The organism is Aquabacterium sp. A7-Y (assembly GCF_026153205.1).
Lineage (GTDB): Bacteria > Pseudomonadota > Gammaproteobacteria > Burkholderiales > Burkholderiaceae_C > Caldimonas.
The window spans coordinates 1-112498 of sequence record NZ_JAPFBW010000020.1 but is presented as its reverse complement, the minus strand read 5'-3'; the positions used below and the strand labels follow the sequence as shown (position 1 = coordinate 112498).

Below are 112498 nucleotides of genomic sequence, written 5' to 3'. Positions count from 1 at the left end.
AGGGCGCGTAATAGGCGAACACCGTGAACTGCCCGGCCCCGGTCAGCGCCGTCACTGCGACGATGGCCATCAGCACCGGGTTGGCGAACACGCCGCGCCAGGCGCGCAGGCTCATGCCCGGAGGGCGAACGTCATCGGGCAGGGCGCGGAACACCGCCGCCGCGGCGGCCAGCGCGATCACCGCCACCCAGGCCATGGCCCAGCGCCAGCCAAGGCTTTCGCCGATCCAGGCCGAGATCGGCATGCCCGCCACCGAGGCGACCGACCAGCCGAGAAAAACGAAGGTGATGCTGCGGCCGCGCTGCTCGGGCGGCGCCATGTGGCCGATCACCGCGGCGGCCTGCGGCGTGAAGACGGCCGCCGCGAGGACCGTCAGTGCGCGCACTGGCCACAACGCCCCGTAGTCGGGCATCAGGGCGCACAAGGCATGGCCGAGTGCGTACCACAGCAGCGCCAGGGTCAGCAGGCGGCGCCGGTCCCAGCCGCCCAGCAGCATCGCCATCAGCGGGGCACCGAAACACATCAGCGCCGCGGCAATCGCGATCAGCTGGCCGGCCAGCGCCACGGAGATCTGCAGCGAGCGCGCCAGGTCGTTGAGCGTGCCGCTGACGACCATCACGCCGCAGCCGATCACGAAGTTGCCGAACAGCAGCGCCCAGCGCGTGGCCGCGAGCACGCGCGGCGGGGGAGCGGCGGCGGTCATGGCGCCACCGGCACGGGCAGGTCGGGGCTCATCCTCGGATCACCTTCAGCGCGTCCGGATTGACGATGTTGCTGGGTGTGCCGTTGATGAAGTTGATGACATTCTCGAAGGCGGCGTTGAAGTACAGCTCGTAGCTGTCCTGCTCGACATAGCCGATGTGCGGCGTGCACACCGCGTTCTCCAGCCGCAGCAGGGGGTGCCCCTGCAGGATGGGCTCGCTCTCGAAGACGTCGACGGCAGCCATGCCGGGCCGGCCCCGGTTGAGCGCGCTGACCAGCGCGTTCTCCTCCAGCAGCTCGGCGCGCGAGGTGTTGACGAACAGCGCGTTCGGCTTCATGCGCAGCAGGTCGTCCAGGCGCACCAGGCCGCGTGTCGAGTCCACCAGGCGCAGGTGCAGCGAGACCACGTCACTGGCCTCGAAGAGCGCTTCGCGGGTGAAGGCCGCGTCGTAGCCGTCGGCCTGGGCCTTGGCGCGCGAGCTCTCGCTGCCCCACACCAGCACCTTCATGCCGAAGGCGCGCCCGTAGCTCGCCACCAGCTGGCCGATCTTGCCGTAACCCCACAGGCCCAGCGTCTTGCCGCGCAGCACCATGCCCAACCCGAAATTGGGCGGCATGGAGGCCGACTTCAGGCCCGACTGCTGCCAGGCGCCGTGCTTGAGGTTGCCGATGTACTGCGGCAGGCGGCGCATCGCCGCCATGATGAGGGCCCAGGTCAGCTCGGCAGGCGCCACCGGGGAGCCGACCCCGTCGGCCACCGCGATGCCCAGGCGGGTGCAGGCATCGACGTCGATGTGCGGGCCGACCCGGCCGGTCTGGGCGATCAGCTTGAGCTTGGGCAGTTTTTCGAGCAGCTGGCGGGGAAAGTGGGTGCGTTCGCGGATCAGCACCAGCACGTCGGCGTCGCGCAGCCGCACCGAGAGCTGGCCGATGCCCTTGACGGTGTTGGTGAAGACCTTGGCGTTGTAGCGCTCCAGCTGGGCGGCGCAGCGGAGCTTGCGCACCGCGTCCTGATAGTCGTCCAGGATGATGATGTTCATGGCACTTCTTGCGGGATGCGCCCCCCGCCAGGGGGCAGGGCAGCGGCCCGATGGGCCCTCATTCTCCATCTTTCTCCGTTTTTCCGCGTGGCGTGACAGGCGGGCCGGTGCAACGGTTCCCCGGGGGCCCTGGCGGGCGGCCTTGCGGTACCCTCGCTCCTCACATCGAAAAGCAGCTTGAGGAGACCCCTTGTGAAGTGGATGCGTAGAGTCCTGTGGGCGCTGGTCCTGCTGATTGTCCTGGTGGTGGCGGCATCCTGGTGGTATGTGCACCAGGCCTTGCCGAAGACCGACGGAGTGGTGCGGGTGCAGGGCCTGAAGGCTGAGGTACGGATCAGCCGGGACGCGCACGGCATCCCGACCATCCGGGGCGACTCGCTCGCCGACGTGATGTGGGGCCTGGGTTTCGTGCATGCCCAGGACCGGCTCTGGCAGCTGGAGATGCACCGCCGCGTCGGCGCCGGCCAGCTGGCCGAAGCCTTCGGCGACAGCGCGGTCGGCACCGACGTGTTCCTGCGCAGCCTGGGGGTGCGCCGAGCCGCCGAGCAGCAGCTCGAGAGCGTGGCCGGCGAGGCGCGTGGCGCATTGGACGCTTATGCGGCGGGCATCAACGCCTACGTGGCCCGGCACATGGGCGCGCGGCCGCCGGAGTTCCTGGCACTGGGCCTGCAGCCCGGGCGCTGGGAGCCGGCCGACAGCCTGGCCTGGATGACCATGATGGCCTGGGACCTGGGCGGCAACTGGAACAACGAGCTGCTGCGCATGCGCCTGGCGCTGAAGTTGCCGGTGGAGCGCATCAACGAGCTGCTGCCGCCCTATCCGGGCGAGAAGCCGCTGCCGACCATGGACTATGCGGCGCTCTACCGCGGGCTGCGCGTCGACGCCGGGCTGGGCGAGCGGGCGCAGCGGGACGCGCCCGAGTCGGGCATCGAAGGGGTCGGATCCAACAACTGGGTGGTGGCCGGCTCGCACACCGAGTCGGGCAAGCCGCTGCTGGCCAACGACCCGCACCTGCGCCTGTCGGCGCCGGCGCTGTGGTACTTCGCCCGGCTCGAGGCGCCCGGCTACAAGGTTGCCGGCGCCACCATGCCCGGACTGCCGGCGGTGGTGCTGGGCCAGAACGAGCACGTCGCCTGGGGCTACACCAACACCGCGCCCGACGTGCAGGATCTCTACCTGGAGCAGCTGCATCCGGACGATCCGATGCAGTACCTGACCCCCGAGGGCTGGAAGCGTTTCGAGACCCGCGAGGAAGTGATCAAGGTGAAGGGGCGGGTGGACACCCGGGTGACGGTGCGCGCCAGCCGCCACGGCCCGGTGATTTCCGACGCCCCGGGGGCCGCCGACGGGCTGACCGGCCCGCGGGGCCGGCCGGCTTATGCGCTCGCCATGCGCTGGACCGCGCTGGACGCGCCCAACACCACCTTCGAGGCCGGCCTGGCGATGAACAAGGCGCGCTCGGTGGACGAGTTCGTTGCTGCCTCGGCCCTGCACATCGCACCGATGCAGAACATGGTGGTGGCCGACACCGCCGGGCGCATCGGCATGGTGGCGGCCGGCCGGGTCCCGGTGCGTGGCGCGGAGCACGACCTGCGCGGGCTGGCGCCGGCGCCGGGCTGGGAGGCCCGCTATGACTGGACCGGCTTCCTCGACCCCACGCTGACCCCGCGCGAGTTCGACCCGCCGCGCGGCTGGATCGCCACCGCCAACCAGCGCATCCACGCCGCCGACTACCCGCACTACCTGACCAGCGAATGGACCGTGCCCTACCGGCAGCAGCGCATCGAGCAGCTGCTCCAGGCGGCGCCGCGGCACGGCAGGGCCAGCATGGCGGCCCTGCAGGCCGACCAGGTCTCGCTCGCGGCGCAGCGCCTGCTGCCCTGGATCCGCAAGGCGCGCTCCAGCCATCCGCTGGCCGCGGATGCCCAGCAGCAACTGGCCGGCTCGCGCGGCAACATGGCGGCCGACCAGGCCGCGCCGCTGATCCTGTGGGCCTGGACGCGCCAGCTCTACCAGCTCCTGATCGCCGACGAACTGGGGCCCGAGCTGTGGAAGCGGGTCGACACGCGCTCTTTCTACGACGCTGTCGAAGGCATGCTGGAGGGCAACAACGCGTGGTGGTGCGACAACAAGACCACCGCTGCGGCCGAGACCTGCCAGCAGATCATGGACCTGGCCTTCGATGGTGCACTGCGCGAACTCCAGGCGGCGTATGGTGCGGAGGTCGCGGCCTGGCGCTGGGGCGAAGCGCACCAGGCGCGCTCGGAGCACCGGCCCTTCAGCAAGGTCAAGCCGCTGGCTCAGCTGTTCGAGCTGCGGGTCCCGGTCGGCGGGGACACCCATACCGTCAACGCCAGCCGGGTCAGCCTCAAGCCCGACGAACTGAGCGGCGCGCTCTACCTCAACGAACACGGCCCCAGCCTGCGCGCGATCTACGACCTTGGCACGCCGGCGGCCTCCCGCGTGATGCACTCCAGCGGGCAGTCCGGCCTGCCGTTCTCGCGCCTGTACCGGGGTTTCATGTGGCCCTGGGCCAAGGGCGAGTACGTGCCGTTGTGGGGCGGGGAGAGCGAATCGGAGCTGGTGCTGCAGCCGCAGTGATCCCTGGCAGGGTGGTCCGTCGAGTCAGGGCTGCAGGGCCATGCAGAGCCCGGTCAGCAAGGCGCCCAGGCCGGCCAGGCTGAGGCCCAGGGCCACCGGCCGCGCCCCCTGGCGCCGGCCGATCACGAGCCCGAGGCAGAACAGCAGCAGCACCACCAGGCCGTGCGTGATGCGCAGTGCCGCCGGGACGTGGCTGAGCCACAGCAGCGGCAAGGCCACCGGAAAGGTGGCCCAGAACACCAGCGCGAAGATGGCCGTGGCGCCGAGCAGGTCGAGCGGCTGGCTCAGCCGGCCGGCCGAGGCCTGTGGCGGCCGGGGCAGCATCGCACGCAGCCGTGCCAGCTCCTGGGGGGTGAGGCTGCGCACCCAGGTCTCGGGCAGCTCGCGGGACAGGCTGTTGAGGAAGGCCTCGTCGCTGTCGGCCCGGGACAGCGCATGCAGCAGGCGCTGCTGGCGCTCCCGCGCCAGCCACATGCGGCGCAGATACATCGCGGCGCAGATCAGGCTCCAGGCGAAGCTGGAGGACAGGGCGCCGAGCAGGACGGTGCGTGCATCGCGCCCGAGGATGGCGAAAGCGCCTGTGAAGATGACCAGGACGAGCAAGCCGCCCGCCACCTCGCTGGCACGGTCCAGCGGGTTGAAGAGCTGCCGGGTGGACGCGCGCAGATGTCCCAGGGCATGCGCCTGATCGGCGTCGCCGGGGCGGTGCTTGGAATCCTCTAGCTTGCTTCCGGGCATGGCGGAATCAGTATCTTCCCCTTTGCCGCCCCGGCATAGATGTCAGCCTCGTTCAAGCACGGTTTTTGCCAGCTCCCAGAGGGACAAAGGCGCACTGCCTTCGGCCTTGTTGTTGACGGTTACGAAAACCGCATGGCCGGCCAGTGCGGTCGCAGCGACGACCTTGGCAAGCACCTGCCGGGTGGCCGGGTCGGGCGCCTTGATCGCGTTGAAGGGAGCGAACTGCGCCCGTGCCGGCTCGTACTTGAATCCGCGCTGCAGATTCCAGCGGCACACCAGCGGACCGGGCCAGAGCGCGCGCAGCATCGGCAGCTGCGCCTCGATGGGCGGCATGCGGTCGTGCAGGCCCAGGCAATAGCGCACCTCGTGGCGCTTGAGCAAGGCGGCCAGCTCGGGCGTCAGCAGCTCGGCGTCCCGCACTTCGAGGGCCAGCAGCACCGGGTGGCCGGCCTCCCGGCGGGCGGCCTGGAGCGCCTCCCAGAGCCGCTCCAGCGCCTGCAGCCAGCGCTGCGGCTCGGCCAGCCAGGCCCGCGGCAGCGGCGAGACCTGGAACACCAGCACCCCCAGCGTTTCTCCCAGGCCCTGCATCGCCGGCTTCAGGCCCTGCTCGACCGCGGCGGTCGGATCCAGGAACAGCGGGTTGGGTTCGATGCCTCGACCATCGCTGGCACGCACGACGACGTCGGTGACCAGCGAGGGCGCCTTCACGACAAAGCGGAAGCCGGGCGGGACCTGGGCCGCCAGCCCGGAGTAGGTGGCGGCATCGAGCGGGCGGTAGAAACTGCGGTCCAGGCTGACGCAGCGCAGCAGGGGATGCCGGGCATAGGCGGTGAGGCCGCGCCGCGACAGCGTGCTCTCGGCATACTCCCGGCCCCAGACCAGCCCGTGCCAGCCCGGAAAGTTCCACGACGAGGTGCCCAGGCGGATGTTCGGGTGGAGCGCATCGGCGACCCGTTGCACCTCGGGATTCAGCGTCGCGGGCTCCAGCCGTCCCGGTTCCTCGCCGGCGCGGCGCGACGGCGCGCGCCCGGGCGGCATCGCCACGGTTTCGGCGGGCGACGCCGCGGCCTGGGGCTGCGCCTCTTCCTCCTCGAAGGCGAACAGACTGGGCTGCGGACTGGGGGGACGGGACGTGCGGCTCACGGTCGGGATGTCGGGTACCCACGCACTGTAGCGGCCCTGGGTACCCCGGCGTGTGCCGGTCTGTAGCGGGCCGGCCCGCCCTGCACGCTAGTGCACAGCCTCTTCGGTCAACCGAGCGCGCACCGCTTTCGCGGCCTCGACCATGTGGCGCAACGCTGCCATGGTCTCGGTCCAGCGGCGGGTCTTGAGCCCGCAGTCGGGGTTGACCCAGAGCCGCCGCGGATCGACCACCTGGCAGGCGCGGTCGAGCAGCTGCTGCATCTCCTCGACGCCGGGCACGCGCGGCGAATGGATGTCGTAGACGCCCGGGCCGATCTCGTTGGGATAGGCGAACGCGCCGAATCCGTCGAGCAGCTCCATGCGCGAGCGTGAGGTCTCGATGGTGATGACGTCGGCATCGAGCGCCGCGATGGCGGGCAGAATGTCGTTGAACTCCGAGTAGCACATGTGGGTGTGAATCTGGGTGCCATCGGCCACGCCGCAGGCAGCCAGCCGGAAGGCGTTCACGGCCCAGTCCAGGTAGGCCGGCCAGTCCTCGCGGCGCAGCGGCAGCCCTTCGCGGAAGGCCGGCTCGTCGATCTGGATGATGCGGATGCCCGCCTTCTCCAGGTCGCTCACCTCGTCGCGGATCGCGAGCGCCAGCTGGCGAGCGGTCTGCTCGCGCGGCTGGTCGTCGCGCACGAAGGACCACTGCAGCAGCGTCACCGGGCCGGTCAGCATGCCCTTGACCGGCTTGCTGGTCAGCGACTGGGCATAGCGGGTCGTGTCCACCGTCATCGCCTCGGGCCGGTAGACATCGCCGTAGATGATGGGCGGCTTGACGCAGCGCGAGCCGTAGCTCTGCACCCAGCCGTTCTCGGTGATGCCGAAGCCGAACAGGTGCTCGGCGAAGTGCTCCACCATGTCGTTGCGCTCCGGCTCCCCGTGCACCAGCACGTCCAGGCCGAGGTTTTCCTGCTGCTCCACCGCGTGGCGGATCTCGCGCCGCATCGCCTGCAGGTAGTCGAAGGCGCCCAGCTCGCCGCGCCGGTGCGCCGCGCGAGCGGCGCGGATCTCCGGTGTCTGCGGGAAGGAGCCGATGGTGGTGGTCGGAAGCAGGGGCAGCTGCAGCGCCTGGCGCTGCTGCACGATGCGCTCGGCGAAGGGGGCCGTACGCCGAGCCATCGAGTCGTCCACGCTGGCCAGGCGCTTGGTGACATAGTCGTTGGTGACGAGGCGCGAATGTCGCCGCGCGGCGAGGCTCGCGTCGCTCTCGGCCAGGGCCTCTTGCACGCTGTCCTCGCCGTCGACCAGCGCGCGCCGCAGCACCTCCAGCTCGCCCAGCTTCTCGTCGGCGAAGGCCAGCCAGCGGCGCACCTGCGGCTCCAGCCGGTTTTCATGGGCCAGGCTGCAGGGCACGTGCAGCAGCGAGCAGGACGGAGCGATCCAGAGGCGATCGCCCAGCTCGGCCTGCAGCGGCTGCAGCTGCTTCAGGACCCGCCGCAGGTCGGTGCGCCAGATGTTGCGGCCGTCGATGACGCCGGCCGACAGCACCCGGCCGGACGGCAGCGCGGCGGCCACGGCGCCGAGCTGCGAGGCGCCGCGCACCAAGTCGACATGCAGCCCGTCGACCGGCAGCGCGCCGATCAGCGGCAGGTGGTGCAGGACCGGGCCGAAGTAAGTTGCGAGCAACAGGCGCGGGCGCGGCCCGACGGCAAGCCGCGCATAGGCCTGCTCGAAAGCGTCCTGCCAGGCCGTCTCCAGGTCGGTCACAAGCACCGGTTCGTCGAGTTGTACCCACTCGATGCCCCGGCGGTGCAGCGTTTCGAGCAGCTCGGCGTACACCTCCAGCAGCTGCGGCAGCAGGGCCAGCCGCTCGCCCGGACCGTCCAGCTTGGACAGCCGCAGGAAGGTGAGGGGCCCGATCAGCACCGGCTTGACCGCCCCGCCGGTGGCCAGGGCGGCGTCGACCTGGGCCAGGTAGCGCGACGCGTGGAGCGAAAAGCGCTGGTCGGGCGCGAGCTCGGGGACCAGGTAGTGGTAGTTGGTGTCGAACCACTTGGTCATCTCCAGCGCCGGCTGCTGCGCGGTGCCGCGGGCCAGTGCGAAGCTCTCGGCCAGCCCGACGGCGGCCGGAGCCAGTCCGAAGCGCGCGGGCACGGCGCCGAACATCAGGGCGTGGTCCAGCATCAGGTCGTAGGCGGCGAAGTCGCCCGCCGTGAGCCAGCCTGTGCCCGCGTCCCGCTGGCGGCGCCAGCGCTGCGCCGCCAGCTCATCGCAGGTCAGTTCGAGCGCCTCCAGGGCGCTCTGGCCTTGCCAGTAGGACTCGAGCGCGAACTTCAGCTCGCGGCGTTCGCCGATGCGGGGGTATCCGAGGATGTGGGTGAGGGCCATGATGGTGTGAAGGAGGTGGGTGGGCTTGACGGGCTTCAGTCTCATTGCGGACACTTCATTCATCAAGCGAAACCTTTTCAGTTCCACTTGAATTTCATTCATGTCCAGCCCTTCCCGAAAACCCTCCCACCGATGATCGAACTCCGCCATCTGCGCTCGCTGCAGGCCATCGCCGACACCGGCAAGATGGCGCTGGCCGCCGAGCGGCTGCACCTGACCCAGTCGGCCCTCTCACACCAGGTCAAGGCGGTCGAGTCCCACTACGGGCTGCCGCTGTTCCGCCGCACCAGCACGGGGCTGCGCTTCACGCCGGCCGGCGAACGCCTGCTGGCACTGGCGCGCGAGGTCTTGCCGCAGGTCGACGAGGCCGAGCGCGACCTGGCACGCGCGCACAGCGACACCCGCGGCGAGCTGCGCATTGCGCTCGAATGCCACACCTGTTTCGACTGGCTGATGCCGGTGATGGACGAATTCCGGCGTCGCTGGCCCGAGGTCGAGGTGGACCTGGTGGCCGGCTTCCACGCGGATCCGATGGCCTTGCTGGCGGAGGGCAAGTGCGAGCTGGTGGTGGGCTCGGCGCCGGGCAGCCGGACGCCCGGGCGGCGGGCCCTGGAGAGCTGGCCGCTGTTCCGCTTCGAGATCCTGGCGGTGCTGCCGGTGGAGCACCCGCTGCGCCACCGGCGCCGCCTTGACGCGCAGGACTTCGAAGGCGAGACCCTGATCACCTATCCTGTCCCCGAGGAGCGTATCGATGTGATACGCGAGGTCCTGCGTCCGGCCGGCGTCGGCTTCCAGCGCCGCACCGCCGAGCTGACCATCGCCATCTTGCAACTGGTGGCCAGCCGGCGCGGCCTGGCCGCACTGCCCAACTGGGGAGTCAAGAACTATGTGGATTACGACTACGTGGTGGCCAAGCGCATCGGCCGGGCCGGGCTGTGGAGCGAACTGCATGCCACGGCACCACGCTCCCTGTCCCAAAAGCCCTACCTGGCTGACCTTTTGAGCATCATCCGGCAACAATGTGCACGGCAACTCGCCGGCATCGAATTGCTGACTTGACGCGAAAATTCCTGCCCGGCAGTGACATAGTTGACGCCTGGGCCGAAAAATTCAGGCCGGGCGCTTCGGCAGCCGATCGGGGGTACCACCGGAGAAGTCTCGGTGAAACAATGCGTGCCTCGTCGCAGGGGACGCAGGACCCATCATCGAAGGGAGCCGCGTGCTCCATACACAAGGGAGGAACATGTTCTGGCGGATGGTCTGGATGATCTTGTGCAGCCTTCCGGGCTGGACCATGGCGGCCGACACGTCGGCGGCCGTGCTGACCATCCTCGAGGGCGAGGCGCTGCTGATCCGCGGCGCCGCGAAGTTTTCGCTCTCCGAGGGCGTGCGTCTGCAACGTGACGACATCGTCGAATCCGGCGCAACGGCGACACTGGTGCGCCTTGAATACCCGGACGGGAGCATCGCCGACCTGGGCCCCGGCAGCCGGGTGCTGCTGCAACCGGCGCTGCCCGGCGAGCGCGGCCGCAGCGCCTCGCAGCTCTACCTGCAGCAGGGCTGGGTCAAGCTGACGCCGGGCGCAGGCAATGCCGGCAAGCCCGGCAGCGTGGGGCTGGGCTCGGCGCGGCTCGACGCGGTGGCCGACGGCGTGCTGGTGGCCCACCTGGCCGAGCAGCGCGTCTTCGCCTTCGCGGAGGCCGGCGCGGCCCGTCTCACCGAGCGCGAGGACGGCAAGGCGCAACGTGGCGTGAACCTGAAGAGCGGCGAGTCCTACCTGCAGGAAGGCGAGAGCCGCGGCAGCGTGGCGGCGCGGCCGCCGGCCGCGATGCTGGAGCGCATGCCACGCGCCTTCCGCGACACCTTGCCGCCCCTGGTCGAGCGCTACCGCGGCCGCGAGGTGGCGGCCAAGCCGCTCGGCGCGGTCGCCTATCAGGACGTGCAGACCTGGCTGCAGGCCGAGCGCGCGCTGCGGGGCCGTTTCGTCACGCGCTGGCGCTCCCGGGCGGCCGACGAAGACTTCCGCGCCGGCTTGGTCACCAATCTGCGCTCCCACCCGGAGTGGGACCGCGTGCTGTACCCCGAGAAATACCTGCCGCGCCCCCCCGCGCAGCGTCCCTGACTTCTGGCCGCCGTGACGGCGGCGTCGTGTGAGAACGAAATGAAACTGCTCGTCAAGTTCAACCTGGTCTTCGTGCTCGTGTTCGTGCTGGGCCTGGGCGTCACCGGCTACATCAGCCGCGACCTGCTGCAGCGCAATGCCCAGCAGGAGGTGCTGGACCATGCCCGGCTGCTGATGGAGAAGGCCCTGGCGGTGCGGGCCTACACTTCCGGGCAGATCGGTCCGCTGCTGGAGACCCAGATGAAGTACAGCTTCCTGCCGCAATCGGTGCCGGCCTACTCGGCCACCGAGGTGCTGGCGACGCTGCACAAGAAGTACCCCGACTACGCCTACAAGGAAGCGACGCTCAACCCGACCAATCCGCGCGACCGGGCGGTCGAGTGGGAGGTCGACATCGTCAACCAGTTCCGCAACTCGCCCGAGAACAAGGAGTTCGTCGGCCAGCGCGACACGCCCACCGGGCGCTCGCTCTATATTGCCCGGCCGATCCAGATCAAGGACCCGGCCTGCCTGCGCTGCCACAGCACGGTGGACGCCGCGCCGCGGCCCATGGTCGAGCGCTACGGCCCGGCCAACGGCTTCGGCTGGAACCTCAACGAGATCATCGGGGCCCAGGTCGTCTCGGTGCCGATGACGGTGCCGCTGCAGCGCGCGGCCAGCGCCTTCAACGTGTTCATGGGCATGCTCACGGCCGTGTTTGTCGTGATCGGCCTGGCGCTCAACCTGATGCTGTGGAAACTGGTGATCCAGCCGGTCAGCCGCCTGTCGGCCATCGCCGACCGGGTCAGCCTGGGCGAAATGGACGCGCCCGAGTTCAACGCCCGCAGCAAGGACGAGATCGGCACCCTGGCCGAGTCCTTCACGCGCATGCGCAAGAGCCTGGTGCAAGCGATGAAGATGCTGGACGGCTGAAGCTGGCATGAAGCACCCTGAGCGCCTCGGAAAGTATCCGATCACCGGCGTCCTCGGCGAGGGCGCAATGGGGGTGGTCTACAAGGCTTTCGATCCGGACATCAAGCGCACCGTCGCGATCAAGACGATACGCAAGCAGCTGGTCGAGGACAGCCCGCACGCCGCTTCGATCGCCGAGCGTTTCCGCAACGAGGCGCAGGCGGCCGGCCGGCTGCTGCACCCGGGCATCGTGGGCGTCTACGAGTACGGCGAGGACCGCGAGCGCGCCTTCATCGCGATGGAGTACGTCGAGGGGCACAGCGTCGCGCACTACCTGGGGCGCAAGATCCGGTTCCCCGAGCAGGACATCCTCAGCATCATGGTGCAGCTGCTGACGGCGCTCGACCACGCCCACGAGCAGGGTGTCTGGCACCGTGACATCAAGCCGGGCAACCTGATCATCACGCGCCACGGCAAGCTCAAGATCGCCGACTTCGGCATCGCCCGCGTGGACGCGGGCGGGCTGACCCAGCTCAACGCCATCGTCGGCACGCCGGGCTACATGGCGCCCGAGCAGTACACCGCGGAGAAGATCGACCACCGTGTCGACATCTGGTCCTCGGGTGTGCTGCTGTACCAGCTGCTGACCGGCCAGCTGCCCTTCAACGGCACCGCTGAGGCCTTGATGTACCGCATCGTGCACGAGGAGCCGGTGCGCCCCTCCCAGCACGTCGGCTCCTCGCGCGCCGAGCACTACGATCACGTGGTCGCGACCGCACTGGCCAAGCGGCCGGCCGCGCGCTACGCCAATGCGCTGGCCTTCCGCGACGACCTGCTGACGCATTGCAGCGCGCCGGTGAGTGCGACCGTCTCGGAGGAGACCGTCATCATGGAGGTGGTGCGCCCGGAAGGCGCGCCCGGCTCGGGCGGCGGCGCGGCAGCGGCGAGCGTTGGCGACGGTGGGGTCATCTCGGTGGGATCGCTGAGCTCGCTCGGCTCGGGGGCGCCGTCCCCGACCACGGCCGCTCCGACCCACTGGGACCCGGCCACGCTCTCGCACCTGGAGACCACGCTGGCGAAGTTCGTCGGCCCGATGGCCAAGGTGCTGGTGCGGCGCGCGGCGCGCGAGTGCCACGACATCGACACCTTGCGTCAGCGCCTCGCCGAGCACCTTCAGAACGAGCGCGAGCGTTCCACCTTCATCGGTCAGCAACTGACATCCGCGTCCTCGCTGCGCACCGGCGCGCCAGCGCCCAGCAGCAGTGGCGGGGGGCAGCAGGGCAGCGCGCTCAACCCCGACACGATCGAGCGCGCGCAGCGGGTGCTGGCGAGCCACATCGGGCCGATTGCCAAGATCGTCGTGAAAAAGGCCGCCTCGCAGGCGGGCTCGCGCGAGCAGTTTTTCGCCGCGCTCGCCGCGCAGTTCGACGATCCGGCGGTGCGCGGCCAGGTGCTGGCGCAGCTGCAGCAGCTGAGCTAGAGCGCCCGCCGGCCGCACACGCTCGGGCCGCCTGCACCGGCGGCCTCGGCAGCGGACAAAAAAAGGGCCGCCTCACGGCGGCCCAGACAGGCAACGACGGGCGGCGAACCGCCCGATCACGGAACAAAGAGGTCAGGCGTGCACCGGGCGGGCCGCCGCGCGCTGCGAGGTCGGCGTGGCCAGCGCATGCGCCGGGATCATCGTGCCGGCGCGCGTGAGGCGGCGGCCGAAGGCCTGGCCCTTCAGCACGCTGTGCTTGGCGCGCAGCTGCTGCAGGCTCTGTGGCTCGCTCAGGAACAGCATGCGCTCGGTGGGCGAAAGGCGGTCGGTGTCGGAGTCGGTCGCGAGCCGGCTCATCAGCTGCCGGCGTGCCTGGGCGCGCGGGCCCTGGTCGGTGCGGCGTTCGCCCATCGCGTTGACGACCAGGTTGAACAGCCAGTTGTCGCTCAGCACGTCCAGCCAGCGCGGCACGCGGATCGGCCGCTTGGCGTAAGCCCAGGCTTGGCGCAGCACCGCCGGCGTCCAGGTTTCCTCGGGGATCAGCAGCAGGCCGCGGCCGCGCACCTTCTCGCCCAGGGCTTCCTGGCTGGTCAGTACCGATACCGGCACCACCAGCAGCAGCGGCAGGCCGATCGGAGCCAGCCACAGCAGCGCGGCCGGGTTCAGCAGGGCGACACCGCAGACCACCACGGCCACGGTGGCGCAGATCGGGGCGAAGCGACGCGCCGCGTCGGCCCAGCCGATGTCCTCGGCTTCCCGAGGAGGCGACTTCCACTCGATCTTCCAGCCGGTCAGGGCGCCGAGCACGAACATCGTGTGCGCGACCATGCGCACCGGCGCTTGCAGCACCGACAGGCCGGCCTCCAGCACCGCACCCTTGATCAGCGCGGCGGTGCCGCCGAAGTGGCGCTGCTCGCCTTTCATCAGCACGGTGGCGATGCCCAGCAGGCGGGGCAGCACCAGCATGGTCAGGGTGCCGATCCACAGACCCGTCATCGCGGTCGGCAGCAGGCTGTTGGCGGCCGCCGAGAGGCCGCCGCTGAGCCACAGCGCGGCGCCGAGCACGACAAACAGCAGCCACAGCGGCGCCGAGGCGTAGGCCATCGCGCCGGTGGCCAGCATGGCGCGGTGCACGGCGTGCAAACCGGGCTCGGCGATCAGCCGAGCGTTCTGCAGGTTGCCCTGGCACCAGCGCCGGTCGCGCTGCAGCTCTTCGATCAGGTTGGGCGGCGACTGCTCGTAGCTGCCCTGCAGGTCACCGACCAGCCACACGTGGTAGCCGGCCCGGCGCATCAGCGCGGCTTCGACGAAGTCGTGCGAGAGGATCTCGCCGCCGAGGGCGCCCTTGCCCGACAGCGGGGCCAGCGCGCAGTGTTCCATGAAGGGCTGCACCCGGATGATGGCGTTGTGGCCCCAGTAGTGCGACTCGCCCAGTTGCCAGTACTGCATGCCCAGCGTGAACAGGCGGCCGGTGACGCGGCTGGCGAACTGCTGCGAACGGGCGTGCAGGGTGGCGTGGCCGGCCGCCTGCGGCGCCGTCTGGATGATGCCGGCCTTGGGGTTGGCTTCCATCAGGCGGACCATGCCCAGCAGGCAGTCCCCGCTCATCACGCTGTCGGCGTCCAGCACCACCATGTAGCGGTAGTTGCGGCCCCAGCGGCGGCAGAAGTCGGCCACGTTGCCGGCTTTGCGCTTGGTGCGGCGCTGGCGCCAGCGGTAGTAGATGCGGGCGCCGTCACCCAGGGTCGCGCGCAGCTCGGCCCAGGCGGCCAGCTCGGCGCTGCGGATGTCGGGGTCGTTGCTGTCCGACAGGATGTAGACGTCAAACAGGCGCTGCGCACCGGTGGTCGCCAGCGACTCGCAGGTGGCCCGCAGGCCCGCGAACACGGTCGGCACGTGCTCGTTGCAGATCGGCATGACGATGGCGGTGCGCGCGTCCGCGTGCACCGGGCGGTGTGCGACGTCGTTCTTGGACAAGGAGTACTTGTCGCCGCGCAGCTGGACCACAAAACCCATCATCGCGGTGAAAAAGCCCGCCGAGACCCAGGCGAACAGCAGCGCAAACAGCGCCATCTGGCCGTATTGCAGGGCCGGGTTGTCGGAGGCCGGCTGGGTCTGCGCCATCAGCGCCGTCGCGACCGTGGTCGACAACAGGATGAGGGCGAGGAAGACGCGGCGACGCACGATGGCGGCGCGTTCCCAGGGGGCGCGCTCAGCAGCCGGGGTGGCAGCCGGGCGGCCCCTGCCGGTGAGCAGGGCGCCGAGGGCCGGCCAGAACGCGGTCCAGGGCTGGGCCACCATGGACCCGCGGTTGATCGGCGGGGCACTGGCACCCGAGTCCTTGGACCCCGCGCGCAGGCGCGGGTTGTTGTCCTGGCGCGACCAGCGGGGCCGGCTCATTGGGGAGGAATGATGTTGCTCCATGTTTCCGTCAGGATGTCGTTGCCGTGTTGGAGATATGCGCGCAGCTCTAGCGGCTGCGCACCCTGGAGTTGTTGGACCCGCACTGCCATGCGCCAGGCGCCGGTGGCGGCGTTGCGGTAGGCGTTGCGTTCGACGATGCGGCCGTTGGGGCCGGCGGTGACGACGGCCTTCACGGGCGCGTCGGGTCCCAGCTTCGCGAGCGAGGGACCGGTGAAGTCGACGATGAACTGGCGCTCGCCGGGCGCCAGCGCCGCGAAACCCCGGCCGGTGCGGGTCTGGCTGACCCAGCCGCCGGGCGGGCGTTGTTGCTCGGATCCCTGCCAGCGCATCTGGTAGGCAAGCTCCAGGGGCTGGCCGGGGGCGGGGAGTTTTTCGGGCACCCAGTAGGCGACGACGTTGTCGTGGCCTTCGTCGGGCGCGGGCAGCTGCACCAGCTCGACCCGTCCCGGGCCCCAGCTGCCGCGCGGCTCGATCCACGTGCTGGGGCGCTGCTCGTAGCGAGCCTCGGTGTCCTCGTAGCTGGAGAAGGCGCGGTCGCGCTGCATCAGGCCGAAGCCGCGCAACTCGCGCATGGCGAAGGAGGTGGCCAGCGGGCGGTTGGGCCGCACCAGCGGGCGCCAGATCCATTCACCGCCGCCGGTGGCGACCATCAAACCGTCGGAGTCGTGCACCTCGGGACGGAAGTCGCCGGCATCGGGCTGGTTCTCGCCGAACATGAACATGCTCGTGAGCGGCGCGACGCCGAGCGTCGCGACACCGGCACGCAGGAACAGGCGCGAGCGCACGTCGACGACGGTCTGGGCGCCCGGCTTGAGCTCGAACTGGTAGGCACCGGTGGCGCGCGGCGAATCGAGCAGGGCGTAGACGGTCAACGCGCTGGCGTCCGGGGCCGGGCGCTGGATCCAGAACTCCTTGAAGCGCGGGAACTCCTCGCGCTCGCCGCCCACCGTGTCGATCGCCAGTCCGCGCGCCGACAGGCCGTAGTGCTGGCCCGCGCCCAGCGCGCGGAAGTAGCTTGCGCCCAGGAACACCACCAGCTCGTCCTTGTACTCGGAGCGGTTGAGCGGGTAGTGCACGCGGAAGCCGGCGAAGCCGACATCACCCCAGGTCTCGGGTGCCAGGCGGTTCTTGCCGTAGTCGAAGTCGGCCCGGCTGAACGGGATGTGGCGGGTGCGGCCGTCGGCGCCGATCTCGTTGATCAGCACCGGCTCGGTCTGGAGCTTGCCGAGGTGGAAGAACATCACCTCGAAGGGCAGCTTGTCGCCGCGCCAGAGTGCACGCTCGGGGCGGAAGCGGATGTCGCGGTACTGGTCGTAGTCGAGCGCCTTCAGCTCCTCGGGCAGGGTCGAGCCGGCCGGACGGTGCGGCTGCTGCGCCAGGCGGCGGGCCTGCTCGCTCAGCTGTTCGAAGTCGAAGCGCTGCTTGCCGGCGGCGGCCACGGCAGCCGTCGAGCCGGCCAGCAGGGCCAGCGTGCAGAGGCTGCGGCGCCACGCAAGGGCGGGACGGACACCGGGGCTCCTGCGGTCCGCGGCGAGCGCGCGGCCGGCACCGGCCGAGCCGGTCCAGGAGGAGGGCGGGTCACGAAACAACACTGACGATCCTTTCCCTGAGGTGTTCGACAGCGGACCCGGAGGGCCCGGCCAGACCGGCCTGCGAGGGCCGATTCGTGACGTATTCCGCAACGTCCGTGCCAGGAGGGAAAAGATCAGCTAGATCAACAACTTAGGGCGGCTTACAAGGGGTTTCACGGGGGGCTGGCCCCGATCCGCTCCTCGCCAGGGTCTCAAGCGTCGCCGGACAGCGACAGGAAAGCGGCCCTATTCCCCAAGTTGTTGATATCAAAAGGGATTTTGTTGTCGCTATTCGGCGACAGGGGCGTCGGCCCGGAACGAGCCGGGGGCCAGGCCGTTCTTCTGCAGCAGCCGGTAGAACTCGGTCCGGTTGCGCTGCGCCAGCCGCGCCGCGTCGGCGACGTTGCCGTCGGTGAGCTTGAGCAGGCCCACCAGGTAGTCGCGCTCGAAACGCTGGCGCGCCTCGGCGTAGCTGAGCACCTCGACGCTGGGCACACGCAGCGCACGCTGCACCAGCACCAGCGGGATCAGCGGTGTGGTCGCCAGCGCGCTGACCTGCTCGACCACGTTGTAGAGCTGTCGCACGTTGCCCGGCCAGGGCGCGGTGGCGAGGGCCTTGATCGCGTCGGGCGCGAAGCCGTTGAGCCGTTTGCCGTACTTGCCGGCGAGTCGCTGAAGGAAGTGGTTGGCCAGCAGCGGGATGTCCTCGCGCCGCTCGCCCAGCGGAGGCAGGTTCAGCGAGACGACGTTGAGCCGGTAATAGAGATCCTCGCGGAACTGGCCCTGTGTCATCGCTTCGTCCAGGTCCCGGTGGGTGGCCGAGAGGATGCGCACGTCCACCGGCACCGGCTGGGTGGCGCCGACCGGCCGCACCGAGCGCTCCTGCAGCACGCGCAGCAGCTTGACCTGCAGGGCCAGCGGCATGTCGCCGATTTCGTCGAGGAACAGCGTGCCGCCGTCGGCGGCCTGGAACAGGCCGCGGTGATTGGCGACCGCGCCCGTGAAGGAGCCTTTGACGTGGCCGAACAGCTCGGACTCCAGCAAGGCTTCCGGGATGGCGCCGCAGTTCACCGCGACGAAGGGGCGCGCGGCGCGCGGGCTGGCGTTGTGGATGGCCTGGGCCAGCAACTCCTTGCCGGTGCCGCTTTCGCCGCGGATCAGCACGCTGGCGTCCGAGCCGGCCACCAGCTTGGCCTCGGCCAGCAGCTCGGCCATGCAGGTGGAGCGGCTGACGATGGCCTCGCGCCAGCGGTCGTCCGCGGGCCCCTGGCCGCTGACCGGTGCGGTGAGCGCCAGTGCCTGGGCGATCTTGTCGAGCAGCGCCTTGCCGTCGAAGGGTTTGGTCAGGTAGGTGAAGACGCCGCGCGAGGTGGCCTCCACCGCATCGGGGATGGTGCCGTGGGCGGTCAGCAGGATCACCGGCAGTGCGGGGTGGCGGGCACGGATGTCGTCGAACAGCGCCAGGCCGTCCTTGCCGGGCAGCTGCACGTCGCTGACCACCAGCTGCGGCCGCTCCAGCGCGATCTGGTTCAGTGCCGCCTCGGCGCTCTCGACCGCGGTGACGCGGTAGCCCGCCGCATTGAGCCGCATCGACAGCAGCCGCAGCATGTCCGGATCGTCGTCCACCACCAGCACTCGAGCGGTCATGACGGTCTCCTCATCGCCGCTGGGGCACCGGCCTCGCGGGGCGCCGACTTGTTCTCTCGCATCTCGGTTTTTCCAGTCTTTTCAGGGCAGCGCCGGCTTGCTGCCTGGTATGCCGGGCGCCGGCGCGGGTGTGGGTCGCGGTGCGAGGCTGCGCTCGATGGCCTTGAGCGCCTCGAGCTTTTCGTTCAACTGATCGAGCCGGCGCTGCCCGTCGCGCACCTGCTGGTTCTGTTTCTCGATCTGCTCTTCCAGCCGCTTCACCTCGCTGTAGCGGGGAAGCAGGAGTCGGGCCAGGGGCTGCCAGGGCGCCGCCTGGGGTGCCGTGGAGCGCAGCAGGGTTTCGAGTGCGATGACGGCGCGGCCCATGTCCCCCGGCGCGCGCGTCTGGCCCAGCACCAGGGCCAGTTCGAGCGCGGCCGCCGGGGCGAGCTGGGGATCGCCGATGCGGGCGATCTCGGCCTGCAGCTCCGGTGGTGTCAGGGTCCGCACCCGCTCGGCATAACGCAGCACATGGCGCGCCGCCTCGTCGGCCGGCTCGACCACCACCACCGGGACCCGGACGGGAACCTTGACCTGCCGCACCTCGGTCACTTCCGGCAACTGGGCGCAGGCGGCCAGCAGCGACACGGAGGCGCCCAGCAGGTACAGGGCGGTGGAGGACAGGCGGTCGGACATGGAGCGCATTTTTTCTTCGAAAGATGGACAGACCGGCGCAGCCGCGCTCGGCAGGACTTCAAGCGACATGGGGCAGGTCGATGCGGAAGTGGGCGCCCGGCGTGTTGGGGAGCAACTCGACCCGCCCGCCGTGGGCCGCCACGTACTCCTGCACGATGGACAGACCCACGCCGGTGCCGCGGGTCGCGCCTTCCGGCTGGCGCTCGCCGCGGTAGAAGGGCTCGAACACCCGTCCCCGGTCGGCCGGCGACACGCCCGGTCCCTCGTCGACCACGTCGATGCAGGCCCGGTCGCCCTGCAGCGACAGGGAGAAGCGAATGGTAGCGCCGGTGGGGCTGAAGCGTATCGCGTTGGACAGCAGGTTGCCCAGGGCGGTCCCCAGCTTGTCCTGGTCGACCTCGGCGTAGAGCGGGCCGCCTTCAACCACCACATTGAGTTGCTTGGCTTGCCACTGCAGCTTCTGCTGCTCGATCAGCTGGCGCACCAGGGCGCCCAGCTCGCTGCGGCGACGCAACAGCCGGCGCGCTTCGAAGGCGGCGGCGTTGAAGCGCAGCAGGTCTTCGATCTGGCGCTGCAGCACGAGGGTGTTGTGGTGCAGGATGCGGGCGATCTCGCGCTGGTTTTCGCTCAGCTCGCCGGCGACGCCGTCCTCCAGCAGCGCCACGCCCTCACGCAGCGCGGCCAGCGGGGTTTTCAGTTCGTGCGAGACATGGCGCAGGAAGCGGGCCTTGTCGGCATCCAACTCGGCCAGCCGCAGGCGCAACCAGTCCAGCCGCCGGCCCACCCCCCGCACGTCGGCCGGGCCGCGGATCTCGATGGGCTGGTCGAGCCGGTTTTCGCCCAGCCCGACGATGGCCCGCTCCAGCCGCTTGAGCGGGCGCGCCAGCCACAGCCCGAAGCCCAGCGCCAGCAGCACCGCGACGACGATGGCGCCCAGCACCTGGCGGCCGAGGTCAAGCCGGCTGGCTTCGAGCTCTTGCTGCAGCTCGCGGTTGAGCGCTTCGTTGGAGCGGCGCACCTGGTCCGCGATCGCGGTGTTGAGGTCGGCCAGCTCACGGAAGGCCAGGCTCAGGGTCAGCTCACGCTGGCGCGCCGTCGCACGCGGGCCGCGCATCTGCTCGCGGACGCCCTCCAGGCGCTGGCGCCACTCGTCGGCGGTTTGGCGCGGCAGCCGGTTCGCGACCAGCCGGGTCAGCACCGCATCGGCGTCGCTGGCTGCCTCTTCGAAACGTTGGCGCAGCGCGGTGTCGTCGAGCACCACGTACTGGCGGGCCGCCCGCTCCATCGTGACGCTGCGGTCGGCCAGGATCTGGGCCTCGGCGCTCAGCTGCACCGCGCGCTCGGCGCCGGCGCGCGCCTGGCTCATCAGTCGCTCCAGCGTGAACAGACCGCGCAGCGAGGCGCCGCCCAGCAGCGCGGCGATCAGCAGGAAGGCGACCAGCAGCAGCTGGCGGAAGGAAGCTCGGTGCAGCGTGAACATCGATCTGGACGGGTGGCTCGCGGCAGCCACCCCGGGTGGGGGCGCGGAACTATAAACGGAGGCACCCGGTCCTGTCCGCCCATTGGCGGACCGCGGCCGACCCTCATGTGGGCCGGCCTTGCCATCGACCTGCATCTTGCCGGGCTCGGCGCGCTGAATACTACAGCTTGTAAACGCGGCTCAGCGCGCCGGCTCGCGCGCGCTGACCTGCTGGTGGATCAGGATGGCGCCTGCGACGACCAGGGCGACCACCACCGCCAGCAGCGCGAAGCTGCCCAGGCCCGGATCGCGCACGGCCTCGGTGACGCGGTCGATGAAAAGCACCGTCATGCAGATACCCGGCGCCATGCCGAGGAAGGTGCCGAGCAGGTAGTCGCGCAGCCCGATGTGCGAGGCGCCGGCAACCACATTGACCAGTGTGAAGGGCGCCACCGGCAGCAGGCGCACCACGGTCATCGCCACGACGCCGCGGTGCGCCAGCACCCGGCTGAGCCGGTTGATGCGCCGGCCGGCGAAACGCCGCACCAGCTCGCGCCCGAGGGCACGGCCGATGCCGTAGGTCACGGCCGCGCTCAGCAGGGAACCCATCACCGCATAGACCAGGCCCTCGGTGGGCCCGAACACGATGCCGGTAACGGCGATCAGGGCCGTGACCGGCATGGCCACCAGTCCGGCCAGCACATAGGCCAGCAGGGTCAGCAGCGGGGCCAGCCGGTGTTCGCGCACCTGCTCCGCGGCGCGCATCAGGACGTCGAGATCCAGCAACCCCTGCAGCGGTGTGACGCGCCAGGCTGCCGCCAGGGTGCCGAGGCCGAACACCGCCGCGGCGATCGCCAAGGTGCGGCGCGAGACGCGCGGCTTGGCTTCCTTGGGGACGAACTGGGCGACAAAACGGTCAGGCTGCAGCGGCGCCTCGGGGTCGATGAAGGCCTGCTCGGGCAGCAGCGCCTCCAGCTCGGGCGCGACCTCGGGGCGCGAAGGCGCCAAGGTGCGCCGGCCCTCCTGGCGCAGGCTCTCGATGGCGGCGTTGAGCCGGCCGAACTGGCGCAGCGCCGCCGCGACCCGGTCGGGGGCGACGTCCAGGTGCTCGGCCAGCAGCCGGTTGCGCAGCAGCGCGACGGCCGCCCGTACCCGGGCGGCGGCCGCCGCGTCGGCCTGGCCCGCCGCTTCGACCACCAGGTTGCATTCGGTGTCGAAGCCCATCGAACGGTTGGAGATGTTGGCCGAGCCGACCGAGAACAGCTCGTCGTCCACGGTCATGACCTTGCTGTGTACGTTGAGACACTGTTTGCCCAACTCGGGAATCTGCGGGCAGTAGGCGCGGAAGCGCCGGTGCACGTCGGCCGCCGCCAGCCGCCGGTGCAGGCGGGAGCGCAGCACGCCCATCGTGCTCTCTTCGAGCCAGCCGCTTTCGCGCTGCGGCGTCACGACCACCACGTCCGGCCCCTCGGGTTCGGCCAGCCGCTGGGCGATCGCGGCGCCGACGGCGGCGGAGCTGAAGTACTGGTTCTCGATATAGATGTGAGATCGCGCCGAGGCGATCGCGTCCTGGTGCATCAGCCGTATCTCGTCGACGCCGTCGAAGCTGTCGAAGCGCGGCTCGGTGCGCGCGACCGCGACCCGCACGTCCTCCAGGTCCGCCTGCAGCCTCGGCGGCCACGGCGAGGGGCCCTGTGGCGCCGCCTGCGGGGGCTTGAGCCGCTGGCCGGTGGCGCGGCACCAGCGCTCGCGGGCCAGCTCGCCGAGGGCCGCGGCCACCGGGCCCTCGACGATCACGCCCACGTCGTGGAAGGGGCCGTAGGGCTTGCCGTCCGGGTCGATGCGCAGCGGTTCGCCGCAGGCGTGCTCCGAGGTGTCCCAGCGGCAGCGGGTCAGGTCGAAGCCGCCGACGAAGGCCACCCGGTCGTCGACCACCACCACTTTCTGATGGTGGGAAGCGCCGAAAGGGTGGCGGTCGTCGAGGCGAAAGCGCAAGTGCCGATGGGTGCGCCAGTCGAGCTTGTAGGTGGTGAGCCATTCGCGCTCCAGCGCGAACAGCATCGCGAAGTCCCAGCTCAGTACATGCGCCTGGATGCCGTTGCCGCGCGCGACCACCGCATCGAGGAAGTCGCCCAGCGGCTCGGGCAGTCCGTCATTGGCGCCCTCGGGCACCAGGCGCATGCGGCTGTCGATGTCCCAGCCGAGGATGAAGATGGAACGCCGGGCCTGCGCGACCGCAGAGCGCACGGCGCTGAAATAGGCCTGGCCGTCGATCAGGAAGGCCAGCCGCTCGGCCGGCTCGATGCGCCAGCAGTTCCTGCCGGCTTCGAGCACTGGCGAAGGTCCGGGTTCGAGCGTCGGTTCGCGGGCGGGCGGGACCTGGGGCACTGTGCTCATATTGCTGTTCTTGATGCCGGATTGCGGTGGAGCAGGCCCAGCAAGAGCCGATCCTGCCAGGCGGGCCTTGCAGCTTGACGTGCCCATCCGGGCGCTCATACACTCATTACCGCTCCGGGGTGCACCGTGAAAGGTGCTGAGATGGCAAAGGCAGCCGAACCCGCGAACTTGATCCGGTTCATACCGGCGGAAGAAGAGCTGAAACGTGTTCCTTGTTGTGTCCCGCTCCCGCGGGACGGCGCCTCTGGCGCCCGCAGGGCCACTTTCCGGAGCAAAGGCATCAACCGGAAAGGAGTCCTGATGAACGCACCCGACAAGCTTGCGCACGACAAGCTCACACAACTGCTGGCGCTCACCCGCGAGCCGTTTCCCGCCTCCCGCAAGATCTATGTCGAGGGCCGAGCCCACCCGGAGTTGCGGGTGCCCATGCGAGAGGTGAGCCTGAGCAACGGCGAGGTCGTCTCGCTCTACGACACGTCCGGCCCCTACACCGATCCCGGCGCCGAGATCGATGTGCGCCGCGGCCTGCCGGCGCTGCGTGCGCCGTGGATCGAGGCGCGCGGCGACACCGAGGCCTATGCCGGCCGCAGCCACCAGGCGCTGGACGACGGCGCACGGCACGAGGAGCGCGATGCCGGCCGCCTGGAGCAGCTGCGCATCGAAGCCGCCGCGCTGCAGCGCACGCCGCGCCGTGCGCGCTCCGGCGCCAACGTCACGCAGATGCACTATGCCCGCCGCGGCATCGTCACGCCGGAGATGGAATACGTCGCGATCCGTGAGAACCAGCGGCGCCTCGACCGCGAGGACTGGACCGCCGCCTACCTGAACGATCCGGAACGCGAAGCGCGCCTGCGCGGCCAGCCGCTGGGCGCGCGCATCCCGGCCTTCATCAGTCCCGAGTTCGTGCGCGACGAGGTGGCGCGCGGGCGCGCCATCATCCCGGCCAACATCAACCACCCCGAGATCGAGCCGATGGCGATCGGGCGCAATTTCCTGGTCAAGATCAACGCCAACATCGGCAACTCGGCCGTCACTTCCAGCATCGAGGAGGAGGTCGAGAAGCTGGTGTGGGCGATCCGCTGGGGCGCGGACAACGTGATGGACCTGTCCACCGGACGCAATATCCACACCACACGCGACTGGATCATCCGGAACTCGCCGGTGCCCATCGGCACGGTGCCGATCTACCAGGCCTTGGAGAAGGTCGGCGGCGTCGCCGAGGACCTCACCTGGGAGATCTACCGCGACACGCTGATCGAGCAGGCCGAGCAGGGCGTCGACTACTTCACCATCCACGCTGGCGTGCGCCTGCCCTTCATCCCGATGACCGCGCGGCGCCGCACCGGCATCGTCTCGCGCGGCGGCTCCATCATGGCCAAGTGGTGCATCGCCCACCACCGCGAAAGTTTCCTGTACACGCACTTCGAAGAGATCTGCGAGATCATGAAGGCCTACGACGTGAGCTTCTCGCTGGGCGACGGGCTGCGCCCCGGCTCGGCCGCCGATGCGAACGATGAGGCCCAGTTCGCCGAGCTGCGCACGCTGGGCGAGCTGACCCGGCTGGCCTGGAAGCACGACGTGCAGACCATGATCGAGGGCCCGGGTCACGTGCCGATGCACATGATCCAGGCCAACATGGAGGAGCAGCTGCGGCACTGCCACGAGGCGCCGTTCTACACCCTCGGGCCGCTGACCATCGACATCGCGCCGGGCTACGACCACATCGCCAGCGCGATCGGTGCCGCGATGATCGGCTGGTTCGGCACCGCGATGCTCTGCTACGTGACGCCCAAGGAGCACCTGGGCCTGCCCGACCGTGAGGACGTCAAGCAGGGCATCATCGCCTACAAGATCGCCGCGCATGCGGCCGATGTCGCCAAGGGCCACCCGGCAGCGCGCGCCCGCGACGACGCCTTGTCCAACGCCCGCTTCGAGTTCCGCTGGCACGACCAGTTCAACCTCTCGCTCGACCCCGACACCGCGCGCGACTTCCACGACGAGACCTTGCCGAAGGAGTCCAGCAAGGTGGCTCACTTCTGCTCGATGTGCGGACCGAAGTTCTGCTCGATGAAGATCACCCAGGAGGTGCGCGAATTCGCCGCCAAGCAGGGGGTCAGCGAGGACACCGCGCTGGCGCAGGGCTTGCAGGCCAAGAGCGATGAGTTCAAGCGCTCGGGCGGCGAGATCTACATCCCCATCCAGCCACAGGCCTGAGCAGGGCAAGCACCATGGCAAGCCTCATCACTGAAGGCCGGGCGGGGGCGCCGGGGCCGCATGCCGGCATCGCCGGCGCCGGGCTGCTGGGCCGGCTGCTGGCCTGGTGGCTGGCCGGCCGAGGCTGGCGGGTCACGGTGTTCGACCCGGCCGCCGGGCCCCAGGCGCGCGGCGCCGCGGGCTGGACGGCGGCCGGCATGCTGAGCCCCTATGCCGAGCTGGAGTGCGCCGACACGCGCGTCGCGGCCCTCGGCGTTCGTTCCCTGCAGCTGTGGCAGGACATCGTCGCGCGCCTGCCGGGTGAGGTCGACTTCCGCCGCTCGGGCAGCCTGCTGGTGGCGCATGCCGCGGACCTGGGGGCGGCGCGTCGCCTGATCGACCTGCTGCAGGCCAAGGCGATCGACGAGGCCTGCCCGCAGCCGCTGGCGCCGGCCGCGCTGCGCGCGCTGGAGCCCGCCATCCACGGCCCGGCCCACGCCTGGTTGCTGGAGCAGGAAGGCCAGATCCACACCGTGCAGGCCATGCAGGCCCTGGCCGAAGGCGCCACCCAGCGCGGCGTCTCGTGGTGCTGGGGCCGCAGCGTGCGTTCGGTGCTGCCCGGCCGGCTGGTCTGCGACGACGGCGAGCATCGCTACGACTGGGTCTTCGACGTGCGCGGCGTGGGGGCGCGGCCCGAGCTGCCGGTGCGCGGCGTGCGCGGCGAGATCTTCTGGCTGCACGCGCCGGGCGTGCCCTTGGGGCGGCCGGTGCGGCTGTTGCACCCACGCTGGCGCGTCTACCTGGTGCCGCGGCCCGGCGACCTGGTCGTGGTGGGCGCCAGCGAGATCGAGTCCGAGGACCGCTCGCCGGTGTCCTTGCGCAGCACGCTGGCGCTGCTCAGCGCGGCTCACAGCGTGGTGCCGGAGCTGGCCGAGGCCCGCATCGTGCACAGCGAGGCCAACCTCCGGCCGGCCTTGCCCGACAACCTGCCTGGCCTGCAGTCGAGTGCCGGGCTGACGCGCATCAACGGCCTGTTCCGCCACGGCTGGCTGATCGCGCCGGCGCTGGTCGAGCAGGCGGTGGCGGGTATCGAGCAGCCGCAGCACCAGGAGCTTTTGTCATGAATGTCTTTGGAAACGCGGCGACCGACGCCTATGTGTTGTCCAGCACGCCGGACGCGGTGATGGTCACCGTCAACGGCGCACCGCGTCATGTGTGCGCTGGCACCAGCCTGGAGCAGTTGCTGCAGCGCCTGGGGCATGCGCCGACGACGGTCGCAACCGCCGTCAACGGCCAGTTCGTGGCACGCGGCGCGCGCGCCGGTTGCCGCCTGCAGGCGGGCGACCAGGTCACCTGCTTCGAGCCCATCGTGGGAGGCTGAACATGGACCACAACAGCGCGGACTTCCTGATCGGCGGCGTCGCCTTGCGCAGCCGCTTTTTCCTGGGGACCGCCGGCTATCCCTCGCCGGGTGTGCTGCGCGAGGCCATTGCCGCCTCGGGCACCGAGGTGGTCACGCTGGGCCTGAAGCGCCAGCTCTCGGGCAGTGCCGGCGACAACGGCTTCGTCGAAATCATCCGCGCCAGCGGCGCCCGACTGCTGCCCAATACCGCCGGCTGCCGCACCGCGCGCGAGGCGGTCACCTTGGCCCACATGGCGCGCGAGCTGCTGCAGACGCACTGGATCAAGCTGGAGGTGGTGGGCGACGAACACACCCTGCAGCCCGACCCCTTCGAGTTGGTGGATGCGGCGGCGCAGTTGGTGAAGGACGGTTTCGAGGTGTTCCCCTACTGCACCGACGACCTGGTCAGCTGTCAGCGCTTGCTCGATGTCGGCTGCAGCGTGCTGATGCCCTGGGGCGCGCCGATCGGCTCCGGGCAGGGTCTGCTCAACCCCTGGGCCCTGCGCACGCTGAGGGCCAGGCTGCCGCAGGTGCCGCTGATCGTCGATGCCGGCATCGGCGCGCCCTCGCACGCCGCCCAGGCGATGGAGTTGGGGTTCGACGCCGTGCTGCTCAACTCGGCAGTGGCGCAGGCGAGCGATCCGGTCGGCATGGCGGGTGCCTTTCGCGCCGCCATCGAGGCGGGGCGGCTCGGCTACCGCAGCGGCCTGCTCGCGCCGCAGCCGATGGCCGTGGCCTCGACCCCGGTCGCCGGGCGACCCTTCGAAGTCTGAGAAGAAAAGATCCCGCTGATGAGCCTCCCCATCATCTGGAGCGTCGCAGGCTCCGACAGCGGCGCCGGCGCCGGGGTGCAAGCCGATCTGAAGGCTTTCGAGGCCTTCGACGTCCATGGCTGCACCGTCATCTCGGCCCTGACCGCGCAGAACTCCACCGCGGTGCAGAGCATCGAGCCGGTCTCGCCCGCGATGTTCGAAGCTCAGCTCGCAGCCCTGGCCGAGGACCTGCCGCCGCGGGTCATCAAGACCGGCCTGCTGGGCAGCGCCGAGCATATCGATACCCTGGTGCACTGGCTGGACCGGCTGCGTGAGCATCAGCCGGTCGCGCTGGTGGTCGACCCGGTCTGGCGCGCCAGCACCGGCTCGACCCTGAGCGGCGAGCCGCTGCGCGAGGCGCTGCTGGGCCGGCTGCTGCCGCGCGCCACCGTCGTCACCCCCAACCGCGCCGAAGCGGCCTGGCTGCTGGCCGGGGAGCCCTTGCTGCGCCATGGCGACGTGGCCTCGGCGGCGGCGGCGCTGCGCGCACTCGGGCCCGAGGCCGTGGTGGTTACCGGGGGCGACGCGGGCGGCGCGCTGGCGCTCGACTGGCTCGACACACCGCAGGCACGCGGCTGGCTGAGCGGGCCGCGGCTGGACACGCCGCACCACCATGGCACCGGTTGTGTGTTCGCCGCCTCCATGGCCGCGGCCTTGGCGCTGGGCTTCTGCAGCGCGGATGCGGCGGTGCTCGGCAAGATGAGCACGACCGAGGCGCTGCGCCTGTCGTACCCGGCAGGGCAGGGCGCGGGTCCGGTGCGTCCGCGCCGCGGTTTCGCCTTGCGTCCCGGTGCGCTGCCCGGCCTGCATGCGGGCGAGCCGGACGAGGTCCGGTCTTTCGCGCCGCTCCTCGAGCGGCAGCTGGGCCTCTATGCCGTGGTGGACAGCGGGGCCTGGGTCGAGCGGGTCCTGCGCGCCGGCGTGCGCGCGGTGCAGCTGCGCATCAAGGACGCGACCGCCGCGGCGCTGTCGCGCGAGATCGGAAGGGCCGTCGCCGCCGCCCGGGCTGCCGGCGCACAGCTTTTCATCAACGACCACTGGCAACTCGCGATCGAGCACGGTGCCTATGGCGTGCACCTGGGCCAGGAAGACCTGCAGGCCCACGGCGAGGAGGCCCTGCGGCGGCTGCGCGAGGCCGGCCTGAGGCTGGGCTTGAGCACCCACAGCTACTGGGAGGTGTGCCGCGCCCGCGCGCTCGCGCCCAGCTACATCGCCTGCGGACCCATCCACGCCACCGTGACGAAGGACATGCCGTGGTGGCCGCAGGGGCCGGGCAACCTGGCCTACTGGTGCCAGGTGCTCGACCAACCGGTGGTCGCGATCGCCGGCATGGACGAGCCGCGCAGCCTGGAAGCGATACGCTGCGGCGCCGCGGGTGTCGCGGTGTTGCGGGGCATCACCCATGCCGCCGACCCCGAGGCCGCGATCGCGCGCCTGCAGCAGGCCATCGCGGCCGGTGGGGCGGCCGAGGCGCTGCCAGCGCCGGCACTGCCGCGCAGCACGCTGCCCGGCCCGGTGTCCGGGGTCGCTGCTGCTTCCTGAGCGTGCCCGCGAACCCGCTCCCGGGTTTGCGCTTTACACTGACGCGTTCCGCATCCGTCACCCCTCTTCATTCATGACCGAAGCCATTGCCCAGCCCGTTCACGTGATCCGCCGCCATCCCGAGCCCGCCGACGCAGGGCAGCGCTGGAGCGTCGATGCGGTCGAGGCCCTGTTCGATCTGCCTTTCAACGACCTGCTGTTCCAGGCCCAGCGTGTGCACCGCGAGCATTTCCAGGCCAACGAGATCCAGCTGTCGACCCTGCTGTCGATCAAGACCGGCGGCTGCCCGGAGGACTGCGCCTACTGCCCCCAATCGGTCCACTACGACACCGGCGTGGAGGCCGGCAAGCTGATGGAGGTCGAGGCGGTCCGCGCCGCGGTGGAGGCCGCGCGCGAGCAAGGCGCGACACGCTTCTGCATGGGCGCCGCCTGGCGCGCGCCCAAGGACCGCGACGTCGAGAAGGTGGCCGAGCTGGTGCGGGTGGTGAAGGACGCCGGCCTGGAGGCCTGCTGCACGCTGGGCATGCTGAGCGAGACCCAGGCGCGCACGCTCAAGCATGCCGGACTGGACTACTACAACCACAACCTCGACACGGCTCCGGAAGCCTACGGCCGCATCATCTCGACGCGCGACTACCAGGACCGGCTCGACACCCTGGAGCACGTGCGCTCGGCCGGCATGAACGTCTGCAGCGGCGGCATCGTCGGCATGGGCGAGTCGCGGCGCGAGCGCGCCGGGCTGGTGGCCCAGCTGGCCAACATGGAGCCCTACCCGGAGTCGGTCCCCATCAACCATCTGGTGCAGGTCGAAGGCACGCCGCTGCACGGCATCGAGGCGCTCGACCCGCTCGAGTTCGTCCGCACCATCGCGGTCGCGCGCGTCACCATGCCGAAGGCACGCGTGCGCCTGTCGGCCGGGCGGCAGCAGATGAGCGACGCGGTGCAGGCCCTGTGTTTCCTGGCCGGCGCCAACTCGATCTTCTACGGCGACAAGCTGCTCACCACCGGCAACCCGGACTGGGAGCGCGACCAGCGGCTGTTCACCAAGCTGGGGCTGCAGGCGGGCTGAGGCGGGGCCACGCCGCGCCGCTGCCCCGCCGGGGCACGGCGCTTGCCGGACTGCGGGACCGAGAACCAGCCGGAGCACCCGCATGCCGCAAGACAAGAAGACGCTGCCGCCGCAGCACCAGGACGTCCAGCCCGGACACGAAGGCCTGATGGATCCGCCGCCCGCCTCGGATGCCGAGGGCTATGTGGGCAGCGGCAAGCTGCGCGGCAAGGTCGCCATTGTCACCGGCGGCGACAGCGGCATCGGCCGCTCGGTCGCGATCTGTTTCGCCAAGGAGGGCGCCGACGTCGTGATCGTCTACCTCAACGAGCACCAGGACGCGGCCCACACCATCCAGAAGGTCGAGGCGCAGCAGGTGCGCTGCCTGGCGCTCGCCGGGGACCTGGGCGAGGAGAGCTTTGCCGAGCAGGTGCTGCGCTCGACCCTGGAGACCTTCGGCCGCATCGATGTGCTGGTCAACAACGCCGCCGAGCAGCACCCCAGGGAAAAGATCGAGGACATCTCCGCCAGCCAGCTCGAGCAGACCTTCCGGACCAACTTCTTCTCCATGTTCAACCTCTCGAGGCTGGTGGTGCCCCACCTGCCCGAGGGCGGCAGCATCGTCAACACGACCTCGGTCACGGCCTACCGGGGCAGCGCCCACCTGCTGGACTACGCCTCGTCCAAGGGCGCCATCGTCGCCTTCACCCGCTCGCTGGCGCAGCAGCTCGCCAAGCGCAAGATCCGGGTCAATGCGGTGGCGCCCGGGCCGGTGTGGACGCCGCTGATCCCGTCCACCTTCGACGAGGACGAAGTGGAGAGCTTCGGCGCCAAGGTGCCGATGGCCCGGCCTGGCCAGCCGGACGAGATCTCGCCCAGCTACGTCTTCCTGGCCTCGCGTGACGCCAGCTACATGACCGGACAGGTGCTGCACCCGAACGGCGGCGAGGTCATCAACGGCTGAGGTGCACTCAGCCCGCGTCGCGCGCCAGCCGCAGCCCGCTGAACTGCCAGCGCGCCTGCGGCGGGAAGAAGTTGCGGTAGCTGGCGCGCAGGTGTGAGGCCGGCGTCGCACAGGAGCCGCCGCGCAGCACCATCTGGTTGATCATGAACTTGCCGTTGTACTCGCCCACCGCGCCCGGTGCCGCGCGGAAGCCGGGGTAGGGCAGGTAGGCGCTCTGGGTCCACTCCCAGGTGTCGCCGAACATCTGGGCCAGCGGGTCGCCGTTGGCGGGGCGCGGGTGGAAGAGGCCCTGCTCCAGCAGGCAGCCGCGACCCGAGCCGGTCCCGCTGCCGGGGGGGCCCAGGCTGGCGGCCGCGGTCTCCCACTCGGCCTCGGTGGGCAGGCGGGCACCGGCCCAGCGCGCATAGGCGTCGGCCTCGTAGTAGCTGAGGTGGCAGACCGGCTCGCCCGGTGCCGGCTCGCGCTCGCCCTGCAGCGTGAAGTGCCGCCAGCCGGCTGCCTCGTTCTCGCCGTCACGCTGCCAGTAGAGCGGCGCCTGCCAGCCCTCCCGGCTGCACAGGTCCCAGCCGTCCGACAGCCACAGCTCAGGGCGCCGGTAGCCGCCGTCCTCGATGAAGGCCAGGTATTCGGCGTTGCAGACCAGCCGCGAAGCGAGCTCGAAGGGCGCCAGCCAGGCCGTGTGGCGCGGCTGCTCGTTGTCGAAGGCGAAAGCCGGGCCGGCATGTCCGAGCTCGGTGCGACCGCCCTCGAAGCCGACGAAACGCAGTGGGCCGGGAGGGTCCCCGACCGGGCGCTTGCCCAAAGGCCGGTAGGCCGGCAGCAGGGGATTGCGCGAGAAGTGGTGCTTGAGGTCGGTGAGGATCAGCTCCTGGTGCTGCTGCTCGTGGTGCAGGCCCAGCTCGACCAGGGCCAGCAGGTCCGGCGCCAGCGCACGCTGCTCCAGCAGCGCCGCGACCTGCTGCTCGACTGTGCGGCGGTAACTCTGCACCTCCGCGAACGAGGGCCGGGAGAGCAGGCCGCGCTCGGGCCGCGGGTGGCGTTCCCCGACGCCGACGTAGTAGCTGTTGAAAAGCCGGCGGTAGGCCGGATCCACCGGCCGCCAGCCGCCCGGGGCGCGTTCCAGCACGAAGGTCTCGAAAAACCAGGTGGTGTGGGCGATGTGCCACTTGACTGGGCTGGCGTCGGCCATCGACTGCAGCATGCAGTCCTCGGGCGTCAGGCCTTCGACCAGCGCGTCGGTCTGCCGGCGCACCGCGCGGAAGGTGGCAAGCAGGGCTGGCGCGGCGGGCGGGGCCGCGGGGGCAGGGGGCATCCAGGCCATGGCGGGTCCTTCAGGCGCCGGCGACGAAAACATGGAACCAGCCGCGCTCGTCGCTCCAGTGCCAGCTGCTGCCGAAGCCGGCTTCGCGCAGCAGGGCGGCGAAGGACTCCGGCGTGTACTTGTAGGAGTACTCGGTGACGATGGCCTCGCCGTCGTCGAAGACGCGCTGGTCGGTGCCGAGGTGCACCTGCTGCACGCCCTGGGCCACCAGGTGCATCTCGATGCGGCTGTCGCGGCTGTTGAAGACCGCCCGGTGCGCGAAGCGCCGCGCGTCGAAGTCGGCGTCGAGCTCGCGGTTGACCACCCGCAGCACATTGCGGTTGAAAGCGGCCGTGACGCCCAGCGCGTCGTCATAGGCGGCCTCCAGCACCGCCTTGTCTTTGACGCCGTCGATGCCGATCAGCAGCCGTCCCTCGGGGCCGAGGTGCTCGCGCACCGAGCCGAGCAGCGCCAGCGCCTGCTCGGGCGGGAAGTTGCCGATGGAGGAGCCCGGGTAGAAGAACACGCGCGGCCAGTGCGGGCGTTGGCCCAGTACGTGGTGCAGTTGCAGCGGCCGGGTGAAGTCGGTGGCTACGCCGACGAACTCGACCTCGACGAACTGTTGACCACCGGCCTGCAGCGACATCGAGAGCCATTCGGGAGAAATGTCGACGCCGACCCAGCGGCGCGCCTCCACCGGCTTCAGCCAGGGCCAGGACTTGGCGCCGTCGCCGCAGCCCAGGTCGACCCATTGCACACCGCGTGGCAGGCGGCGCGCGATCGCGTCCCGGTGACGTTCGAAGATCGCAGCTTCGGTGCGTGTCGGGTAGTACTCGGCCAGCTCGCAGATGGCGCTGTAGAGCGCGCAGCCCTGCGCGTCATAGAAGAATTTGGGCGAGATGTGGGCGGGCCGCTGCAGCAGCCCGTTGCGCAGGTCGAGCAGGCGCTGGTCGCTGTCCTCCACCAGGCCGACGGAGATCCATGCCGGCACCCCGCGTCGCGCAGGCGAGGCAGGGTGTCGGGCATCCGGGAGGTCGGCGGGAGCGGGCTGGGACAGGAGCGGAGGGGAGGCGAGGTGTTGCAACTGTGGCTTCATGCGCCGGCCCGCTCGGAGTCGCCACGGCGGGCGGGGCGGGCGGCGGCGGCCGTCGAAGGGGTGCGGTTCGCGGTCTTGTTCGTGTTCATGTCACTCTCGGATGGGCGACGCCCGGCGCAGCGGTGCGGGCGGGCGGGGCCGGGACACGACAGCCGTCCTGGCCGCAGAGGGCCCCGCTGCGCCGGTCCGATCGGGGCAGCGGGGCGGTGAAGGGGGGTCAGTGCGTGCGGTCCGGCTGGGACGGCGAAGAGATGCGTTCCAGCGTGCCTTCGACGTCTGCCGGATGACGGGTTGCAAGGTCGCCCAGCGAAACGATGCCCACCAGCCGGTTGTCGCGGTCGACCACCGGGACGCGGCGGATCTGCACGTCGCTCATCTGCTTCATCACCTCGTCGACCGGCTGGTCCTCGAAGCACCAGCGCACCTGATCGGTCATCACGTCGCCGACATGGGTACCGTCGGCCGGCAGGCCGGCGGCCACCGCGCGCACGGTGATGTCGCGGTCGGTGATCATGCCCACCAGGCGGTCGCCGTTGCAGACGGGAACGGCGCCGACGTTCATCTCGTCCATCACCCGGGCTGCCGATTGCAGGGAGTCGTCGGGCGAGACGACCCGCACATTCCGGGTCATCACTTCGGAAATCTGTTGCATGGTGTTCTCTCCTTCATGGCGTCAAGGGACACGACAACCGACACTTTGGCCGCCGCCTGCGGTCGCCGTCAAGGGCGATGGCGACGCTGCCGGTCGGGCCGCGCCGTTCCCTGCAGCGCTTCGCAATCGCCATGCCCGCTGCGGCTGTCCGCCTGGCTGGACGGGCACGCGCTCGGGTGACGACGGCGTTGCGCCGCCCGGCAGGCGCCGGTCCCGGTAAAAAGGTATGCCAGGCGATGTAGATCGCGCCGGCCCAGCGCCTCGCCGAAGGCGTGCTCAGAAAAATGTCGTCACGGCTTGCCATGTCAATGCCGACAGAATGAGTCAAGGCACACCTTGCCCGCGTCCCGGGTCACAACAGGAATACCATGGCTAGCAGCAGCTCCTCCCCCTCGTCATCCTCGTCCGCTCCGTCCCGCTACCTGATACTGCCCACTGCGGGTTTTGTCACCGGCGGCCTGTCCTCCGCCACCGCCGAGCATGCCTTGCGCCAGCTTCTGCCGATGCAGCAGGAGGGGCGCGCCTCCCTGGGCGGCTTGTCGCTGCGTGTGCTCGCCTCAGCGGCGAGCGACGGCACCAAGGTGGTCGAGCTGACGCCCGACGAGGCAGCTTTGGTGCAATCCCAGCTGCCCGGCCTGCGTATCGTGCCCGAGCGGCGCTACACACCGGCCCGCGCGCCGCGGGTGGAAGTGCTCAACCGGGTCGCCCCCACGCAGGAGGCCCCGCTGCGTGAGCTCACCGTGCGTATCGTCGCCGACGGGGCAGAGCCACGGCCGCTGTCGGACTGCATGGTGGTGGTGCTGACCGATGCCGACAGCCGGACCGGTGCCCAAGGGGTGACCGACGCGCAGGGCGAGGTGCGGCTGCAACTGCCCGGCAGCGTCACGCGTGCGCCGCTGGTGGTCGCTTATCCGCTGCACGGCGGCTGGCCGCGCGAGTGGCAGGATGTCGAACTCGAAGCAGTGACCCAGCTGCATGTCGTGGGGCTGGATCGCAGCTTCGCCGATGCCCGGCGCCGTCTCTACGGCGAGCCGGAACCGTCGGCGGGCGCCGGCGTGAAGGTCGCCGTGATCGACACCGGCGTCGGGCCGCATGCCGATCTGCCAGTGGCCGTCGGACGCAATACCACGCTGGTCGAGCCGGTCGAGGAATGGCACGACGAGGAGGGCCATGGCACCCACGTGGCCGGCGTCATCGCGGCGCAGCTGCGCGAGGGCGGCTTCAACCTCGCGGGCGAGGCGCCGCAAGTCGCGCTGCACGCCTATCGCGTGTTCGAACGCGGCGAGGGCGGAGCGTCGAACGCCGCCATCCGCGAAGCGATCCGCCAGGCCGTGCTCGACGGCTGCGACATCATCAACATGAGCCTCGGCGGGGCCGGCAGCGACCCGGCGATTTCCGAGGCGATCCAGTTCGCGCGCCTGAGCGGCGCCATCTGCGTCTGCGCTGCCGGCAACGAGGGCGGCCCGGTCAGCTACCCGGCCAATGACCCGCTGTCGCTGGCCGTCTCGGCGCTGGGCGTGAAGGACGCCTGGCCCGAGGGATCGGCCCAGGCCCGCCACCTGAGCGAGCCGCCGGGCGAGTACGACACCTTCGTCGCACGCTTCTCCAACCGCGGGCCGCAAATCCGGCTGGGTGCCCCCGGGGTCGGCATTGTCTCGACCATCCCGCAAGACCGCTGGGGCGTGATGGATGGCACCTCGATGGCCAGCCCGGTGGCTGCGGGCGTGCTGGCGCGTGCGCTGGCGGCCTCGCCCGAGCTGCTGCAGGCACCGCGCGACGCCAAACGGTCGGAAGCCATCCTGGCGCTGGCGGCAGAACGCGCCGACGACCTGGGTTTCGCCCCGACTTTGCAGGGCAAGGGGCTGGCGAGATAATTCGCCGATGTCCAGGTTCGTCCTCTATTGCCGGAGCCTCGAAGCCATCGCGCCCTCGGACGTGCCGGAGCCCGAGGCGGCCGCGCGGGCGGTGCGCGCCGCCGGTGCGACGGTCCTGGGCCGGGGCAGCGGCACTCTGATCATCGAGGCCCAGCCCGAACAGGCCGAGCGCATCGCGCGCCAGCTGCCGGGCTGGTCCTGTACCCCCGAGACGCGCGACATCCGCACGCCGCGCCCCCCGCGCCTCGGCGCGGGGTGAGGCGGTGGCCGCGCCGCGGCGCCGCGTTCAACCGTAGGCGCCCTGGCGCGCCGGCCCGCCGGGCATTCCGGTGGTCGGGAGCCGCGAGTCGGTCTGCCCCTGCGGCGGGGCGGTTCCCGCCACCTCGCGGCAGCTGTCGGCACAGCGTCGGCAGGCGGCTTCGCAGTCCTCCAGGGAACCGAGCTGTCGGCAGCTCTGCGCGCAGGCTCCGCACACCTTGGCGCACAGCGCGCACACCTCGCTGTGCAGGGTCGATCCGCTGAGCATGAAGTTGGCCGTCGCCTGGCAGAGGTCGGCGCAGTTCATCATCAGGCTGAGGTGGTCCTGCTCGGCGTGGGGGCCGCCGAGATCCAGGCATTGCCGCAGGGCGGTGCCGCGGCAAGCGGCCCAGCATTGCAGGCAGTCCTCGATGCACTGTTGAACCCGGGGGTCGTTCACGATACCTGTCACGGTGGGCTCCGGCTTGCTGACCTCCGCTGTCTGGCAAGCCCCGTACCCAGCCGGGAATGCCTCTTGCCGTTTTCCTTGCGAGCAGGTTCAAGAAGGGCGACCGCCCACACAGCAAGGAAAGCGAGGCATTCGATGAAAACCTGGACCGCAGCCGTGAAAGACGCCGTCGTCTCGGGCGGTGCCGCCAGCATCACTTCCGCGGCACTGTTGGCGCTGCGCGGACGCAAAGAGACCGGCAGCGCCGTGGCGCCGCTCAATGCCACCAGCCACATCATCCACGGCGACGAGGCGCTGAACGTCGACCGGCCCACCGTGCGCCACACCGCGACCGGCGCCGCGCTGCATGCCGCTTCCGGCATCTTCTGGGGGGTGCTGTTCGAGAAACTGCTGGGCCGCGAGCGCGAGCCGCGCAGTGCGGCAGCCGTGGCGCGCAACGCGATCAAGGCCACCGCGGTGGCGGCCGTGGTCGACCTGGTGGTCGTGCCCAGGCGGTTGACCCCGGGCTTCGAGCGCCGCCTGTCGGGCAAGAGCCTGTGGATGGTCTACGGCGGCCTGGCTGTCGGCATGGCGATGGGCGCCTGGCTGATGCGGCGGCGCTGAGCGCCTTCCCGGGGCAAAAAAACGGGCCCCGAGGGGCCCGTTGCAAGGCACAGCGGACTGTGCTTCTCTCAGGAGGAAACCAACGACAAGAAAACAAAATTCGGGGTCGAGTCCGGCCTGGCCATCCTTCAGTGGCCGAGCTGCAGGCCGCCGGCAGCCTTGCCCTTGCCGGCGCGGGCCGGCGGGTTGCACATGCCGCACACGAAGTGCTTGGCGATCTCGTGCGGGTGCGTGACGAAGTGGCCGCCGCACTTGGAGCACTTGGTCAAGGTCAGCATGCCGTTGTCGATGAACTTCACCAGGCGCCAGGCCCGCGTCACCGACAGCAGCGGCTCCAGCCCCTGCGCCTGGGTCTGCTCCAGGTACAGCCGGTAGGCCTTGATGATGGTGTCGATCTCGTCGATCTCCGCCACCTTGTTCAGGTACTCGTGGATGTTCAGGAACAGCGAGGCATGGATGTTCGGCTGCCAGGTCATGAACCAGTCGGTCGAGAACGGCAGCTGGCCCTTCGACGGCGACTTGCCCGACACCTCCTTGTACAGGCGCAGCAGGCGCTCGTAGGACATGTCGGTCTCGGACTCCAGCACCTGCAGGCGGGCACCCAGCTGGATCAGCGTGACGGCACGTTCGATCTGCTTGGCTTCGCTCAGGATGCTCTTGGTGCGCATGGGCGGGGTCCGTGTCTCAGTGAGGAGGGGGATGAAGGGGATCGAGGCGGGCGCGACTCAGGCCGCTTCCTGGTGCCGGCCGGCCAGCACGATGGAAGCGTGCAGGCGCGAGGTGGCGTCGTTCGCGGCGGTGGTCTTGCCATGGTTGGTCAAAAGGCCCCAGACCAGTTCGTCATCGAACCGGAAGCGGCACAGCAAGGTGTTGCCCGAGGCGATCTTCATCATCTGCGCGGGGCTCAGCACCGCCAGCAGGTCGGCGGTGTCTTCCGACACGCCCAGGCGGTAGAGGGCCTGTTCGCGGTCGCTGCGGATCAGGTTCTGCGCCAGCATCAGGTAGGACAGGTTGGCTTCGCGGATCTCGCTGAGGATCTGGTCTGCGGTGGCGGTCATGGTGAACTCCTGCGTCTGTCCTGAACTTCTTGACTGGGGTGCAAACCGGGGCTTGCTCGATGGATTGAATTCTGGCGAAGCTTGAGGCCTGGAAACATCAGGTTGCTTCTGTCCGCTGTGTCGCCTCCGTCTGATGTGCTTGTCAGGCAACTTCCTACAGGACTTCCCGGTATACCGTCCAATTCCGGCTCAAGCCGTGCGGCTGGCACGCCGAGGGCCCGCCCCGGGCGAACCGGGGCGAAGGGTTTCATTCCATGATGGGGACGACCTTGAAAACGTCGGCCTCGGGCCAGCGCTGAGCGGCCATCGCTCGGGCGCTGGCGAGCGCTTCGTCGCGCTCGGGCTGTTTCACTTCGAGCCACTGAGGGCCGCTGTCGCCTGCCGGGTATTTGAAGGCCACCAGCCAGCCTGTGATTTCGCCGAACATTTCTGCATCTGCCTGTAACAGTGACATGAGCAGGCGATGGTAGCGAGCACCTCCGGCCTGCGGGCAGGGGCGCGGAGGGCGGGCGAGGAATTGTGCCGGGAAGCCCGGATCGGGAGAGGGGCCAGGGCCGGGAGGAAGCGGTGCAGCACCGGCACAGCCGCCGGCGCCGCCACTCAGCCGGGATCCCGCAGAACGGTCGGGTGCCGGCGCTCGAAGACGGTTTGGCAGTCGGCGCAGCGGGTGGCGCTGGGCTGAGCCTGCAGGCGGGCGTAGGCGATGTCTTGGCCGCAATCGACACACTCGCCGTAGCTGCCGGCCTGGATGCGCTCGAGCGCGGCCTCGATGTCGAGCAGCTCCTCGATGTCGCGTTCGGTCTCGACGTGGCGTATGCCGGCCTGGAGGTGCGCGGCCGCGGCGTCCCCGTGGTCGCCGACCACACCTGCCTGTCCCACGGCAAGTTCTTCTTTGGCCTGGCGCGACAGCCGCACTTCACCTTGCAGCTTCTGCTCGCGCTCCTTGAGCTGTGCTTTCAACGACGACAGCTGAGCGTCTGACAAGGAAGTCATCTTGGCCTTTCTCTGCGGACCGGGGTCCGCACGATTGCGGGGTCGGCCCGGCGGCAGCGGGCCGGCGGGCCTGTCGTTCACCAGCAAATCCGGGGCCGGCTCACTCGACCTCGTCCCGCTCGCGCAGTCGCTTGCAGTGCGGATGGTTCACGTATTGCGGCTTCCTGCATTGCGTCTGCATGCAGTAATACAACGAGAAATTGGTCCTCGGCTCGCACAAGGTGCGGGGATTCGACGGTTCGCTGGCGCCCACCCGCCGCGTCGCCGTGGAGCCGGCGCCCGTCTCCTCCTCGCGTGGCAGCCCGGCCGCCGCTTGAGGCGGGGGAGTTTCCAGCGGCGTCGTGGCGGCGGCCACCGGGGGCATGGCCGGCGCTGCAGCGAGGGCGGAGGCTGCCGGGACCGGCGCCGGCGGTGGGGCGGCGGGCGTTGCGGCGACCGGGTCGACGGGCGGCGTCGCCGGCGCGGGGGCTGCCGGAGCCGGGGTCGGCGGTGGCATCGGCGCGGCAGCGACAGCCGGCGGGGCGGCTGGCGGCGTCGCAACTGTCGGCGCGGGAGCGGGCGGCACCGCCGCGGGGGTGGGCGGCACGGCCCCGGGGGTGGGCGGTGCCGGGCGGGGCTGCGTGAGTGCCGGGTCGCTCAGCGAGCTGCCTGCGATCTGACGCAGCACGGCCTCGGCGTGGCGGCGTTCGTTCCATTTCCAGGCACCCAGGCCGATGGCGACCAGGACGGCGAGCATCAGGCCCCAGCGCACCATGCCGCCGCTACTGCGTCCGGCGGCGCGGTCATCTTCGTCGGCCGCGCGTGTTGCCGTCCAGCGCTCGGGATCCGGCTTGAGGTCGGGCAGCGAGCCGAGCGCGACATTGAGCGCCGCCATCACGGCGGCGTCGGACGGGACTTCGTCCGGCTTGCCGGTCGCAGGCCCGGGCGCTGCACCCGCCGCGGCGGGCCTCGGTGTGTCCGGCCCGGGAAAGACCGAAAACAGCGTCGGCACTTCCTGCGGCGGCTGGGTCGAACGCGGCGGTGGCATGGCGGCCGCGATGCTTGCCGCAGACGGCGTCACCGGAGGTGGAGCAGCCGCAGCCGCCGCCACGACAGCGGGGGGCGGGCCGCTCGGACGCCCGCCGTCGTGGCGATTGAGGGCTTGACGCAACTGCTCGACGTTCTGAGGCCGGTCCTGGGGACGCACGGAAAGGGCCCAGTCGATCGCTGCCAGGAAGCCCGGGCTGTAGCGCACCTCGGGGAAAGTCGCCTGCAGCGACTGGACCACCTCGCTCAGCGGCTTGAGCTGGTCATCAACGGCCCTGACGGTGGACGGCAACGGCGAGCGGCCGCTGATGCAGTAATAGACCACCGCCGCCAGCGCATAGAGATCGGTCCACGGACCTTGCTGGAGATGGCCGGCCTCGGCGTACTGCTCGATAGGCGCGAAGGCGGGCTTCAGGATGGCGGTGAGGGTCTGCGTCTTGTCGCCGATCACCCGGCGGGCGGCGCCGAAGTCGAGCAGCACCGGGCGGCCGTCGGGCAGCAGCAGGATGTTGTCAGGCGCGATGTCGCGGTGGTAGCAGGAGCCTTCGTGCAGAACCTCCAGCGCCCCCATCAGGGAATGCAGCAGCCGGCGCAGCCAGGCCTCGTCGGGCGGCGTGCGCATCGCCAGCCGGGCCTCCGCCAGCGTGGGGCCCTCGTAGTAGGGCATCACCATGTAGGCGGTGCCGTTGGCTTCCCAGAAGCGGTAGACACGCACCAGCGAGGGGTGGTCGAAACGGGCCAGCAGGCGCGCCTCGTTGACGAAGGAGCGCAGTCCCAGCGCGAAGGTCTCGGCATGCGAGGAAGCACGCAGCGTCACCTGTGAACGGGCGCCACGCGACGCCAGCGCGGCTGGCAGGTACTCCTTGACTGCGACATGCCGCTGCAGGTCGTGGTCGACGGCGAGGTAGACGATGCCGAAGCCGCCTTCGCCCAGCACACGCTCGATTTCGTACTCGGCGACGCGCGCTCCATGACCCAGCGCATCCTGGCTCGGCGCGGCCTGGGCGTGGGTCGGTTCGAAACCCGCAGGATGGCGGTCGGTGGAGACGGACTGTTGGGATGGGTAGGTCATCGAATCAAGTGCGGAGAGCGAAGTCGCTCATGAAGCCGGGCGCAAGTGCATCTCGGCAATGATTGTGACCGTTTATAGACGAAAGACGCGCGTAAACCGTAGCCAAGGGTGACCCCGGCCCCTGCCGGCAGCCCCTGGATGCGGGGGCCCGTGCCGCTGCGACCGCGGCTGCACGGGCCCGTCGCGCGCTCACGCCGGAGCGGTCGCGCAGTTGTTTCCTTTTGAATCTGCGGGCGTCGGAGCCGCTTCACAGGGAAGCGGCATCCCGGCCGTCGGGCCGCACAGCCGGCCCGCCGAGCAGGCCGACCATGTCGCCGCCGCGCACAGGCCGCGCGAAGTCGTCGAAGCCGCCGCTTTGTGCGTCGGCCGCCGTCGCGGGCGCTCCCTCGCGCAGTCGGCGTGTATCGTGCACCAACTGCCCCAGCACCGCGATCACGGTGATCATGAGGATGAGGTGCAGCAGCAGGGCGTTGGGCAAGGGGGCGCTGGCCTCGGGCACCAAGAGGCAGAGCCCCAGTGCTCCCCACGAGACGGCTCGGCGCTCTTTCCAGTGCACGGTCACGACCACCGTCAGGGCGGTCAGCATGCCGGCGACGAATAGTGCTTCCATCGAGTCCTGTTCCATCACGGGCCCTCCCCAAGCCGCCCCGCGGCGGCCGTGCGGACACCTCAGCAATCGAAGTGCCCGCGCCAGCCTCACTGGTCAGGGAGGGCGGGGCGCGACCGCTGATCCTGCGGGCTTGGCAGGGTTGCCAGGGCGCCGGACACTGCCAGGCGGCAGAACTTGCCGAACCGGCCGGGCAAAAACGCAGCCTCCGGTGCTCGGCGGCGCTGGTGCACGTGCTGGGGCGCAGCGTGGCGAGGGCGGCCCGGATGACCCTGCGGGCCGTTGCGAATTCCCGGCAAGGCGCGCGTGCAAGCTCCTATAGTGGGGGTTCGGCATTTTCCGGCCCGCGGGCGGCTGTGCGCCAACTGCAACCAGAGGCGGCATGCCGACCGACGACACCCAGGCCCCGGCGCCCGCCGGGGCGGCAACAGGAGAACTGTATGCTGGCTGCCCAATGCGTGTGCTCGTTGCTGCAAGCCGAGCACGCGGTGATTCGTCAAACGCTCGCGACACTGGACGAGATGTTGCGGGCCCAGGCGTGGTGGCAGCCGGGCATGTCGCTCACCCGCATGAAAGGCCTGCTGCATTTCCTCGGCAGCTTCCGCGATGGTGGCCCTCACCTCAAGGAGCGCGATCAGTTGCTGCCCCTGATGCGGGGCCGTTCCAGCGAGGCCGACCGGCTCATCGCCCTGATCGAGGAGGGCCAGCGCCAGGCGGCCTTCCTATTGGCCCGGTGTCTCCAAGCGCTCGATCGCATCGCCGCCGGCGAACTGCGCCTGGTCGGCGAGCTGTCGGCGCTGGTGGAGCAGCACCGCGCCGAAGTGCTGCGTCTGCTCGACCACGAGGACCGGGCCCTGTTTTCCTTGGCCATCCAACTGCTGCGTGAAGAGGAGTGGTCCAGCATCGCGTCGGCGATGTCGCGGCTGCCGGCCCATCCCGGCACCCCGTCCGCCGGCCTCGCGGCCGCTGACGAGAGCGGTCCCGACCAGGCGCTGCTGCAACGCACGGCAGCGCGCGCCAGCCAGCAGGGCTGCGGGCCCGAGCTCCGGCTGCGTTGAGCACGACAAACGGCCGGCGCTCGGCTGTGCTCGCTTCCACGGAGGCCTGGGGAGGTCCTGATGGCCCAGATCTTCACTGATCGCATCGAGGCCGGACGCTTGTTGGCCGACCAGGTCGCGGCGCTGCAACTGCCTTCGCCGGCGGTGCTGGCGCTGCCGCGCGGCGGTGTGCCGGTGGCAGCCGAGGTGGCGTGGCGGCTGCAGGCGCCGCTGGACCTGCTGATCGTGCGCAAGATCGGCCTCCCCTGGCATCCTGAACTCGCCGTGGCCGCCTTGGTCGACGCCGATCCGCCGGTGCTGGTAACCGACGAACAGATCATGGCCTTGACGAACACCAGCCGCGCCCATGTCGAAGCACGCGCCCAGGTCGAAGCGCTGGAGATTGCGCGCCGGCGTGAACTCTACCTGCAGGGCCGGCAGCCTGTGGCGCTGCAGCGCCGCTCGGTGATCCTGGTCGACGACGGCATTGCGACCGGTACGACGGTGCGTGCCGCACTCAAGGCTCTGCGGGAACGCCAACCGGCGGCCTTGGTCCTGGCTGTCCCGGTGGCCGCACCGTCCACTGCCGAGGCCTTGCGGCCGGAGGTGGACGAGTTGGTCTGCCTCTTGCAGCCGCCGGAATTCCAGGCGGTCGGCGCCTACTACCGCGACTTCCACCAAGTGAGTGACGAGGAGGTCATCGCGGTGCTCCGGCAGACCGCGGGGATCTAGACCGCGCCTGCGCCGCGGTCCATCCGGTCCTTGCACGCCCTGGTTTCGGCTCGCCGCGCGCTGAGCCGTGACCGCGTCTCCTTGTCCGTTCCACAACTGCACAAGCGGCGGCTTGCGGAGGAAAACGGAATTCTTTGTTCGTTTGTTTTCGTTTTGTTCCTATTAGGTTTTCGATTTGGTTCGTTTCTGTTGACTTTGAGATCGTTTACGCGGACACTGCCTCCCGACGCGAGCACGTCCCGGCTCGCTCCCTCCCCGGGGCCTCCTTCACTGTCCGCTGCCATGGAACTTCGCAACGCCTGTCTTACGGAACTGAAAACCGCCGTTTTCGACACCCTGGTCATCGGCGCTGGCATCAACGGCGCCGTCACCGCGGCGGCCTTGGCGACCCGCGGTGCGCGCACCGCGCTGATCGACGCGCGTGATTTCGCCGGGGTGGCGAGCCAGCAGTCGTCCAACCTGGCCTGGGGCGGCATCAAGTACATGGAGTCGGGCGAATTCGGCCTCGTGAACAAGCTCTGCCTGTCGCGCAACCGCCTGATGCGCAGCTACCCGTCCTCGGTGCAGGAGATTCGCTTTTTCACCGTGCACGAGAAGAATTTCCGCCACTCGCTGCTCAAGCTGTTCGCCGGCACTTGGCTCTACTGGTTGATCGGCAGGGGGTTCACGCAAACGCCTCGGCTGCTCTCGCGCCGGAGCATCCAGGCCGAGGAGCCGGTCGTGAAGCTCGAGGGCTGCGACGGCGGATTCGAATACTCCGATGCCTACCTGGTCGACAACGACGCCCGCTTCGTGTTCCAGTTCGTGCGGGTGGCCATGGACGCTGGCTGCGCCGCCGTCAACTATGTCGAGTCCGAGGGGGCGCGACGCGACGCCGACGGCCTCTGGCGCGTGTCGGTGTTCGACAAGGTCGCTCAGGAGCGCTTTGAGGTCCGCGCTCGCACGCTGGTCAACGCGTGCGGCGCCTTTGTCGATCAGCACAACACCCGCAGCGGGCAGCGCACCGAGCACCGTCACGTCTATTCCAAGGGCATCCACCTGATCGTCCCGCGTCTCACTGAAAGTCGGCGCATCCTGACCTTTTTCGCGGACGACGGCCGGCTGTTTTTCGCCATCCCGATGGGCCACCGCACGTGCATCGGCACCACCGACACCCGCGTCGACGATCCGCTGCCTCAGGTCACCGACGAGGACCGGCGTTTCGTGCTGGACAACATCAACAAGCGTCTGAATCTCAAAACGCCGCTCACGGTGGCGGACATCATCTCGGAGCGCTGCGGCGTGCGGCCGCTGGTGGTGCGAGGCGGCGGGCAGGGCGAGCCGGACTGGCTGCAGATGTCACGCAAACACGTGGTGGAAACCGACCTGGCGAGCCGCCACGTCAGCATCTTCGGCGGCAAGCTGACCGACTGCATCAACGTCGGCGAAGAACTCTGCGAAGAGATCACGAAGATGGGTGTAGCGCTGCCTCACGCGGACCGGCGCTGGTATGGCGAGCCGCCCCTTACCCGGCGCGCCGCGTTTCTGCAAGCGTGGGCCCGCCTGGCCTGCCCGGCCGCGACGGGCGAGCGGCTGTGGCGGCTTTACGGGGAAGATGCCTTCGCGCTGCTGAAGGAGATCCAGGCCGACGCATCGGCCGCCGAAGTACCGATCGAGGGCAGCGGCTACATGCGATGTGAACTGACCTGGATCGCCCGACGCGAGATGGTCACCACGCTGGAGGACTTCCTGCGCCGCCGCAGTACGCTGGAACTCACGCTCGGCCGCCAGCGCCTGCGCGCCTCGCCGGGACTGCGAGAGGCGTGCCATCTGCTGTTCGGCGCCGCGGCAGAGCCCCAGTACCAGGCCTATGTCGCGCCGGCCCGGCCCGGCACGACAGCGCAGCAGACGGTGGCGCTGGCGGCCTGAGAAGCCGTCCTTCGGCCCGGCGCAGGCAGGAGCCCGGCAGCGACCGTTCAGAGGCGGCGTGTCAGTTGGGCCGCGTGGAAGCGCAGGTGGTCCTCGACGAAGCTCGCGATGAAGTAGTAGCCGTGGTCGTAGCCAGCGTGGCGGCGCAGCGTGAGGGGTTGCCCGACCTGGTCGCACGCCGCCTCGAAGGCGGCGGGATGAAGCTGCTCGTCGAGGAAGTTGTCGTCCAGACCCTGGTCGATCAGGATGCCGCCGGGGTAGGGCGCCTCCGGCTGTCGGGCCATCAGCTCGGTGGCGTCGTGAGAGGTCCAGGCCCGGCGGTCCTCGCCGAGATAACCTTCAAAGGCTTTCTGACCCCAGGGGGAGCGGATCGGCGCGGCGATCGGGGCGAAGGCGGAGACCGAGGCGAACAGGCCAGGATGGCGCAAGGCGAGGGTCAGGGCGCCGTGCCCTCCCATCGAATGACCGAAGATCCCGGCGCGGTGCACGTCGACGGCGAAGTGCTCGGCGACCAAGCTCAGCAACTCGTCGGCAATGTAGCTCTCCATGCGCCAGTGCTTGCGCCACGGCGAGCGCATCGCGTCGAGGTAGAAGCCCGCACCGACGCCGAAGTCCCAGGTGGCGCTCTCTCCTTCGGCACCGGCCTCCCGGGGGCTGGTATCGGGCGTCACCAGAGCCAGGCCCAGTTCGGCTGCCCAACGCTGCGCGCCCGCCTTGGTCGCAAAGGTTTCCTCGGTGCAGGTCAGACCGGCAAGGTAGAAAAGCACGGGGACCGGACCGGAGGCTGTCTGCGGCGGCAGGTAGATGCCGAAGCGCATGGGGAGGCCGATACGCGCCGAGTCGTGGCGCCAGAAGGACTGGTGACCGCCGAAGCAGGCATGTGCGCTGAGCAGCTCGGGTGCCATCTCAGTACACCACCACCGAGCGGATCGACTCGCCGCGTTTCATCAGATCGAAACCTTCATTGATCTGGTCCAGGCTGAGGGTGTGGGTGATCATCTCGTCGATACGCAGCTTGCCTTCCATGTACCAGTCGACGATCTTCGGCACGTCAGTGCGCCCGCGCGCCCCGCCGAAGGCCGAGCCTTTCCACACCCGCCCCGTCACCAGCTGGAAGGGCCGCGTGCTGATCTCCGCGCCGGCCTCCGCGACTCCGATGATGATGCTCTGGCCCCAGCCCTTGTGGCAGCACTCCAGCGCCTGGCGCATGGTGGTGGTGTTGCCTATGCACTCGAAACTGTAGTCCGCGCCACCCTCAGTGAGCTGCACGATGGCGTCGACGACGTGGTCGACCTCGCGGGGATTGATGAAATGCGTCATGCCGAAGCGGCGCGCGATGGCTTCGCGCGCCGGGTTGATGTCGACCCCGATGATCTTGTCTGCGCCGACCATCTTCGCGCCTTGGATGACGTTCAGGCCTATGCCTCCGAGGCCGAACACGACCACGTTGGTGCCAGCCTCCACCTTGGCCGTGAAGACCACCGCACCGACGCCGGTGGTCACGCCGCAGCCGATGTAGCAGACCTTGTCGAAGGGGGCGTCCTCGCGAATGCGAGCCATCGCGATCGCGGGGGCCACGATGTAGTTGGCGAAGGTCGAGGTGCCCATGTAGTGGAACAGGGGCTTGCCGTCGATCGAGAAGCGCGAGCTGCCGTCGGGCATCAAGCCCTTGCCCTGGGTCGCGCGTATCGCTTGGCACAGATTGGTCTTGCGCGACAGACAGAACTTGCACTGGCGGCATTCCGGCGTGTAGAGCGGGATCACGTGGTCGCCCGGCCTCAGCGAGGTGACGCCTGCTCCAACCTCGAGCACCACGCCGGCACCTTCATGACCCAGGATGGCGGGAAACAGACCTTCTGGATCGGCGCCCGACAGGGTGTAGGCGTCGGTGTGGCAGATGCCGCTGGCCTTCACCTCGACCAGCACCTCCCCCTCACGGGGGCCGTCGAGTTCGACCTCTTCGAGGCTCAGGGGAGCGCCGGCCTTCCAGGCCACAGCCGCTTTGGTCTTCACTGCTCTTGACTCCTGATGAACGCTGCCTGTCGAGGGTACGCCCGGCGATTCTCGTCCCGGGTACCGGCAGCGCTTCGCGCGGGGGGATAAAGCCCCAGAAACGGCCGGGCCTCCCGGGCAGCGCGCGTCGGGCGGCGCACGAATGGCCGACTGCGCCAACGGCGGCCGAAATGGCCCAGCGACCGAATCGTCCGTCGATGTGGGGTGCACGCCACGGCCGCCGCCCCGACCGGGTGCCTGAAACTGCACCAAGCCCTTCGTGCCCGGGTGGGGGCACGAAAGGCGCGCCCCTGCCTGGGCGGTGGGGCACGCGCGCCTGCTGGCAAATGGCGTGCTTCTGCTGCTCAGGGCGCGCGACCGGGCGGCCTGACGGTGCGCACTAAAGGAGGTCCCGCGTTGACCCTCTTTCGCAGCGGGCTCGAATGACGCGAACCGTTCGGGCCGTTTCTCGTGTTGCCGTCAGTAAGGTGGGTGGGGGGCACCTCAGATCAACCGCAGCCGGCTTGCCACGGTGACGGCTTGCGCACGATTCGAGACATTTAACTTTGTATATACATTCTTCAGATGAAACTTGACGGTTCGCTCCGACATCGAGAGGATTCGCCCGACCTCCCAGGACGTCTTGCCCTCGATCACCCACTTCAGAACCTCCTTCTCCTTCGCCGTCAGGTTTACCCCGGAAGGTTCATCCTGCCAGTTCGAATCCACCACTCTCAGCGTGAAGCTGGAATGCAGGTAGAAGGAAATGAAGCTGACCATCAGAAGGTGCCGCATGCGCAGGCTGCCGCGTGTGCATTCGAGCTGGAACAGGGTGGCCACGTCGCCGGTGTCCGAGCTCAAGGAACGCACGCTGCCTGCCACGCCTTCGCCACCCTTCATCTGGTTTCGCAGATCGGCGATTCTCGGATCCAGATCGATGTCCCCGCTATTCGTATCGCGCCAGAAAAACGCGTTGTCGAGCGGCTCGGTTTTCTCGAAGCAGGCCAAGTAGCGGCTGATGCCGATCGGCGGGCCGATCCAGGACCGCCCGCGACTGCCTTCGTCGCGCTCGGGCAGCCGACCCGAACTGCGGTACATGATGCCTCTTGAAATCGACTTGCCGTCGCGCTCATGAAGCAAGATGCACTTCTTGAAGGGAATCACTTCATTCACCTTCAGGGAGAACTGGTCGAGCTGATCCAGCAGATCCCCTGTGGGTTTTATTTCATTGATGATTTTCGAAAGTGTCTCCAACTCCCCTGTTGGAGTGGTTGAGCCATCCATAACTCCTCCCGTGAACATCTTTTGCCGGGTACGTAAAAAATGGGCTGCCGACAAGCTACCTTTCCGTCGTGAAAAGCCGATTGGCAATGCGATCGAAGCCCGTCCGCTCAGACCTCGCTGCATGAATAGATCGCCCTCTTGTCACCTTCAAAGTTTCTCCTTTCATTCGATGCATGCACTATTTAAACTCAATTCATCGCTGGACCTGCGCGGGGCCCGCTCCGCCCCCATCTCGCTCCTTGGATTGTTCTCTCGCACCTTGTCGACAGGGTGCTTCAAAGATCCATCTGGAACAGTTTCACTTTCAGGCCACTGCCTCTCGGTAATGCGAATAGCCATGATCGAGGACAGTGCGTGTCGCGATATGGCAAAGCCTGCAGCAAGTATCATGATTGCGGCCCAAAATAACATCACTACAAATGTTTCCGCGACCCCGGTTACGCTTAGTGTCGTTTTGTAGGCCAAAAAATTGCTTGATGCATTTTCTGGTGCATTTCGCAGCGAAATGTTTCTGCCAGCTGAACGAGTGAACCGTTCCACAAGGCTCTGGCGGGATTGCCAGGAGCGAGGATGGGGGCGCCGAACCTCCCATCTGTGACGTACTCCCATTGATGCTTTTGAAAAAGCAAAGGACCTGTCCCATCGGACAGGTCCCGGAGGCCGCGGCGAGAGCGGCAAAACAGCCGACGCCCCGCGCCTCGCGACCCGGACTGGCGCATCGACGGCTCAAAGCATGCCGTCCCGCTTGGCACTCGCGCTGCAAGTCAGGGCTTGCGAGGGTTATAGCGCGTATCGACCTTCAGCGCTTCGCCTGGAAATCCCCGGGCAATTTTCTCCCACGGCACGAGTTTCAAATTCGTCGCATCCGTCGAGCCATCGAAGACGTCTCCATCGTAGCCATCCTGAGCAATGAATACTCCGTGGGGAAACCCCGGGCAGGGGCACGTTGCTGACGTCCGAGCCGTCGGACTCCTCGACGCCGTCGATCCGGCCCTGGCGCCGCGCTTCGATACGGAAACTGCCCAGCAGTCGGTTGGGACCTACGCGCTCGAAGACGACGAAGGTGTCATCCAGGCCGGGTGTGGGCAGGGTGGGTGCTTCGCCGTGGGCGTGGCCTTGGCTGGAAGCGAGCAGATAGCCCCGGCCGCCGCTGGCGTAGTAGATCGTCAGTCCTTCGACGTCGCGCGCCACCCGGCTGTTGGGGTCGAAGGGGCGTGTCTCATAGAAGGGCCGGCTGTCGGCCACGCCAGTGCGGGTGTCGATACGCCAGATGCCGACGTCCTCCTGAGCGGCGTAGAGGATGCCGGTTTGCTGGTCGACCACCATGCCCTCGAACTGCGGGCTGAAGTCGCGTGCCAGGTCCTTCTCGTCCTCCTGCGTCAGGTCCTGCCCCTTCCAGGAATAGGGGAAGCGCCAGTCCCGCACGAAACGCGCAGTGATCTTCTCGTCGCCGTCGTCGAGAAGTTCGTACTGGGCGATCACTGCCTCGCTGTTCTGATTCACGAAGGCGTAGACCCTGCGGCTGTCGCGCTCCCTGTAGAGCGCCAGGCCATAGGCGGTGTGCTCGCCGTCGTCGGGATTGGCCATGCTGGCGCCTTGCCGGTCGTCCGGCCCGGGCCGGGTGGGGAAGAGCCGCGGCATGCGCGCCGAGGTGATGTCTTCCAAGACGGCATCCTCCTCGTCGCGGTCCTCGCCGATGCGCCAGATGCGGAGCTTGTCCTGGCGGCGGTCGCTCGCCACCGCGATGTCGATGTCATCGCCGTCGAGCGCAAAACCATAAGCGACGTCGACATTGTTGTAGCGGTTCAGAGCCTCGCCTTCGGCGTCAAGCCGCACGCCGATGCGCTGCACCAGACGGCCCCTGAGGTCGTAGACGCGCAGCCCGCCTTCCTTCGCAGCTGCGATGATCAAGGAGTCTTCCGCGTCGTCCTCGTCCGGGTGGATCCAGACCGCGGGGTCGTCCATGTCCGCGGGCCCACCCTCGGTCGGCGTTTCGCGGCTTGCCACGATGGTGCCATCGGCCGGCTGGCGGTCCGCGGCACTTGCGTGTGGGCCGGCCGCGCTGCCGTTGTCGTCGGAGCTGCCACCGCCGCAGGCGACCAGCAGCGCTGCGAGGGCGCAGACATTCAGGACCGTGAAGCGGCGTCGCGCCGCGCAGCGGGATAAAAAACAGGGCATGAACAGAGCCTCCTTCGATGTGGCGGGCCCGCGGCAAAGCGGCACAACGGCACGCGACGGAGCGACCCTAGCGCATCCGGCCTTGCGAGCCGGTCACCGGGCGCGGGCATGATGTAAGGGTTGAAAGAAGCGAAGAAGGTAGATTGAATGGATGTCAACGCAGTGAAGGTGCGTGGCCTGCGGCGTATGAAGGCCATCTCGCTGGGCCTGCTCGCGGCGGCCGCGCTGCTCTTTGCCGTGGCGAGTTCCCTGGAGGGGCGGCACCCCGGCTGGGCCTACCTGGCGGCTTTCGCGGAGGCGGCGATGATCGGCGCCATCGCCGACTGGTTCGCGGTGGTGGCCCTGTTCCGGCATCCGCTCGGGCTGCCCATTCCGCACACGGCGATCGTGCCGGCCAACAAGGCGCGCATCGGCGCCAACCTGGCGAGCTTCATCTGCAGCAACTTCCTCAGCACGCCCCAGGTGCTCGAGAAGCTGCGTCATTTCGATCCGGCCGGGCGGCTGGCGGACTGGCTGGCGGCGCCCGGCCATGCCGATCAGGTCGGCGCATACTTGAAGGCCGCCATGCGCTACGGCCTGGACGCGCTGGACGACGACCGCGTGAGCCGCTTCATCCGCGCTACCGTGCTGACGCGGCTCGAGCAGCTCGACGTGTCGCACCTGGCCGGCCAGGTGCTGGACGTGCTGACGGCCCAAGGGCGCCACCAGGCCTTGCTCGACGAGGTGCTGCAGCAAGTCGCCTCACTCATCGAGGACGAGGCCGTGCAGGCGAAGATCGCGGCGGTCATCGCCGGCGAGGTGCGCTACCTGCGCTACCTCGGTCTGGACAACCTGGCGGGGCAGGTCGCCACCGGCAAGATCGTCGCCGGCGTGGGCCGCGTCATCGGCGAGATGGGCAAGGACCCAGCCCATCCGCTGCGCCTGCGCTTCGACGAGTACGTCGCCGGTTTCATCGAGAAGCTGAGGCAGGACCCGGCGCTGCGACTCAGGGGCGAGCAGATCCGCGACGAAACGCTGGCCCATCCCGCGCTCACCGACTACCTGCGTGGCCTCTGGCACGAACTGCTGGCCTGGCTGCAGAGCGACCTCGGCCGCGAGGACTCGAGCGTCGCCCGCCGCATCAGCGCCGCTGCACGCACGCTAGGCAGCAAGCTGCAGGCCGACGCGACGATGCGCGAGTGGATCAACAACCAGGTGCTGCAGGCGGCGCCCGAATGGATCGAGCGCTACCGCGAGGACATCCGCCGCTACATCGTGAGCCGCGTCGAAGCCTGGAACACCCGCGAACTGACCGATGAGCTGGAGCGCAACATCGGCCGCGACCTGCAGTTCGTGCGCATCAACGGCACCCTGGTCGGCGGCCTCGTCGGCCTCGGCATCCACGCGCTGACGCAGTGGCTGCGCGGCTGAACTCACCTGGGATGCAGCAGCGAGCGCCGACGTGCGTAGCCGAAGTAGACCGCCAGTCCCAGGACCAGCCAGGCGCCGAAGGCGATCCAGGTCGAGGCCTTCAGATGGGCCATCAGGAACACGCAGAAGGCCACTGCCAGCACGGGCACCACCGGCACGCCGGGGCAGCGGAAGGCGCGCGGCAGGTCGGGGCGGGTCCGCCGCAGGACCAGCACCGCCACCGAGATCAGGCTGAAGGCCGCCAGCGTTCCGATGTTGATCAGCTCGGCCAGCACATTCAGCGGCACGAAGGCGGCGATCAGCGCGAACACCAGCCCCACGCTCCAGGTGGCGAACACGGGAGTGCCAGTGCGCGGGCTGATGCGGGACAGGCGGGTGGGCAGCAGGCCGTCGCGCGACATCGCGAACAGCACGCGGGTCTGGCCGTAAGCCATCACCAGGATCACGGTGGTCATGCCCAGGATGGCGCCCAGGTCGACGAAACCGGCCACCCAGCTTTCGCCCGCATACTGCAGTGCCAGCGACACGGGATGGTCCACGCCGGCGAACTTCTGGAAGGGCACGATGCCGGTCATGATGGCCGACACCAGCACGTAGAGCAGGGCGCAGACGGCCAGCGAGCCGACGATGCCGATCGGCAGGTCGCGCTCCGGCCGGCGCACCTCTTCGGCGGCCGAGGTCACGGCGTCGAAGCCGATGAAGGCGAAAAACACCAGCGCTGCGGCGCTGAAGACGCCTTGAGAGCCGAAGGGCATGAAGGGCTGCCAGTTGGCCGGCTCGACATGGCGGGCGCCGACCAGGATAAACAGCAGCACCACCGCGATCTTGACGGCCACCATCAGGTTGTTGGCCCGGGCCGACTCGCGCACGCCGAGGGACAGCATGGACGTCAAGATCAGCATGATCAGCAGCGCCGGCAGGTTGATCCAGGTCTGCACCCCCGGCACAGAGCCCGGCGCGGCCGTCAGCGCCGTCGGCAGCGTGAGGCCGAAGCCCTGCATCAGCGACTGGAAGTAGCCGGACCAGCCGACCGACACCGCCGAGGTCGCGAGGCCGTACTCGAGCAGCAGGTCCCAGCCGATGATCCAGGCCACCAGCTCCCCCAGCGTGGCATAGCTGTAGGTGTAGATCGACCCCGAGACTGGAATGGCCGACGCGAACTCGGCATAACACAGCGCAGCCAGGCCGCAGGCCAGCGCAGCGATCAGGAAGGACACGGTCAGCGCCGGCCCGGCCGTCAGGGCGCCGGTGCCGGTCAGAACGAAGATGCCGGTGCCGATGATCGCGCCTATGCCCATCAGCACCAGGTCCACCGGCCCCAGCACCTTGCGCAGCCCGCCCGGCGCGCGGCTGGCGTCGAGCAGGGCATCGACGCTTTTTGTTCGGAAAAGGCTCACGAAACGGTACTCCTGGAGAGGGTGTCTGGCGGGCGTGCATTGTCTGCCCCGCCCCTCCCGCGAGTCACTGTGAACTATTGCAGCCCCGGCGAGGGCAGGGCCGCTCAGGCCATCGTGTGCAGCAGCAGCGCCTGCAAGGTGCGCTGCCAGGGTCCGGCTGCCCCGGGCCCGCGCGCATCCGGGCCGCCGACGCAGCGGTCGGCCGCCGTCAGGCGCCACTCGCCCTGGCCGTCCTCGGTCAACTGCAGTTCGGCGTCGCCCTCGTCCACCAGTCGGCAGCCGAGGCCGGCTTGCGCCGCCAGCGCCTGAAAGCGCTCGGCCAATCCGAGCGGCGTGCCGGCCGGCCAGGCCACCTGCAGCCCCGCCAGCGGGCGCCCAGCCTGTTCCTGGAGGCACACCAGCGCGGCGAGCGCACGGGCCGGATGCGCCGCGCCGGCCAGGCCGTCGTAGACCGGCACCCCGGCCTCTCCGTCGAGGTCGCGCAGCACGGCCGGCGTGGTGCCGGTGCAGTCCAGCGCGTCGTAAAACCGCCCCAGCAGCCGGGCTCTGGCCTTCAGTTCGGCCCCGTGGGGCGCGTCCGCGTCCTGGTCCGCGAGCAGCGAGACCCGGGCACCGAGCCGTTCTGCGGCCTGCCGCAAGGCGTGGCAGCCGGTCCGGCGGGTCGCTCCCGGGGCTTCCCCGGCACCGCGGAGCAGCGCCAGGTGCTTGCCCCGCAGCGGCATGGCGTGCGCGCCGGTACGGTCGGCCGCTGCCAGCCGTCGCGCGCTGTCGAGCAGGCTCAGCACCTCGGCGCCGGACAGCCGGCCGGGGCTCCAGAGCTTGCGATGGTCGAGAACGGACGCGGAAACAGTCATGCCCCCAAGCGTAGGGGGCGCCCCGCCGGCGGGGGTTGACGCCGGTCAAGCGCGGGTTTGCGGAGGCGGTTTGATACCGGCCGGACACGTTCCGTTGACGCAGCGTTACCGAGCGCCTCCGGCCGTTGATGCTGGCGTTGCACGCGTTTTCTACAGTCCTTCCCCAGAACACCGGAGAACGACATGACCGCCGCCAAAGACCTCGACAGCCAGTTCAGCCACCGTATCGCGCGCACGCTGAAGCTCCTGCAGGAGCAAGTGCCCATCCAGCGTCGGGTGGTGCGTGCCGGCGAGAGCGTCTACCAGGCCGGCGAGGCCTTCGGCTGCCTGCACGTCGTGAACTCCGGCTTCTTCAAGATGGTCAACCTGGCCTCGGACGGCCGCGAGCAGGTCGTCAGCCTGCACTTCCGCGGCGACTGGCTGGGTTTCGACGGCATTGCCGAGGGCCGCTACGGTTGCGACGCGGTGGCGATGGACACCGGCGAGGTCTGGAGCATCCGCTACGACGCGTTGATGCGTGCCTGCATGAGCGAGCCGGCGCTGCTGGGGGTTCTGCACGAGGCGATGAGCCGCGAGATCGGCCGCGACCGTGACTCGATGATGTCGCTGTGCACGCTACCGGCCGATGCCCGCGTCGCCGACTTCCTGCGCAACTGGGCCGACGCCCTGTCCCAGCGCGGCCTGCGCGCCGACCAGATCACCTTGCGCATGACCCGCGCCGAGATCGGCAACTACCTGGGCATGACGCTGGAGACGGTGAGCCGGGCACTGTCGCGGCTGGCGCGCGGCGACGTGATCCGCTTCGCCGAAAAGGGCCGCCGCGATATCCACATCCCGCGCGTCGAGGCGCTCACCGCCTTCATCCAGCGCAGCACCGCGCCGGCCGCCACCGCGGCGATGCACTGAGGCGGCGCCGCGGCCTTCAGCCCGGCCCCAGCACCTTGACGATGGCCCGGGCAAGGTCGCCCCGGGTGTAAGGCTTGCGCAGCAGTTCCCACTCCGGCGGGGCGTCCAGCAGGCCGCTGGAAAAACCGGTCATCAACAGCACCGGCAGCTCGGGCATGATGGCCTGCGCGCGGCGCGCCAGCTCGGTGCCGCGCATGCCGGCACCCAGCGCGATGTCGCTCAGCAGCAGTTCATAGCCGGCCTGCGGCGACAGCAGGGCAAGTGCCTCCTCGGCCTGCAGGCAGGCGGTCACCCGGCAGCCCAGCGTCTCGAGGAAACGCCGCACCACCGCGCGCACCTCGGCATCGTCTTCCACCAGCAGCACATGCAGGCCGGGCGGCACCTCGCTGTCATCGGCCGCAGCGTCTTGGTCGCCCGCTGCTGCCTGCACACTCGGCAGGTAGAGCGTGACCGTGGTGCCGGCGCCCGGCGCGCTGTCCAGGCTGACGGCGCCGCGCGACTGCTTGACGAAACCGTACACCGTGCTCAAGCCCAGGCCGGTGCCGCGGCCGGCTTCCTTGGTGGTGAAAAACGGTTCGAAGGCACGCTCCTTGACAGCGTCCGGCATGCCGGCGCCGGTGTCGGCCACCGCAATCGCGATATAGCCGTCCGCGACGGAGGCGGCCGGCGTCGCCTCGCCGCGGTCTTCCTGCAGCGGCACGGGCAGGGTGTCGATGGGCTCGCAGGCGAAACTGAGCGTGCCGCCTTCGGGCATCGCGTCGCGCGCATTGATCGCGATGTTGAGCAGGGCCGATTCCAGCTGTCCGGGGTCGGCCAGGCAGCTCAGGCCGTCCTGCGGCGCCTGCACCTCGATGCGGATGCGCTGGTCCAGCGTGCGCCCCAGCAGGCCGGCCAGCGAGTGCAGCAGGGCCGGCACGTCCACCGGCGCCGGCTGCAGCACCTGGCGGCGCGAGAAGGCCAGCAGCTGGCCGGTCAGCTCGGCGCCCCGGCGCGTGGCCCGCGTCGCGGCGGCGACCAGCTGCTGGCCGTAGGCGTCGTCGGCGAGCGCGGGCAGCTCCTCCAGCACTTGCAGGTTGCCCGAGATCACCGTCAGCAGGTTGTTGAAGTCGTGCGCGATGCCTCCGGTGAGCTGCCCCACGCTGTCCAGGCGCTGGCTGTGGCTGAGCGCTTCTTCGCTGTGGGCCCGCTGCAGGGCGGTGACCAGCAGGCTGGCGAGCGACTCCATGAAACGCAGCTCGTCGTCGCCGAAACGATCGCGCTCGCGCGAGCGCACCACCAGGGCGCCGATGTCGCGGCCTCGGTCGGACAGCGGCGCCGCCAGCAGGCTGGCCTGGCCCGCCTCGAGAATGCGGCGCGGCAGCTCGAAGCGCTGCTCGCTGGCGCAGTCACCCACCCGCACCGGCCGGTCCTGCGCCAGCACGTAGCCGGGCAGGCTGTCGGGCCGGTTTGGCAGACGCTCGCCCAGGCCTTCGCCCTCGAGCAGGCCGACGCCGGCGGCCACGCGGAAGCTCTGTTGCCCGGGGTCGAGCAGGAACACCACGGCGGTCTCGACCTGCAGGGCTTCGGCCGCCACCACCGGGGCCTGCTCGAGCAGCAGTTGCGGGTCGCGTTCATGCACCGACAGGCGGCCGAACTGGGCCACATGCTCGCTGTAGCGGGCACGTTGCAGCGCCTGGCGCACGCGCGGGTAGGCCTCGATGCCGCGGATCGCCGCCACCACATAGGGCAGCCCCTGGTCCTGCAGCGGGCTCAGCGCAATCTCCACCATCACTTCGCGGCCGTCGCGCCGCTTGGCGACCAGCTCCATCTGCGTGCCCATGGGCCTCGCATGCGGGCTGCGGCCATAGGCTTCGCGGTAGGCGGCGTGGCGCGGGCGGATGCTGTCGGGCACCAGGGCGTCGACAGGCAATCCGGACAGCTCTTCCGGCTGGTAGCCCAGCAGGGTCGCGGCAGCCGGGTTGGCCAGCATGATGGTGCCGGAGCTGTCTACCAGCAGTAGCGCGTCCGGATAGGCGGCGAACAGCGAGCGGTAGACCCGGTCGACGTCGAGGCCCGGGGGGAGGGGGGGGTGCGGAGCAGCCATGGGGAACCTCAAGCCGGCGTGACCGGTAGCAAAAAGAGATAGCCCGCGCCGCGCACCGACTTGATCAGCTGCGGTTTCCCGGGATCGCCCTCCAGCTTCTTGCGCAGCCGGCCGACTTGCACGTCAATGGTGCGGTCGAAGGGCCCGGCTTCGCGCCCGCGCGTCTGCTCCAGCAGGAAATCGCGCGTCAGCACGCGGCCGGGGCAGCGCGCGAAGGCGTACAGCAGGTCGAACTCGCCAGCCGTCAGCACCACCTCCGCCCCCTGCTCGTCGAGCAACCGGCGCGCTGCGAGATCGAGCTGCCAAGGCCCGAAACGCAGGCGCTCGGGCGGCCCCGCAGGGGCCCCGGCGGCCGGCGCAGCTGCCGGGGCGGACGTCGCTCCGGACGCGGCGCCGGCCGCCGGCGCGGGCGGTGCCGGCTCCACGCGGCGCAGCACCGCACGAATGCGTGCCAGCAGTTCACGCAGCTCAAAAGGTTTCGTGACATAGTCGTCGGCGCCGACCTCCAGGCCGACGACCTTGTCGATGGCGTCGCCGCGACCTGTCACGATGACCAGCCCGCAGCGCCAGTGCTCGCGCAGGTGGCGAGCGATGGACAGGCCGTCTTCTCCGGGCAGGCCGAGGTCCAGCAGCACCAGCTGCGGCGGGTCGGCGTTCATCAGCTCCACCAGCGCGCGGCCGCTGTGCAGCTGGCTGACCCGGTAACCCTGGCTGCCGAGGTAGCCGGCGAGCAGTTGGGTGATGTCGACTTCGTCGTCGAGAACGGCAAGATGGATGGGTGTCGTCACGGGGGCGATGTTACCGGCGCCCGCGCCGGCTTGCCCGGCCTTGCTGAAGGCGCGTCGATTGCTGGGGAGCGACGTTGTGGTATGAGACGCAGGCCGCCTGCTGTGTTTTTTGGAAGTTTGTATGTCGAGCAAGACCGGTTGCCGCGAGTGGTGCCCGCAAGCGCGGGAGGCGGCATGAGCACGCCGAGCGAACCGCTGGGGCTGAGCCGGGACCCTCCGTCGGACCCCACTTCTGCCAGTCCCAGCCTGCGTGTCTTGCCGTGGCTGGTGCTGCTGATCGGGCTGCTGGTGGCCGCGGTGGTCGCCTGGTGGCAGGGCGAGGTCAATGCCCGCATCGAGCAGGAGCGCTTCCAGACCCTGGCACAGGGCGTGGTCAAGCGGGTGGAAGGCCGCATGGAAGCCTACGCCTACGGCCTGCGTGGCGCCCGCGGAGCGGTGATTGCCGCCGGCGGCAAGGCCGTCAATCACGAGCGCTTCCACCAGTACAGCCTGTCGCGCGACATCGCCCGCGAGTTCCCCGGCTCGCGCGGCTTCGGTTTCGTCCGCCGCGTGCCGGCCGAGCGCGAGGCTGCCTTCCTGGCAGAGGCGCGCCGTGAGGGTGGGCCCGGTTTCAAAATCCGGCAGCTGCAGGCGCACGACGGCGACCGCTACGTCATCCAGTACATCGAGCCGGTCGAGTTGAACGTCGAGGCGGTGGGTCTGGACATCGCCTCCGAGCCGCGCCGCCGGGCCGCCGCGGACATCGCGATGCGGACCGGCCGGCCCAGCCTGACCGCACCCATCACCCTGGTGCAGGCGACCGGGCAGCCCTTGCGCTCCTTCCTGCTCCTGCTGCCCATCTACGCCGAGGAGCAACTGCCTTCCACCGTCACGCGCCGCGAGGCGAGCACGATAGGCTGGGCCTACACGCCGCTGGTGACCGACGAGGTGCTGCAGGACATCGCCGCCGACGGCCTCTTCGCGCTGGCCCTGCACGACATCTCCGACGGTCGCACGGACCCGTTTTTCACCTCGCCGGGCTGGCAGGCGGGCGACGCGGCGGCCCGGCTGGTCCGGCGCATCCCGCTGCCCATGTACGCGCGTGAATGGATGGTGGAGGTGAAGGCCTTGCCGCCCTTCATCGCGGAGCTGAATCTGCGCAGTCCATGGGGGCTGGCCGCCGGCATCGCGGCGGCGTCTGCCCTGATGGCCGTGCTGCTGCACGTGGTGCTGGTCGGAGTGCAGCGCGAGCGGGTGGTTCGAGTGCAGCAGGCGCGCATGGCCGCCATGGTGGAGAGCGCCCACGACGCCATCATCGGCCTTTCGCCCGAGGGCCGCGTCACCGATTGGAACGGCGCCGCGGAGCGCATGTTCGGCTACAGCGCCGCCGAGGCCCTGGGCCGGCTCTTGAGCGATCTGACCTTGCCGCCGGGCCAGGAGGCGGAGGAGGCCTGGCTGCTCGAGTGCGCCGCCCGCGGCGAGGCCGTGCCGCGCTTCGACACGGTGCGCCGGCGCAGCGATGGCAGCCTGCTCGACGTGTCGGTGGCGGTGTCGCCGATCCGGCTCGGCGGCCGGCACGTCGTGGGCGCCGCCAAGACGGTCAGCGACATCAGCCACCGCAAGGCCGCCCAGGCCGAGATCCTGCAGCTCAACGCCACGCTGGAACAGCAGGTGCTGCGCCGCACGGCGCAGCTGCGGGCGCTGGCGGCGCGCGAGCGGGCCATCCTCGTGAGCGCCGGCAGCGCCTTCATCGCCACCGACATGGCCGGCCGCGTGACCCTCTTCAACCCGGCCGCCGAGGCGATGCTGCACTACCGCGCCGAGGACGTGCTCGGCAAGAAGGACCTGCTGCAGTTCCTCGACCCCGAGCAGCTGCGGGAGCGGGCGACGGCGCTGGCCGAACAGCTGGGACGCGCGGTCGAGCCGGCCGAGGCCTTGTTCGGTGCCGGCGCGGCCGGCGGGGTGGAGCACGAGTGGACCTTCGTGAGGGCCGACGGCAGCCGCCTGCCGGTGCTGCTGACCGCGAGCAGCCTGCGCGACGAGGGCGGCGGGACGCTGGGCCACATCGTGATCGCCGTCGACCTGTCCGACCGCAAACGGCTGGAGCGCGAGCTGGTCGAGCTCAACCAGGCCTTGACCGAACGCAGCGTGCAGGCGGAGGCGGCCACCCGTGCCAAGAGCGCCTTCCTGGCCAACATGAGCCACGAAATCCGCACCCCGATGAACGCCATCATCGGCCTCACCCACCTGATGCAGCGCGACATCCGGGACACCGTGATGCGGCAGCGGCTGGACCTGGTGGTGGAAGCCTCGCACCACCTGCTGGCCATCATCAACAACGTGCTCGACCTGTCCAAGATCGAGGTCGGCAAGCTGGAGCTGGAGCAGGCCGAGTTCGAGCTCGAGGACGTCGTGATGCGCAGCTTCACGATGGTGCAGGGCGCGGCCCGCGAAAAAGGCTTGGAGCTGGTCCTGGACGTCGACGAGACGCCCTCCCGCATGAGCGGCGACGCCACGCGACTCGGCCAGGCGCTGCTCAACCTGCTCGGCAATGCGGTGAAATTCACCTCGAAAGGCGTGGTGATGCTGCGCTGCCTGTGCCTCGAGCGCAGCGACAGCGCGGCCTTGTTGCGCTTCGAGGTGCACGACAGCGGCATTGGCATCGCGCCCGAGGCGATCGACAAGATCTTCCGCGCCTTCGAGCAGGGCGACAACTCCACCACACGTCGCTATGGTGGGACCGGGCTGGGCTTGACGATCACGCGCGAGCTGGTGCAGCTGATGGGGGGGCGAGACGGGCGCGTCGAGCCGCGAGGGCGAAGGCAGCATCTTCTGGTTCACGGCCCGCTTCGCCGACCCGCTGCCCCCGGCCGCCACGCAGGAACCGCGCCTCGCCGGTCGACGCGCCCTGGTGGTCGACGCGCTGCCGCAGGCGCGCCACGCGCTCAGCGCCTTGCTGCATCGGCTGGGGCTGGAGCCCCAGACGGTCGCCTCGGCGCCGGAAGCGCTCGCGATGGTGCGCGGCACGGCGGCCGCCGGCCTGCCGTACGCGGTGCTGCTGGTGGCCGCCGAACTGGACGAGGCCGACGGCGCTGCGACGCTCCAGGAGTTGATCAGCGCCGCCGCCGGCGCGCCGCCCGCCGGCCTCTTGCTGACCCGGCGCAGCCGAGAGGAATTGCGCGGCCGCGGGCAGGAACTCGGGCCGGTGCATGTGATCGAGAAGCCGGTGTCCCTGGGCGTACTGCGCCGGCACCTGCTGGAGCTGCTGCATCCGCAGCGCGACGGCGCAGGCGAGCGGTTCGAGCCCGCGCCAGCTCCCGGCGCGCTGCAGCTGGCCTTCGCCGGGGCCCATGTGCTGCTGGCCGAAGACCACCCGGTGAACCAGCTGGTGGCGACCGAGCAGTTGCGCGCGCTGGGCCTGGAGATCGACCTCGCCGAGACCGGCGTCGAGGCGGTGCGGCATGCCGAAGCCCGGCCCTATGACCTCATCCTGATGGACCTGCACATGCCCGAGATGGACGGGCTCAAGGCCGCTCGTGCGATCCGCAAGTTGCCGGCGCATGCGAGCACGCCCATCCTGGCGATGACGGCGAGCGCCTTCGGCGAGGACCGCGACGCCTGCCTGGAGGCCGGCATGAACGACCACATCTCCAAGCCCGTGGAGACGGAGGTCCTGGTCGCCACGCTGAGCCGCTGGCTGGGCCGACGCCCCGGGGGAGTCGGTCCTCGCGACGTATAGTGCGTCACGAGGAGGTCCTGTCACCATGCGACAACAATGGCACATCGATGCCTATGTCGAGGCCTGGGAGTACGCGACCCGCTGCCATGCGGGGCAGAGCTTCGACGGGCTCACCGAGGGGGAGCAGATTCCCTACAGCAACCACCTGGCGGTGGTGGTCACCGAGCTGATGGCGGCGCTGCCCGCGACGCCCGGGGCCGACGGCGACTTCGCGGTTCAGTGCGCGCTGCTGCACGACACGCTGGAGGACACCCCCGCCACCTACACCGACCTGCTGGAGCGTTTCGGCCCGCGCGTGGCGGACGGCGTGCTGGCCTTGTCCAAGGCCCCGGCGCTCGGCAGCCTGGCGGCACAGATGGCCGACAGCCTTGCGCGCATCCGGCGACAGCCGCGCGAGGTCTGGATGGTCAAGTTGGCCGACCGCATCGCCAACCTCTACCACCCGGCCTTCTGCTGGGGCCCCGAGCGCATCGAGGAGTACCGGCAGGAGGCCGTCACCATCCTGGAGGCGCTGGGCGCGGCCAACGACCAGCTGGCCGCGCGGCTGCGCCACAAGATCGCCGTCTACGGTCGCCGCTGAGGGCGCTCAGCAGAACAGCAGGGATCCAGCGCAGGCAACCGGCCGCCGACAGCATCACGCTCATCTGGTGCCAGCGGCCCGGCAAGGCAGGGCAGAAGGCATGCACCGCCGGGGCCGGATTGGGCCGGGAGCGGTCGGTCACGACAAACAGCACGCCGCTGGTGCCCAGTCGTCTTGGCCCGCTGCCCCCGTTTCGGCGCAGCGCGCAGGCGTCGCCGCGTCGCGGTCACGCGTCGGGTCGTTCCCTGTGGGACGGTGTGTCCGACAGCAGGCCGTGGCGCGACACCGAGGCGAGCGTCTCGGCCGATTCGTCGAGCCGCTGCAGCACCAGCGAGGCCGCGCCCTGGGCCCAGACCTCGTCACCCTGCGGCATCACGGTCAGGCGCACGCGGCCGCGATGGGGCAGGGCCATCGCGTCCTGCATCGCCTCGTGCAGCGCGCCCTGGTAGAGGTCATAGGCGCTGGTGCCGCCGCCGCCCAGGATCACCGCCTGCGGCGACAGCAGGTTGACGACGTTGCCGATCCACTGTCCCAGCCAGCGGCCCTGGCGCTCGAAGATGCGCACGGCCTGCGGGTTGCCCTCGCGCGCCTGGGCCGCGAGGGTCCGGTAGGCCTGCTCGGTGTCGTCGGCCGGCGCCCGCCCGTCCGCCGGCGGCAGCAGGCCGGCCACGCGGCCCTCGCGCACCACCGCGTAGTGGGCGACATACGCCTCCAGGCAGCCCGACTTGCCGCAGCGGCAGGGCTGGCCGCCCGGCACGACCTGCAGGTGGCCGAGTTCGGAGGCCAGGCCCGCATGACCCCGGTAGAGCTCGCCGTTGATGATCAGCCCCAGGCCCACTCCGTGTTCCAGCGTCACCAGCGCGGCGTTGCCGACCCCGGCGGCGGGCCCGAACCATTGCTGCGCCAAGGCGAGCATGTTGGCGTCGTTCTCGATGAAGACCGGCACCTTGAGCAGCTCTGACAGTGAGCGCCCCAGCCCCTCGACCCGCGGGCTGCCGGCGTCCAGCACCGGGGACCACAGCAGCACATCGGCGAGCGAATCGACAAAACCCGGCAGCGCCAAGCCGACGCCGGCCAGCCGCCCGGCCGCCGGGGCCGGGGCGCCGTTCAAGCAACGGTCGATCGCGCCGGCGATCTCGGTGATCAGCGCCGCCGGCGCCAGCGGCGCCTGCAGGGGCAGCGTCAAGGTATGCCGCACGCCGCCGGCGAAATCGGCCAGCGCCATGGTGAGCTGGTGCATCGCTGCCTTGACGCCGAGCACCCAGGCGAAGTCCGCATTGATCGCCAGCTCGCGCTCGCGGCGGCCGCCGGCGGAGGGGCGGGCGCCGACCTCGACCAAGGCGCCGTCCTCGATCAGCCGACGTGTCAACCCGGAAACCGCGGCCTGGCTCAGTCCGGTGGACAGACAGATCTCGGCTCGCGAGATCGGCCCGCGCGCGAGCCGGACGGCGTGCAGCACCTGGTAGAGGTGCAGCTGGGAGATCAAGCGGGCTTGGAGCCTGGCCACGTCGAGAAGGGGAAGAAGTTTTTTGGCATTTTATTTCGATGAAATTTAATTCTGTCGCCCGGGTTTACCCCTGAAGATGCGACCCGCAACACGGCCGAGCTGCCGCGACATAGGTCGGGCTCCTTGCAGGCGCAACCGTTGGTTCTTCCAGCTCCAAGCTAGGGAGAGCCGCAGCGCCCGGCCTTGCCTAGCATCTGCCCACCGGAACTCATCGAAGGGGGCCAGGATGCAGGGCAGCAGGAAGCGGCTGATGCCGCGGGCTCGACGCGGGCCAGGGTGTCGAGGCGCCACGATGCTGGACCTTCACTCGCACCCGCAGCCCTGAAGGACCGGTGATGATGCTGGCTTTGTCCCAACACCGCGACCCGCAGCTGGGCCTCGACACCCACCTCGGTGCTCTGCCGCCGTCGCCCTCGCCGGTTCCGTTGCCCGCCTCCCGCCTCCCGGTCGTGGGCCGGGGCTTCCTGAAGTGCAAGGTGCTCAGGGGCTCACCGGTCAACCTCCTGACCGGTGAGGTGGTCATGGAGCAGGTCGATGGCGTGCTACCCGGACGCATCCCGCTCGAATGGAAACGTGTCTACCGCTCCGGCAGCCGGCGCCGCGGCGCCTGCGGCGTCGGCTGGGAATGCCCGGCCGACGCCCGGCTGGAGCTGAACGCCGGGGACGGCAGCGTGCTGTTCATGCACCCGAGCGAGGGGCCGGCGCTGTTTCCGGCCTTGCCCGCCGTGCCGGGGCCCGACGGCGCGGTGCTGGAGCTGATGGACGGTGCGGTGCTCACCGACGACGGCGGCGAGTGGCGGGTGCGAACCAAGGAAGACCGGGTCTACCACTTTCCCAAGCAAGACCTGCGGCGCGGCGAGGGCGGGGCGCTCGAATGCGGGCTCGCGCTCATTGCCGACTTGTGGGGCAACTGGCTGGAGTACGAACGCCGCGACGGGCGACTGCAGGTCTTGCGGACGTCTTCCGGCCGGGAGCTGCAGGTCGACCAGCACGACGGGTTGATCGTGCGGCTGCGGGTCTCGGTGCCCGAGACCGGTGTTGCCCGTGAGCTGGTCGACTACCGCCAGGACAGCGAAGGCGACCTGACCGAGGTGCGCGATGCACTGGGCCAGCCGTGCCGCTATGCCTACGAGGCGCACCACCTGGTGCGCCACAGCAAGCGCTGCGGCCTGTCCTTCCACTTCGACTACGAGCGCAGCGGCCCGGCCTGGAAAGTGCTGCAGACCCGGGGCGACGGCGGACTCTACGAGCGTCGTTTCGCCTGGGGGCCGGGGGGACGCGAGACCCGTGTCACCGATTCGCTGGGCCATGTCAGCGTGATCCAGTGCGACGAGCGCGGCCTGCCGGTGCTGGAGATCGACCCCTTGGGCGGTCGCACCCTGTTCGAGTACGACCAAGCTGGCCGCACCACCGCGCTGGTCGACCCCGAGAACCACCGCAGCGCCTTCACCTACGATGAGCGCGGCAACCTGCTGCGTCTGCAGCGGCCCGACGGCAGCTGCGAGAGCTTCGACTACGACGGCTGCAACAAGCCGGTGCGCAGCACCGACGCCGGCGGGGCCGTCTGGGAGCGCCGCTGGGACGCGCGCGGCGCCATGCTGGAGCTGCGCAGCCCGCTGGGCGCGGTGACCCGCTACGAGTACGACAACCTGGGCCAGCCAGTGCGGGTGCTGCATCCGGGCGGCGCCGAGACGCGCCTGGCTCACGACAGCCAGGGGCAGGTGGTGGCCGTGATCGATGCCTTCGGGCAGGCCCGGCGCCTGGAGCGCGACGCGCTGGGCCAGGTGCTGGCGTCGACCGACGCGCTCGGCCGGACCACCCGCTACGCCTACGACCTCAAGGGCCGGCTGACCGAGGTGTGGCTCGCGGGCGGCGCCCCGGCGATCTACCGCTACGACGCCGAGGACCAGTTGTGCGAATACGTCGACGAGCTGGGCGCGTCGACGCGCTTCGAGTATGCGGGCCTGGGCCTGCTGGCCCGCCAGTGGTTGCCCGACGGCCAGGCCATCGCCTACCACTACGACACCGAGGCGCGCCTGCTCGGCGTCGACAACCCGCGCGGCGAGGCCTGGCGCTTCCGGCGCGACGCGCTGGGCCGGGTGGTGGAGGAAACCGACTACTGGGGGCAGACCACACGCTGGCGCTGGAGCATCGCCGGACACCTGCGAGAGCGCTTCGACCCGATGGGCGGCAGCGTGCGCTGCGAGACCGACGCACTGGGCCGCATCACGCGCACCCTGGCGAGCGGGCCGGCAGCAGCGGAGCCGGCCTTCGAGGAGCGCTTCGAGTTCGATGCGGCCGGCCGGCTGCTGGCCTGTGCCAACCCGCACATCGAGATCCGGCGCCGTTTCGACGTCGAGGGCCGGCTGCTCGAGGAGCGGCAGGGCGACTTCGTGCTGCGCCAGCGTTTCGATACGCGCGGCAACCGGATCCGCCGCGAGACCAGCACCGGCCGGGGCGTCACCTTTGCCTACGACCCGCTCGACCGCCTGGTGGCCTTGAAGGTGGACGGTCAGGCGCCGGTGCAGCTGAGCTGGGACACGGCCGGCCGGCTGCGCTCCGAGCGGCTGGGCACGGTCCTGCAGCGCCGCTACCGCCACGACAGCGAGGGTCGGGTGACGGAGCAGGAGCTGGTGGGGCCGTCCGGCCGGCTCGCGTCCACGCGCTATCACCGGGATGCGCGTGGCGAGCTGGTGCAGCGGGTGGACACCGACGCCGGCGTCGAGCGCTACCGCTACGACAGCCTGGGGCAGATCGTCGAGCAGCTCGACCCGCGCGGCCAGGTCAGCCGCTTCCTGCGCGATGCGGCCGGCGACCTGTTGCGCACCGAGGTGATCGAGGCGCCGGGTCGCCGGGTGGCCGGCGAAGGCGGGCAGGCCGACGCCGCCTGGTCGCGCGAGGGCCGCTACGCCGGGACCTTCTACCGCTACGACCGTGCCGGGCGCCTGGTCTGGCGCGAAGACCGGCGTCGCGCCACCCGGCTGGTCTGGGACAGCCAGCACCGCCTGGTGGGCAGCGAGACCGGCGCGCGGCGCTGCCGCTACGGCTACGACCCGTTGGGGCGGCGCATCTTCAAGGACCACGGCGAACGGCGCACCCGCTACCACTGGGACGGCGACGTGCTGCTGGCCGAGGCGCGCCAGGGAGCCTCGGGGAGCGCCTGGCGCGAGTGGCTCTGCTACCCCGGCAGCCACGAGCCGCTGGCGCTGCTGGTCCACCCGCCGCACGAGACGGCACAGGCACCGGCCGCGCCTGTGCGGCTCTATTTTTTCGGCAACGACGTCAACGGCGCGCCGCTGCGGGTCTTCGACGTGCATGGCAAGACCGCCTGGCGCACCGGCTACGACGCGCTCGGTGCCTGCCGCGCCGAGACCCTGGCGAGCGCCCGGCAGCCGCTGCGCCTGCAGGGGCAGTACGAGGACGAGGAGACCGGCCTCTACTACAACCTGCAGCGCTACTACGACCCGCACATCGGGAGTTTCATTTCCCAGAACCCGATCGGCCTGGCCGGCGGCGTCAACCCCTACGGCTGGGGCCCGAACGTGCTGGCCTGGATCAACCCGCAGGGCCTCGCGGTGCGTGCCCAGCACGGCTCGCAGTCGGCCGGGCGGCGCAAGGGGTGATCGACGATGGCGACGACGTCCTATTACAGCCGTTATCGCGCCGGAGAGCAGGCCGCGGTGTGGCGCGGCCTGGCCGGCAGCGGCGCCCGGGTGCCCCGGCTGGCCTGCCGGCCCGCCTTCGCGCGACTGCTGCCCGGGCTCCAAGAGGGGTTGAAGCCCTTGTGAGCCCCGGCGCGCTCAGTCTTCTTCCGCCTCGATCAGCAGCTCGTGCCGCTCGGCCCCGCGCACCGCGGTCTTGGCCGTGATGCGCAGCGGCTGGCCGCTCGGCACGGTGCGGCGGAAGCGGTAGTCCAGCGAGTCGGTGCTGCCCGGGTTTTCGGTCGGCACCTGGCGCGACCATTCGAGCGCACCGTCCACGTCGCTGCGCAGGCTGTGCCAGGCGGGGTCGCCGGCGCCGGCCTTGCGCGCCACGACAAAACGGCAGGCGATCTCGAAGCGGCGGTCGCGCTGGGCGTCGGGCGGGATGATCAGGGTCGCGACATCGCGGGGGCCGGCTTCGGCGCTCCAGCGCTCGTGGCCGGAGCTGCCGGCGGACGGCGCGACGGGGTGGCGTGCATCTTTCATGGGCAAAGGATGTCAAGGCGGCCGGGCAGGGCCGGTCGGGTGAAGGAGGGGCCGTCGGAGAAGACCGCATCCTCCCACAGTGGCGCGCGGCGTGCCGGCGAGTCCCCGGGCGAGCGTCGCCGGCCGGCGGAACGCCGGCTTGCAGCGCAGGAAGCGGATCGGGGCAGGTCCCGGCCCCGCCGAGCCGATGAAGGAGAGTTGCGATGCCCAGTCCCATCAAGCACCGCGCCGTCAGCACGAACAGCGGCCGCACCCGCAACGACGAAAGCACCCACCGGAAAACGCTCAGCCCGTCCGAGCACGGCAAGCGTGCGCCGATGCCGGCCGCCGGCAAGCGCGGCGGCCGAGCCCCGACAGCGCCGCCCCCGGTCCCAGGACAGGAGAAAGAGACATGCTGGGGCTCGCTGAAAAACCCATCACCGGTCCGGTGATCCGTCTGCACTCGGCCGATAACGTCGGCATCGGCACGCCGGTGCCGGACGGCGAGCCCGGCGCTGGGCCCGGCGGCGTCATCCTGGTCCACCAGGGTGGCACGGCCATCCTGTCGGAGACGCCCGAGATCTACGTGTCGAGCACACGCTCACCTGGCGGGCCTGCAGCCGCAAGGTCGGCGAGAGCCTCATCCTGTTCACCACCGGGCGCGGCTCGATGTTCGGCGCAAAGCCGCTGCCCAGCATCAAGCTCGCCACCAACACGCCGATGTACCGGCGCCTCAGTGAGGACACGGACCTGGTGAGCTAGCGACCGCAGGGCGGGCGCCGGCGTTCGGGACGACCCGGTGCTGCGCGCCTTCCCCGCCTTGGTCCTTTTCGCCCGCGGCAAAGCCCGCGTGCCGCGCTTCTCCCTAGCTTGAGGGGGTGGGGCGGTGCAGATCGTCCCCGGCGCCGGTGGCGGCGTCGAGGACCCTCTCTAATCGGGGCGGACAGTGCCGCCGGGCGCGTTGTTTGCACCGTGTGTCGGCCAGCGCTTGCGAAACGATCCAGATGACGGCCCGTACTCTCGCGCCAACCCGGGGTTGGAGTCTCGGCTTTGCGACGCTTGGTAACGAACCTCACCCGCGGCGGAGGCACACTGCCGGAGTTTCCCGCAGGCAAGGGGGCTGCCACGAGCGCCCCCGACACGGTGCAACTGGCCGCAGGGAAGGGACCGGCCAGCGCCGGTGTCGCAGGGAGGAAAGAGCAGTCACATGTCAGAAGCAGGAAGTTCCAGCGGGCCGGGCCGCGGCAATGCGCCGCCGGAGGACGATGCCACCCGCATCTCGCCGCTGCCGCCGCCGGAGCGCCCACCCGAGCCCAGCCCGGCGCCGTCGGCGGGCCAGGCGACGCCGTCGGCCGCACCGGCAGCGCCCAACGCGACGCCGCCTGGGCGCCCCGCTGCGCCGCTGCCCCGCCCGGCCCCGGTCTCGGCCCCGCTGGCCGGCGGCGCCGCACCGCAGAGCCCCGCACCCGGTACGCTGCCCGGCAGCGCCGCGAGCGGCTCGGCCGGCGTGCGCCAGGTGGGCCGCTATCAGATCGTGAGCCGGGTGGGCAGCGGCGCGATGGCGACCGTCTTCAAGGCCCACGACCCGGACATCGGCCGCGACGTCGCGATCAAGTTCCTGCACCCCGCGCTCTGCGAGGAGGCCGGCTACCGTGCCCGCTTCCTGCGCGAGGCGCGCGCGGCCGGCGGGCTGTCGCATCCCAACATCGTCACCGTGCACGACGTCGGCGAGATCGAGGGCCGGCCCTACATGGCCATGGAGCTGATCGAGGGCCAGCCGCTCAGCGACCTGATGGACCAGGGCAAGCCGCTGCCGCTGCGCGATGTGCTGGTGATGGGCATCCAGCTGGCGCGGGCGCTCGACTACGCCCACGCGCGCGGCGTCGTGCACCGCGACATCAAGCCGGGCAACATCCTGCGGCTCAAGGGCAGCCGCACGATCAAGGTCACCGACTTCGGCATCGCCCACATGGACAGCGGCGCCGATCAGCGCACCCGGGTCGGCGACATCCTCGGCACGCCGCAGTACATGTCGCCCGAGCAGACCCAGGGCAGCAAGATCGACGGCCGCTCCGACCTGTTCTCGGCCGGCATCGTGCTTTATCAGATGCTGACCGGCCAGCGGCCCTTCCTCGGCGAGGGGCTGGTGGCGCTGGCGATGCAGATCGCCAACGAGGACCCGGTGCCGATTGAGAAGCTGCGCCCGGGCCTGCCGCACGCGCTGCGCCGGGTGGTCGAGCGCTGCCTCGCCAAGGCGCCCGAGCGCCGTTTCCAGACCGGCAAGGAACTGGCCGAGGCGCTCGCCCGGGTGCTGACCGACCTGGACGCCTCCGCGCGCGACAAGGACCGCCCGCGCATCGTCCCGCTGCGCGTGAAATGGGCCGCGATGATGGCCCTGATCGTCGCGGTCGTGATGGCGCTCACCGCCACCGTCATCACCCAGCGCCAGTACGCTGCGATGATGAGCCAGGTGACCGACTACGGCGCGGCGCTGACGCGATTCATCGCGGCACAGAACGCAGTCTCGGCGCTGTCGGAGGATTGGGTCGCGGTCGAGGTCGCGGTGCAGGAGGTCATGAAGACGCGCGCCATCGACAGCGTCACCGTGATCGATCGCGAAGGCATCGTGCGTGCCGCTGCCCGTCCCGAGGCGGTGGGCAAGGCCTACCAGGCGCCGGCCGCCCAGCGGCTGGACGAGCGCGAAGGCGGTATCACGGTCTCGCGCTACCTGGTGAACGACGAGACGCTGCTGTCTTTCGAGGCGCCCATCACCTTCCGCGGCAAGCAGGTGGGTCGGGTCGCGCTGGGGCTGCCCGAACGCCCGCTGGCCCAGGTCGCGCGGCTGTCCATGATCCTGATGGTGGTGCTGGTGGTGGTGACGGTCCTGGCGGTGGCCGTCGCGATGTATTTCGTCGCCAACTGGTTCGCCCAGCCCATCAAGCTGGTCACCGAGGCCATGGGGGAGATCGCGCGGGGCCGCTTCGACCACCGCATCCGGGAGCAGCGCAAGGACGAGTTCGGCCACCTCTTCGCAGCCTTCGACCAGATGGCCCAGGCGCTGCAGGACCGCCACCCGGGCACCTTGCAGATCAGCGGCGGCGCGCCGCTGGCCCCGGCGGCCCCGCCACCGCCCGGCTCGCCCCCGCTGCCACCGGCCCCGGCCGCACCGAAGCAGCAGCCGGCCCCCTAGGAGTACCGCCATGCGACTGTCTTTCCAGGCGCGCCCTTGGGCCCGCCGTCGTGTCCGCCGTTGCCTGCTGTCGCTGCTGGCGGCCGGCACCGCCGCACTGTCCGGCTGCGCCAGCCTGTCCGCGGGCGGGGGCGAGGTGCTGGGCCGCAACCACCGCTTCGTGCTCTACCAGCCCGGGCCCGGCGAGACCTTGCGCTCGGTGGCCGCGCGTTTCCTCGGCGACGCCGACCGCTACTGGGAGATCGGCGATTTCAACAATGTGCGCGAGGCCAGCGAAAGCCAGCCGCTGGCGATCCCGCTGCAGACGCTCAACGCCGTCGGGGTGCACGCCGACCACTACCAGACCGTGCCCATCCTCTGCTACCACCGCTTCGGCACGGGCGGCGGCAAGATGGCGGTCTCGACCGCCAACTTCGCGGCCCAGCTCGACTGGCTGGCACGCAACGACTACCACGTGATCCGGCTGGAGCAGCTGGTGGCCTACCTGGAGGGCCGCCAGCAACTGCCCAAGCGCTCGGTGGTGCTGACCATCGACGACGGCTTCGAGTCGGTGCACCGGCATGCCTGGCCCTTGCTGCGCCGCTATGGCTTCCCGGCCACCTTGTTTGTCTACAGCGACTTCATCGGCGGCGGCGAGGCGCTCGACTGGGACCAGCTGAAGGAGTTGTCCGACTCCGGGCTGATCGACATCCAGGCCCATTCCAAGACCCACCGCAACCTGCTGGACCGCCTGCCCGGCCAGTCGGAGGTCGCCTACCGGGAGATGCTCAAGCAGGAAGCGCAAGCGCCGCGCGAACTGCTGGAGCGCCGCCTGAAGACGCGCGTGAAGCACTACGCCTATCCCTACGGTGACGCCAACGAAGCGGTGCTGGAGACCCTGACGCGCCAGCGCTACGAACTGGCCGTCACCGTCAACCCGGGCGGCAACGCCTTTTTCGCCCAGCCGCTGATGCTCAGACGCAGCATGATCTACCGCGACGACGACCTGGAGGCCTTCAAGGCCAAGCTGCAGCTGAGCCAGGGGGTGCGACGGCCATGAAGAGGCACATGAACAACACCGCGGCTGCCGCGAGCAGCCGGCCGATGCTGGCCCGCGCCCTGACGGCGTTCGCGCTGGCGGCAGCCGGCTGGGGCTGCACGACCCCGCCCGCCGGTGGCCCGGAGGCGGAGCCCGAGCGGGCCACGCTGCCACCGGTGCAGGCCGACCGCCATGCGGCCTACGAAGCCCAGCTGCGCCAGCGGGCGCAGGCCGCGACACGCCAGCGCCGGCTGGCCGAGGCGGCGCTGAACTGGGAGTTGCTGACCCTGCTGCGGCCCGATGTGGAGGCTTACAACGACCGGCTGGCCGAGACCCGGCGGCAGATCCGCGGGGCTGTCGCCGACCAGACCCGGCGCGCCGAACAGGCACAACGCCGCGGCGACCTGGAGCGCGCCGCGTCCCACTACCTGGCTGTCCTCGCGCTGCAGCCTGAGCTCGACAGCGCCGCGCAGGCCCTGCGCGCGATCGAGCGCGAACGCAACCGCCGCAACTACCTCGGCAAGTACTCGCGCATCACGCTGGGGCGCCGGCTTTCGGCCGAGCCGGCGCAGCCGGCGGTGGTGGAGGACGCGGTCGCCGAGGGTCGGGGCAGCGTGCGGCTCGAGGCTGGGGGCGGACACTAGTCCTACAGTCGTCGTTGCGATTTTCGTCGCTGTCACATGTCGCTGGCACCTACTTGCGACACGAAGGGTCGGTGCGCGAGCTGGCCGCATTGCTGAAGTCGTTGGAGTGTCTGCCTGCCCGGCTCGCCTTGCCGCTCCGGGCAGGGGGCAAGCCGGGGTCGAGCCTCGATTCAGCGCTGGAACTCTCGGGAGCGCCGCCCCACTCATCAGTTCGACGGGTGTTAACCAACGGGCTTCCTTCGCCACCCTAGCTTCCTCAACGCCTCAAAGCCCAGCTCGATCCATGGAACTTGACCAGAACCAGACTCAGAACCAGACCAGCGTGCGTGCCGTGCTAGCTGCCATGGGGGGGGCTTCGGCCCTTCGCCGCCGGCCTCCGGCGGTGCGCTATGAGAACCTGGACGCCGAACTGACGGCGGTCAACGCCGAGCTGGAGGCCAGGGACCTCGGGTTCAGTGTTGACAGCAAGGAGCGCCTCCAACAGGCGAAGAAGGCAGCCGGCCTGGGCAACACCACAGACACGGCACACGACTTCAAAGCCTTTGTGGATCGCCTGGTCTCTGCACTGCGCCTCGGCGCATTCGACGGGGTCGCTGTGGACGCTGTTGAACAGCAGGCCTATGCGGACAAGTTCCGTGCGGAGGTCCGCAAGCTCGTTGCGGGTCGCCTGGAGGAAGACGAGTCTTTCACGTTTGCTCAGTGCAAGGCCTTCGCGGAAGCAGTGACGGAGGAAGCGATCCATGGCCTCAGCGCGGCAGCCCTGGCGCGCAAGGTGGTGAGCCACCTTGGCGGCGGCCAGTTGGCCGGTCTCTTCCCTGGTGAGAAGGAGGAAGCAACGGCGGAGCAGGGTGGCAAGGACCGCCTGAGCAAGATGAAGAACCTGGGCACGAAAATCGTCGATCGCCTGAGCAAGCTGCCTGACGTGGGCGACTTGAAGCCGGAGGTGACAGGGTCCATCGTCCTCACGAGCGGTGACTATGCAGGCATTCCCGAGGACCTGGACATCAATGTGAGAACGACAGGCAGTGACGAGGAGCGCGGGAGACAGTGGCAGGCGGTCGTTGGCCACATGAATCGATACAACGAGGAGAGGCTTGCTGTCGACGGCGGCACGGTGCGCATCTTCGCAATGAAAGCCGGCAAGCTGCAGGGCGACAACGACGCCATCTGGACGCGGCGCTACGGCTACGAACTCCAGGACGGCGATGCCAAAGGCAAGGTGATGCCCTTCGAGATCGAGGTCAAGGACGTCGGCAGCACCGTGTGGTCAAAGCATCTGGCGGACACTGCCCAGCCCCGCAACACCGACGAGAACGGCTCCAGTCTCCCTCAATGGCTGCTGATCGACACGATGACGCGCATCTTGCAGCTGCGCCAGGATATGGCGGTGAAGATGCACCTTCCCGATCCTGACCACCTTGAGGGCGTACCCGCCAATCAACAGGCGGCAAGGTGGATCGAGGTGGTCAAGAACGAGGGCGTGAAGATGTCCGCTGAGAAGCGTCTTTGGGAGAAGATGAAGGTGGCAGCCTCCCTGGCGGCTGGAAACGTCGAACTGCAGAAGTGGATACTTCAGACCGTCAAGGAGCCCGAACGCTACCTGGAACTGCTGAAGACAGTGGCCAATGAAGACGCTTATCAGCAGTGGCTGACGTCCATCGAAAGCAGTCGTTGATCTTCGACGAATGCCGGGGAGGCGTTGCCGAGCATCAGATTGTGCTCAGCGGCCTGTTCGGGGGGGGCCTCAACGTCGCGGCCTCATCACTCCACAGGTCGGCCAAGCGATTCAAGGCGAGGTGCAGCGACGGTAATCCGCTCGCGCGGGGCCTGTCCGATTTTTTGTGTGTGAGGCGCTGAGGGCTGCTCAGCAAAGTGAGCGAACCCGAGCCGCATCTTAAGCGACGGTCTTGATGAAGCGGTCGCCGTAGGCGATCGTGAACTGGTTCATGGCCTCGCGCCATTCCTTGGCAGCGCGTCCCCAATCGGCAGTGATGTTGCACAGCGCCAGTCAGATCAGCTGGGTGGCAGCATCGTCGCTGGGAAAGTGCCAGCGCGTCTTGATGATCTTGCGCAGTCGGGCCCTCATCGCGGCTCTGGCGAACCGGGGTACCGGGCGCCAAGCCATGGATGGGGCGTTGCAAACCTATTCGGGCGGGGTATCGGGCCTTGCTCAGTGGACGCTGCGCTTTCGCGAGGCGAGGCATTGCATGTCGCGCGAGGATGCGTGAATAGCAGGCCCACGGCGAAGGAGCCTTGGCAGCCCGCCCTGCCACGGCAGCGCTCCGCTCACTGCCGGAGCATCAAGATGCCGAGGCGGTGGCTGAAGCGGACGCTCGGTCCTTGTGCCGGCCTCGCCTGCGGGCGACAAAGCCCACGACGCCGAGGCCTGCTGCCAGCAAGGCATAAGTGGTCGGCTCGGGAACGGGGAGTGCGCCGCTGGCGTACGCATCCGCGCTCATCGAGATCGTCAGCTCGACCGGGCGCGATGAGTGGTTCTCATAGGTCAACGAGAAGGTCCTGGCCTCCGCAGGTGCGGATCCCGCCGCGGCATAGGCAGCCACGGTGCGATCCGAATTACCGCTGTCGGGCACCACGGTCCGAAGAGCGGCGCGCGCAATGGCGAAACCGCCTGCACACGGGACTACGCAACTCATGTCGGCGGACACGACCCCGGAAAAGGTGAACGACGAGTTCGGAGCCAGTGTCAAGAAAGTCGACGTGTGGGCGTAGGTGTGCAATCTGATGCCCGTGGAGTCGGATTGCGTTACGCTGGCCATCAACTGGCTCGGTCCGCTCAGCAGCATCGCTCCCGGGGTCTCAAACGTTTTTTCCGGAAGGAAGACCGGGCCGTCGAACTGCAAGCTTTCCGAGCCGAGCGCAAAATAGCTGGAGGAGCCGAACCCCAGCGTGTAGAAGGCGTCCAGCCCATCGTCCGGTGCAAGGTCGGTCACCGCGAATTGCAGTTGCGTGACCGAGCCATGCGCCGTAAAGCCGGCGGCCGCCGGAGCGGCGATGCAAAGTGCCGCCAAAGCCGCGGCAATCGGTTTGATCAAGATGACACTCCCTCGTTTGGTGAAGAGATGGCTGCCTGCAGGGGGCTGCTCTTTTGCCTCGTATTCCGCTTTCAAGCGGGCAACGGCATCGGCACGGTATGACGAGCCGATGCCGGGGGTCACAAACTATAGCGGCAAAGCGGAAGTGCGGAAAGGGCAAAAACGCTGGATGCGAAGATTGAACGACGGCAGTGCCCCGTGTGTGGGGCGCTTGACGCCCTCGATTCACTTTGAGTGTCGAAAAAATAGTAAACGCGTTCACCCCAACCCTATGGTCAGGGCAGCGCCCTCTGCCGCGTGAAATCAGAGGACGTGAAGGTCGCTGATGCCCAGTAGAACGTGACGGCCGTCCGTCTTTACGCTCAACGACAAGGTGAGATCACTCATCCCTTCCTCTGCCGTCCAGAGAGGCAGGTCCACAAACCATCCCGAACCATCCTCTAACTCGTAGACATCGGCATGATCTAAAACGTCATGCGGAGGCACGACCAGAGTTCGACCGTATTGCGCAATGGCAGCATCAAGCTCTTGGGGGGGCAGCCGACCGATCCACCCTTTGTCCACTATCTTCTGATAGTCCTTGCCCACCAAGCACATCACCAGTTCGGCAGCGAGAAGCTGGCACTCATCTGGAAGTTTCATGGCAATCGATTCCCTGGTACGCGCGTGACCGCGTTCGGTCCAACACCGATGGAGCCGAAATAGGTGTCCGCATCATCAATCAACGCCCGCGCCTCATCCTTGGTCCAGGGAGCTGGACTGCGGGGGCAGCACCAGGGCTGTATCCTGGAAGATTCCTATCGGTGCGGCGACGGCTTCGAGCAGGTCGGATGCCGTTGGCGGGCAAAACCCGGCACAAGCGGCGCAGGGGAGGGGGCTCGACGTCGCTCTGTAAGACCGGACACAGGCACCTCCTGGGCGATACACTTATGGCAAGATCCGCTCGGCAACCTGATGCTGCAACCATCGGAGGACCTGGAAATGGGATGCTGGGCGATCGACTCTTTTGGCAACGACGATGCCGCCGACTGGATTGCGGAACTCACAGAGCAGGATGACTGGACGCCGGTGGACCAAGCCCTGACCACCGTTGTGGAGACCATCGAATACGTCGAGGCGCCAGAAGCGGCCGAAGGTCTTGCCGCCGCAGAAGTCGTGGCCGCGGCGCTCGGCCGGCCTGGCCCGGCGGCAACTGCCAACCCGGCGCTCGTCAAATGGCTTGACCGTACCCAGCCCCGGCCCAGCAGGCAACAGGTGGAAACGGCAGCAAAGGCTGTAGCCCGGGTGCTCGCTGAGGATTCAGAACTTCGCGAGCTGTGGGCAGAGACCTCAGATTTCGACGCGTGGAGGACCGATGTCGAGGGCCTCCTTGCGCGACTGAACGTCTGAGACCGTAGCGCTCCGCGGTGGTGCCTTGAGCGGCCGACTGGCGTGTCGGTTTCTCCACCCGTCGCCGATGTCATCCATAGCTGCGTTGCGCGACTGGCGGCCTTGTGCAAGAGCCGCGCGCGAATAAATGATGGCCGTTGGCAGCGTTAGCGCGCTGAGTGCTTGCTTTGAACCCGCCGGCAAGTCCGCCGACAGGGACGATTCATCCTCAAGTGGGTGGTGGCGTCCGACACGTCGACGTCTACACGGTTTGATTTCCGAGGAGGCGAGTCGTCAAGATCTCAAGGGCGCCCTGAGCGTTCTGCTGAGACGCTGGCACGTCCCCAACCCACAAACCTTTCCCGCCCTGCATGGACCATGCGAACGGTGCTCGCCACGACTAAACCCGTTGATGTTCGGCACGGAGTCGAGAGCAGCAGCTCGGTTTGCTACCGGAGTGCCACCGGACATCAGAACGATCGAGTGACCGGCCTTCTTCGCTTTGGAATGTTCTGAGGTAGCTCCGGGTACTTGCTCACGCTGATCCGCAATTCGGGCAGTCCCTTTGCACCTATGTTCTTGCGAGTAAGCCCCGGTGCACCGGACACAACACACGTCCATCGTCACTTGCCGACCAGCCAGCATTGCACGCGCGGTTGACCATGTCTTGGGCCTACTTCTCCACTGGATCGCTCGCAGGCTCATCGAGCGTCGGCTGGAATACATGGGTGCAGCCATCCACTTGACAAGCGATCAACAGCTCTGAGTAGGCAATGGCTTCCATGGCGTCTTCTGGCTTGCTCATGGTTTGATGGCTCCATTTGTTGGCGGCGCCGACGACGCTGCTCTGGCCGTTGGCATAGAGCCAGGTCTTCCTGGCGGTGCCGCTGCCTTCGTACCTCACCAGCGGCTCGTCCACGCCGGGCGCGTGCACGTAGCGGCGCAGCAGGGTGCCGTTTTCTGCGTACTCGGCCACCAGGTCCGTACCGTCGTAGCGCAGGACCGTCGTGACCCCGTCCAGCACGGTGCGGTGCAGGCGCCCTTCGGCGTCGTAGTGCAGTCCGGCGGCGTAGCCGCCTTTCGTCGCGCTCTTGAGCTTGTTGTCGGTGTCGTAGGTGTAGCTCCACACGCCGTCGCCAGCAAGGTTGCCTTTCGGGTCGTACTTCAGCGTGGCACCTGCGGCAGCGGTGTACTGGTTCAGGCCGTTGCTGCGGTAGGTTTTCGTGCCGGCGGCATGGGCCTTCCACTGGTAGCGGTCGTTCGACCAGGTCTCGCTCTTGATGTCCTGCAGCTGATTGCGGGTGTAGTTCCACTGGATGTCGTGCGTGTCCCCGGCCAGGGCGTGGGCCAGCAGGGCGAACTCACCGCGCGCGTCGTACGAGTAGGTCGTCCGGGTGCCGTTGCCCAGCGTCACGACATGCCGGCGGGACAAGTCGTCGTAGGTGTAGTGAGCCAGGCGGGTCGTGCCGAGCTCCTTGATCTCCCTGGGCCGGTTCAGCGCGTCGTAGTCGGTGGTGACATGGAAATTGCCTTCCGGCCAAGTCAAGCGCTTGCGGTTGACTGACCCAAGCTTTCCAGCGCGAGAGAAGTCGCGCAGCCAGCCCTTGAGGCCTTCACGCCGACTGCGCCAGCCAGTGCCGCGGCGATACCCCCACGCGCTGCGTGAACAGGCGCGACAGGGCGGACGCGTTGGCATAACCCAGCTCATGGGCGATCGCCTTGATCGGCCGCCCTTTGCGCAGCTCCGCCTGTGCCAGCGTGAGCCGCCAGTCCGCCAGATAGTCGGCCGGTGTCTGCCCCACCACCGTCTTGAAGGTAGCGGCGAAGGCACTGCGGGACATGCCGGCGCGCTTCGCCATGCCCGCCAGGCTCCAAGGCTGGCCCGGCTCGCTGTGCAGGGCCACCAGGGCCTGTGCGAGCCGTGGCTCCGACAGCCCGGTGATGAGACCGGCCGGCACGCCGGCTTGCTCGGGGTGGTCGATGAGCCAGCGCAGCAGCTGGATCAACACCACCTCGAACAAGCGGTCGGCCAGCAGGCGTGAGCCGCAACGCACCCGGTCCGTCTCGGCGAACAGCAGCGACAGCGAGGGGGCCAGCCCGTCCACCGCGTCCAGCGGCAAGACCACCAGGGGCGGCAGCGCATGCACCAGCGGATTGCGGTCGCCGCCGTCGAAGTCGAGCGCGGCACAGGTGAAGTCCGATCCTTCCGCGGGCGCATTGTGGAAGGCGTGCGCCAGGGGCCGGGGATAGAAAAGCAGGCTCGGTTCACGCAACGTCACCCGCCGCGGCAGGCCGCTCCTGGCGTGGTGCGTCAGCTCCATCTCGCCACGCCGCAGCACGTGCAGGAAACCGCGCCCGGGCTGGGCGGCATAAGCCGTCACCCCGCACAGCGGGCCGCTGTGGAACAGGTGGGCGCGCACCCGGAACCTGTCGAGCAGCGAGGACAGGCGGTCGATCTGGAGAGGTGATGTCACGGTGTCTGGATGAATAGGTGTGTGTTGTGGACGATGCGCACCCAATGGTACAGGCTTCGGGGCCACACTGTCCCCGTGCCGCAAGCCTTCACACGGCGCCCGGCACCTCGATCCACCACCACTTCGCGTCGGCACACCGCCACGCCAGAAAAGGAAACTTCATGTCCCGCATTCACCTCGTCGACCCGGCCCTGACTTCCGACCCGCGCGCCGCCCTGCTGGCCCCGATCCAGGCGGCCTTCGGTGCCACGCCCAACATGTTCCGTGCCGTCGCCAACTCCCCGGCGGCCCTGAAGAGCATGTGGGGCGCCTTCGCGGCCCTCGGCAACGGCGTGCTGCCGCCCAAGCTGGGCGAGCAGATCGCGGTGGCCGTGGCCGACCGGAATGCCTGCGAGTACTGTCTGGCGGCTCATACCGCGCTGGGGCGCAAGGCCGGGGCCTCGGCCGACGAAATGGCCGCGGCACAGCAGGGCGAGTCGTCCGACCCGAAGACCGCCGCGGCACTGCGTTTCGCGCTCAAGCTTGTCGACGAGCGCGGCCAGGTGGGCGCTGCGGACGTGCAGGCGCTGCGTGAGGCCGGCTTCGACGACGAGCGCATCGTCGAGATCCTCGCGCACGTGGCCCTGAACCTGTTCACCAACTACGTGAACGTCGCGTTTGCGGTCCCGGTGGATTTCCCGGCCGTCGCGCTGCGCCGCGCCGCCTGAGGTTCCCTTCGGGGTGCCCAGGCGCTGGCTTGGCGCCCCGCTGAATGAGGAGGGAGGGAAGGGACGCCGCTCAGCTCGACCACGCCGGCGGAAATTTCACGAGGCCTGCGGGTGTTCTACGAGCGTCTGCTCTGGGCAGGCCCGGGCATCCTGGCCGGCGCGGCGCCGGCCCTGGCCGGGCACAGTTCCGCAGCTTGGCGGGCCCCGGGGCATCTGCTAAGGTCGCCGCCATCCAGTTGCTTGGTGGGGCGGTCTGGTGTGGACCCGACTCAGGAGATTCCCATGAGCGTGATCGCGTTTTTCGGTCTCGGTCACATGGGCGGCCCGATGGCCCGCCGCCTGCTGCGCGACGGCCATGCGGTGATCGGGTTCGACCCCTCCGCGACGGCGCGCGAGGCCTTTGCCGCAGCCGGCGGGCGCTGCGCGCCGGGGCCCGAGGACGCGGCGGCGGACGCGCAGATGGTGATCTCGATGCTGCCGGCTGCCGCCCACGTCGAGGCGCTCTACCTGGGCGGGGCCGGCGAGCCGGGGCTGCTCTCACTGCTCGATGCCGAAACGCTGGTGATGGACTGCTCCACCACCGGGCCGGCCGCGGCCCGCCGCGTCGCCCTCGCCGCCGAGTGCCTGGGGCTGGACTGGCTGGACGTGCCCGTCTCCGGCGGGACCGCGGGTGCCGAGGCCGGCACGCTCACCTTCATGGCAGGCGGTACGGCGACCGCGCTGCAGCGCGCCCGGCCGGTGCTCAGGGCCATGGGCAACAACGTCTTCCATGCCGGCGAGGCCGGTGCCGGGCAGACGGCGAAGCTGTGCAACAACATGCTGCTGGGGGTGCTGATGGCGGCCACCGCCGAAGCCCTGCAGCTCGGTGTCGCCCACGGGCTGGACCCCCGGGTGTTGTCCGAGATCATCTCGCGCAGTTCCGGACGCAACTGGGCGCTGGAGACCTACAACCCCTGGCCGGGCGTGATGCCCGGTGCGCCGGCTTCGCGCGAGTACCGCGGCGGCTTCGCCAGCGCGCTGATGCTCAAGGACCTCGGCCTGGCGACCGAGGCGGCCTTGCAGAGCGGCTCGGCCACCCCGCTGGGTGAACTGGCGCGCAACCTCTATGCGCTGCACAACGCCGGGGGGCGCGGAGAGCAGGACTTCTCCAGCATCCTGGAGCTGCTGCGCGGCGGGCCGCCGGGGCCCGCGTCTGCGGCTACTGCGGCTACTGCAGCTTCTTGAACTTTTCCTTCAAGGTCTGCGCCTTGCGGCGCTCCAGCCGCGCGGTCTCGTGCTCCGGATCGAGTTCGAGCACACGGTCCCACTGGCGGATGGCGCCGTCCAGGTCCTGCTTGGCGAAGGCGGTGCGCGCGTTGACGGTGTGCCGCGAGATCAGCTGCTTGCGCACCTGGGCGCCCTTGGACGCGGCGCTGGCCTGGCCGAGACCGGAGGCGCGGCGGTATTCGGCCAGCGCGCGGTCCAGATCGCCGGCGCGTTCGGCCGCTTCGGCGTTGCGCAGGGCCAGCTCGCCGGCCGAGGGCTCCGGCGCCGCGACCGGCGGGGGCGGCGCCGGAGGCGCAGGTGGAGGCGGCGGCGAGGCGACGGCCGGGGCCGGTGGAGCGGGCGGCGCCGGCGGAGGCGGCGGAGGCTCGCGTTTCGGCTCGGCCCGCAGCGGCGGCGTCTCGCGCTCAGGCGGCGGTGCCTTGCCCGGAATGCGGAGTACCTGGCCGCCGCTGACCTGCCGCGGCGCCTTGATGTCGTTGTAGCGGGCGAGGATGTAGAAGGCGTAGATGTCGCCGAGGAAACGGCCGGCGATCTTGGACAGCGTGTCGCTCGGGCGCACCGTGTAGAGGAAGGACTCGCGCCCCAGCACCGCGACCGGGTCGGCGGTGATCTGGCGCGACAGATTGAGCGCCAGCTTGTTGCTCGGGTCCAACGCCAGCGCACGCTGCAGTTCGAGTTTGGCCTGTTCCTCGTTGCCGGCCTCCAGCAGGTCGGCCGCCGCCATCGCGCCGCGCTGGGCCTGCTGCTGCATGGCCGGGGTCCTGGCCACCGGGGTGATGGGGGGCGCCTCGGCGCTCACCGGGGGCTCGGTGGGCCGAGTGCTGCAGCCGGCCAGCAGGGCCAGCGCCGCGGGCAGCGCCATCAGCGCCGCATGCTTGGTCGTGGAGAGCTTGAACGTCATCCCTAAGCCAGGTTGTCCCGTCTGCGGAAAAAGAACGGAATCGGGTGAAAAAAGCACCGTTGTGCGCCGGCCGGGCACGGCCCTGCCGGCGCCCGGCGATCCGCCATTGTGCGCGAAGCCGCCCCAGACGGCGCGCGGGCCCGCGGCCGGCTATCGGCCCGATAAGAAACTTACATCGCCGTCCGGGGCGGGTGGGTCCGCCGGTTGCCGAGTGAAGGCTGTCGCCCCAGCCCCACGCTGGCTCGTCATTACTTTCACAAGGAGCCTGTATGTTCGCGCATAACAAACGGTTGCAATACACCGTCCGCGTCAACGAAACCAATCCCGGCCTGGCCAACCTGCTGCTGGAGCAGTTCGGTGGTCCTCAGGGCGAGCTCGCCGCGGCTTGCCGCTACTTCACGCAAGCCCTGGCCGAGGACGATCCCGGCCGCAAGGACATGCTGATGGACATCGCGACCGAGGAGCTGAGCCACCTGGAAGTCATCGGCACCATCGTCGCGATGCTCAACAAGGGTGCCAAGGGCCGCATCTCCGAAGGGGTCGATGAAGAGGCCGAAATGTACCGCTCGATCAGCGGCGCGGGCAACGACTCCCACGTGACCCAGGTGCTCTACGGCGGCGGCCCGGCCCTGATCAATTCGGGCGGGCAGCTCTGGAACGCCGGCTACATCGACTCGATCGGCGACCCCTCAGCCGACCTGCGCTCCAACATCGCCGCCGAGGCGCGCGCCAAGATCATCTACGAGCGCCTGATCAACGCCACCGACGACCCGGGCGTCAAGGAGGCCCTCGGTTTCCTGATGACGCGCGAGATCGCGCACCAGCAGTCCTTCGAGAAGGCGCTGTACTCGATGCACCCCAACTTCCCGCCGGGCAAGCTGCCGGGCGACCCGCGCTTCACCAACGCCTACTTCAACATGTCGCAGGGCGAGGGCGACGCGCGCGGTCCCTGGAACAGCGACGACAACTTCCAGTACATCACCGAGCGCGAGGAGCAGATGGCCGTGGACGGCGGCACCGGCTTGCCCGAGATCCGGCTCAAGCCCGATGAACTGGCCGTCGCCCAGCGCCTGATCGCGCGCACCGCGTCCGACCCGGCGTCCGATCCGATGACCGGCGCCGAGCTGGGCATGGGCACGATGGAGGACGGCACCCCCGGCGACCCCACCGCGGCCCAGGCGGTGAGCGCCGCCCGTTCGCGCCGCGGCGGCCCGGGCACCAGCAAGACGCACTGACGCGTCGACGCTGAGGCGGCGCCGCGCCGCCTCAGCGCCTTCTCATCCCGGAGACCCATCTTGGCCACCCCCGATCCGCTTCAGGCGCAACGTGTTCCGTCCCCGTCCCGAGCGCGACCGCGGCTGCAGCCGCGTGTGCTGTTCGGCCTGCTGCTGTGGACGGCCGGCCTCTGCTCGGGGCTGTGGCTGCTGTGGCAGCACCTGGCGGCGACCGACCCGCGAGTCGGCCAGGCCTGGCTGGGCGGCCTGATGGCAGCCGGCGCCACCGCGCTGGGCGTTTTGCCGGTGCTGCTGGCGCAGACGCCGCCGGCCGAGCGAACGCGCGATGCCATGCTGGGTTTCGGTGCGGGCGTGATGCTGGCGGCCTGCGCCTTCTCGCTCATCGTGCCGGGGCTGGAAGCCGCCGCGGCCCAGGGCGCCGGCTCCTGGGGAGCGGCCCTCGTCGTCGCCGCCGGCATCCTGCTGGGCGGTGGCTTCGTGCTCGGCCTGGACCGCTGGCTGCCGCACGAGCACTTCATCAAGGGGCGCGAAGGCAAGCAGGCCCACCTGCTCAAGCGCACCTGGCTGTTCGTCTTCGCGATCTCGCTGCACAACCTGCCGGAAGGGCTGGCGATCGGCGTCGCCTTCGCCGGCACCGACCCGCTGGCCGCCAGCGCGCTGGCCACCGGCATTGCCATCCAGGACGTGCCCGAGGGGTTGGTGGTCGCGTTGGCGCTGCGTACCGCGGGCTACGGCCGGCTCACCGCCGCCGGCCTCGGCGCTGCCACCGGCTTGGTGGAGCCCGTGGGCGCCCTGATCGGCGCAGCCGTGGTGGCCCTGTCGGCGGTCCTGCTGCCCTGGGGCCTGGCCTTCGCGGCCGGCGCGATGCTGTTTGTCATCAGCCACGAGATCATCCCCGAGTCGCATCGCCAGGGCCACGAGGCCTGGGCGACCGGCGGGCTGATGCTGGGTTTCGTGATCATGATGCTGCTCGACACGGCGCTGGGCTGAGTCCGGCGGCCGGCCAGGGGCGCGGTCCTGCCGTTCGTCGGCGTGCCGGCCGCGGTCGTCCGGCGCGCGGGCGACGGGCAGGGGAGATGGGAGCATCATCCGCTTCACTACATCCCACACTGTTCCCGGAGGGTCTCCATGCCGTCGTCCTCGGCTGCGCAGCCGCGCCTGCGCGTGCTATTTGCCGTCACGCTGGCCGGCGGCCTCGCAGCCTGCGGCGGTGGCGGCGGCTCCGGCGACGACAGTGCGACCGGGACGGGCGGCGGCACCGAAGCGCCGGCGCCCGGACCGGCAGCGTCGCCGGCTGCCGTCGCCGACTGCGGGCTGCCGGACTTCCGGGCCGAGGCCTTGCGCCTCATCAACCAGCACCGCACCGCCGGCGCGGTGTGCGGTCGCCAGGGCCGCTTCGATGCCACCAAGGCCTTGACCTGGAGCGATCGGCTGGCACAGGCGGCCGCCGGGCATTCGGCGGACATGGCCAACCATGACTATTTCTCGCACACCAGCCGCGACGGCACCAGCTTTTCCCAGCGCATCCAGGCGACCGGCTATCGGGGGGCAACGCTGGCCGAAAACATCGCCGCGGGGCAGTCCTCGGTGCAGGAGGTGGTGAACAGCTGGATGGACAGCGAGGGCCACTGCGTCAACATCATGACGGCCGACTACACCGAGTTCGGCCTCGCCTGTGTCGCGGGACCGGGCAGCTATGGCCGCTACTGGACCATGAACCTGGCCGCCCCGCGCTGACGGGGCAGCCGACGCTGCGGCGCGCGGCCGGCTCAGCCCGCCGGGAGCAATCCGCGCGCGGGTGCCTCGCCGAGGCGGAAACTTTCCACCGCCTGGGCCAACTGCAGCGCGTGCGACTGCAGGCTGTCGGCGGCGGCGCTGGATTGTTCCACCAGCGAGGCGTTCTGCTGCGTCATCTGGTCGAGCTGATCCACCGCCGTCTTGACGTGGCTGATGCCGTCGGCCTGCTCGGTCGAGGCGGCGGAGATCTCGGCAATCATGTCGGTCACCCGCTGCACGCTCTCGACGATCTCGCGCATCGTCGCACCGGCATCGTTGACCAGGGCCGAGCCGACCTCGACGCGGTCCACGCTGAGGCCGATCAAGGTCTTGATCTCCTTCGCCGCGTTGGCCGAGCGGCCGGCCAGGCTGCGCACCTCGGAGGCCACCACCGCGAAGCCGCGGCCCTGTTCGCCGGCGCGCGCGGCTTCGACCGCCGCATTGAGCGCCAGGATGTTGGTCTGGAAGGCGATGCCGTCGATCACGCCGATGATGTCGGCGATCTTCTTGCTGCTGCCGTTGATCTCGTCCATCGTCGCCACCACCCGGGTCACCAGCTCGCCGCCGCGACGCGCCACCTCGGCGGCCGAGGTCGCCAGCTGGCTGGCCTGGCGCGAGGCCTGGGCCGACTGGGCCACCGTGGCGGTCAGCTGCTCCATCGAACTCGCGGTTTCCTGCAGGCTGCCGGCGGCCTGCTCGGTGCGCTGGCTCAGGTCGGTGCTGCCCGAAGCCACCTCGTTGCTGGCGGTACGGATCGCCTCGCTGGCTTCGCGGATCTGGCCCACCATGTCGCGCAAGCCTTGCTGCATGCTGGCCAGCGAGCGGCCCAGCTGGCCGGTCTCGTCCTGCCCGCCGTGCCGGAGCGTGCCGGTCAGGTCGCCGGTTGCGATGCGCGAAGCGGCCTGCTGGGCTGCGCCGAGCGGTCGCACGATGCTGCGCGTGAGGGCGACCGCCAGGCCGATCGCCAGCGCGATCGTGGCGCCTACCGACGCGAGATTGATCCAGCGCATCGCCTCCAGCCCGTGCAGGCTGTCGGCCATGCCTTGCTTGATGCGCTGGTCCTGCAGCTCGAGCAGGCGGTCGGCCGCCGCGACGTAGTCCTTCACGTGCGCCCGGAAGGCCGCGACGGCCTGGGCCAGGGCGGCTGGGTCGCCGCTCTCCTTGGCCTTCATCATGGCGTCGCGGCTGACCAGGTAGCCCTTGCGCACCTCGGTCATCTCGCGCTGCAGGGCCTGGCCTTCCGGCGTGGTCTCCAGGGCCTCGAATTCCTTGATCACTTCCGAGGTGCGCGCGCTGCTGGCCTTCACCTCGGCCGCCACCTCGGCGTTGAGCGCCGGGTCATTGCTCATCACGAGCGCCAGCGCGCGGCTGGCGTTCACCGCGATGTTCTGGCGCCATTCCGCCGCCAGGGCGACACGGCGCATCTGCGGCCCGCCCGCTTCCGTGGCCCGTTCCTTCACGTCAGCGATGTTCTGGAGGCTGAAGATCAGGGACAGCAGCATCAGCAGCACGACGATGCCGAAACACAGTGAAAGTCGGACGCCGATGCGCAGGTTGAGAAAGAGCTTCATTCGGTGGTTGTTCCCGGGGTTGGCTAGGTGAGGCAGGCGTCGGCGCCGCGTCGAGGCGGGGCGGGGCGGCGCGGGCGCATGGCCTGTCTAGAGCCTTTATCGGCAAGCCGGGGCGCGGCTTGAGCGGAAAGTTTGACCGTGCGCAGCAGGATTTGCCTGCGGATGAAGTAAGCGGGGAACGCAAGGGCCTCAGGGTTGACCCCAGGGCGCCCGCGCTCGCGACCGACTTCTGAAAATCCCTGTCGCTTTGCCGCAAGAACGGCTCGGGCGGCCTGCCTAGACTGGCGCCACTTCCTACCGCCCGACACGCCATGAACGACACGCTGCAAGCCACCCCCGCCGAGAGCGCCGTGACCCGAGCCGACTTCGACCAGCTGCTGGTGCCGGTCTATGCCCCCAGCCAGCTCGTGCCGCGCAGCGCCCGCGGCCTGTGGCTGCAGGATGCCGCAGGTACCGAGTACCTCGACCTGACCAGCGGCATCGGCGTCACCAGCCTGGGCCATGGCCATCCGGCGGTGCTGCAGGCGCTGCAGGCCCAGGCGGCGCAGCTCTGGCACGTCGGCAACGGCTACACCAACGAGCCGGTGCTGCGCCTGGCCAGGCTGCTGACGCAGCACACCTTCGCCGACCGCGCCTTCTTCTGCAACTCGGGGGCCGAAGCCAACGAGGCCGCGCTGAAACTCGCCCGCCGCCATGCCGCGCTCCGGCACGGCGCGGCCAGGCGCCGCATCGTGGCCTGCCAGCAGTCCTTCCACGGCCGCACGCTGTTCACCGTCACGGCCGGCGGGCAGCCGAAGTACACCGAGGGTTTCGAGCCGCTGCCGCCGGACATCGGGCACATCCCCTTCAACGACATCCCGGCGGCCGAGCGCGCGATCGGCGAGAACGTCTGCGCCGTCATCGTCGAGCCGGTGCAGGGCGAGGGCGGCGTGGTGCCGGCCACCCGCGACTACCTGCTGGCGCTGCGCGAGTTCTGCGACCGCGTCGGCGCGCTGCTGATCTTCGACGAGGTGCAGTGCGGGCTGGGCCGCACCGGCGAGCTGTACGCCTACATGGGTTACGGCGTCGAGCCCGACATCCTGACCACCGCGAAGGCGCTCGGCAACGGCTACCCGGTCGGCGCCATGCTGACGCGCGAGGCCGTGGCGGCCAGCCTCACGGCCGGCACCCATGGCACCACCTATGGCGGCAACCCGCTGGCCGGTGCGGTCGCGGGCGCGGTCGTGCAGATCATCGCCCAGCCGGCCTTCCTGGCCCGGGTGCGGGAGGCCTCGGCCCGCCTGCAGGCGGGCCTGCAGGGACTGATGCGCGAGTTCCCGGGGCTGTTCACGGAGGTGCGTGGCGCCGGGCTCATGCTGGGCCTGGTGCTGGCCGAGGCCCACCGGGGCCGCGCCAGGGACTTCACCCGCGCGGCCGAACTGGAGCGGCTGATGCTGTTGATCGCCGGCCCCGACGTCGTGCGCCTGCTGCCGGCCCTCGTGATCAGCGATGCCGAGATCGACGCCGCGCTGCAGCGGCTGCGCGCGACGGCGCGGCGTTTCCTGGCGCCCGCCGCATGAACGCGTCGTCTTCCAGGCAGGCACCGGGCTGGCGGGCCCGGCTGGTGCGCGAGACCGACCTGCCGGCGCTGATCGAGCTGACCGCCCAGGCCGACCCGCAGGTGCACACGCTGCCGCGCCAGCCGGCCCAGATCGAGGCGGCGGTGGAGCATTCCATCGACTGCTCGGCGCGGGCGGTGGACGTGCCCGGCGACGAGTCCTACCTGCTGGTGCTCGAGGACCCGGAGGGCGTGCTGCGCGGCGTGGCGGCGATCCGCGCCACGGCCGGCTCGGCCGGCACCTTCTTCGCCTACCGCAACGACGTCGTGCACCATGCCTCGCGCGATCTGCGCATCAGCAACAACGTGCACGTGCTCAACCTGTGCTCGGACCTCACCGCGCACACCCAGCTGCTGAGCTTTTTCGTGGCGCGCGAGCGGGTGCCGGCCGCCGCGGCCGAGCTGCTGTCGCGCGCCCGGCTGATGCTGGTGGCGGCCGGCCGGGAGCGTTTCGCGAGCGATTTTTTCGTCTCGCTGGCCGGCTGGACCGATGCCGACCACACCTCGCCCTTCTGGGACGCGCTGGGCCGCAAGTTCTTCGGCATGGACTACCTCGACGTCGAGCGCAAGGTCAGCGGGGCCCGCAACCGCACCTTGATCGTCGAGCTGATGCCGCATTACCCGGTGTATGTGCCGCTGCTGCCCGACACGGCGCGCGCGGTGCTGGGCCAGATGCACCCCGAAGCCGCCGTGCCCTTCGACATCCTCAGCGCGGAGGGGTTCGAGGCCGACCGTTATGTCGACATCTTCGACGGCGGGCCCATCCTGGAGGCGCATGGCTCCAAGCTGCGCACGCTGGGCGCGGCCCGAAGCTGCGTCGTCGAGGCGGCCGAGCTGCCGGCCGACGCGCCGGGCGTGCTGGTCTCGACCGAGGCGCCGCTGGCCGGCTTCCGCTGCTGCCGCAGTCCTGGTCTGCTGAAGCTGGACGACGGCCTGCTGCTGGCGCCGCCGGCCACGCTCGCCGCGCTCGGCCTGAACTCGGGCCAGCGTGTGGTCGTCTCGCCGGCCTGAGGAGGATGCCCCGATGATCGTGTTCCGTTCCATCCGCAGCGGCGACCTCGACGCGCTGATGGCCCTGGCGCGCCAGGTCGGCCCCGGCATGACCACGCTCAAGCCCGACCGCAAGATGCTGGGCCAGCGCGTCGAGCGCGCCGTGGCCTCCTTCGCCGGCGGCCTGCCGGCCGCCGAGTGCGACTACGTATTTGTGCTGGAGGACAGCGGCAGCGGCGAGGTGATCGGCGTCAGCGCGCTGAAGGCAGCCGTCGGCCTGGACGAAGCCTTCTACAACTTCCGCGTTGGCCGCCTGGTCCATGCGAGCCGCGAGCTGGGCGTGCATGCGACCAAGCAGACGCTGTTCCTCTCCAACGACTTCACCGGCAGCGCCGAGCTGTGCACGCTGTTCCTGGCGCCGGCGCACCGCAGCAGCCATTGCGGACGGCTCTTGTCCAAGGGGCGGCTGCTGTTCGCGGCGGGTTTCCTCGATCTGTTCCCTGAACTGCTGATCGCCGAGATGCGCGGCTGGCAGCGCGAGGACGGCTCCTCGCCCTTCTGGGAAAGCCTGGGCCGGCACTTTTTCCGCATGGACTTTGCCGAGGCCGACGACATCAGCAGCCTGGGGCCCAAGTCCTTCATCGCCGAGCTGATGCCGCGCTATCCGGTCTACACCGACTTCCTGACCGACGCCGCCCGCGAGGTGATCGGCGTCGTGCACCGCGACACCGTGCCCGCCCGGCGCCTGCTGGAGCAGGAGGGGCTGCTCTACGAAGGTTTCGTCGACATCTTCGACGCCGGCCCGGTGCTGCAGGGCCACGTCAAGCAGCTGCGCATCACGCGCGACAGCGAGCTGGCGATCGCCCGCCTGCGGGAGGGCGGCCGCGGCGACACGGCCGCTGCTCCGGTGCTGGTCGGCAACACCCGGCGCGGCGACTTCCGCGTCATCGTCGGCCATGGGCAGCCCGGCTACGGCCGCTTCGACCTGAGCCCCGCGGAGCTGGCCGCGCTTGGCATCGCGGACGGTGACCCGGTCCGTGTGGTCGCACTCAACCCGGGAGACAAGCTGCATGGATAAGCACAGCCACTGGATACAGGGCGAGCCGGTCGAGGGCCGCGGGGTAACGCTGCTGTCGTCCTGCCCGGTCGCGGGAGAGGTCCTGTGGCGGGGCTTCGAGGCCGGGGCGGCGGAGGTCGATGCGGCCTGCGCCGCCGCGCGGGGCGCCTTCAGGGACTGGTCGCGCCGGCCGCTGGCCGCGCGCATCGAGGTGCTGCAGCGCTACAAGGACGCGCTGAACCGGGCCGCCGAGCCGCTCGCCACCCAGATCTCGCGCGCCGTCGGCAAGCCGCTGTGGGAGGCACGCACCGAGGTCGCCACCATGGTCAACAAGATCGACGTCTCGGTGCAGGCCTACCACCAGCGCACCGGCGAGCGCCGCACCGAGGCGGCCGACGGCACCAGCCTGCTGAGCCACCGGCCGCATGGCGTGATGGCCGTGCTGGGCCCCTACAACTTTCCCGGCCACCTGCCCAACGGCCACATCGTGCCGGCCCTGCTGGCCGGCAACGCGGTGGTCTTCAAGCCGAGCGAATACGCGCCGCAAGTCGGCCTGACGATGGCGGAGTGCTGGCACCGCGCCGGCCTGCCGCCGGGCGTGCTGAACGTCGTCAACGGCGGTCGCGCCACCGGCGCGACCCTGGTCGAGCACCCGGAGGTGGACGGCGTGCTCTTCACCGGCAGCTATGCCGGCGGGGCGGCGATCTCGGCCAGGCTGGCCGGGCGGCCCGAGAAACTGCTCGCGCTGGAGATGGGCGGCAACAACCCGCTGGTGGTCTGGAACGTCGAGGACCTCGACGCGGCGGTGCACCACATCATCATGTCGGCCTACGTCAGCGCCGGCCAGCGCTGCACCTGCGCGCGCCGGCTGATCGTGCCGGACGACCAGCGCGGCGAGGCGCTGCTCGGACGCCTGGTCGATGTGGCGCGGCAGATCGGTGTCGGCGCCTGGGACGCCGAGCCGCAGCCTTTCATGGGCCCGGTGGTGTCCGTGCGTGTCGCGGCCGAGCTGCTGGCGCGCCAGCAGGGCCTGCTGGCGGGCGGCGCGGTCGCCTTGCTGGAGATGGGCTCGATCGCCCCCGGCACGGCGCTGCTGTCGCCGGGCGTGCTGGACGTGACGGGCGTCGCCGAACTGCCCGACGAGGAGATCTTCGGCCCGCTGCTGCAGGTCCAGCGTGTGGCCGACTTCGACGCCGCCCTGGCCGCCGCGAACCGCACCCGCTACGGCCTGGCCGCCGGACTGCTGAGCGACGACCCGGCGCTGTGGGAGCGCTTCTGGGGCGAGGTGAGGGCCGGGGTGGTGAACTGGAACAAGCCGACCACCGGCGCGTCCAGCGCCGCGCCCTTCGGCGGGGTGGGCCGCTCGGGCAACCACCGGCCCAGCGCCTGGTACGCAGCCGACTACTGCGCCTGGCCGGTGGCCGGCATGACGGCGCCGCGCGCGGTGCTGCCGGCGAAGACCTCGCCCGGCCTGCCTTTTCGGTGAATGAATGCGGACAAGACGAGCATGAGCCCCGCCCGGCCGCCCGAAGGGGCTCGCACCGCAGTGCGAAGCACGGAGGTTATCCAATGAGCCCCGCCCGGCCGCCCGAAGGGGCTCGCACCGCAGTGCGAAGCACGGAGGTTGTCCAATGAGCCCCGCCCGGCCGCCCGAAGGGGCTCGCACCGCAGTGCGGAGCACGGAGGTTACCCAATGAGCGCCAAGGAATACAACTTCGACGGGCTGGTCGGCCCGACCCACAACTACGCGGGGCTGTCCTCAGGCAACGTGGCCTCGATGCGCAACCGCGAGGCCGTCTCCAACCCGCGCCAGGCGGCGCTGCAGGGCCTCGACAAGATGCTGGCATTGGCCGACCGCGGCGTGCCGCAGGGCGTGTTGCCGCCGCTGGCGCGGCCCAACCTGGCGCTGCTGCGCCAGCTGGGTTTCGGGGGCGAGGACGCCGCCGTGGTGGCGCGTGCCGCCCGCGAGGAGCCGCGCCTGCTGGCTGCGGCCTACTCGGCCTCGGCGATGTGGACCGCCAATGCGGCCACGGTGAGTCCCTCGGCCGACACCACCGATGGTCGCGTGCACTTCACGCCGGCCAACCTTTACGCCAAGCTGCACCGCGCCCAGGAGCACGCGGATACGGCACGCAGCCTGCGCGCGGTGTTCGGGAATAGCCAGCGTTTTGCCGTCCACGACGCGCTGCCCGCCGGTGGCGCTTTCGGTGACGAGGGGGCGGCCAACCACACCCGCTTCGCCACCGCGCACGGCAGTCCGGGGGTCGAGCTGTTCGTCTACGGGCGCTCGGAGTTCGATGCCGCGGTCGCGGCGCCGCGGGTGCATGCGGCGCGCCAGACCGTGGAGGCCAGCCGCGCGGTGGCGCGCCTGCACGGCCTGCACGAGGCCCGGGTCGTCTACGTGCAGCAGAACCCGGCGGCCATCGATGCGGGGGTGTTCCACAACGACGTCATCGCGGTCGGCAACCTCGACACCTTGCTCTACCACGAGGACGCCTTCGCCGACGAGGCTGCCGCGATGGACCGGCTCGCCTCGGCCTGCGCCGAAGTCGGCGTCACGCTGCGTCCGGTGCGCATCGCGCGCGGGCAGATGAGCGTAGACGACGCGGTCGCCTCCTACCTCTTCAACAGCCAGCTGCTGGCGCGCGGCGACGGCCGCATGCTGCTGGTGGTGCCCCAGGAGTGCCGCGAGCACGAGCGCGTCAGCCGGGTGCTGGATGAACTGGTCGCCTCCGGTGGGCCGATCGCCGAGGTGCAGAGCTTCGACCTGCGCCAGAGCATGCGCAACGGCGGCGGCCCGGCCTGCCTGCGGCTGCGCGTGGTGCTGACCGAGGCCGAGCGCGCCGCGCTGCGAGGCCGCGTGTTGATGACAGCGGAGCTGCACCGCGATCTCAGCGACTGGGTGCGGCGCCACTACCGCGACCGGCTGGCCGCCGAGGACCTGGCCGATCCCCGGCTGATCGGCGAGGTGCGGGCGGCGCTGGCCGAGCTGCAGCAGATCCTCGAGCTGCCCGGCCTGTATCCGCAGGCCGGCTGATGCCCGCCGCGCGCCGGGCGATCGACGGCGCGAACTGAGCACGACATACCAACAACCGGCGGGTTCGGAGCCCGCCTGAAGGAGACACGCATGCACACGACGAACAAGGGCTGGAAGCGGCTGCTGGTCGGCGCCCTCGGACTTTTCCTGGCGGCCGCGGCACAGGCGCGCGGCTACGACGAGATCCGCAAGGCTGGCAAGATCGTCATCGCCTCCGAGGGCCAGTACGCGCCCTTCAACCACTTCGAGAACAACAAGCTGACCGGCTTCGAGATCGAGCTGGCCGAGCTGGTCGCGAAAAAGATGGGCCTGGCGGTGGAGTGGAAGGCGCTGGGTTTCGACGCGCTGCTGGCCGGCCTCAACCAGGGCCGCTGGGACCTCGTGATCGCCTCGCACGGCGTGACACAGGAGCGCGCCCGCGCGGTGACCTTCACCGAGCCGCACTACTGCTCGGGGGGCATCGTGGTGTCGAAGAACCCGGCGCTGCGTGCCGCCAAGGACCTGGCCGGCAAGTCGGTCGCGGTGCAGACCGGCTCGTCCTACATGCAGCAGCTGAGCAAGCTGCCCGGACTCAAGGAGGTCAAGAACTTCCCGCAGGACACCGATGCGCGCACCGCGATGCTGTCGGGCCGGCTCGACGCCTGGGTCACCGACCGTTTTGTCGCCAAGGCGGCCGCCAAGTCCCAGCCGGCCGCCGGGCTGCAGGTCGGCGAGCTGATTTTTGTCGAGCGTATCGCCGCCGCGGTGGGCAAGGGCAATACCCCGCTGGCCCAGGCCTACAACCAGGCGCTGCGCGAGGTGTTCGCCGACGGCAGCTATGCCGCCCTGTCGCAGCGCTACTTCGGCGAAGACGTACGCTGCAAGTAAGCCGGGCGCCGCTGGAGGAATGCCGATGACGACCTTGTCGATGCAATGGCCCCGGCGCTGGAGCCGGCAGCAGCGCAGCAGCGCGACCATCCTGGTCGCCAGCGGGGCCCTGCTGGTCCTGCTGTGGCTGATGGCCATCCCCCTGGCCTGGGCCCCCGAGCCCATCGGCGACAACGCGCGCGCCTTTGCCGAGGGCACCCGCGTGACGGTGCAGCTGACGCTGCTGGCGGGCCTGTCCGGCATCGTCATCGGCGTGCTGGCGGCACTGGGCAAGCTGGCGGCCTTCGCGCCGCTGCGCTGGCTGGCGTCGTTCTACATCTGGGTGGTGCGCGGCACGCCCTTGCTGGTACAGGTGCTGTTCGTGTTTTTCGCGCTGCCGGTGCTGGTGCCGGCCTTGCAGCTGTCGGACTTCACCTCGGCCTGCGTGGCGCTGGCCTTCAACGTCGGCGCCTACAACGCCGAGGCGATCCGTGCGGGCCTGCTCGCAGTGCCGCGCGGGCAGGGCGAGGCGGCGCGTTCGCTCGGGCTGTCGCGTTGGCACACCTTCATCGACGTGAGTTTTCCGCAGGCCTTCAAGGTTGCGCTGGCGCCGCTGGTCAACAACTCGGTGGCCCTGCTGAAGGACTCCTCGCTGGCCTATGCGATCGGCGTGGTCGAGCTGACCAATGTCGGCAACCGCATCCAGGCCTCGACCTTCCAGCCGGTGCCGACCCTGGTGACGGTGGCGCTGCTCTACCTCGGTCTGACCACCGTGATGACCCAGATCTCCGGCGCCATCGAGCGCCACTTCGACGTGGAGGGCCGCCAGCCATGAGCGCACGCGAGAAGGACGCCTTGATCCGCGTCGAAGGCCTCAGCAAGCGTTTCGGCCCGGTGACGGTGCTGCAGGACGTCACGACCCACTTCAACGCCGGCGAGGTCGCTGTCATCGTCGGCGCGTCGGGCTCGGGCAAGTCGACCCTGCTGCGCACCCTGAACCAGCTGGAGAAACACGACGGCGGGCGCATCCTGCTGGGCGGCGAGGAGGTCGGCGACAGCCCGCGCCAGCTGGAGGCGCTGCGCCGCCAGGTGGGCATGGTGTTCCAGCAGTTCAACCTGTTCCCGCACAAGACGGTGCTGGACAACGTGACGCTGGCGCCGCGCCGGCTGCGCGGCCTGAGCCGCGCCGAGGCCGCCGAGCAGGCGCTGCAGCTGCTGCACAAGGTGGGCCTGCGCGAGCACGCCCACAAGTACCCGTTCCAGCTCTCGGGCGGCCAGCAGCAGCGCGTGGCGATCGCCCGGGCGCTGGCGATGCAGCCGCAGGTGATGCTGTTCGACGAGCCGACCTCGGCGCTGGACCCCGAGATGGTCAAGGAGGTGCTGGACGTGATGAAACAGCTGGCGACTTCCGGCATGACCATGATCGTCGTGACCCACGAGATGGGTTTTGCCCGCGAGGTGGGCGACCGCGTCCTGTTCTTCGACCAGGGCCGCATCGTCCAGGACGCCCCGCCGGCGCGGTTTTTCGGTGCCCAGGACCACCCGCGCATCCGTGCCTTCCTGGGGCGGGTGGCGCATTGAAGGCGGCACGCGCCGGTGCGGCTCGCCAATGTTTTATGCCGCAACGCGTATGACGAAACGTCACATGTTCGCCGGCCGGCGGCGCAGAATGCCGGCCTGTTTGCCAACCCCGAGAACGCCCGCCGGACCCCGGCGCTGACCCATCATGGCCTTGCTCGACTTCGCCGGCGCCGCTGCCGGCTTTTCCGCCGCCGGCTGGCAATGCGAGGAATGGGCGCCCGAGGTGTGGCGCTACGCGCCGCGGCCCGGCAACGCGCCCTGGCGGCTGCTGCTGTCGGTCGGTGTGCACGGCGACGAGACCGCGCCGATCGAGATGCTGCAGCACCTGCTGGCGCGCTGGGCGCGGGCGGCCGGCGAATTGCGCTGCGAGCTGCTGCTCTGTGTCGGCAACCCGGCAGCGGTGGCGGCGGGGCGCCGCTACCTCGAACAGGACATGAACCGGCTGTTCTCCGCGCAGGCCGATCGGCGCGGCGGGGAGGGCGCCCGCGCGGCGCTGCTGCGCGGCGTCTCGGCGCGTTTCCTGCAAGGCGGTGTGGGGCCGGCGATCCACCTCGACCTGCACACCACGATACGGCCCTCGCTCAGGCCCACCTTCGCGGTCCTGCCGGAGAACGGCCCGGAGGCGGTGCGGCAGGCGCTGCTCGCCTGGCTCGCCTCTGCCGGGCTGGACGCGGCGCTGAGCAATCCCTTGCCGAGCAGCACCTTCAGCGCCTGGAGCGCCGGGCTGGGGGCTGCCGCCTGCACCATCGAACTGGGCCAGGTCGGGCGCATCGGTGGCAACCGCATGGAACTGCTGGAGCGTTTCACCGCTGCGCTCGGCACCCTGGTGCGCCGCCCGATTCCCGGGCCTGCGGGCGGTGGCGAGCTGGCCTGCTACCGGGTGACACGCGAGCTGCTGCGCACCAGCGAGGCCTTCCGCCTGCTGCTGCCGCCCGAGGCGACCCAACTTCCACTGCTTTTCGGCCGGCGAAGCCATTGCCGCGGAAGGCAAGGTCGTGGTGCGCGCGCTGACGGACGACGAGTGCATCGTCTTTCCCAATCCCAAGGTGGCACTGGGCCAGCGCGCCGGACTGCTGGTGGCGCCGGACGGCAGCGTGACGGTGTGAGCTGGAGCGCGGGGCCGGCTCCCGCCGCAGGGCGGCAGGAATGAGCGGGAACGAGACCGAAGCCACCGTGTCCGCGGACGCGCCTCCGGCCTGGGCCGCGCTGGCGGCGCAGCCCGGGCCGCTGCGTTGCGGCCTGCTGTTCTGGAGCGCCTGGCCGCCGGCCGAGCTGGCGATGCTGGCGGCGGTGCTGCAGGCGGCCGCCGCCCACGAGCCGCAGGCGCTGCAGTTCGCGTGGCTGCCGGCGGGGCAGGGGATCGAGTCCGCCCCGGCGCTGCTGGTGGTCGCCGAGGCGCCGCCGGCCGAGGCCAGCGCGGGCGACCTGCTCAAGCGCCTGGCCGAGCAGGCGCTGCACGTGGTGCTGATCGGGCCGGCGGTGCGCTGGTTCGCCGCAACGCGCTGGGCGCGCGGGCGCCGCGTGGCGCTGCACTGGGCCGACCTGGGTGCGCACGAGCAGTTGCCGGAGCAGGTGATCGCCTCGCCGGCCATCATCGAGGCCGGCGAGCAGTGGACCACCTGCTGTGGCGGTGCGGCCACCCACGACCTGGCCCTGCTGCTGGTCGAGGCGGTGTGCGGGCCGCGGGTGCGCCAGGCGGTCCAGGACGAATGCTGCCTGGAGCGGGTGCGTGCCCCGGCCAGCCGGCAGCGCTCGGCGCTGCCCGGCAGCGTCGGGCAGCTGGTGCCCAGGCTCGCGGAGGCGGTCGCGCTGATGGAGGCCAACATCGAGGAGCCGCTGCAGTCGGAAGAGCTGGCCGAGCTGGTGGGCATGTCGCGCCGCCAGCTGGAGCGGCTCTTCAAGCAGCACCTCGACAGCGTGCCCTCGCGCTACTACCTCGAACTGCGCCTGGCCCGGGCGCGCCGCCTGCTGCGCGAGACACGCCACTCGCTGCTGCAGATCGCGCTGATGTGCGGCTTCTCCTCGGGCTCGCATTTCTCGACCAGCTACAGCGCCGTCTACGGCGTCACGCCGCGCGACGAGCGGCAGAAGATGCTGAAGGCCGGCTGAGGCTCAGGGCCGGGCCGGTGGGGGCGCCGCGCCCGGGTCCAGGAAGGCGAGCAAGGCCTCGGCCAGCTCCTGTGGGCGTTCCTCGGCGAGATGGTGGCCGCAGTCCAGGCTCCCGCCCTGGACCTCGTCGGCCCAGCGGCGCCAGACGGCCAGCACGTCGCCGTGCAGCTCGGCGAGATCGTCGCGCCCGGCCCACAGGGCCAGCACGGGGCAGGCGAGGCGGCGGCCGGCGGCCCGGTCGGCGTCGTCGTGCGCCCGGTCCACGCCGAGGCCGGCCCGGTAGTCGGCCAGCATCGCGCTCACGGTGGCGGGGTCGCGGATCGCCTCGACAAAGTCGGCATAGGCCGGCGTATCCATCTGCGCCGCCTGTTCGGCCGCGCGGTACCAGGCCAGCGGGTCGGCGAGGATGGCCTGCTCCGGCCGCTCCGGCTGGGCATAAAAGAACCAGTGCCACCAGCGTGTCGCGAAGTGCGCGTCGCAGCGCGCCAGCGCGTCGCCGATCGGCACCGCGTCGAGCACGGCCAGCCGGCTCACCCGGCCCGGCTGATCCATCGCGAGGCGAAAGGCGACATAGGCCCCGCGGTCGTGGCCGACCACCGCGTAGCGGTCGTGGCCGAGCGTGTCCATCAAGGCTTGCATGTCGGCGGCCATCGCCCGCTTGGCATAAGCGGCGTGTCCGGGCCCGGGCGCTGGTTTCGACGAGCGGCCGTAGCCGCGCAGGTCCGGGCAAATCACCGTGAATCGGGCCGCCAGCAGTGGCGCCACCCGGTGCCAGGTTGCGTGGGTGCGGGGATGGCCGTGCAGCAACAGCACCGGCGGCCCGTGCCCGCCATGCCGCACGCGCAGGCGCACCTCGCCGAGGGCCACAGTTTCGAGGGTGAAGGTGTCGAAGAACATCGCGCTCCCGGGCCCCAGTGTCCGGTATCCCGGGGCGCCCGGGCAAGTCGGCGAAAGCGCCTGCCTGAGCGCCAGCTGAACGCCGGTCGCCTCCGCTGCAGCGCCTGCCAGAAGGTGAGAAACTGGCATCCGGTCGATCGAGAAAGCAGTCCGTTGACGCAGCTCCCCGGACCCGAAGGTCCCCGCGCTTCCGCCATTCCCGCTCCCGACACGCCGCGCTCGCCGGTGGCCGACACCTCGGCGCTGGCGCCCTTGCGCGAGCCGGTGTTCCGCATGCTCTGGCTGGCCTGGCTCACGGCCAATGTCTGCATGTGGATGAACGACGTCGCGGCCGCCTGGCTGATGACCTCGCTGACCACCTCGCCGGTGATGGTGGCGCTGGTGCAGTCGGCCTCCACCTTGCCGGTGTTCCTGCTCGGGCTGCCGAGCGGGGCGCTGGCCGACATCCTGGACCGGCGCCGCTACTTCATCGTCACGCAGTTCTGGGTCGCGGCCGTGGCGCTGGTGGTCTGCCTGGTGCTGCTGTCCGGCGCCATGAACGCCGCGCTGCTGCTGGTGCTGACCTTCGCCAACGGCATCGGGCTGGCGATGCGCTGGCCGGTGTTCGCGGCCATCGTGCCCGAGCTGGTGCCGCGGCCGCAGCTGCCGGCCGCGCTGGCGCTCAACGGCATCGCGATGAATGCCTCGCGTATCGTCGGCCCGCTGGTGGCGGGCGCGGTGATCGCGAGCCTGGGCAGCGCCTGGGTGTTCGTGCTCAATGCGGTGCTGTCGGTGGCCGCGGGTTTCGCGATCATGCGCTGGCGGCGCGAGGCCAAGGTCAGCGCGCTGCCGGGGGAGCGGTTTTTCGGCGCGATGCGGGTCGGCCTGCAGCATGTGCGGCAGTCCACCCGCATGCACGCCGTGCTGTGGCGCATCTCGGCGTTTTTCCTCCAGGCCACGGCGCTGCAGGCGCTGATGCCGCTGGTCGCCAAGGGACTGCCGGGCGGCGGCGCCGGCACCTTCACGCTGCTGCTGGCGGGCCTCGGCATGGGCGCCATCGTCGCGGCCCTCTACCTGCCGCGCATCCGCCAGCGCTACACCCGCGACCAGCTGGTGCACCACGGCACCCTGGTGCAGGCCGGCGCCACGCTGGTGGTGGCCTTTTCGCCCAACCTGTATGTCGCGATGCCGGCCATGGTGGTGGCCGGCATGGCCTGGATCTCGGTGGCGAACTCGCTGACCGTCGCGGCCCAGCTCTCGCTGCCCGACTGGGTCCGGGCGCGCGGCATGTCGATCTACCAGATGGCCTTGATGGGCAGCAGCGCGGCCGGCGCGGCGCTGTGGGGCCAGGTGGCGGGCCTCACCGACGTGCGCACCAGCCTGGTCGGCTCGGCCGTGTTTGGCGTGGTGGCGCTGGCCTTCACCCGGCGTTTCCGCATCCAGGGTGCGGCCGAGGAGGACTTGAGCCCGACCCGGGTGGTCAAGCCGCCCGAGATCAGCGAGCCGGTGGACCCGGACGCGGGGCCGGTGCTGGTGACCATCGAGTACCGCATCGACCCGGCGCAGGCGACCGCCTTCCTCGCCGTGATGGAGGAAACCCGGCGCGCGCGGCTGCGCCAGGGCGCGCTGTCCTGGGAGCTGTTCCGCGACACGGCCGACCCGGGCCGGTATATCGAATACCTGCTGGACGAATCCTGGGTCGAGCACCTGCGCCGCTTCGACCGATTCACGGCCTCCGACGCCGCCTTGCGCGAGCGCCGGCTGAGCTTCCATATCGGCGAAACTTCGCCGGTGGTGACCCGCTGCATTGCCCAAGCCTTCCAACGTTGACCGACAAGGACCCGTCTCCATGAGCTTCAATACCGAAACCCAGCCCGGCGTTTGTGAGGCCGCACCCGAGCCGACACGCGGTTTCGTGCTCAACCACACCATGCTGCGCGTCAAGGACCCCGAGGTCTCGCTCGGCTTCTACACCCGCGTGCTGGGCCTGCGCCTGCTTCGCAAGGTCGATTTCCCGGAGATGAAGTTCTCGCTCTATTTCCTGGCACGGCCCGAGCTGGCCGAAGGCGCGCCCGAGGACATCGGCGAGCGCACCGCCTGGACCTTCGCGCAGCGCGGCGTGCTGGAGTTCACCCACAACTGGGGCACCGAAAGCGACCCGGAGTTCCGCTATCACGACGGCAATGCCCAGCCCCAGGGTTTCGGGCACATCTGCTTCTCGGTGCCCGACCTCGACCTGGCGATCCGCTGGTTCGACGAGAACCAGGTGGCGTACGTGAAGCGCCCCGAACAGGGCAAGATGAAGGACGTGGCTTTCATCAAGGACCCGGACGGCTACTGGATCGAGATCGTCGAGCCGGCCCGCATGAAACAGCTGGGACGCCCGGCGGCCTGACAACTCTGCCGGGCAGGGAAGTGTTTCTCTGCCCTGCATTCGTTTGGTAACCGCCTGGCGGCGTGTCGAGCGTGCAGAGTATCGGGTCCCCGCAGTCTCCAACCCGATCCGAGAGAGCCTCCGACATGCACGACATCGATTGCCAACGCCGGCGTTTCTTCGCGCTCGGCGCCGCCGCCTTCGGCCTGCCTCTGGCGGCCGCCGAGCTCCGGCCGGCCGCGCCGGCAGCCTCAGCAGCGGCCCCGGCCAAGTCCGCGTCTCCCTTGCCGCCGCTGCCCTGGCAGCCCTCGGCGCTGGAGCCGGTGATCTCGGCCCGCACCATCGGCTTCCACTACGACAAGCACCACCGCGGCTATGTCGACAACCTGGCGCGCGCGATCAAGGGCACGCGCTACGAAGGGCTGTCGCTGGAGCGTGTCGTGCAGGCCAGCGCGGTGCAGCCGACCGAGCGTGCGATCTTCAACCATGCCGCGCAGGACTGGAACCACCGCTTCTTCTGGCACAGCCTGTCGCCCCGCGGCGGCGGCAAGCCACCGCGCGAGGTGCAGATCCTGCTCGATGATTCCTTCGGCTCCTTCGAGGCTTTCCGCAGCCAGTTCCTCAAGGCCGCCACCGGCCTGTTCGGCTCCGGCTGGCTGTGGCTGGTGCAGGACCCGGTGACGCGCCGGCTCGAACTGCTGCAGACCTCCAACGCCGACACGCCCGTCGTGCAGGGCTCGGTGCTGCCCCTGGCGGTGCTGGACGTCTGGGAGCACGCTTACTACATCGACTACCAGAACCGCCGGCCGGCGTATGTCGAGGCGGTGTTCGACAAGCTGTGGAACTGGCGGTTCGTGGAGTCGAACCTGGCGCAGGTAGCGCGGGCGTGAGGGCAGAGGGCGGCGCGGCCGCCGACGCAGTGCCGACCTCGCCGGTTCGCCGTGGTGGTGGTGTGTAGTAAGGTACCTGCGTTTCGGGAGGCGCCGGCCTCGTGACAACCATCCTCACGACCCTTTCCACTCAGGAGTTCAACCAAGACACCGGGAAAGCGAAGAAGGCAGCGAACAATGGGCCTGTCTTCATCACGGACGACGGTCGCCCGGCATACGTGCTCTTGAGCATTGAGCATTACCAGGCACTGCTTGGATCGTCTGCGAGCATCCTCGACATGCTGAAGATGGAAGGCGACGACGACATCGAGTTTGACCCGCCGCGTGCCAGCAAGCTGTATCGGCCGGCCGACTTCTCCTGAACTTCGTGGAAAGCGACGCGATGATCAGAGAAGCCCGATCCGAAGATGCCGACGCCATCGCGGCACTCCTGCTTGAACTCGGATATCCCGCCACGCCGGAGCTGCTGCGGCGCAAGCTCGAGGTGTTTGCGCAAGGGCTGAACGACAAGGTGATGGTCGTCGAAGAAGACGGGGCGCTGCTCGGTGTCATCAGCCTTCACGTTGTCGAACTTTTTCACGCCGAGGGGCGCCTCGGGCGCATCACCTCCCTGATCGTCTCCGAGGCGGCCCGGGGTCGTGGCGTCGGCACCGGCCTCGTGGAGGCGGCGGACCGCTACTTCCGCGATCGAGCTTGTGTGCGGGCGGAGGTCACCAGCGGCGATCACCGGGCAGAGGCCCATGCCTTCTACCAGCGACGGGGGTACCTGCCGGACGAGCGCCGTTTCGTCAAACACTACGAAACGCCGATGCCCTGACCGGCCGCAAGCAGGCTCTCGCGCTCCAGCCCGAGAAACCGGCCGACCGCCGCCAACTCTTCAGTCAGCGCTGCGTGAAAACCCGGCTCGGCCGGCGCTGCACCCTCCACATAACCGGCCGCCGCTGCTAGCCGGCCGCCCTGCAGCGACAGATTGGCCCACCCGATCACCTGATCGCGCCACAGCATCGGCAGCGCGTAGTAGCCGAAGCGCCGTTGCGCGGCCGGGGTGTAGGCCTCGAACTTGTAGACCCAGCCCCACAGCAGCTGAAAGCGGGTGCGGTCCCAGACCACCGGGTCGAAGGGCGCGAGCAGGCGCACGGCGTCGTCCGGCAGGTGGCGGCGGGAGGCCGGATTTTCATCGGCGGGCCAGTACCACCACAGGCCGTCCACCTCGGCGCCGGCCAGTCGCTCGCGCGCGCCGCGCAAGGCGTGACGCACCGCCGTGCCGAGCTGGGGCGCGCCGTAGTCCAGCATGCGCACGACAAAACCCAGGCTGCTGGCCGGCAGCGGCGCGTACTGGCGCACCACGAGCTCCATCAGGGCGGCGGCGCGCTCGGCCTGGGCCGCCGGGCTGTCATCGACCGGTGGATGCGCCGCCGCCTCGTAGATCCGGATGCCCTTGTCGCGCCGCGCCACGCGCAGCAGGCCGCGGTAGTGCATGCCGTCGAGCAGGTGCGTGGTGGCGGCGCTGGAGCCGCCCCAGTAGTTGGTGATGCGGCCGTGCGCGAAGTGCGCCTCGACCTCGCGCGGGTGGACCCGCTTGCGCTCGCGCACGAAGGCAAGGAGTTCTTCAGCCCGGCGCCGGGTCGCTGCGTCCCAGACCCGGTGTGGCACTCGCGGATGCATCAGCGCCAGGTGCCGCCGCGGCAGGAAGCCGTAGTTGACCAGGCAGTCTTCCTCGACCGGCAGGCGCGGGTAGCGGCGTTCGAGATCACCGGCCAGGTAGTCCTTGACGCGGTGCCTCAGGATCAGGTCTTGCGCACGGGCCGGCGCACGGATGGGGTCGGCCTGCACGAAGCCCAGCCGGTCGATCGCACGCAGCAGCGTGGTTGGCGATGTGAGGGTTCGGGCGACGGCATAGCGCCGCAGGTGATCGAGCGTGATCCGGGCCATGGGTCGATGTTGCCGCAGCAGCGCCGTTCTTGCACGAGGGCTCGAAGCCGGCGCACGGATCGTTCAGTGCGTCGAGCGGCGCGAGATCCGCACCGCTCGATGCACCGGCGACCCTCAGAACTTGAGCAGTGCCGCGACCTTGTCGAACTTCAGGCGCATCGCTTCCTGGTAGGGCGTGCCCCAGTTGTCGGGGTTGTCGCCGTGGCGGTCCTTGATGGTCCGGTCCGCGCCGTGCTTCAGCAGGACTTCGATGATCTTCACGTTCTCGACGCGATTGTCGTAGCCGGCGTGCGCCATGCCGGCCAGGGCCATGTGCAGTGGCGTATAACCCCCGTGCAAGACGTATCGGCTTTCGTGGTCCGACATGGCGTTGATCTTGGCGCCCTTGCTGACCAGCAGTTCGACCAGTTCGACATTGCCGTAGTAGGCCGCCCAGTGAAGCCCGTACTGCCCGCCGTCGGACCTGAGGTTCGGGTCCGCGCCACAGTCCAGCAATTCCCGGATGATCGCGATATCCGGGTTGCCGTCCCGCTTGACCAGCGTGCCGAAGGTCGTTTCGGCGATGTAGGCCAGGGGCTGTTTGCTCTTCTGGTTTTTCGCGATCTCCTTGCATTCATCCGCGGGGATGCGACCCTTGGCCGCCGCTGCCAGAGGCAACAAGCAGGCGGCAAAAACGCCGGCCGCCGCAAGAAGGCGTGAAGTCTTGTTTTTGATGCGCATGATCCTCTCCGCTGTTGTAGGTGTCGGCGCGCAGTGTAGCGAGCAGGACGCGACTTCGCGGCCTGGCTCCCTCGTTTCGGGGGGCCAGCGATTCCCAGGCATGGTCAAGCAGACGCCGCGGGGCGGAACGCCCGGCCGGGCGACTCACAACTCGACCGTCCCCAGGGCATTGATGTGGGTGTCCGGCGCCAGCTCCTGGTAGGACAGCACCGGCAGCAGCGGCAGGTCCTGCTCGATGAACTTGCGCACATAGGGCCGCAGCTCCAGCGAGGTCAGCAGCACGGTGCGCGCATGTGGCGGGCTGCCCGGCTTGGGCGGCTGCTGCAGGGCCTGGCCGATGCGGGCCGCGAGCTTGCGACCCATGGCCGGATCCAGCATCAACACGGTGCCCGTGCTGGTCTGTCGGCGCGCCGCGTGCAGCTGCTGCTCCAGCGAGGGGTGCAGCACCAGCGCCGGCAGGCTGCGGCCCTCGCCGGCGAAACGCCAGGTGATCTGCCGCGACAGGGCGCTGCGCACGTATTCGGTCAGCAGTACGGTGTCCTTTTCCTTCGGCGCCCAGTCGACCAGCGCATGCGCGATGTCGCGCAGGTTGCGGAGCGAGACCCCCTCGCGCACGAGGCGCTTCAGTACCTCGGCGGTGCGGCTGGCCGGGCAGACGCGCTGCAGCTCCTTCTCCAGGTCCGGGTGCTGCTCGGCCAGGCGGCGCAGCAGCCACTGGGTTTCCTGCACGCCGATGAACTCGTCGGCATGGCGGCGCAGCTGGGCCAACAGGTGGCGGGCGAGATGCTGTTCGTGGCTCAGCGGCGTCACGCCGCGGCCGGGCTTGTCGGCCGGCACCAGCACCGCCTGTCCGCTCCACAGGCCGGGCGGCGGCGTGCGGTGCGGCGGCAGGCGACGCTGGGCCTCCTCGCCGGGCTCGACCGGCAGCCAGCGCAGCTGCGCCGGCAACAGGCTTTTCGAGACCGGCACGTCGTTGACCAGCACGACGTACTCACCGGCCGCCAGGCGCGTGTTGATGCGCACGGTCAGGCCGGGGAAGGGCAGACCCAGCTCCTGGCTCAGCGCGCGCCGGGTGTGCTGCAGCTGCTCGTCCAGCGCAGCGGGCGAGACGGCCGCCTCGAAACCGGGCCAGACCTGCAGCGACAGCGGCGTCGCAAGCGGCAGCTCGCTGCGCTCCACCAGGCTCGGCACCTGCTCGCTGCCTTCGCGCCGCATCGCCGGCATCGGCGTGTCGGCGGCATGCCGGTAGCGCGGGCGTGCGTAGAGCAGGTAGTGGCCGCCCCAGGCGACCGCCCCGCCCAGCACCAGGAACTGCAGCGCCGGCAGCCCCGGCACCAGGGTCAGTGCCATGATCACCACACCGCCGATCAGCAAGGCCTTGGGCTGGGCGCGCAGCTGGCCGGCGATCTCCTGGCCCAGGCTGGCCGGCCCGCTGCGCGGGTCGGACACGCGCGTGATCAGGATGCCGGCCGAGATCGAGACGAACAGCGAGGGGATCTGCGAGACCAGCGCGTCGCCCACCGTCAGCACCGCATAGGTGTCCAGCGCGTCGCCGGCCGTCATGCCGCGGCGCAGGATGCCGATCGCGAGGCCGGCGACGATGTTGATCGCCGCGATCAGCAAGCCGGCGATCGCGTCGCCCTTGACGAACTTCATCGCGCCGTCGAGCGCGCCGTAGAGCTGGCTTTCGCTCTCGATGGCGGCGCGGCGGCGCTGCGCGGCGTCCTTGTCGATGATGCCGGCGCGCAGGTCCGCGTCGATGCTCATCTGCTTGCCGGGCATGGCGTCCAGGCTGAAGCGCGCGCCGACCTCGGCGACCCGCTCCGAACCCTTGGCGATGACGATGAACTGCACCGCCGCGATGATGAGGAAGACCACAGCCCCCACCACCACGTCGCCGCCCACCACCAGCTTGCCGAAGGTCTCGATGATGCGGCCGGCGTTGCCCTGCAGCAGGATCTGTCGCGTCGACGCGATGTTGAGCGCCAGCCGGAACAAGGTGCTCAGCAGCAGCAGGCTGGGAAAGGTCGACAGCCCGAGCGGCGAGCGCACATGCAGCGACTGCATCAGCAGCACCACCGACAGGGTCAGGTTGAGCGCGATCAGGCTGTCCAGCGCGAAGGGCGGCAGCGGCACCACCATCAAGGCGATGACCGCGACCACCAGCACCACCAGGCCGAGCTCGGGATGGCGGGTCCAGGCCAGCCAGCGGCCGGCCGATCCGGCCGCGCCGTGCCAGGAGGCGGCCGAGCGGGCGGGGCTTGAGGGGTTTTTCATGCTTTCCTTCATGGCCGGAACCCGGCGTGGACTTCGCGCACCCAGCGCAGCACCGCCGCCACCGGCTCGATGAACTCGTCGGGAATGAACTCGTCGAGCGGCGCCTGCTCGGCCAGCCGGCGCGCCAGGCCGACGTCCTGCAGCACCGGCACGCCGTGGCGCTCGGCCACCTCGCGGATGGCCTGGGCGACATGGTCGGCGCCCTTGGCGACCACCACCGGCAGGTCGGTCTCGCCCGGCTGGTAGTACAAGGCCACCGCGATGTGGGTCGGGTTGACCACCACCACGGTCGCGGTGCGCACCTTGTCGAGCATGCTGTTCATCGCGATTTCCTCGTGAAGCTGGCGGCGCTTGCCCTTGAGCATCGGGTCGCCCTCCATCTCGCGGTGGTCGCGCTTGACCTCCTCGCGTGTCATGCGCAGCTGGCGCAGGTGCTGCCAGCGCTGGAACCACAGGTCGAAGGCCGCGACGGCCAGGAAACTGATCACCGCCGGCCACAGCAGCTGGCTCAGCGAGCCGGTGGCCAGCGGCATCAGCGCCTGCAAGGGCAGCCAGTGCGCGCGCAGGAACTCGGGCATGGTCGCCAGCGCGATGACGGTCACGATGACACCCAGCACGACGGTCTTGAGCACCAGCTTGAGCAGCTCCACCACGGTCTGCAGGGAAAACAGGCGCTTGACACCCTGCGTCGGGCTGAGGCGCTGCAGCTGCGGCGTGACCGGCTCCATCGAGAACAGCGCACCCACCTGCACCCAGGCAGCCAGCAGGCTGACGGCCAGCAGCAGCGCGACCGGCGGCAGCACCAGCCACAGCGCCTCGCGCACGAGCTCGCCGAGCAGCGGCGCGGCGCTGCCGCCGGCCTGCAGGGCCCGCAGGTCGTGCTGCAGCGCGCGGGCGATGAGGGCCTTCAAGCCCTCCAGCGTGGCGTCGCCGGCCAGGGTCAGCCAGACCCCCAGCGCCAGCAGCACGGCAGCGGCGGTCCAGTCGCGGCTCTTCGGCACCTCGCCCTTGCGTCGCGCGTCACGCAGGCGCCGCGGGGTCGGTGCCTCGGTTTTCTGCTGGGCGCTGCTGTTGCTGTCAGCCATCGGTGGCCTTTCTCAGCAGTAGCAGCAAGGCCCCGAAGTCGGTCACCGGCAGGCCGCGCAGGCCGTCCGTCATCACGGTGGCATACAGCAGGATCAGGCCGGTGAGCACGATCATCTTGAGCGGCAGCGACAGGAAAAACACGTTGAGCTGGGGCGCGAAACGCGACAGCAGGCCGAGCGCGATCTCCACCACCAGCATCAGGATCACGAAGGGCACGGCGACCTTGAGCGCGATCAGCAGCAGCTCGCCCAGCCCGCCGATGACCACTGCCACGAGCTTGAGATTGCCGACCACCGGCGTCATGCTGGACAGCGGCCACACCGTGTAGCTCTCCAGCAGCATGCCGATCAGCGCCAGCAGCCCGCCGGTGGCGAGGAACAGCAGGGTGAAAAGATTCATGAACAGGCCGCCGACAATGGAGTCCTCCTGCCCGGTGAGCGGATCGATCGCGGTGGCGACGGTGAGGCCGGCCTGGTACTCGACGATGGAGCCGGCCGCATGCACGCCCCAGAAGGCGATGCCGCACATCAGCCCCAGCACCAGACCGAGCGCGCCTTCCTTGAGCACCAGGCCCAGCACGCCGGCCGAGGGCACGGCCTGCCGCAGCGCCGGGTCGGCCAGCGCCAGCGGCAACACCGCCAGCGTCAGGCCGGCGACAAACACCAGACGCACCGTGGTCGGCACCGAGCTGCCGACAAACAGCGGGATGAAGGACAGGGCCACCAGCATCCGGGCCATCAGCAGGCCGATGACGAGCAGCTGGTGCTGCCAGCTCAGGGTTTCCTGGACGGCCGACATGCGCGCGCGGGCCTCCTCATTTGACGGCCGGAATGGCCAGCAGCATCTGCTCGCCGAAGTTGAACAGCGCGCCGCCCATCCAGGAGGCGCCGAGCGCCAGCGTGGCGACCGCGGCGACCAGCTTGATCGCGAAGGGGGTGGTCTGGTCCTGCACCTGGGTCACGGCCTGCAGGAAGGCCACCACCAGGCCGACCACGGCGCTGATGATCACCACCGGCAGCGAAAGCATCAGGATCAGCACCAGGGCTTGACGGATGTGCAGCGCCAGGGTGGCCAGGTCCATGGTGGTTTCCTTCTCTGGAGGTCACTGGTAGGTGAGGATGAGGCCGTGGACCAGCTTGGACCAGCCGTCCAGCATCACGAACAGCAGCAGCTTCAGCGGCACCGAGACCACGGTGGGCGAGAACATCATCATGCCCAGCGCCACCAGGATGCTGGCGACCACCAGGTCGATGACGACAAACACGATGTAGAGCAGCAGGCCGATCTTGAAGGCGGCGGTCAGCTCGCTGACCGTGAAGGCCGGCACCAGCACCAGCAGGTCGTCGCGGGTCAGGGCCTCGGCCTTCTCCTTGGGCCAGATGCGGGCCGCCGAGCGCACGAAAAACTCGCGTTCGGCCGGCTGGGCGTGCTTGCCGAGGAAGGCCCGCAGCGGCTCGCGCGCGGCGCCCAGCATGTCGAACACCTGGGCCCCGCCGACCCCCTGGCCGGGTTTGATCTGGGCCTGCGCGGCGGTCTGCACGTCCTGCACCACCGGGGCCATCACGTACAAGGAGAGCACCAGCGCCAGCCCGTTGAGCACCATGTTGGGCGGCACCTGCTGCACGCCCAGTGCGTTGCGCACCAGGCTCATCACCACCACCAGCTTGGCGAAGCTGGTGACCATCACGGCGACGAAAGGTGCCAGCCCCAGCAGTGCGAAGCTGACGATGACGACGGCGGGATCCGGCATGCCGGTGGCGAACACACGACCTCCTGATCAAGCGGCGGCCGGGCCGCTGCCGGACTCGACCCGGGTCTCGAAGGTGCGGACCACCCGCACCCCGAGCTTGCGGCCCATCAGGATCAGCTGGCCCTCGGCCACCGCGACGCCGTGGACCTCGATGCGGACGGTGGCGTCCGTCGCATCTTGCGGCAACTCCAGCGTCTGGCCGGGTTGCAGGCGCTCGATCTCGTCTAGCGTCAACAGGCGTTCGCCGAGCGTGAAGCTCAGCGGCAGCTCGACATCGGACAGCGGGTGCATCTTCATCGCATCGTCAGGTGGGGAAAGGGCCGCGGCGGCATCGAGCGCCTCGACATGCCCGGCCAGCGCGATGTCGACGCGCTCCACCGGGGTGGGTTCCAGGCTGACGGTGCGCCGGCGCACCGTGCAGCGCCAGCGCCAGTCGGCGTGTCCGCGGGCGCGCAGCGTGGCGGACATGCCGCGCGGGCTGAGCTGCGCCCCGGGGAGCTGCACGACGTCGCCGGCTTCGAGCTCGCGCAACTGGGCCAGGCTCACGCGGATGCCCGGCAGCTCGACGTAAACACGCAGCGGCACGCCGGCGAACCGGGCGTCGGCGGCGGGGTCGGGTGTGGCGGGCAGGGCCGCATCCAGCCAGGCCAGCGTGGCCGGGCCGTCGGCGAACAGCAGGCCGTCGCCGGAGCCGCCGTCGGGATCGCGTTGAAGGGTGTAGCCGAGGGCGCAGGCGGGCACGTCCCAGCCACCGGTCGGCCAGCGCAGCGCGAGCAGCTCCAGGCCGGCCGACAGGCGCGGCGGCAGCAGGCGCAGGAAGTCGTCGAGCACACGCTCGGCCACCAGGTCGCGGGCCGCCACCGGCAGCTGGGAGAACGGCGCGCCCGCCAAGCGGGCGTCGATCACGCCGATGTCCTCCAGCGCAATGCCGAAGCGGTGCGCGCCGCTGGCGCATTCGAGCACGAAACCGGCGGCGCCGAGCGCCAGGCGGGCCGGGGCCGGCTTCCAGCGCAGCGCATAGGCGCGCTGGCCGATCTGGAAGCGGGCCGAACGGCGCCGCGCCAGCCATTGGTTGACCGCGACGGCCACGGCCGGGTCCACCGTCGGCACGGCGGCGGCGAGATCGTCGCGGAGGGTCACATCAGGCTCCATGGTGCGTCAGACCACCTCGACCTGGATCTCGGCCTGCGCCTCGGCGCCCGCCTGTCGGGCCAGCTCGCCGACCAGCCGGCCGCGCTGGCTGTCGAGCAGCTCGCGGGTGGCTTCGTCGCGCGCGTGCAGGCGCACCAGCAGGCCGGTGCCGTGGCGCACCAGCTCGATCTGGGTGCCGGGCAGCAGCGGCGAGACGTCGAGCATCAGGCGGCGCGCCCCGTCGCCCGGCGAGACGCCGCTGTAGAGGCCGCTCGCACAGCTGCTCCAGCA

The 112498-nt window shown here is 69.9% G+C and carries 97 protein-coding genes, 4 pseudogenes and 1 riboswitch (1 of these 102 cut by a window edge); of the genes and pseudogenes, 52 read left to right on the top strand and 49 right to left on the bottom strand.

What is annotated here, in order from left to right; all coding sequences use genetic code 11:
• Together OOT46_RS18515 and OOT46_RS18510 are read right to left on the bottom strand one after the other, a co-directional pair.
• Positions 1–703 carry the 5' portion of an MFS transporter gene (locus OOT46_RS18515; RefSeq protein ID WP_265405098.1) on the bottom strand. 479 nt of this gene lie to the left of the window's left edge, so only the first 703 of its 1182 coding nucleotides appear in the window; it begins with the start codon at positions 701–703; the stop codon falls past the left edge of the window.
• A gap of 28 nt (positions 704–731) precedes the next feature.
• The gene (locus OOT46_RS18510) at positions 732–1742 is read right to left on the bottom strand and encodes a D-2-hydroxyacid dehydrogenase family protein (RefSeq protein WP_265405097.1); all 1011 of its coding nucleotides are present in this window, start codon (positions 1740–1742) and stop codon (positions 732–734) included.
• Positions 1743–1943: 201 nt separating this feature from the next.
• Here OOT46_RS18510 and OOT46_RS18505 point away from each other — a divergent pair, with 201 nt between their 5' ends.
• Complete coding sequence (locus OOT46_RS18505; protein ID WP_265405125.1) at positions 1944–4343, top strand: penicillin acylase family protein; 2400 nt, start codon at positions 1944–1946, stop codon at positions 4341–4343.
• 24 nt (positions 4344–4367) lie between these two features.
• On the opposite strand, the gene OOT46_RS18500 is transcribed toward OOT46_RS18505, so the two are convergent.
• The 3 genes from OOT46_RS18500 to metE form a co-directional block, all read right to left on the bottom strand.
• Positions 4368–5081: a hypothetical protein gene (locus tag OOT46_RS18500; protein ID WP_265405096.1), complete on the bottom strand. Its 714-nt coding sequence runs from the start codon at positions 5079–5081 to the stop codon at positions 4368–4370.
• 42 nt (positions 5082–5123) lie between these two features.
• Positions 5124–6224 carry a DUF72 domain-containing protein gene (locus OOT46_RS18495; protein WP_265405095.1) on the bottom strand — a complete coding sequence of 367 codons (1101 nt, stop codon included), beginning with the start codon at positions 6222–6224 and terminating at the stop codon, positions 5124–5126.
• Between the two features lie 87 nt (positions 6225–6311).
• Positions 6312–8597, bottom strand: coding sequence for a 5-methyltetrahydropteroyltriglutamate--homocysteine S-methyltransferase (gene metE, locus OOT46_RS18490; RefSeq protein ID WP_265405124.1), 2286 nt, complete (start codon positions 8595–8597; stop codon positions 6312–6314).
• Positions 8598–8729: 132 nt separating this feature from the next.
• Here metE and OOT46_RS18485 point away from each other — a divergent pair, with 132 nt between their 5' ends.
• The 4 genes from OOT46_RS18485 to OOT46_RS18470 all read left to right on the top strand — a co-directional run bounded on the left by OOT46_RS18485 (position 8730) and on the right by OOT46_RS18470 (position 13090).
• Complete coding sequence (locus OOT46_RS18485) at positions 8730–9656, top strand: LysR family transcriptional regulator (protein WP_265405094.1); 927 nt, start codon at positions 8730–8732, stop codon at positions 9654–9656.
• 184 nt (positions 9657–9840) lie between these two features.
• Positions 9841–10719: a hypothetical protein gene (locus OOT46_RS18480; protein WP_265405093.1), complete on the top strand. Its 879-nt coding sequence runs from the start codon at positions 9841–9843 to the stop codon at positions 10717–10719.
• A 39-nt stretch (positions 10720–10758) separates the two neighbouring features.
• Complete coding sequence (locus OOT46_RS18475; RefSeq protein WP_265405092.1) at positions 10759–11631, top strand: c-type heme family protein; 873 nt, start codon at positions 10759–10761, stop codon at positions 11629–11631.
• Positions 11632–11638: 7 nt separating this feature from the next.
• Complete coding sequence (locus tag OOT46_RS18470; RefSeq protein WP_265405091.1) at positions 11639–13090, top strand: serine/threonine-protein kinase; 1452 nt, start codon at positions 11639–11641, stop codon at positions 13088–13090.
• A gap of 132 nt (positions 13091–13222) precedes the next feature.
• On the opposite strand, the gene mdoH is transcribed toward OOT46_RS18470, so the two are convergent.
• The 6 genes from mdoH to OOT46_RS18440 all read right to left on the bottom strand — a co-directional run bounded on the left by mdoH (position 13223) and on the right by OOT46_RS18440 (position 23263).
• The gene (gene mdoH, locus OOT46_RS18465) at positions 13223–15490 is read right to left on the bottom strand and encodes a glucans biosynthesis glucosyltransferase MdoH (protein ID WP_265405090.1); all 2268 of its coding nucleotides are present in this window, start codon (positions 15488–15490) and stop codon (positions 13223–13225) included.
• Positions 15487–16974 carry a glucan biosynthesis protein G gene (locus tag OOT46_RS18460; protein ID WP_265405123.1) on the bottom strand — a complete coding sequence of 496 codons (1488 nt, stop codon included), beginning with the start codon at positions 16972–16974 and terminating at the stop codon, positions 15487–15489. The genes mdoH and OOT46_RS18460 overlap by 4 nt, the downstream gene beginning before the upstream one ends.
• Before the next feature lie 399 nt (positions 16975–17373).
• Entirely contained in the window at positions 17374–18732 is a 1359-nt protein-coding gene (locus OOT46_RS18455) for a sigma 54-interacting transcriptional regulator (RefSeq protein ID WP_265405089.1), read from the bottom strand.
• A gap of 81 nt (positions 18733–18813) precedes the next feature.
• Positions 18814–19407, bottom strand: a complete 594-nt coding sequence (locus tag OOT46_RS18450) for a hypothetical protein (RefSeq protein WP_265405088.1) — start codon at positions 19405–19407, stop codon at positions 18814–18816.
• A 58-nt stretch (positions 19408–19465) separates the two neighbouring features.
• On the bottom strand, positions 19466–20887 hold the full coding sequence (locus OOT46_RS18445) for a sensor histidine kinase (protein WP_265405087.1): 1422 nt from the start codon (positions 20885–20887) through the stop codon (positions 19466–19468).
• A gap of 180 nt (positions 20888–21067) precedes the next feature.
• The gene (locus OOT46_RS18440; RefSeq protein ID WP_265405086.1) at positions 21068–23263 is read right to left on the bottom strand and encodes a VTT domain-containing protein; all 2196 of its coding nucleotides are present in this window, start codon (positions 23261–23263) and stop codon (positions 21068–21070) included.
• Between the two features lie 105 nt (positions 23264–23368).
• A riboswitch (TPP riboswitch) is annotated at positions 23369–23475 on the top strand.
• Between the two features lie 88 nt (positions 23476–23563).
• Here OOT46_RS18440 and thiC point away from each other — a divergent pair.
• From thiC to OOT46_RS18405, 7 genes are all read left to right on the top strand, one after another.
• A complete protein-coding gene (gene thiC, locus OOT46_RS18435) occupies positions 23564–25477 on the top strand; it encodes a phosphomethylpyrimidine synthase ThiC (protein WP_265405085.1) in 1914 nt (637 codons plus the stop codon).
• Between the two features lie 14 nt (positions 25478–25491).
• Complete coding sequence (locus tag OOT46_RS18430; RefSeq protein ID WP_265405084.1) at positions 25492–26580, top strand: FAD-dependent oxidoreductase; 1089 nt, start codon at positions 25492–25494, stop codon at positions 26578–26580.
• Complete coding sequence (gene thiS / locus OOT46_RS18425; protein WP_265405083.1) at positions 26577–26837, top strand: sulfur carrier protein ThiS; 261 nt, start codon at positions 26577–26579, stop codon at positions 26835–26837. The genes OOT46_RS18430 and thiS overlap by 4 nt, the downstream gene beginning before the upstream one ends.
• Positions 26838–26839: 2 nt before the next feature.
• Positions 26840–27631 (top strand): thiazole synthase, encoded by a 792-nt coding sequence (locus OOT46_RS18420; RefSeq protein WP_265405082.1) that lies wholly within the window; start codon positions 26840–26842, stop codon positions 27629–27631.
• Positions 27632–27649: 18 nt separating this feature from the next.
• A complete protein-coding gene (thiD, locus tag OOT46_RS18415; RefSeq protein WP_265405081.1) occupies positions 27650–29212 on the top strand; it encodes a bifunctional hydroxymethylpyrimidine kinase/phosphomethylpyrimidine kinase in 1563 nt (520 codons plus the stop codon).
• 73 nt (positions 29213–29285) lie between these two features.
• A complete protein-coding gene (gene bioB, locus OOT46_RS18410) occupies positions 29286–30281 on the top strand; it encodes a biotin synthase BioB (RefSeq protein ID WP_265405080.1) in 996 nt (331 codons plus the stop codon).
• 82 nt (positions 30282–30363) lie between these two features.
• Positions 30364–31224: an SDR family oxidoreductase gene (locus OOT46_RS18405; protein WP_265405079.1), complete on the top strand. Its 861-nt coding sequence runs from the start codon at positions 30364–30366 to the stop codon at positions 31222–31224.
• A gap of 7 nt (positions 31225–31231) precedes the next feature.
• Here the strand turns inward: OOT46_RS18405 and egtB are convergent, their stop codons facing one another.
• The 3 genes from egtB to OOT46_RS18390 all read right to left on the bottom strand — a co-directional run bounded on the left by egtB (position 31232) and on the right by OOT46_RS18390 (position 34272).
• Positions 31232–32545 (bottom strand): ergothioneine biosynthesis protein EgtB, encoded by a 1314-nt coding sequence (egtB, locus tag OOT46_RS18400; RefSeq protein ID WP_416136220.1) that lies wholly within the window; start codon positions 32543–32545, stop codon positions 31232–31234.
• A gap of 10 nt (positions 32546–32555) precedes the next feature.
• A complete protein-coding gene (gene egtD, locus OOT46_RS18395; RefSeq protein ID WP_265405078.1) occupies positions 32556–33515 on the bottom strand; it encodes an L-histidine N(alpha)-methyltransferase in 960 nt (319 codons plus the stop codon).
• A gap of 322 nt (positions 33516–33837) precedes the next feature.
• Positions 33838–34272: a CBS domain-containing protein gene (locus OOT46_RS18390; RefSeq protein ID WP_265405077.1), complete on the bottom strand. Its 435-nt coding sequence runs from the start codon at positions 34270–34272 to the stop codon at positions 33838–33840.
• 368 nt (positions 34273–34640) lie between these two features.
• Here OOT46_RS18390 and OOT46_RS18385 point away from each other — a divergent pair, with 368 nt between their 5' ends.
• A complete protein-coding gene (locus OOT46_RS18385) occupies positions 34641–36146 on the top strand; it encodes a S8 family serine peptidase (protein WP_265405076.1) in 1506 nt (501 codons plus the stop codon).
• Between the two features lie 7 nt (positions 36147–36153).
• A complete protein-coding gene (locus OOT46_RS18380; protein ID WP_265405075.1) occupies positions 36154–36405 on the top strand; it encodes a hypothetical protein in 252 nt (83 codons plus the stop codon).
• A 27-nt stretch (positions 36406–36432) separates the two neighbouring features.
• On the opposite strand, the gene OOT46_RS18375 is transcribed toward OOT46_RS18380, so the two are convergent.
• Entirely contained in the window at positions 36433–36855 is a 423-nt protein-coding gene (locus OOT46_RS18375) for a four-helix bundle copper-binding protein (RefSeq protein ID WP_265405074.1), read from the bottom strand.
• Between the two features lie 132 nt (positions 36856–36987).
• Here OOT46_RS18375 and OOT46_RS18370 point away from each other — a divergent pair, with 132 nt between their 5' ends.
• Positions 36988–37455 carry a hypothetical protein gene (locus OOT46_RS18370; protein ID WP_265405073.1) on the top strand — a complete coding sequence of 156 codons (468 nt, stop codon included), beginning with the start codon at positions 36988–36990 and terminating at the stop codon, positions 37453–37455.
• Between the two features lie 128 nt (positions 37456–37583).
• On the opposite strand, the gene flhC is transcribed toward OOT46_RS18370, so the two are convergent.
• The 6 genes from flhC to OOT46_RS18340 all read right to left on the bottom strand — a co-directional run bounded on the left by flhC (position 37584) and on the right by OOT46_RS18340 (position 42214).
• Positions 37584–38123, bottom strand: coding sequence for a flagellar transcriptional regulator FlhC (flhC, locus tag OOT46_RS18365; RefSeq protein WP_265405072.1), 540 nt, complete (start codon positions 38121–38123; stop codon positions 37584–37586).
• Positions 38124–38180: 57 nt separating this feature from the next.
• The gene (gene flhD / locus OOT46_RS18360) at positions 38181–38513 is read right to left on the bottom strand and encodes a flagellar transcriptional regulator FlhD (RefSeq protein ID WP_265405071.1); all 333 of its coding nucleotides are present in this window, start codon (positions 38511–38513) and stop codon (positions 38181–38183) included.
• A gap of 247 nt (positions 38514–38760) precedes the next feature.
• Positions 38761–38967: a hypothetical protein gene (locus OOT46_RS18355; protein ID WP_265405070.1), complete on the bottom strand. Its 207-nt coding sequence runs from the start codon at positions 38965–38967 to the stop codon at positions 38761–38763.
• A 146-nt stretch (positions 38968–39113) separates the two neighbouring features.
• The gene (locus tag OOT46_RS18350) at positions 39114–39506 is read right to left on the bottom strand and encodes a TraR/DksA family transcriptional regulator (protein ID WP_265405069.1); all 393 of its coding nucleotides are present in this window, start codon (positions 39504–39506) and stop codon (positions 39114–39116) included.
• A 100-nt stretch (positions 39507–39606) separates the two neighbouring features.
• Positions 39607–41604 (bottom strand): serine/threonine protein kinase, encoded by a 1998-nt coding sequence (locus OOT46_RS18345; protein WP_265405068.1) that lies wholly within the window; start codon positions 41602–41604, stop codon positions 39607–39609.
• A 247-nt stretch (positions 41605–41851) separates the two neighbouring features.
• Positions 41852–42214 (bottom strand): hypothetical protein, encoded by a 363-nt coding sequence (locus tag OOT46_RS18340; RefSeq protein ID WP_265405067.1) that lies wholly within the window; start codon positions 42212–42214, stop codon positions 41852–41854.
• A gap of 437 nt (positions 42215–42651) precedes the next feature.
• Between OOT46_RS18340 and OOT46_RS18335 the strand changes: the two genes are divergently transcribed.
• The 3 genes from OOT46_RS18335 to OOT46_RS18325 all read left to right on the top strand — a co-directional run bounded on the left by OOT46_RS18335 (position 42652) and on the right by OOT46_RS18325 (position 45888).
• Entirely contained in the window at positions 42652–43269 is a 618-nt protein-coding gene (locus OOT46_RS18335) for a hemerythrin domain-containing protein (protein ID WP_265405066.1), read from the top strand.
• A 60-nt stretch (positions 43270–43329) separates the two neighbouring features.
• The gene (locus tag OOT46_RS18330) at positions 43330–43980 is read left to right on the top strand and encodes a phosphoribosyltransferase (protein ID WP_265405065.1); all 651 of its coding nucleotides are present in this window, start codon (positions 43330–43332) and stop codon (positions 43978–43980) included.
• Positions 43981–44262: 282 nt separating this feature from the next.
• Positions 44263–45888, top strand: coding sequence for a glycerol-3-phosphate dehydrogenase/oxidase (locus OOT46_RS18325; protein WP_265405064.1), 1626 nt, complete (start codon positions 44263–44265; stop codon positions 45886–45888).
• Positions 45889–45935: 47 nt separating this feature from the next.
• On the opposite strand, the gene fghA is transcribed toward OOT46_RS18325, so the two are convergent.
• From fghA to OOT46_RS18305, 4 genes and pseudogenes are all read right to left on the bottom strand, one after another.
• Positions 45936–46793, bottom strand: a complete 858-nt coding sequence (gene fghA, locus OOT46_RS18320) for an S-formylglutathione hydrolase (RefSeq protein WP_265405063.1) — start codon at positions 46791–46793, stop codon at positions 45936–45938.
• 1 nt (position 46794) lies between these two features.
• Positions 46795–47901, bottom strand: a complete 1107-nt coding sequence (locus tag OOT46_RS18315) for an S-(hydroxymethyl)glutathione dehydrogenase/class III alcohol dehydrogenase (RefSeq protein WP_265405062.1) — start codon at positions 47899–47901, stop codon at positions 46795–46797.
• Positions 47902–48384: 483 nt separating this feature from the next.
• Complete coding sequence (locus OOT46_RS18310) at positions 48385–49164, bottom strand: helix-turn-helix transcriptional regulator (RefSeq protein ID WP_265405061.1); 780 nt, start codon at positions 49162–49164, stop codon at positions 48385–48387.
• Positions 49165–49928: 764 nt separating this feature from the next.
• A pseudogene (locus OOT46_RS18305) lies at positions 49929–51342 on the bottom strand (phytase).
• A 147-nt stretch (positions 51343–51489) separates the two neighbouring features.
• Here OOT46_RS18305 and OOT46_RS18300 point away from each other — a divergent pair.
• Positions 51490–52752: a DUF445 domain-containing protein gene (locus OOT46_RS18300; RefSeq protein ID WP_265405059.1), complete on the top strand. Its 1263-nt coding sequence runs from the start codon at positions 51490–51492 to the stop codon at positions 52750–52752.
• Between the two features lie 2 nt (positions 52753–52754).
• Here OOT46_RS18300 and OOT46_RS18295 read toward each other — a convergent pair whose 3' ends face one another.
• Positions 52755–54149, bottom strand: a complete 1395-nt coding sequence (locus OOT46_RS18295) for an amino acid permease (protein ID WP_265405058.1) — start codon at positions 54147–54149, stop codon at positions 52755–52757.
• A gap of 104 nt (positions 54150–54253) precedes the next feature.
• Complete coding sequence (locus OOT46_RS18290) at positions 54254–55003, bottom strand: hypothetical protein (RefSeq protein ID WP_265405057.1); 750 nt, start codon at positions 55001–55003, stop codon at positions 54254–54256.
• Positions 55004–55186: 183 nt separating this feature from the next.
• Between OOT46_RS18290 and OOT46_RS18285 the strand changes: the two genes are divergently transcribed.
• Positions 55187–55909 (top strand): Crp/Fnr family transcriptional regulator, encoded by a 723-nt coding sequence (locus OOT46_RS18285; protein WP_265405056.1) that lies wholly within the window; start codon positions 55187–55189, stop codon positions 55907–55909.
• Between the two features lie 16 nt (positions 55910–55925).
• Here the strand turns inward: OOT46_RS18285 and OOT46_RS18280 are convergent, their stop codons facing one another.
• Both OOT46_RS18280 and OOT46_RS18275 read right to left on the bottom strand, forming a co-directional pair.
• Positions 55926–57992, bottom strand: a complete 2067-nt coding sequence (locus OOT46_RS18280) for a PAS domain S-box protein (RefSeq protein ID WP_265405055.1) — start codon at positions 57990–57992, stop codon at positions 55926–55928.
• A gap of 8 nt (positions 57993–58000) precedes the next feature.
• Positions 58001–58780, bottom strand: coding sequence for a response regulator (locus tag OOT46_RS18275; RefSeq protein WP_265405054.1), 780 nt, complete (start codon positions 58778–58780; stop codon positions 58001–58003).
• Between the two features lie 174 nt (positions 58781–58954).
• Here OOT46_RS18275 and OOT46_RS18270 point away from each other — a divergent pair, with 174 nt between their 5' ends.
• From OOT46_RS18270 to OOT46_RS18260, 3 genes are read left to right on the top strand one after another with little or no spacing between them, the layout of a single operon-like run.
• A complete protein-coding gene (locus tag OOT46_RS18270) occupies positions 58955–62242 on the top strand; it encodes a CHASE domain-containing protein (protein WP_265405053.1) in 3288 nt (1095 codons plus the stop codon).
• The gene (locus OOT46_RS18265; protein ID WP_265405052.1) at positions 62136–62498 is read left to right on the top strand and encodes a response regulator; all 363 of its coding nucleotides are present in this window, start codon (positions 62136–62138) and stop codon (positions 62496–62498) included. Before OOT46_RS18270 ends, OOT46_RS18265 begins: the two co-directional genes overlap by 107 nt.
• A gap of 25 nt (positions 62499–62523) precedes the next feature.
• Positions 62524–63078, top strand: coding sequence for an HD domain-containing protein (locus OOT46_RS18260; RefSeq protein WP_265405051.1), 555 nt, complete (start codon positions 62524–62526; stop codon positions 63076–63078).
• Positions 63079–63103: 25 nt separating this feature from the next.
• Here OOT46_RS18260 and OOT46_RS30980 read toward each other — a convergent pair.
• Positions 63104–63265 (bottom strand): annotated as a pseudogene (locus OOT46_RS30980) (xylulokinase); the annotation flags it as partial.
• A gap of 39 nt (positions 63266–63304) precedes the next feature.
• Entirely contained in the window at positions 63305–64585 is a 1281-nt protein-coding gene (locus OOT46_RS18255; RefSeq protein WP_265405050.1) for an ROK family transcriptional regulator, read from the bottom strand.
• Between the two features lie 335 nt (positions 64586–64920).
• On the opposite strand from OOT46_RS18255, the gene OOT46_RS18250 reads away from it, so the two are divergent.
• Positions 64921–68208, top strand: coding sequence for a DUF6531 domain-containing protein (locus tag OOT46_RS18250; protein WP_265405049.1), 3288 nt, complete (start codon positions 64921–64923; stop codon positions 68206–68208).
• Between the two features lie 6 nt (positions 68209–68214).
• Positions 68215–68373 (top strand): hypothetical protein, encoded by a 159-nt coding sequence (locus tag OOT46_RS18245; protein WP_265405048.1) that lies wholly within the window; start codon positions 68215–68217, stop codon positions 68371–68373.
• 12 nt (positions 68374–68385) lie between these two features.
• On the opposite strand, the gene OOT46_RS18240 is transcribed toward OOT46_RS18245, so the two are convergent.
• Entirely contained in the window at positions 68386–68772 is a 387-nt protein-coding gene (locus OOT46_RS18240) for a hypothetical protein (RefSeq protein ID WP_265405047.1), read from the bottom strand.
• Positions 68773–68975: 203 nt separating this feature from the next.
• On the opposite strand from OOT46_RS18240, the gene OOT46_RS18235 reads away from it, so the two are divergent.
• The 6 genes and pseudogenes from OOT46_RS18235 (at position 68976) to OOT46_RS18210 (ending at position 75278) form a co-directional block, all read left to right on the top strand.
• Positions 68976–69203 (top strand): hypothetical protein, encoded by a 228-nt coding sequence (locus OOT46_RS18235; protein ID WP_265405046.1) that lies wholly within the window; start codon positions 68976–68978, stop codon positions 69201–69203.
• A 48-nt stretch (positions 69204–69251) separates the two neighbouring features.
• Positions 69252–69504 (top strand): annotated as a pseudogene (locus tag OOT46_RS18230) (hypothetical protein); the annotation flags it as partial.
• A 454-nt stretch (positions 69505–69958) separates the two neighbouring features.
• Positions 69959–71941, top strand: a complete 1983-nt coding sequence (locus tag OOT46_RS18225; protein WP_265405045.1) for a protein kinase domain-containing protein — start codon at positions 69959–69961, stop codon at positions 71939–71941.
• A 10-nt stretch (positions 71942–71951) separates the two neighbouring features.
• Positions 71952–72980 (top strand): polysaccharide deacetylase family protein, encoded by a 1029-nt coding sequence (locus OOT46_RS18220; protein WP_265405044.1) that lies wholly within the window; start codon positions 71952–71954, stop codon positions 72978–72980.
• Positions 72981–72988: 8 nt separating this feature from the next.
• Positions 72989–73603, top strand: coding sequence for a hypothetical protein (locus OOT46_RS18215; protein WP_265405043.1), 615 nt, complete (start codon positions 72989–72991; stop codon positions 73601–73603).
• 283 nt (positions 73604–73886) lie between these two features.
• Positions 73887–75278 carry a hypothetical protein gene (locus OOT46_RS18210; protein ID WP_265405042.1) on the top strand — a complete coding sequence of 464 codons (1392 nt, stop codon included), beginning with the start codon at positions 73887–73889 and terminating at the stop codon, positions 75276–75278.
• A 219-nt stretch (positions 75279–75497) separates the two neighbouring features.
• Here OOT46_RS18210 and OOT46_RS18205 read toward each other — a convergent pair.
• The 3 genes and pseudogenes from OOT46_RS18205 to OOT46_RS18195 all read right to left on the bottom strand — a co-directional run.
• Positions 75498–75692, bottom strand: a pseudogene (locus tag OOT46_RS18205) (IS256 family transposase); the annotation flags it as partial.
• Between the two features lie 211 nt (positions 75693–75903).
• On the bottom strand, positions 75904–76779 hold the full coding sequence (locus tag OOT46_RS18200; protein WP_265405041.1) for a PEP-CTERM sorting domain-containing protein: 876 nt from the start codon (positions 76777–76779) through the stop codon (positions 75904–75906).
• A 180-nt stretch (positions 76780–76959) separates the two neighbouring features.
• Positions 76960–77298 (bottom strand): hypothetical protein, encoded by a 339-nt coding sequence (locus OOT46_RS18195; RefSeq protein ID WP_265405040.1) that lies wholly within the window; start codon positions 77296–77298, stop codon positions 76960–76962.
• Between the two features lie 312 nt (positions 77299–77610).
• Here OOT46_RS18195 and OOT46_RS18190 point away from each other — a divergent pair, with 312 nt between their 5' ends.
• Positions 77611–78045: a DUF4259 domain-containing protein gene (locus OOT46_RS18190; RefSeq protein ID WP_265405039.1), complete on the top strand. Its 435-nt coding sequence runs from the start codon at positions 77611–77613 to the stop codon at positions 78043–78045.
• 652 nt (positions 78046–78697) lie between these two features.
• On the opposite strand, the gene OOT46_RS18185 is transcribed toward OOT46_RS18190, so the two are convergent.
• Positions 78698–79570 carry a hypothetical protein gene (locus OOT46_RS18185; RefSeq protein WP_265405038.1) on the bottom strand — a complete coding sequence of 291 codons (873 nt, stop codon included), beginning with the start codon at positions 79568–79570 and terminating at the stop codon, positions 78698–78700.
• A gap of 67 nt (positions 79571–79637) precedes the next feature.
• Positions 79638–80498 (bottom strand): AraC family transcriptional regulator, encoded by an 861-nt coding sequence (locus OOT46_RS18180; protein WP_265405037.1) that lies wholly within the window; start codon positions 80496–80498, stop codon positions 79638–79640.
• A 161-nt stretch (positions 80499–80659) separates the two neighbouring features.
• Between OOT46_RS18180 and OOT46_RS18175 the strand changes: the two genes are divergently transcribed.
• Entirely contained in the window at positions 80660–81205 is a 546-nt protein-coding gene (locus tag OOT46_RS18175; protein ID WP_265405036.1) for a carboxymuconolactone decarboxylase family protein, read from the top strand.
• A 282-nt stretch (positions 81206–81487) separates the two neighbouring features.
• Positions 81488–82429: a 3-hydroxyisobutyrate dehydrogenase gene (gene mmsB / locus OOT46_RS18170; protein ID WP_265405035.1), complete on the top strand. Its 942-nt coding sequence runs from the start codon at positions 81488–81490 to the stop codon at positions 82427–82429.
• On the opposite strand, the gene OOT46_RS18165 is transcribed toward mmsB, so the two are convergent.
• Entirely contained in the window at positions 82413–83372 is a 960-nt protein-coding gene (locus OOT46_RS18165) for a LysM peptidoglycan-binding domain-containing protein (RefSeq protein WP_265405034.1), read from the bottom strand. The genes mmsB and OOT46_RS18165 overlap by 17 nt on opposite strands.
• Positions 83373–83641: 269 nt before the next feature.
• On the opposite strand from OOT46_RS18165, the gene OOT46_RS18160 reads away from it, so the two are divergent.
• The 3 genes from OOT46_RS18160 to OOT46_RS18150 all read left to right on the top strand — a co-directional run bounded on the left by OOT46_RS18160 (position 83642) and on the right by OOT46_RS18150 (position 86344).
• Entirely contained in the window at positions 83642–84607 is a 966-nt protein-coding gene (locus OOT46_RS18160; protein ID WP_265405033.1) for a manganese catalase family protein, read from the top strand.
• 60 nt (positions 84608–84667) lie between these two features.
• Entirely contained in the window at positions 84668–85597 is a 930-nt protein-coding gene (locus tag OOT46_RS18155) for a ZIP family metal transporter (RefSeq protein ID WP_416136219.1), read from the top strand.
• Between the two features lie 138 nt (positions 85598–85735).
• Entirely contained in the window at positions 85736–86344 is a 609-nt protein-coding gene (locus tag OOT46_RS18150) for a CAP domain-containing protein (protein ID WP_265405120.1), read from the top strand.
• Positions 86345–86376: 32 nt separating this feature from the next.
• On the opposite strand, the gene OOT46_RS30785 is transcribed toward OOT46_RS18150, so the two are convergent.
• Positions 86377–87954 (bottom strand): methyl-accepting chemotaxis protein, encoded by a 1578-nt coding sequence (locus tag OOT46_RS30785; RefSeq protein WP_322114268.1) that lies wholly within the window; start codon positions 87952–87954, stop codon positions 86377–86379.
• Between the two features lie 311 nt (positions 87955–88265).
• On the opposite strand from OOT46_RS30785, the gene OOT46_RS18135 reads away from it, so the two are divergent.
• The 10 genes from OOT46_RS18135 (at position 88266) to OOT46_RS18090 (ending at position 99171) form a co-directional block, all read left to right on the top strand.
• A complete protein-coding gene (locus OOT46_RS18135) occupies positions 88266–89513 on the top strand; it encodes an acetylornithine/succinyldiaminopimelate transaminase (RefSeq protein ID WP_265405032.1) in 1248 nt (415 codons plus the stop codon).
• Positions 89510–90562 (top strand): arginine N-succinyltransferase, encoded by a 1053-nt coding sequence (locus OOT46_RS18130; RefSeq protein ID WP_265405031.1) that lies wholly within the window; start codon positions 89510–89512, stop codon positions 90560–90562. Before OOT46_RS18135 ends, OOT46_RS18130 begins: the two co-directional genes overlap by 4 nt.
• A 13-nt stretch (positions 90563–90575) precedes the next feature.
• On the top strand, positions 90576–91619 hold the full coding sequence (gene astA, locus OOT46_RS18125; RefSeq protein ID WP_265405030.1) for an arginine N-succinyltransferase: 1044 nt from the start codon (positions 90576–90578) through the stop codon (positions 91617–91619).
• A complete protein-coding gene (gene astD / locus OOT46_RS18120) occupies positions 91612–93084 on the top strand; it encodes a succinylglutamate-semialdehyde dehydrogenase (protein WP_265405029.1) in 1473 nt (490 codons plus the stop codon). Before astA ends, astD begins: the two co-directional genes overlap by 8 nt.
• Before the next feature lie 207 nt (positions 93085–93291).
• Entirely contained in the window at positions 93292–94635 is a 1344-nt protein-coding gene (astB, locus tag OOT46_RS18115) for an N-succinylarginine dihydrolase (RefSeq protein WP_265405028.1), read from the top strand.
• 90 nt (positions 94636–94725) lie between these two features.
• A complete protein-coding gene (locus OOT46_RS18110; RefSeq protein WP_265405027.1) occupies positions 94726–95502 on the top strand; it encodes an ABC transporter substrate-binding protein in 777 nt (258 codons plus the stop codon).
• 25 nt (positions 95503–95527) lie between these two features.
• Positions 95528–96316, top strand: coding sequence for an amino acid ABC transporter permease (locus tag OOT46_RS18105; protein ID WP_265405026.1), 789 nt, complete (start codon positions 95528–95530; stop codon positions 96314–96316).
• Entirely contained in the window at positions 96313–97062 is a 750-nt protein-coding gene (locus OOT46_RS18100) for an amino acid ABC transporter ATP-binding protein (protein ID WP_322114267.1), read from the top strand. Before OOT46_RS18105 ends, OOT46_RS18100 begins: the two co-directional genes overlap by 4 nt.
• Before the next feature lie 145 nt (positions 97063–97207).
• Positions 97208–98212 carry a succinylglutamate desuccinylase gene (locus tag OOT46_RS18095; protein ID WP_265405025.1) on the top strand — a complete coding sequence of 335 codons (1005 nt, stop codon included), beginning with the start codon at positions 97208–97210 and terminating at the stop codon, positions 98210–98212.
• Positions 98209–99171, top strand: a complete 963-nt coding sequence (locus OOT46_RS18090) for a helix-turn-helix domain-containing protein (protein ID WP_265405024.1) — start codon at positions 98209–98211, stop codon at positions 99169–99171. The genes OOT46_RS18095 and OOT46_RS18090 overlap by 4 nt, the downstream gene beginning before the upstream one ends.
• Positions 99172–99174: 3 nt before the next feature.
• On the opposite strand, the gene OOT46_RS18085 is transcribed toward OOT46_RS18090, so the two are convergent.
• Entirely contained in the window at positions 99175–100068 is an 894-nt protein-coding gene (locus OOT46_RS18085) for an alpha/beta fold hydrolase (protein ID WP_265405023.1), read from the bottom strand.
• Positions 100069–100263: 195 nt separating this feature from the next.
• Here OOT46_RS18085 and OOT46_RS18080 point away from each other — a divergent pair, with 195 nt between their 5' ends.
• The 5 genes from OOT46_RS18080 (at position 100264) to OOT46_RS18060 (ending at position 104128) form a co-directional block, all read left to right on the top strand.
• Entirely contained in the window at positions 100264–101877 is a 1614-nt protein-coding gene (locus tag OOT46_RS18080; RefSeq protein ID WP_265405118.1) for an MFS transporter, read from the top strand.
• A gap of 19 nt (positions 101878–101896) precedes the next feature.
• Positions 101897–102442: a lactoylglutathione lyase gene (gene gloA / locus OOT46_RS18075; protein WP_265405022.1), complete on the top strand. Its 546-nt coding sequence runs from the start codon at positions 101897–101899 to the stop codon at positions 102440–102442.
• Between the two features lie 125 nt (positions 102443–102567).
• Positions 102568–103311: a superoxide dismutase gene (locus tag OOT46_RS18070; RefSeq protein WP_265405021.1), complete on the top strand. Its 744-nt coding sequence runs from the start codon at positions 102568–102570 to the stop codon at positions 103309–103311.
• Positions 103312–103412: 101 nt separating this feature from the next.
• Positions 103413–103673, top strand: a complete 261-nt coding sequence (locus tag OOT46_RS18065; protein ID WP_265405020.1) for a type II toxin-antitoxin system Phd/YefM family antitoxin — start codon at positions 103413–103415, stop codon at positions 103671–103673.
• 5 nt (positions 103674–103678) lie between these two features.
• On the top strand, positions 103679–104128 hold the full coding sequence (locus OOT46_RS18060; RefSeq protein ID WP_265405019.1) for a GNAT family N-acetyltransferase: 450 nt from the start codon (positions 103679–103681) through the stop codon (positions 104126–104128).
• Here OOT46_RS18060 and OOT46_RS18055 read toward each other — a convergent pair.
• The 9 genes from OOT46_RS18055 to OOT46_RS18015 all read right to left on the bottom strand — a co-directional run.
• On the bottom strand, positions 104107–105243 hold the full coding sequence (locus tag OOT46_RS18055) for a DNA glycosylase AlkZ-like family protein (protein WP_265405018.1): 1137 nt from the start codon (positions 105241–105243) through the stop codon (positions 104107–104109). The two genes, OOT46_RS18060 and OOT46_RS18055, sit on opposite strands and share 22 nt — an antisense overlap.
• A gap of 114 nt (positions 105244–105357) precedes the next feature.
• Positions 105358–105963 carry an ankyrin repeat domain-containing protein gene (locus OOT46_RS18050; protein WP_265405017.1) on the bottom strand — a complete coding sequence of 202 codons (606 nt, stop codon included), beginning with the start codon at positions 105961–105963 and terminating at the stop codon, positions 105358–105360.
• 144 nt (positions 105964–106107) lie between these two features.
• Positions 106108–108240: a type III secretion system export apparatus subunit SctV gene (gene sctV, locus OOT46_RS18045; protein WP_265405016.1), complete on the bottom strand. Its 2133-nt coding sequence runs from the start codon at positions 108238–108240 to the stop codon at positions 106108–106110.
• Positions 108241–108248: 8 nt separating this feature from the next.
• A complete protein-coding gene (gene sctU, locus OOT46_RS18040) occupies positions 108249–109325 on the bottom strand; it encodes a type III secretion system export apparatus subunit SctU (RefSeq protein ID WP_265405015.1) in 1077 nt (358 codons plus the stop codon).
• Complete coding sequence (sctT, locus tag OOT46_RS18035; protein WP_265405014.1) at positions 109318–110124, bottom strand: type III secretion system export apparatus subunit SctT; 807 nt, start codon at positions 110122–110124, stop codon at positions 109318–109320. The genes sctU and sctT overlap by 8 nt, the downstream gene beginning before the upstream one ends.
• Before the next feature lie 16 nt (positions 110125–110140).
• Complete coding sequence (sctS, locus tag OOT46_RS18030; RefSeq protein WP_265405013.1) at positions 110141–110407, bottom strand: type III secretion system export apparatus subunit SctS; 267 nt, start codon at positions 110405–110407, stop codon at positions 110141–110143.
• Positions 110408–110428: 21 nt separating this feature from the next.
• Positions 110429–111076 carry a type III secretion system export apparatus subunit SctR gene (gene sctR, locus OOT46_RS18025; RefSeq protein ID WP_265405117.1) on the bottom strand — a complete coding sequence of 216 codons (648 nt, stop codon included), beginning with the start codon at positions 111074–111076 and terminating at the stop codon, positions 110429–110431.
• 27 nt (positions 111077–111103) lie between these two features.
• On the bottom strand, positions 111104–112216 hold the full coding sequence (locus OOT46_RS18020; protein ID WP_265405012.1) for a FliM/FliN family flagellar motor switch protein: 1113 nt from the start codon (positions 112214–112216) through the stop codon (positions 111104–111106).
• Between the two features lie 18 nt (positions 112217–112234).
• On the bottom strand, positions 112235–112498 hold a 264-nt coding region (locus tag OOT46_RS18015), incomplete at its 5' end, for a type III secretion HpaP family protein (RefSeq protein ID WP_265405011.1).

Bases quoted from the DNA above. Each gene is read 5' to 3' on its own strand.
- OOT46_RS18370 (WP_265405073.1), top strand. From the start codon at position 36,988: ATGAAAACCTGGACCGCAGCCGTGAAAGACGCCGTCGTCTCGGGCGGT.
- sctR (WP_265405117.1), bottom strand. From the start codon at position 111,076: ATGCCGGATCCCGCCGTCGTCATCGTCAGCTTCGCACTGCTGGGGCTG.
- OOT46_RS18510 (WP_265405097.1), bottom strand. From the start codon at position 1,742: ATGAACATCATCATCCTGGACGACTATCAGGACGCGGTGCGCAAGCTC.
- OOT46_RS18090 (WP_265405024.1), top strand. From the start codon at position 98,209: ATGAGCGGGAACGAGACCGAAGCCACCGTGTCCGCGGACGCGCCTCCG.
- gloA (WP_265405022.1), top strand. From the start codon at position 101,897: ATGAGCTTCAATACCGAAACCCAGCCCGGCGTTTGTGAGGCCGCACCC.
- OOT46_RS18300 (WP_265405059.1), top strand. From the start codon at position 51,490: ATGGATGTCAACGCAGTGAAGGTGCGTGGCCTGCGGCGTATGAAGGCC.
- OOT46_RS18280 (WP_265405055.1), bottom strand. From the start codon at position 57,992: ATGGCTGCTCCGCACCCCCCCCTCCCCCCGGGCCTCGACGTCGACCGG.
- OOT46_RS18055 (WP_265405018.1), bottom strand. From the start codon at position 105,243: ATGGCCCGGATCACGCTCGATCACCTGCGGCGCTATGCCGTCGCCCGA.
- OOT46_RS18220 (WP_265405044.1), top strand. From the start codon at position 71,952: ATGCGACTGTCTTTCCAGGCGCGCCCTTGGGCCCGCCGTCGTGTCCGC.
- astB (WP_265405028.1), top strand. From the start codon at position 93,292: ATGAGCGCCAAGGAATACAACTTCGACGGGCTGGTCGGCCCGACCCAC.
- OOT46_RS18335 (WP_265405066.1), top strand. From the start codon at position 42,652: ATGCTGGCTGCCCAATGCGTGTGCTCGTTGCTGCAAGCCGAGCACGCG.
- OOT46_RS18480 (WP_265405093.1), top strand. From the start codon at position 9,841: ATGTTCTGGCGGATGGTCTGGATGATCTTGTGCAGCCTTCCGGGCTGG.
- OOT46_RS18390 (WP_265405077.1), bottom strand. From the start codon at position 34,272: ATGCAACAGATTTCCGAAGTGATGACCCGGAATGTGCGGGTCGTCTCG.
- OOT46_RS18105 (WP_265405026.1), top strand. From the start codon at position 95,528: ATGACGACCTTGTCGATGCAATGGCCCCGGCGCTGGAGCCGGCAGCAG.
- OOT46_RS18160 (WP_265405033.1), top strand. From the start codon at position 83,642: ATGTTCGCGCATAACAAACGGTTGCAATACACCGTCCGCGTCAACGAA.
- OOT46_RS18095 (WP_265405025.1), top strand. From the start codon at position 97,208: ATGGCCTTGCTCGACTTCGCCGGCGCCGCTGCCGGCTTTTCCGCCGCC.
- fghA (WP_265405063.1), bottom strand. From the start codon at position 46,793: ATGGCACCCGAGCTGCTCAGCGCACATGCCTGCTTCGGCGGTCACCAG.
- OOT46_RS18100 (WP_322114267.1), top strand. From the start codon at position 96,313: ATGAGCGCACGCGAGAAGGACGCCTTGATCCGCGTCGAAGGCCTCAGC.
- OOT46_RS18430 (WP_265405084.1), top strand. From the start codon at position 25,492: ATGGCAAGCCTCATCACTGAAGGCCGGGCGGGGGCGCCGGGGCCGCAT.
- OOT46_RS18500 (WP_265405096.1), bottom strand. From the start codon at position 5,081: ATGCCCGGAAGCAAGCTAGAGGATTCCAAGCACCGCCCCGGCGACGCC.
- OOT46_RS18165 (WP_265405034.1), bottom strand. From the start codon at position 83,372: ATGACGTTCAAGCTCTCCACGACCAAGCATGCGGCGCTGATGGCGCTG.
- metE (WP_265405124.1), bottom strand. From the start codon at position 8,597: ATGGCCCTCACCCACATCCTCGGATACCCCCGCATCGGCGAACGCCGC.
- mdoH (WP_265405090.1), bottom strand. From the start codon at position 15,490: ATGAGCCGGCCCCGCTGGTCGCGCCAGGACAACAACCCGCGCCTGCGC.
- OOT46_RS18110 (WP_265405027.1), top strand. From the start codon at position 94,726: ATGCACACGACGAACAAGGGCTGGAAGCGGCTGCTGGTCGGCGCCCTC.
- OOT46_RS18440 (WP_265405086.1), bottom strand. From the start codon at position 23,263: ATGAGCACAGTGCCCCAGGTCCCGCCCGCCCGCGAACCGACGCTCGAA.
- OOT46_RS18050 (WP_265405017.1), bottom strand. From the start codon at position 105,963: ATGCGCATCAAAAACAAGACTTCACGCCTTCTTGCGGCGGCCGGCGTT.
- thiS (WP_265405083.1), top strand. From the start codon at position 26,577: ATGAATGTCTTTGGAAACGCGGCGACCGACGCCTATGTGTTGTCCAGC.
- OOT46_RS18175 (WP_265405036.1), top strand. From the start codon at position 80,660: ATGTCCCGCATTCACCTCGTCGACCCGGCCCTGACTTCCGACCCGCGC.
- OOT46_RS18355 (WP_265405070.1), bottom strand. From the start codon at position 38,967: ATGTCACTGTTACAGGCAGATGCAGAAATGTTCGGCGAAATCACAGGC.
- OOT46_RS18405 (WP_265405079.1), top strand. From the start codon at position 30,364: ATGCCGCAAGACAAGAAGACGCTGCCGCCGCAGCACCAGGACGTCCAG.
- flhC (WP_265405072.1), bottom strand. From the start codon at position 38,123: ATGCGCACCAAGAGCATCCTGAGCGAAGCCAAGCAGATCGAACGTGCC.
- OOT46_RS18240 (WP_265405047.1), bottom strand. From the start codon at position 68,772: ATGAAAGATGCACGCCACCCCGTCGCGCCGTCCGCCGGCAGCTCCGGC.
- OOT46_RS18450 (WP_265405088.1), bottom strand. From the start codon at position 19,407: ATGTCCGACCGCCTGTCCTCCACCGCCCTGTACCTGCTGGGCGCCTCC.
- OOT46_RS18345 (WP_265405068.1), bottom strand. From the start codon at position 41,604: ATGACCTACCCATCCCAACAGTCCGTCTCCACCGACCGCCATCCTGCG.
- OOT46_RS18290 (WP_265405057.1), bottom strand. From the start codon at position 55,003: ATGACTGTTTCCGCGTCCGTTCTCGACCATCGCAAGCTCTGGAGCCCC.
- OOT46_RS18150 (WP_265405120.1), top strand. From the start codon at position 85,736: ATGCCGTCGTCCTCGGCTGCGCAGCCGCGCCTGCGCGTGCTATTTGCC.
- OOT46_RS18070 (WP_265405021.1), top strand. From the start codon at position 102,568: ATGCACGACATCGATTGCCAACGCCGGCGTTTCTTCGCGCTCGGCGCC.
- OOT46_RS18325 (WP_265405064.1), top strand. From the start codon at position 44,263: ATGGAACTTCGCAACGCCTGTCTTACGGAACTGAAAACCGCCGTTTTC.
- OOT46_RS18380 (WP_265405075.1), top strand. From the start codon at position 36,154: ATGTCCAGGTTCGTCCTCTATTGCCGGAGCCTCGAAGCCATCGCGCCC.
- OOT46_RS18260 (WP_265405051.1), top strand. From the start codon at position 62,524: ATGCGACAACAATGGCACATCGATGCCTATGTCGAGGCCTGGGAGTAC.
- OOT46_RS18245 (WP_265405048.1), top strand. From the start codon at position 68,215: ATGGCGACGACGTCCTATTACAGCCGTTATCGCGCCGGAGAGCAGGCC.
- OOT46_RS18445 (WP_265405087.1), bottom strand. From the start codon at position 20,887: ATGTTCACGCTGCACCGAGCTTCCTTCCGCCAGCTGCTGCTGGTCGCC.
- OOT46_RS18285 (WP_265405056.1), top strand. From the start codon at position 55,187: ATGACCGCCGCCAAAGACCTCGACAGCCAGTTCAGCCACCGTATCGCG.
- bioB (WP_265405080.1), top strand. From the start codon at position 29,286: ATGACCGAAGCCATTGCCCAGCCCGTTCACGTGATCCGCCGCCATCCC.
- OOT46_RS30785 (WP_322114268.1), bottom strand. From the start codon at position 87,954: ATGAAGCTCTTTCTCAACCTGCGCATCGGCGTCCGACTTTCACTGTGT.
- OOT46_RS18485 (WP_265405094.1), top strand. From the start codon at position 8,730: ATGATCGAACTCCGCCATCTGCGCTCGCTGCAGGCCATCGCCGACACC.
- astA (WP_265405030.1), top strand. From the start codon at position 90,576: ATGATCGTGTTCCGTTCCATCCGCAGCGGCGACCTCGACGCGCTGATG.
- OOT46_RS18310 (WP_265405061.1), bottom strand. From the start codon at position 49,164: ATGGATGGCTCAACCACTCCAACAGGGGAGTTGGAGACACTTTCGAAA.
- OOT46_RS18340 (WP_265405067.1), bottom strand. From the start codon at position 42,214: ATGGAAGCACTATTCGTCGCCGGCATGCTGACCGCCCTGACGGTGGTC.
- OOT46_RS18420 (WP_265405082.1), top strand. From the start codon at position 26,840: ATGGACCACAACAGCGCGGACTTCCTGATCGGCGGCGTCGCCTTGCGC.
- OOT46_RS18385 (WP_265405076.1), top strand. From the start codon at position 34,641: ATGGCTAGCAGCAGCTCCTCCCCCTCGTCATCCTCGTCCGCTCCGTCC.
- sctV (WP_265405016.1), bottom strand. From the start codon at position 108,240: ATGAAAAACCCCTCAAGCCCCGCCCGCTCGGCCGCCTCCTGGCACGGC.
- OOT46_RS18190 (WP_265405039.1), top strand. From the start codon at position 77,611: ATGCTGCAACCATCGGAGGACCTGGAAATGGGATGCTGGGCGATCGAC.
- sctU (WP_265405015.1), bottom strand. From the start codon at position 109,325: ATGGCTGACAGCAACAGCAGCGCCCAGCAGAAAACCGAGGCACCGACC.
- thiC (WP_265405085.1), top strand. From the start codon at position 23,564: ATGAACGCACCCGACAAGCTTGCGCACGACAAGCTCACACAACTGCTG.
- OOT46_RS18135 (WP_265405032.1), top strand. From the start codon at position 88,266: ATGAACGACACGCTGCAAGCCACCCCCGCCGAGAGCGCCGTGACCCGA.
- OOT46_RS18475 (WP_265405092.1), top strand. From the start codon at position 10,759: ATGAAACTGCTCGTCAAGTTCAACCTGGTCTTCGTGCTCGTGTTCGTG.
- OOT46_RS18130 (WP_265405031.1), top strand. From the start codon at position 89,510: ATGAACGCGTCGTCTTCCAGGCAGGCACCGGGCTGGCGGGCCCGGCTG.
- OOT46_RS18225 (WP_265405045.1), top strand. From the start codon at position 69,959: ATGTCAGAAGCAGGAAGTTCCAGCGGGCCGGGCCGCGGCAATGCGCCG.
- OOT46_RS18350 (WP_265405069.1), bottom strand. From the start codon at position 39,506: ATGACTTCCTTGTCAGACGCTCAGCTGTCGTCGTTGAAAGCACAGCTC.
- egtB (WP_416136220.1), bottom strand. From the start codon at position 32,545: ATGGCCTGGATGCCCCCTGCCCCCGCGGCCCCGCCCGCCGCGCCAGCC.
- OOT46_RS18085 (WP_265405023.1), bottom strand. From the start codon at position 100,068: ATGTTCTTCGACACCTTCACCCTCGAAACTGTGGCCCTCGGCGAGGTG.
- OOT46_RS18235 (WP_265405046.1), top strand. From the start codon at position 68,976: ATGCCCAGTCCCATCAAGCACCGCGCCGTCAGCACGAACAGCGGCCGC.
- OOT46_RS18270 (WP_265405053.1), top strand. From the start codon at position 58,955: ATGAGCACGCCGAGCGAACCGCTGGGGCTGAGCCGGGACCCTCCGTCG.
- OOT46_RS18330 (WP_265405065.1), top strand. From the start codon at position 43,330: ATGGCCCAGATCTTCACTGATCGCATCGAGGCCGGACGCTTGTTGGCC.
- sctT (WP_265405014.1), bottom strand. From the start codon at position 110,124: ATGTCGGCCGTCCAGGAAACCCTGAGCTGGCAGCACCAGCTGCTCGTC.
- OOT46_RS18505 (WP_265405125.1), top strand. From the start codon at position 1,944: ATGCGTAGAGTCCTGTGGGCGCTGGTCCTGCTGATTGTCCTGGTGGTG.
- OOT46_RS18215 (WP_265405043.1), top strand. From the start codon at position 72,989: ATGAACAACACCGCGGCTGCCGCGAGCAGCCGGCCGATGCTGGCCCGC.
- mmsB (WP_265405035.1), top strand. From the start codon at position 81,488: ATGAGCGTGATCGCGTTTTTCGGTCTCGGTCACATGGGCGGCCCGATG.
- OOT46_RS18250 (WP_265405049.1), top strand. From the start codon at position 64,921: ATGATGCTGGCTTTGTCCCAACACCGCGACCCGCAGCTGGGCCTCGAC.
- OOT46_RS18470 (WP_265405091.1), top strand. From the start codon at position 11,639: ATGAAGCACCCTGAGCGCCTCGGAAAGTATCCGATCACCGGCGTCCTC.
- OOT46_RS18455 (WP_265405089.1), bottom strand. From the start codon at position 18,732: ATGACCGCTCGAGTGCTGGTGGTGGACGACGATCCGGACATGCTGCGG.
- sctS (WP_265405013.1), bottom strand. From the start codon at position 110,407: ATGGACCTGGCCACCCTGGCGCTGCACATCCGTCAAGCCCTGGTGCTG.
- OOT46_RS18210 (WP_265405042.1), top strand. From the start codon at position 73,887: ATGGAACTTGACCAGAACCAGACTCAGAACCAGACCAGCGTGCGTGCC.
- astD (WP_265405029.1), top strand. From the start codon at position 91,612: ATGGATAAGCACAGCCACTGGATACAGGGCGAGCCGGTCGAGGGCCGC.
- OOT46_RS18195 (WP_265405040.1), bottom strand. From the start codon at position 77,298: ATGAAACTTCCAGATGAGTGCCAGCTTCTCGCTGCCGAACTGGTGATG.
- thiD (WP_265405081.1), top strand. From the start codon at position 27,650: ATGAGCCTCCCCATCATCTGGAGCGTCGCAGGCTCCGACAGCGGCGCC.
- flhD (WP_265405071.1), bottom strand. From the start codon at position 38,513: ATGACCGCCACCGCAGACCAGATCCTCAGCGAGATCCGCGAAGCCAAC.